109 protein-coding genes and 11 pseudogenes (2 of these 120 cut by a window edge) are annotated in these 115,343 nt (G+C 47.2%); 53 read left to right on the top strand and 67 right to left on the bottom strand.

Features of this window, described 5'->3' with window-relative positions; translation table 11 throughout:
- The 5 genes from ATN88_RS03715 to mglB form a co-directional block, all read right to left on the bottom strand.
- Window positions 1-456 carry the beginning of an ATP-binding protein gene (locus tag ATN88_RS03715; RefSeq protein WP_067411601.1) on the bottom strand. The gene continues 891 nt to the left of window position 1, outside the view, so 456 of the gene's 1,347 nt are visible here — the first part of the coding sequence; it begins with the start codon at window positions 454-456; its stop codon lies off the left edge, out of view.
- On the bottom strand, window positions 446-1,105 hold the full coding sequence (locus ATN88_RS03710) for a response regulator transcription factor (RefSeq protein WP_067411598.1): 660 nt from the start codon (window positions 1,103-1,105) through the stop codon (window positions 446-448). Before ATN88_RS03710 ends, ATN88_RS03715 begins: the two co-directional genes overlap by 11 nt.
- A gap of 258 nt (window positions 1,106-1,363) precedes the next feature.
- Complete coding sequence (mglC, locus tag ATN88_RS03705; RefSeq protein ID WP_067411596.1) at window positions 1,364-2,371, bottom strand: galactose/methyl galactoside ABC transporter permease MglC; 1,008 nt, start codon at window positions 2,369-2,371, stop codon at window positions 1,364-1,366.
- A gap of 9 nt (window positions 2,372-2,380) precedes the next feature.
- On the bottom strand, window positions 2,381-3,889 hold the full coding sequence (gene mglA, locus ATN88_RS03700; RefSeq protein ID WP_067411594.1) for a galactose/methyl galactoside ABC transporter ATP-binding protein MglA: 1,509 nt from the start codon (window positions 3,887-3,889) through the stop codon (window positions 2,381-2,383).
- Window positions 3,890-4,028: 139 nt separating this feature from the next.
- Window positions 4,029-5,012 (bottom strand): galactose/glucose ABC transporter substrate-binding protein MglB, encoded by a 984-nt coding sequence (gene mglB, locus ATN88_RS03695; RefSeq protein ID WP_067411591.1) that lies wholly within the window; start codon window positions 5,010-5,012, stop codon window positions 4,029-4,031.
- Window positions 5,013-5,491: 479 nt separating this feature from the next.
- Here mglB and ATN88_RS03690 point away from each other — a divergent pair, with 479 nt between their 5' ends.
- A complete protein-coding gene (locus ATN88_RS03690) occupies window positions 5,492-5,764 on the top strand; it encodes a hypothetical protein (protein WP_067411588.1) in 273 nt (90 codons plus the stop codon).
- Between the two features lie 77 nt (window positions 5,765-5,841).
- On the opposite strand, the gene ATN88_RS03685 is transcribed toward ATN88_RS03690, so the two are convergent.
- Complete coding sequence (locus tag ATN88_RS03685) at window positions 5,842-6,339, bottom strand: RICIN domain-containing protein (RefSeq protein WP_067411584.1); 498 nt, start codon at window positions 6,337-6,339, stop codon at window positions 5,842-5,844.
- A gap of 469 nt (window positions 6,340-6,808) precedes the next feature.
- Between ATN88_RS03685 and ATN88_RS03680 the strand changes: the two genes are divergently transcribed.
- Both ATN88_RS03680 and ATN88_RS03675 read left to right on the top strand, forming a co-directional pair.
- Window positions 6,809-8,386 (top strand): ABC-F family ATP-binding cassette domain-containing protein, encoded by a 1,578-nt coding sequence (locus ATN88_RS03680; RefSeq protein ID WP_067411581.1) that lies wholly within the window; start codon window positions 6,809-6,811, stop codon window positions 8,384-8,386.
- 77 nt (window positions 8,387-8,463) lie between these two features.
- Window positions 8,464-9,084, top strand: coding sequence for a 3'-5' exonuclease (locus tag ATN88_RS03675; RefSeq protein WP_067411578.1), 621 nt, complete (start codon window positions 8,464-8,466; stop codon window positions 9,082-9,084).
- Window positions 9,085-9,152: 68 nt separating this feature from the next.
- Here ATN88_RS03675 and ATN88_RS03670 read toward each other — a convergent pair whose 3' ends face one another.
- The 4 genes from ATN88_RS03670 to ATN88_RS03655 form a co-directional block, all read right to left on the bottom strand.
- Window positions 9,153-11,570 carry a family 20 glycosylhydrolase gene (locus ATN88_RS03670; protein ID WP_067411575.1) on the bottom strand — a complete coding sequence of 806 codons (2,418 nt, stop codon included), beginning with the start codon at window positions 11,568-11,570 and terminating at the stop codon, window positions 9,153-9,155.
- Between the two features lie 285 nt (window positions 11,571-11,855).
- Window positions 11,856-12,257, bottom strand: a complete 402-nt coding sequence (locus ATN88_RS03665) for a phosphate-starvation-inducible protein PsiE (protein ID WP_067411572.1) — start codon at window positions 12,255-12,257, stop codon at window positions 11,856-11,858.
- Window positions 12,258-12,399: 142 nt separating this feature from the next.
- Complete coding sequence (locus ATN88_RS03660; protein ID WP_067411569.1) at window positions 12,400-13,320, bottom strand: M14 family metallopeptidase; 921 nt, start codon at window positions 13,318-13,320, stop codon at window positions 12,400-12,402.
- A gap of 96 nt (window positions 13,321-13,416) precedes the next feature.
- Window positions 13,417-14,301, bottom strand: a complete 885-nt coding sequence (locus ATN88_RS03655) for a LysR family transcriptional regulator (RefSeq protein WP_067411566.1) — start codon at window positions 14,299-14,301, stop codon at window positions 13,417-13,419.
- A gap of 186 nt (window positions 14,302-14,487) precedes the next feature.
- Here ATN88_RS03655 and ATN88_RS03650 point away from each other — a divergent pair, with 186 nt between their 5' ends.
- Window positions 14,488-15,198, top strand: a complete 711-nt coding sequence (locus ATN88_RS03650) for a cation transporter (RefSeq protein ID WP_067411563.1) — start codon at window positions 14,488-14,490, stop codon at window positions 15,196-15,198.
- A gap of 208 nt (window positions 15,199-15,406) precedes the next feature.
- Window positions 15,407-16,035, top strand: a pseudogene (locus ATN88_RS03645) (flavin reductase family protein).
- Between the two features lie 45 nt (window positions 16,036-16,080).
- Here ATN88_RS03645 and ATN88_RS28105 read toward each other — a convergent pair.
- Entirely contained in the window at window positions 16,081-16,695 is a 615-nt protein-coding gene (locus ATN88_RS28105) for a patatin-like phospholipase family protein (protein ID WP_198158315.1), read from the bottom strand.
- Window positions 16,686-17,039, bottom strand: coding sequence for a patatin-like phospholipase family protein (locus ATN88_RS28100; protein ID WP_198158314.1), 354 nt, complete (start codon window positions 17,037-17,039; stop codon window positions 16,686-16,688). Before ATN88_RS28100 ends, ATN88_RS28105 begins: the two co-directional genes overlap by 10 nt.
- 224 nt (window positions 17,040-17,263) lie before the next feature.
- On the opposite strand from ATN88_RS28100, the gene ATN88_RS03635 reads away from it, so the two are divergent.
- From ATN88_RS03635 to ATN88_RS03625, 3 genes are all read left to right on the top strand, one after another.
- Window positions 17,264-18,163, top strand: a complete 900-nt coding sequence (locus ATN88_RS03635) for a pyridoxal-phosphate dependent enzyme (RefSeq protein ID WP_067411965.1) — start codon at window positions 17,264-17,266, stop codon at window positions 18,161-18,163.
- Window positions 18,164-18,288: 125 nt separating this feature from the next.
- A complete protein-coding gene (locus ATN88_RS03630; RefSeq protein WP_067411560.1) occupies window positions 18,289-18,687 on the top strand; it encodes a hypothetical protein in 399 nt (132 codons plus the stop codon).
- Between the two features lie 50 nt (window positions 18,688-18,737).
- Window positions 18,738-18,995: a hypothetical protein gene (locus tag ATN88_RS03625; RefSeq protein WP_198158313.1), complete on the top strand. Its 258-nt coding sequence runs from the start codon at window positions 18,738-18,740 to the stop codon at window positions 18,993-18,995.
- A gap of 5 nt (window positions 18,996-19,000) precedes the next feature.
- Here ATN88_RS03625 and ATN88_RS03620 read toward each other — a convergent pair whose 3' ends face one another.
- The 3 genes from ATN88_RS03620 to ATN88_RS26670 form a co-directional block, all read right to left on the bottom strand.
- Window positions 19,001-19,732: a sugar phosphate isomerase/epimerase family protein gene (locus ATN88_RS03620; protein ID WP_067411554.1), complete on the bottom strand. Its 732-nt coding sequence runs from the start codon at window positions 19,730-19,732 to the stop codon at window positions 19,001-19,003.
- 151 nt (window positions 19,733-19,883) lie between these two features.
- Window positions 19,884-20,126 carry a DUF4174 domain-containing protein gene (locus ATN88_RS26675; protein WP_232312774.1) on the bottom strand — a complete coding sequence of 81 codons (243 nt, stop codon included), beginning with the start codon at window positions 20,124-20,126 and terminating at the stop codon, window positions 19,884-19,886.
- A complete protein-coding gene (locus ATN88_RS26670) occupies window positions 20,120-20,326 on the bottom strand; it encodes a hypothetical protein (protein WP_232312721.1) in 207 nt (68 codons plus the stop codon). The genes ATN88_RS26675 and ATN88_RS26670 overlap by 7 nt, the downstream gene beginning before the upstream one ends.
- 305 nt (window positions 20,327-20,631) lie before the next feature.
- Here ATN88_RS26670 and urtA point away from each other — a divergent pair, with 305 nt between their 5' ends.
- The 13 genes and pseudogenes from urtA to ureG all read left to right on the top strand — a co-directional run bounded on the left by urtA (window position 20,632) and on the right by ureG (window position 32,085).
- Window positions 20,632-21,921 (top strand): urea ABC transporter substrate-binding protein, encoded by a 1,290-nt coding sequence (gene urtA / locus ATN88_RS03610; protein WP_067411551.1) that lies wholly within the window; start codon window positions 20,632-20,634, stop codon window positions 21,919-21,921.
- Window positions 21,922-22,092: 171 nt separating this feature from the next.
- Window positions 22,093-23,675: pseudogene (urtB, locus tag ATN88_RS03605) on the top strand (urea ABC transporter permease subunit UrtB).
- A gap of 3 nt (window positions 23,676-23,678) precedes the next feature.
- On the top strand, window positions 23,679-24,773 hold the full coding sequence (gene urtC / locus ATN88_RS03600; RefSeq protein WP_067411549.1) for an urea ABC transporter permease subunit UrtC: 1,095 nt from the start codon (window positions 23,679-23,681) through the stop codon (window positions 24,771-24,773).
- 26 nt (window positions 24,774-24,799) lie between these two features.
- Window positions 24,800-25,665 (top strand): annotated as a pseudogene (urtD, locus tag ATN88_RS03595) (urea ABC transporter ATP-binding protein UrtD).
- Window positions 25,666-25,690: 25 nt separating this feature from the next.
- Window positions 25,691-26,386 carry an urea ABC transporter ATP-binding subunit UrtE gene (gene urtE, locus ATN88_RS03590; protein ID WP_067411546.1) on the top strand — a complete coding sequence of 232 codons (696 nt, stop codon included), beginning with the start codon at window positions 25,691-25,693 and terminating at the stop codon, window positions 26,384-26,386.
- A 247-nt stretch (window positions 26,387-26,633) separates the two neighbouring features.
- Window positions 26,634-27,269, top strand: a complete 636-nt coding sequence (locus ATN88_RS03585) for an urease accessory protein UreD (protein ID WP_232312720.1) — start codon at window positions 26,634-26,636, stop codon at window positions 27,267-27,269.
- Window positions 27,270-27,293: 24 nt separating this feature from the next.
- Window positions 27,294-27,596: an urease subunit gamma gene (gene ureA, locus ATN88_RS03580; RefSeq protein WP_067411543.1), complete on the top strand. Its 303-nt coding sequence runs from the start codon at window positions 27,294-27,296 to the stop codon at window positions 27,594-27,596.
- A gap of 11 nt (window positions 27,597-27,607) precedes the next feature.
- Complete coding sequence (locus tag ATN88_RS03575) at window positions 27,608-27,979, top strand: urease subunit beta (protein ID WP_067411540.1); 372 nt, start codon at window positions 27,608-27,610, stop codon at window positions 27,977-27,979.
- A gap of 1 nt (window position 27,980) precedes the next feature.
- Window positions 27,981-29,683, top strand: a pseudogene (gene ureC / locus ATN88_RS03570) (urease subunit alpha).
- Window positions 29,684-29,691: 8 nt separating this feature from the next.
- A complete protein-coding gene (ureE, locus tag ATN88_RS03565; RefSeq protein ID WP_067411536.1) occupies window positions 29,692-30,147 on the top strand; it encodes an urease accessory protein UreE in 456 nt (151 codons plus the stop codon).
- Window positions 30,148-30,179: 32 nt separating this feature from the next.
- The gene (locus ATN88_RS03560; protein WP_067411533.1) at window positions 30,180-30,752 is read left to right on the top strand and encodes a hypothetical protein; all 573 of its coding nucleotides are present in this window, start codon (window positions 30,180-30,182) and stop codon (window positions 30,750-30,752) included.
- A 25-nt stretch (window positions 30,753-30,777) separates the two neighbouring features.
- Window positions 30,778-31,452: an urease accessory protein UreF gene (locus tag ATN88_RS03555; RefSeq protein WP_067411530.1), complete on the top strand. Its 675-nt coding sequence runs from the start codon at window positions 30,778-30,780 to the stop codon at window positions 31,450-31,452.
- Between the two features lie 12 nt (window positions 31,453-31,464).
- Entirely contained in the window at window positions 31,465-32,085 is a 621-nt protein-coding gene (gene ureG / locus ATN88_RS03550) for an urease accessory protein UreG (RefSeq protein ID WP_067411527.1), read from the top strand.
- A 70-nt stretch (window positions 32,086-32,155) separates the two neighbouring features.
- Here ureG and ATN88_RS03545 read toward each other — a convergent pair whose 3' ends face one another.
- The 4 genes from ATN88_RS03545 to ATN88_RS03535 all read right to left on the bottom strand — a co-directional run bounded on the left by ATN88_RS03545 (window position 32,156) and on the right by ATN88_RS03535 (window position 34,635).
- On the bottom strand, window positions 32,156-33,235 hold the full coding sequence (locus tag ATN88_RS03545; RefSeq protein WP_232312719.1) for an MATE family efflux transporter: 1,080 nt from the start codon (window positions 33,233-33,235) through the stop codon (window positions 32,156-32,158).
- 2 nt (window positions 33,236-33,237) lie between these two features.
- Window positions 33,238-33,597, bottom strand: a complete 360-nt coding sequence (locus tag ATN88_RS26665) for an MATE family efflux transporter (RefSeq protein ID WP_232312718.1) — start codon at window positions 33,595-33,597, stop codon at window positions 33,238-33,240.
- 81 nt (window positions 33,598-33,678) lie between these two features.
- Window positions 33,679-34,206 (bottom strand): NADPH-dependent FMN reductase, encoded by a 528-nt coding sequence (locus ATN88_RS03540; protein ID WP_067411524.1) that lies wholly within the window; start codon window positions 34,204-34,206, stop codon window positions 33,679-33,681.
- 21 nt (window positions 34,207-34,227) lie between these two features.
- Entirely contained in the window at window positions 34,228-34,635 is a 408-nt protein-coding gene (locus tag ATN88_RS03535) for a VOC family protein (RefSeq protein WP_067411521.1), read from the bottom strand.
- A 146-nt stretch (window positions 34,636-34,781) separates the two neighbouring features.
- Between ATN88_RS03535 and ATN88_RS03530 the strand changes: the two genes are divergently transcribed.
- Complete coding sequence (locus ATN88_RS03530) at window positions 34,782-35,681, top strand: LysR family transcriptional regulator (protein WP_067411962.1); 900 nt, start codon at window positions 34,782-34,784, stop codon at window positions 35,679-35,681.
- Between the two features lie 31 nt (window positions 35,682-35,712).
- Here ATN88_RS03530 and ATN88_RS03525 read toward each other — a convergent pair whose 3' ends face one another.
- From ATN88_RS03525 to ATN88_RS03515, 3 genes and pseudogenes are all read right to left on the bottom strand, one after another.
- A complete protein-coding gene (locus ATN88_RS03525; RefSeq protein ID WP_067411958.1) occupies window positions 35,713-36,663 on the bottom strand; it encodes a TDT family transporter in 951 nt (316 codons plus the stop codon).
- Window positions 36,664-37,275: 612 nt separating this feature from the next.
- Window positions 37,276-41,819 (bottom strand): annotated as a pseudogene (locus ATN88_RS03520) (SslE/AcfD family lipoprotein zinc metalloprotease).
- A gap of 299 nt (window positions 41,820-42,118) precedes the next feature.
- Window positions 42,119-42,757 (bottom strand): TetR/AcrR family transcriptional regulator, encoded by a 639-nt coding sequence (locus ATN88_RS03515; protein ID WP_067411518.1) that lies wholly within the window; start codon window positions 42,755-42,757, stop codon window positions 42,119-42,121.
- Between the two features lie 187 nt (window positions 42,758-42,944).
- On the opposite strand from ATN88_RS03515, the gene ATN88_RS03510 reads away from it, so the two are divergent.
- Window positions 42,945-43,973 (top strand): MBL fold metallo-hydrolase, encoded by a 1,029-nt coding sequence (locus ATN88_RS03510; protein ID WP_067411951.1) that lies wholly within the window; start codon window positions 42,945-42,947, stop codon window positions 43,971-43,973.
- A 117-nt stretch (window positions 43,974-44,090) separates the two neighbouring features.
- The gene (locus tag ATN88_RS26010; RefSeq protein ID WP_198158312.1) at window positions 44,091-44,264 is read left to right on the top strand and encodes a hypothetical protein; all 174 of its coding nucleotides are present in this window, start codon (window positions 44,091-44,093) and stop codon (window positions 44,262-44,264) included.
- A gap of 77 nt (window positions 44,265-44,341) precedes the next feature.
- Here ATN88_RS26010 and ATN88_RS03500 read toward each other — a convergent pair whose 3' ends face one another.
- The 4 genes from ATN88_RS03500 to ATN88_RS03485 form a co-directional block, all read right to left on the bottom strand.
- On the bottom strand, window positions 44,342-44,878 hold the full coding sequence (locus ATN88_RS03500; protein ID WP_067411512.1) for a GNAT family N-acetyltransferase: 537 nt from the start codon (window positions 44,876-44,878) through the stop codon (window positions 44,342-44,344).
- A gap of 149 nt (window positions 44,879-45,027) precedes the next feature.
- A complete protein-coding gene (locus ATN88_RS03495) occupies window positions 45,028-45,432 on the bottom strand; it encodes a GNAT family N-acetyltransferase (protein ID WP_067411509.1) in 405 nt (134 codons plus the stop codon).
- A gap of 124 nt (window positions 45,433-45,556) precedes the next feature.
- Entirely contained in the window at window positions 45,557-45,997 is a 441-nt protein-coding gene (locus ATN88_RS03490) for a GNAT family N-acetyltransferase (protein WP_067411506.1), read from the bottom strand.
- Window positions 45,998-46,555: 558 nt separating this feature from the next.
- Complete coding sequence (locus ATN88_RS03485; RefSeq protein WP_408607696.1) at window positions 46,556-47,881, bottom strand: multicopper oxidase family protein; 1,326 nt, start codon at window positions 47,879-47,881, stop codon at window positions 46,556-46,558.
- Between the two features lie 215 nt (window positions 47,882-48,096).
- On the opposite strand from ATN88_RS03485, the pseudogene ATN88_RS03480 reads away from it, so the two are divergent.
- Window positions 48,097-49,355, top strand: a pseudogene (locus ATN88_RS03480) (mechanosensitive ion channel family protein).
- Window positions 49,356-49,468: 113 nt separating this feature from the next.
- Here the strand turns inward: ATN88_RS03480 and ATN88_RS03475 are convergent.
- A complete protein-coding gene (locus ATN88_RS03475) occupies window positions 49,469-49,894 on the bottom strand; it encodes a GNAT family N-acetyltransferase (RefSeq protein WP_067411500.1) in 426 nt (141 codons plus the stop codon).
- A gap of 297 nt (window positions 49,895-50,191) precedes the next feature.
- Here ATN88_RS03475 and ATN88_RS03470 point away from each other — a divergent pair, with 297 nt between their 5' ends.
- The gene (locus ATN88_RS03470) at window positions 50,192-50,611 is read left to right on the top strand and encodes a GNAT family N-acetyltransferase (protein ID WP_198158325.1); all 420 of its coding nucleotides are present in this window, start codon (window positions 50,192-50,194) and stop codon (window positions 50,609-50,611) included.
- A 279-nt stretch (window positions 50,612-50,890) separates the two neighbouring features.
- Here the strand turns inward: ATN88_RS03470 and opgC are convergent, their stop codons facing one another.
- Complete coding sequence (gene opgC / locus ATN88_RS03465; RefSeq protein WP_157490646.1) at window positions 50,891-52,468, bottom strand: OpgC domain-containing protein; 1,578 nt, start codon at window positions 52,466-52,468, stop codon at window positions 50,891-50,893.
- Between the two features lie 211 nt (window positions 52,469-52,679).
- Between opgC and ATN88_RS03460 the strand changes: the two genes are divergently transcribed.
- Entirely contained in the window at window positions 52,680-53,063 is a 384-nt protein-coding gene (locus tag ATN88_RS03460) for a DUF4156 domain-containing protein (RefSeq protein ID WP_067411494.1), read from the top strand.
- Between the two features lie 83 nt (window positions 53,064-53,146).
- On the opposite strand, the gene ATN88_RS03455 is transcribed toward ATN88_RS03460, so the two are convergent.
- Window positions 53,147-54,328, bottom strand: a complete 1,182-nt coding sequence (locus ATN88_RS03455) for an aminotransferase-like domain-containing protein (protein ID WP_067411491.1) — start codon at window positions 54,326-54,328, stop codon at window positions 53,147-53,149.
- Window positions 54,329-54,436: 108 nt separating this feature from the next.
- On the opposite strand from ATN88_RS03455, the gene ATN88_RS03450 reads away from it, so the two are divergent.
- Window positions 54,437-55,306: an AraC family transcriptional regulator gene (locus ATN88_RS03450; RefSeq protein WP_067411488.1), complete on the top strand. Its 870-nt coding sequence runs from the start codon at window positions 54,437-54,439 to the stop codon at window positions 55,304-55,306.
- 67 nt (window positions 55,307-55,373) lie between these two features.
- Here the strand turns inward: ATN88_RS03450 and ATN88_RS03445 are convergent, their stop codons facing one another.
- Entirely contained in the window at window positions 55,374-57,116 is a 1,743-nt protein-coding gene (locus ATN88_RS03445) for a carbamoyltransferase family protein (protein WP_067411485.1), read from the bottom strand.
- Between the two features lie 262 nt (window positions 57,117-57,378).
- Window positions 57,379-57,804, bottom strand: a complete 426-nt coding sequence (locus tag ATN88_RS03435) for an RNA-binding S4 domain-containing protein (RefSeq protein ID WP_067411479.1) — start codon at window positions 57,802-57,804, stop codon at window positions 57,379-57,381.
- Window positions 57,805-58,638: 834 nt separating this feature from the next.
- On the opposite strand from ATN88_RS03435, the gene ATN88_RS03430 reads away from it, so the two are divergent.
- The 7 genes and pseudogenes from ATN88_RS03430 to ATN88_RS03400 all read left to right on the top strand — a co-directional run bounded on the left by ATN88_RS03430 (window position 58,639) and on the right by ATN88_RS03400 (window position 64,625).
- Window positions 58,639-58,938 carry a DUF6916 family protein gene (locus ATN88_RS03430; RefSeq protein WP_067411476.1) on the top strand — a complete coding sequence of 100 codons (300 nt, stop codon included), beginning with the start codon at window positions 58,639-58,641 and terminating at the stop codon, window positions 58,936-58,938.
- A 225-nt stretch (window positions 58,939-59,163) separates the two neighbouring features.
- Entirely contained in the window at window positions 59,164-59,946 is a 783-nt protein-coding gene (modA, locus tag ATN88_RS03425) for a molybdate ABC transporter substrate-binding protein (RefSeq protein WP_067411473.1), read from the top strand.
- Window positions 59,947-59,950: 4 nt separating this feature from the next.
- Entirely contained in the window at window positions 59,951-60,643 is a 693-nt protein-coding gene (modB, locus tag ATN88_RS03420; protein WP_067411469.1) for a molybdate ABC transporter permease subunit, read from the top strand.
- Window positions 60,640-61,736 (top strand): annotated as a pseudogene (gene modC / locus ATN88_RS03415) (molybdenum ABC transporter ATP-binding protein ModC). The gene modB and the pseudogene modC overlap by 4 nt, the downstream one beginning before the upstream one ends.
- A gap of 197 nt (window positions 61,737-61,933) precedes the next feature.
- Window positions 61,934-62,365, top strand: coding sequence for a hypothetical protein (locus tag ATN88_RS03410; protein WP_067411466.1), 432 nt, complete (start codon window positions 61,934-61,936; stop codon window positions 62,363-62,365).
- Window positions 62,366-62,476: 111 nt separating this feature from the next.
- Complete coding sequence (locus ATN88_RS03405; RefSeq protein ID WP_067411463.1) at window positions 62,477-62,929, top strand: GNAT family N-acetyltransferase; 453 nt, start codon at window positions 62,477-62,479, stop codon at window positions 62,927-62,929.
- Between the two features lie 152 nt (window positions 62,930-63,081).
- Window positions 63,082-64,625 (top strand): annotated as a pseudogene (locus ATN88_RS03400) (BCCT family transporter).
- A 36-nt stretch (window positions 64,626-64,661) separates the two neighbouring features.
- Here the strand turns inward: ATN88_RS03400 and ATN88_RS03395 are convergent.
- From ATN88_RS03395 to ATN88_RS03380, 5 genes are read right to left on the bottom strand one after another with little or no spacing between them, the layout of a single operon-like run.
- A complete protein-coding gene (locus ATN88_RS03395) occupies window positions 64,662-65,270 on the bottom strand; it encodes a nucleotidyltransferase family protein (RefSeq protein WP_067411460.1) in 609 nt (202 codons plus the stop codon).
- Window positions 65,267-66,286: an XdhC family protein gene (locus ATN88_RS03390; protein WP_067411457.1), complete on the bottom strand. Its 1,020-nt coding sequence runs from the start codon at window positions 66,284-66,286 to the stop codon at window positions 65,267-65,269. The genes ATN88_RS03395 and ATN88_RS03390 overlap by 4 nt, the downstream gene beginning before the upstream one ends.
- Before the next feature lie 14 nt (window positions 66,287-66,300).
- Complete coding sequence (locus tag ATN88_RS26660) at window positions 66,301-66,570, bottom strand: hypothetical protein (RefSeq protein ID WP_232312717.1); 270 nt, start codon at window positions 66,568-66,570, stop codon at window positions 66,301-66,303.
- The gene (locus ATN88_RS03385) at window positions 66,528-68,498 is read right to left on the bottom strand and encodes a xanthine dehydrogenase family protein molybdopterin-binding subunit (protein ID WP_232312716.1); all 1,971 of its coding nucleotides are present in this window, start codon (window positions 68,496-68,498) and stop codon (window positions 66,528-66,530) included. Before ATN88_RS03385 ends, ATN88_RS26660 begins: the two co-directional genes overlap by 43 nt.
- Window positions 68,491-68,967 (bottom strand): (2Fe-2S)-binding protein, encoded by a 477-nt coding sequence (locus ATN88_RS03380; protein WP_067411454.1) that lies wholly within the window; start codon window positions 68,965-68,967, stop codon window positions 68,491-68,493. The genes ATN88_RS03385 and ATN88_RS03380 overlap by 8 nt, the downstream gene beginning before the upstream one ends.
- Before the next feature lie 215 nt (window positions 68,968-69,182).
- Between ATN88_RS03380 and ATN88_RS03375 the strand changes: the two genes are divergently transcribed.
- On the top strand, window positions 69,183-70,070 hold the full coding sequence (locus ATN88_RS03375) for an AraC family transcriptional regulator (protein ID WP_067411451.1): 888 nt from the start codon (window positions 69,183-69,185) through the stop codon (window positions 70,068-70,070).
- A gap of 20 nt (window positions 70,071-70,090) precedes the next feature.
- On the opposite strand, the gene ATN88_RS03370 is transcribed toward ATN88_RS03375, so the two are convergent.
- Window positions 70,091-70,570 carry a hypothetical protein gene (locus ATN88_RS03370; protein ID WP_232312715.1) on the bottom strand — a complete coding sequence of 160 codons (480 nt, stop codon included), beginning with the start codon at window positions 70,568-70,570 and terminating at the stop codon, window positions 70,091-70,093.
- A 307-nt stretch (window positions 70,571-70,877) separates the two neighbouring features.
- On the opposite strand from ATN88_RS03370, the pseudogene ATN88_RS03365 reads away from it, so the two are divergent.
- The 3 genes and pseudogenes from ATN88_RS03365 to ATN88_RS03355 all read left to right on the top strand — a co-directional run bounded on the left by ATN88_RS03365 (window position 70,878) and on the right by ATN88_RS03355 (window position 75,427).
- Window positions 70,878-72,328, top strand: a pseudogene (locus tag ATN88_RS03365) (cobyric acid synthase).
- 172 nt (window positions 72,329-72,500) lie between these two features.
- Window positions 72,501-73,562, top strand: coding sequence for a 3-deoxy-7-phosphoheptulonate synthase AroG (aroG, locus tag ATN88_RS03360; RefSeq protein WP_067411445.1), 1,062 nt, complete (start codon window positions 72,501-72,503; stop codon window positions 73,560-73,562).
- 416 nt (window positions 73,563-73,978) lie between these two features.
- On the top strand, window positions 73,979-75,427 hold the full coding sequence (locus ATN88_RS03355; protein WP_067411442.1) for an MFS transporter: 1,449 nt from the start codon (window positions 73,979-73,981) through the stop codon (window positions 75,425-75,427).
- 60 nt (window positions 75,428-75,487) lie between these two features.
- Here the strand turns inward: ATN88_RS03355 and ATN88_RS26655 are convergent, their stop codons facing one another.
- The 6 genes from ATN88_RS26655 to folM form a co-directional block, all read right to left on the bottom strand.
- Window positions 75,488-76,213, bottom strand: a complete 726-nt coding sequence (locus tag ATN88_RS26655) for a M20/M25/M40 family metallo-hydrolase (RefSeq protein ID WP_232312714.1) — start codon at window positions 76,211-76,213, stop codon at window positions 75,488-75,490.
- Window positions 76,210-76,611 (bottom strand): M20/M25/M40 family metallo-hydrolase, encoded by a 402-nt coding sequence (locus ATN88_RS26650; RefSeq protein WP_232312713.1) that lies wholly within the window; start codon window positions 76,609-76,611, stop codon window positions 76,210-76,212. The genes ATN88_RS26655 and ATN88_RS26650 overlap by 4 nt, the downstream gene beginning before the upstream one ends.
- A gap of 197 nt (window positions 76,612-76,808) precedes the next feature.
- A complete protein-coding gene (locus ATN88_RS03345; RefSeq protein ID WP_067411439.1) occupies window positions 76,809-77,375 on the bottom strand; it encodes a YceI family protein in 567 nt (188 codons plus the stop codon).
- Window positions 77,372-77,911: a cytochrome b gene (locus ATN88_RS03340; protein ID WP_067411436.1), complete on the bottom strand. Its 540-nt coding sequence runs from the start codon at window positions 77,909-77,911 to the stop codon at window positions 77,372-77,374. The genes ATN88_RS03345 and ATN88_RS03340 overlap by 4 nt, the downstream gene beginning before the upstream one ends.
- 282 nt (window positions 77,912-78,193) lie before the next feature.
- Window positions 78,194-78,559, bottom strand: coding sequence for a dihydroneopterin triphosphate 2'-epimerase (gene folX / locus ATN88_RS03335; protein WP_198158323.1), 366 nt, complete (start codon window positions 78,557-78,559; stop codon window positions 78,194-78,196).
- A gap of 11 nt (window positions 78,560-78,570) precedes the next feature.
- The gene (gene folM, locus ATN88_RS03330) at window positions 78,571-79,284 is read right to left on the bottom strand and encodes a dihydromonapterin reductase (RefSeq protein ID WP_067411431.1); all 714 of its coding nucleotides are present in this window, start codon (window positions 79,282-79,284) and stop codon (window positions 78,571-78,573) included.
- A gap of 147 nt (window positions 79,285-79,431) precedes the next feature.
- Here folM and ATN88_RS03325 point away from each other — a divergent pair, with 147 nt between their 5' ends.
- On the top strand, window positions 79,432-80,160 hold the full coding sequence (locus ATN88_RS03325; RefSeq protein WP_067411948.1) for an SDR family NAD(P)-dependent oxidoreductase: 729 nt from the start codon (window positions 79,432-79,434) through the stop codon (window positions 80,158-80,160).
- A 47-nt stretch (window positions 80,161-80,207) separates the two neighbouring features.
- On the opposite strand, the gene ATN88_RS03320 is transcribed toward ATN88_RS03325, so the two are convergent.
- From ATN88_RS03320 to ATN88_RS03295, 6 genes are all read right to left on the bottom strand, one after another.
- Entirely contained in the window at window positions 80,208-81,782 is a 1,575-nt protein-coding gene (locus ATN88_RS03320; protein ID WP_067411428.1) for a GMC family oxidoreductase, read from the bottom strand.
- Window positions 81,783-81,787: 5 nt separating this feature from the next.
- Complete coding sequence (locus ATN88_RS03315; protein WP_067411425.1) at window positions 81,788-82,306, bottom strand: hypothetical protein; 519 nt, start codon at window positions 82,304-82,306, stop codon at window positions 81,788-81,790.
- A gap of 29 nt (window positions 82,307-82,335) precedes the next feature.
- Complete coding sequence (locus ATN88_RS03310; protein ID WP_067411423.1) at window positions 82,336-82,737, bottom strand: VOC family protein; 402 nt, start codon at window positions 82,735-82,737, stop codon at window positions 82,336-82,338.
- A gap of 83 nt (window positions 82,738-82,820) precedes the next feature.
- Window positions 82,821-83,135, bottom strand: a complete 315-nt coding sequence (locus ATN88_RS03305) for a ribbon-helix-helix domain-containing protein (protein WP_067411420.1) — start codon at window positions 83,133-83,135, stop codon at window positions 82,821-82,823.
- Between the two features lie 130 nt (window positions 83,136-83,265).
- Complete coding sequence (locus ATN88_RS03300; protein ID WP_067411418.1) at window positions 83,266-83,793, bottom strand: C40 family peptidase; 528 nt, start codon at window positions 83,791-83,793, stop codon at window positions 83,266-83,268.
- Between the two features lie 104 nt (window positions 83,794-83,897).
- Window positions 83,898-84,764 (bottom strand): LysR family transcriptional regulator, encoded by an 867-nt coding sequence (locus tag ATN88_RS03295; RefSeq protein ID WP_067411416.1) that lies wholly within the window; start codon window positions 84,762-84,764, stop codon window positions 83,898-83,900.
- Window positions 84,765-84,876: 112 nt separating this feature from the next.
- Here ATN88_RS03295 and ATN88_RS03290 point away from each other — a divergent pair, with 112 nt between their 5' ends.
- Window positions 84,877-85,122: a hypothetical protein gene (locus ATN88_RS03290; RefSeq protein ID WP_067411413.1), complete on the top strand. Its 246-nt coding sequence runs from the start codon at window positions 84,877-84,879 to the stop codon at window positions 85,120-85,122.
- 817 nt (window positions 85,123-85,939) lie between these two features.
- On the opposite strand, the gene ATN88_RS03285 is transcribed toward ATN88_RS03290, so the two are convergent.
- On the bottom strand, window positions 85,940-87,922 hold the full coding sequence (locus ATN88_RS03285; protein ID WP_067411411.1) for an exoribonuclease II: 1,983 nt from the start codon (window positions 87,920-87,922) through the stop codon (window positions 85,940-85,942).
- Between the two features lie 298 nt (window positions 87,923-88,220).
- Between ATN88_RS03285 and ATN88_RS03280 the strand changes: the two genes are divergently transcribed.
- The 5 genes and pseudogenes from ATN88_RS03280 (at window position 88,221) to ATN88_RS03260 (ending at window position 95,624) form a co-directional block, all read left to right on the top strand.
- On the top strand, window positions 88,221-89,885 hold the full coding sequence (locus ATN88_RS03280) for a GGDEF domain-containing protein (protein WP_067411408.1): 1,665 nt from the start codon (window positions 88,221-88,223) through the stop codon (window positions 89,883-89,885).
- A gap of 300 nt (window positions 89,886-90,185) precedes the next feature.
- Window positions 90,186-92,092: pseudogene (locus ATN88_RS03275) on the top strand (DEAD/DEAH box helicase).
- A gap of 142 nt (window positions 92,093-92,234) precedes the next feature.
- Entirely contained in the window at window positions 92,235-92,900 is a 666-nt protein-coding gene (locus ATN88_RS03270; protein WP_067411405.1) for a cupin domain-containing protein, read from the top strand.
- A gap of 241 nt (window positions 92,901-93,141) precedes the next feature.
- Window positions 93,142-94,761 (top strand): sensor domain-containing diguanylate cyclase, encoded by a 1,620-nt coding sequence (locus tag ATN88_RS03265; RefSeq protein ID WP_067411402.1) that lies wholly within the window; start codon window positions 93,142-93,144, stop codon window positions 94,759-94,761.
- A 194-nt stretch (window positions 94,762-94,955) separates the two neighbouring features.
- Window positions 94,956-95,624 (top strand): class I SAM-dependent methyltransferase, encoded by a 669-nt coding sequence (locus tag ATN88_RS03260; RefSeq protein ID WP_067411400.1) that lies wholly within the window; start codon window positions 94,956-94,958, stop codon window positions 95,622-95,624.
- A 29-nt stretch (window positions 95,625-95,653) separates the two neighbouring features.
- On the opposite strand, the gene ATN88_RS03255 is transcribed toward ATN88_RS03260, so the two are convergent.
- Window positions 95,654-95,860, bottom strand: coding sequence for a DUF3283 family protein (locus ATN88_RS03255; protein ID WP_067411396.1), 207 nt, complete (start codon window positions 95,858-95,860; stop codon window positions 95,654-95,656).
- A gap of 151 nt (window positions 95,861-96,011) precedes the next feature.
- Here ATN88_RS03255 and ATN88_RS03250 point away from each other — a divergent pair, with 151 nt between their 5' ends.
- Window positions 96,012-96,359, top strand: coding sequence for a transcription initiation factor IIB family protein (locus ATN88_RS03250; protein WP_067411393.1), 348 nt, complete (start codon window positions 96,012-96,014; stop codon window positions 96,357-96,359).
- A 62-nt stretch (window positions 96,360-96,421) separates the two neighbouring features.
- Here the strand turns inward: ATN88_RS03250 and ATN88_RS03245 are convergent.
- The 6 genes and pseudogenes from ATN88_RS03245 to ATN88_RS26635 form a co-directional block, all read right to left on the bottom strand.
- Window positions 96,422-97,089: pseudogene (locus tag ATN88_RS03245) on the bottom strand (glutathione S-transferase family protein).
- A gap of 14 nt (window positions 97,090-97,103) precedes the next feature.
- Entirely contained in the window at window positions 97,104-97,718 is a 615-nt protein-coding gene (locus ATN88_RS03240) for a glutathione S-transferase family protein (RefSeq protein ID WP_067411390.1), read from the bottom strand.
- A gap of 73 nt (window positions 97,719-97,791) precedes the next feature.
- On the bottom strand, window positions 97,792-99,978 hold the full coding sequence (gene pdsS, locus ATN88_RS03235) for a proteobacterial dedicated sortase system histidine kinase (RefSeq protein ID WP_067411386.1): 2,187 nt from the start codon (window positions 99,976-99,978) through the stop codon (window positions 97,792-97,794).
- Window positions 99,975-100,064 (bottom strand): hypothetical protein, encoded by a 90-nt coding sequence (locus ATN88_RS26645; RefSeq protein WP_232312772.1) that lies wholly within the window; start codon window positions 100,062-100,064, stop codon window positions 99,975-99,977. Before ATN88_RS26645 ends, pdsS begins: the two co-directional genes overlap by 4 nt.
- Window positions 100,040-100,246 carry a hypothetical protein gene (locus ATN88_RS26640; protein WP_232312781.1) on the bottom strand — a complete coding sequence of 69 codons (207 nt, stop codon included), beginning with the start codon at window positions 100,244-100,246 and terminating at the stop codon, window positions 100,040-100,042. Before ATN88_RS26640 ends, ATN88_RS26645 begins: the two co-directional genes overlap by 25 nt.
- Window positions 100,247-100,260: 14 nt before the next feature.
- Window positions 100,261-100,668: a response regulator gene (locus ATN88_RS26635; RefSeq protein ID WP_232312712.1), complete on the bottom strand. Its 408-nt coding sequence runs from the start codon at window positions 100,666-100,668 to the stop codon at window positions 100,261-100,263.
- Between the two features lie 222 nt (window positions 100,669-100,890).
- Here ATN88_RS26635 and pdsO point away from each other — a divergent pair, with 222 nt between their 5' ends.
- Window positions 100,891-101,616, top strand: coding sequence for a sortase-associated OmpA-like protein PdsO (pdsO, locus tag ATN88_RS03225; RefSeq protein ID WP_067411383.1), 726 nt, complete (start codon window positions 100,891-100,893; stop codon window positions 101,614-101,616).
- 13 nt (window positions 101,617-101,629) lie between these two features.
- Window positions 101,630-102,079: a GNAT family N-acetyltransferase gene (locus tag ATN88_RS03220; RefSeq protein WP_067411379.1), complete on the top strand. Its 450-nt coding sequence runs from the start codon at window positions 101,630-101,632 to the stop codon at window positions 102,077-102,079.
- 81 nt (window positions 102,080-102,160) lie between these two features.
- Here the strand turns inward: ATN88_RS03220 and ATN88_RS03215 are convergent, their stop codons facing one another.
- From ATN88_RS03215 to ATN88_RS03205, 3 genes are all read right to left on the bottom strand, one after another.
- Entirely contained in the window at window positions 102,161-102,643 is a 483-nt protein-coding gene (locus ATN88_RS03215) for a methylated-DNA--[protein]-cysteine S-methyltransferase (RefSeq protein ID WP_067411374.1), read from the bottom strand.
- A gap of 73 nt (window positions 102,644-102,716) precedes the next feature.
- Complete coding sequence (locus ATN88_RS03210; RefSeq protein ID WP_067411370.1) at window positions 102,717-103,139, bottom strand: DUF3010 family protein; 423 nt, start codon at window positions 103,137-103,139, stop codon at window positions 102,717-102,719.
- 135 nt (window positions 103,140-103,274) lie between these two features.
- Window positions 103,275-104,429, bottom strand: a complete 1,155-nt coding sequence (locus ATN88_RS03205; protein ID WP_067411367.1) for an HD-GYP domain-containing protein — start codon at window positions 104,427-104,429, stop codon at window positions 103,275-103,277.
- Window positions 104,430-104,885: 456 nt separating this feature from the next.
- Between ATN88_RS03205 and ATN88_RS03200 the strand changes: the two genes are divergently transcribed.
- Window positions 104,886-105,416 (top strand): NUDIX hydrolase, encoded by a 531-nt coding sequence (locus ATN88_RS03200; protein ID WP_067411364.1) that lies wholly within the window; start codon window positions 104,886-104,888, stop codon window positions 105,414-105,416.
- A 53-nt stretch (window positions 105,417-105,469) separates the two neighbouring features.
- On the opposite strand, the gene ATN88_RS03195 is transcribed toward ATN88_RS03200, so the two are convergent.
- The 5 genes from ATN88_RS03195 to ATN88_RS03175 all read right to left on the bottom strand — a co-directional run bounded on the left by ATN88_RS03195 (window position 105,470) and on the right by ATN88_RS03175 (window position 110,488).
- Window positions 105,470-106,153, bottom strand: a complete 684-nt coding sequence (locus ATN88_RS03195) for a hypothetical protein (RefSeq protein WP_067411361.1) — start codon at window positions 106,151-106,153, stop codon at window positions 105,470-105,472.
- Window positions 106,154-106,295: 142 nt separating this feature from the next.
- Complete coding sequence (locus tag ATN88_RS03190; RefSeq protein WP_067411356.1) at window positions 106,296-107,618, bottom strand: DUF1501 domain-containing protein; 1,323 nt, start codon at window positions 107,616-107,618, stop codon at window positions 106,296-106,298.
- Between the two features lie 2 nt (window positions 107,619-107,620).
- On the bottom strand, window positions 107,621-108,592 hold the full coding sequence (locus ATN88_RS28095; RefSeq protein ID WP_269748096.1) for a DUF1800 family protein: 972 nt from the start codon (window positions 108,590-108,592) through the stop codon (window positions 107,621-107,623).
- Window positions 108,593-108,597: 5 nt separating this feature from the next.
- A complete protein-coding gene (locus tag ATN88_RS28090) occupies window positions 108,598-109,374 on the bottom strand; it encodes a DUF1800 family protein (RefSeq protein WP_067411349.1) in 777 nt (258 codons plus the stop codon).
- Between the two features lie 214 nt (window positions 109,375-109,588).
- Complete coding sequence (locus ATN88_RS03175; RefSeq protein WP_067411346.1) at window positions 109,589-110,488, bottom strand: lipid A deacylase LpxR family protein; 900 nt, start codon at window positions 110,486-110,488, stop codon at window positions 109,589-109,591.
- A gap of 121 nt (window positions 110,489-110,609) precedes the next feature.
- Between ATN88_RS03175 and ATN88_RS03170 the strand changes: the two genes are divergently transcribed.
- The gene (locus ATN88_RS03170) at window positions 110,610-111,461 is read left to right on the top strand and encodes a sulfurtransferase (RefSeq protein ID WP_232312711.1); all 852 of its coding nucleotides are present in this window, start codon (window positions 110,610-110,612) and stop codon (window positions 111,459-111,461) included.
- Window positions 111,462-111,524: 63 nt separating this feature from the next.
- Here the strand turns inward: ATN88_RS03170 and ATN88_RS26625 are convergent, their stop codons facing one another.
- The gene (locus ATN88_RS26625) at window positions 111,525-111,725 is read right to left on the bottom strand and encodes a type 2 periplasmic-binding domain-containing protein (RefSeq protein WP_067411342.1); all 201 of its coding nucleotides are present in this window, start codon (window positions 111,723-111,725) and stop codon (window positions 111,525-111,527) included.
- Window positions 111,722-112,342: a substrate-binding domain-containing protein gene (locus ATN88_RS03160; protein ID WP_067411338.1), complete on the bottom strand. Its 621-nt coding sequence runs from the start codon at window positions 112,340-112,342 to the stop codon at window positions 111,722-111,724. Before ATN88_RS03160 ends, ATN88_RS26625 begins: the two co-directional genes overlap by 4 nt.
- Before the next feature lie 296 nt (window positions 112,343-112,638).
- On the opposite strand from ATN88_RS03160, the gene ATN88_RS03155 reads away from it, so the two are divergent.
- Together ATN88_RS03155 and viaA are read left to right on the top strand one after the other, a co-directional pair.
- On the top strand, window positions 112,639-114,273 hold the full coding sequence (locus ATN88_RS03155; protein WP_198158322.1) for an AAA family ATPase: 1,635 nt from the start codon (window positions 112,639-112,641) through the stop codon (window positions 114,271-114,273).
- Between the two features lie 9 nt (window positions 114,274-114,282).
- Window positions 114,283-115,343 carry the 5' portion of an ATPase RavA stimulator ViaA gene (gene viaA, locus ATN88_RS03150; protein ID WP_067411332.1) on the top strand. It continues 388 nt past the right edge of the window, so 1,061 of the gene's 1,449 nt are visible here — the first part of the coding sequence; it begins with the start codon at window positions 114,283-114,285; its stop codon lies off the right edge, out of view.

The raw sequence follows: 115,343 nt of genomic DNA, 5'->3' as shown, positions 1-115,343 counted from the left end.
AATACCAATCGTGATGGTCACCAACTTGTTTCCGCCTTCAGGCACAAAGGATTGCTCAATAGTGATAAGGGCTTCTTTGCGTGCGCCGTGTGTGTCTTTCAATGGCCCTTGTTCTTTGATGAAAAAGTCTTTGCCAGCCAAAGACAGGGAGCGAAGCAGTACCTTTCCGTCAGAAGACGCGCTCCAATAAAGGCCACTGAAAGGCTGGCCAAAACGCGGGTCAGAAAGTGGTTTAGAGAGTGTTAGTTCCCCTTCAGGGTTGGTGCGTAATTCCGTTGCCAATTCATTCATTGAAAGTTGCAGGCGTTCTTTAGTGTTATCGACCAAATAATCGTGCATCAAAAAAGGGATACCAATTCCTGCAATGGTCACCATGACGGTTAGCCACACCACGGTGGCTAACAGTAAACGGCTTTTTAGGCTGAGCTTGCCAATGTAACTGACTCTACTGCGCATTAAACTGATACCCCATCCCGCGAACGGTTTTGATGATGTCAGGGGAGAGCTTTTTACGAATACGACCAATGAAGACTTCGATGGTATTCGAGTCGCGCTCGAAATCTTGTTTGTAGATGTGTTCTGTCAGCTCCGTTTTTGAAATGATCTTGTCAGGATTATGCATGAAGTGGGCGATAACTTTGTATTCCAGTGCCGTAAAGCTCACGGGTTGACCATGCCACAAAACAGCTGATGAACGCGTATCTAAGCTCAAATTACCAAGCTGAAGAACTGGTGATGCCGTACCTGATGCGCGGCGAAGGTGCGCGCGCAAACGTGCAGTGAGTTCTAACATCTCAAACGGTTTGGTGAGGTAGTCGTCCGCGCCAGCATTCAAGCCCTCAACACGCTGGCTGAGCGTGTCTCGTGCACTCAAAATGATCACTGGCGTGTTGATGTTTTCATCCCTGATGCTTTTGAGCACGGTTAACCCGTCGATTTTTGGCAGGCCAAGATCGAGCACAATGGCATCCCATGGCTCTGATGTGGCGCGGTAAAGGGCATCAATGCCATCTTGAGATAGCTCAGCGATCCAATCATTTTTTTCTAGGGTCTCAACAATCTGTTCGCCCAAACGCGGCTCGTCTTCGACTACGAGTATTTTCATTCTTATCTCTCAGTGTGTTACCTGCGGGTCTGTGCCCTAATGACTTAGGTATATTGACCTATGAAAAGGGAAAAGTTCGTCCCAATGCTGAAAAGCACTTTCAATCGACATAGAACCTGGCAGCGATTTAGCAAAAGTATGGTAGAGAGAATGTGGAAAGAAGGTAGAAACGATGTGAAAACACGACAAAGGTGATGAAAGTGAACAAAAAAAGCCTCTCGTTTGAGAGGCTTTGACTTAGGTGTTTAGGTATGGAGTTTATTTCTTGTTGGCGTATTTCATAGAATCCAACGCCACCGCGAAGATGATGATGCTGCCTTTGATGATGTATTGCCAATACGGGCTAACACCGATGTAGGTCATCCCGTAGTTGATAACGGTAAAGATAAGCACGCCCGTTACAACGCCTGCGATACTGCCGACACCACCAGCAAATGATACGCCGCCGACCACACAGGCTGCGATAGCATCAAGTTCGTAGAGGAAGCCCAAGTTGTTGGTTGCACTACCGATACGGCCAGCTTCTAACATACCACCGAAGGCATAGAACACACCTGACAGGGCATACACTTTAAGCAGTGTCATCGGCACGTTAACGCCAGATACGCGGGCTGCTTCTGGGTTACCACCCACAGCAAAGATGTTCTTACCAAATACGGTTTTATTCCAAAGAATCCACATGAATACGATGGCAATAATGGCGTAGAAGGTAATGTAGGAGAATCGGAAGTCGCCCAAACGAATAAAACCTTGGGTGAATTCGGTAAAGCGAGGGTCAAAGCCTGCAATCGGAGAAGCACCGACGGCGTCGTAATACAGCGAGTTGATGCCATAAACGATGATCATGGTACCCAGCGTTGCGATAAACGGCGTTACTTTTAGATAAGCAACGATAAAACCGTTCACTAAACCGATAACTGCACCCACCAAACACACAGCGATGATCACACCAGCAATTGGGATTTCGCCCAAGCTTGGGAACACTTTGTTGATGTTATCTGCAGATTGAAGCAGGGTAGCGGACAGAACGGCAGCGAGACCTACCTGACGACCCGCTGAAAGGTCGGTACCTTGTGTAACAATAAGACCTGCAACACCCAGTGCGATAATGACGCGAACAGACGATTGCGTGAGGATGTTACTCAGGTTACGCAGACTCAGGAATGACGGCTCCTGAATAACGATAACCGCCAGCAGGATTAAAAGTACCGCGTAGATTGCACCTTCTTTTAGGTGCTTTAAGGCAAATGTTTTTACAGCATCCATAATTCAGTCCTACAGATAGCGAGAAGCCAGCTCTAATATTTCGTTTTGCGAGGTTTCTTTGGTGTTGACGATGCCTGCGGCGCGTCCGTTACTCATCACCAGAATTCGGTCCGTAATCCCCAACAACTCAGGCATTTCAGAAGAAATGATGATGATCCCTTTGTCCTTTTTGGCCAGCTCCAAGATCAGTTGGTAAATCTCGAACTTCGCGCCCACGTCGATACCGCGTGTCGGCTCATCCAGCATCAAAATTTCAGGTTGAGTCAGCAGCCAACGCCCGATAATGACTTTTTGTTGGTTACCGCCAGAAAGGGAACCGATCGGCGTTTGGTGAGACGGGGTTTTCACGCGCATGGAGTCGATCACCCACTGGGTATCGCTTTTCATTTTTGCGTTGCTAAGCAGTCCGTAAGGCGTTTTGTACTCGTTCACGTTGGCAACGAGTGAGTTGAATGTGATGTCGAGGTTAGAATAGATACCCGTTGAACGGCGCTCTTCCGTGACCAGTGCAAACCCGTTGTTGATGGCTTCATTGGCATCGCGGTTACGCATTTCTTTGCCATGAAGTAGGATTTGACCGTGGCTGCACTCACGAACGCCAAACAGCGTTTCTACAATGTCTGTGCGACGCGAGCCCACAAGACCGGCGACACCCAGAATTTCACCGGCTCTTAAATCAAAGGTGATGTCTTCAATCGAAGGCTGGTTGAGCGCAGTAAGGTTTTTGACCTCTAGAATCACTTCTTTCGGTGTGTTGGTCTTTTCTGGGAAGCGGTTAGTGAGTTCACGACCTACCATCATGGCGATGATTTGATCCATGGTTAGCCCTTCAAGTGGGCGAGTATCCACCCATTGGCCGTCTCGCAGGATGGTGATTTCATCACATATCGCGAAGATCTCTTCCATCTTGTGCGAGATATAAACCACGCCACAGCCTTTTTCCTTCAGCTTGTTGATGATGGTGAAAAGGTGAGTGACTTCCTTCTCGGTCAAAGAAGAGGTCGGTTCGTCCATGATGACGATCTTGGCATCGTAGGAGAAGGCTTTGGCGATTTCGACCATCTGCATTTGAGAGACAGAGAGCGTGGCAACTTTAACGCGAGGGTCGATGCGGATATCGAGTTCTTCAAAAATGGCTTTTGTGTCGCGATACATTTTATCGTGGTCGACAAAGAAACCTTTTTTGGGATAGCGGCCCAACCAAATATTGTCCATCACTGAACATTGTTTTACTTGGTTTAGCTCTTGATGAACCATTGAAACACCAGATTCCAGTGCTTCTTTTGATGACGAGAAATTAATGTGTTTACCAAGAAAAACGATATCACCTTCGTCTTTCTCATAAATACCAAACAGGCATTTTAATAACGTTGATTTGCCGGCACCGTTTTCACCCATTAATGCGTGAATAGAATGTGGACGAACTTTTAAATTAACGTTGTCTAATGCCTTAACTCCTGGAAATGACTTACTTACGCCTGTCATTTCTAACAGAAATTCGTGTGATGTTTCTTGCATGGCATCTCTTTATTATTCTGATGAACAATTACATTGCTGGAAATCGCGATCCATCAGGTGGCGAGTATCGTCGCTCAGTATTTGTTGAGGAAAAAATAAATAGAAAAGGGTAGGAGGGGATGTCCCTCCTACTGGGTTGTTACATGAACTTTTCGATGGAGTTGATATCAACGCCGACGTAAGGAACACGCACGACTTTATTCTCAACTTTCCACTGTGTGCCTTCTGCGGCTTCTTTACCCTCTGCAAGGTTGCGAGACAGTTCGAACGTCGCTTTTGCTTGGTTGTTTGCATCGTTCAGCACGGTACCTGCCATGTCGCCAGATTTAACCAGTGCCAGTGCTTCAGCCAGTGCATCTACACCATAAACTGGAAGTTTGGTGCCAGCACCGCGCAGTGCTTCGACAGCACCCATTGCCATGCCATCGTTGTTCGCGATAACGATTTCAATCTTGCTGCCGTTAGGGCCAGACAGCCAAGCATCCATCTTGTCTTTCGCCATGGCGGTATCCCACATACCAGTATCCATGTGGAGTTCTTCGGTAGTGATGCCCATGTTGTTCAGTGTTTTAACAGAGTAACTTGTACGTGCTTCCGCATCTGGGTGGCCTGGCTCGCCTTTCAGCATGACGTATTGAAGAACGCCGTCACCATTCTTATCCCACTCTGGGTTCGCTTTCCATTGGTTCGCAATCAGCTCACCTTGGATAATGCCTGATTCTTTGGAATCCGTACCCACGTAGTAAGCTTGGTCGTAGCTTGCCATGGCTGACTTAGACGGTTCTTTGTTGAAGAAGACGATTGGCACGTCATCCATTTTCGCTTTTTGAATGATGGTTGGTGCCGCAGCAGGGTCAACAAGGTTAATCGCCAATGCTTGAACGCCACGAGCCAGCATGACGTCCACTTGGTCATTTTGCATGGATTGGCTGTTTTGAGAGTCATTCATCAGAAGACGTGTGTCTTCATCGGCCTTCGCTTCTTTTTCGATTGCCTGACGCACTACGGACATAAAGTTGTCGTCGTATTTATAAATGGTAAAGCCCAAAGTCGTGTCAGCCAGAGCCGGTGCGCCGAATCCCAATCCAGCGGTGAGCATTGCTAGTACAGTCAGCTTTCTCATAGGGTAGGTCCTAAATGTTGTTATTTTATATAGGTTGTAGGGTGTAAGTTTTCTTCAAAACACCGTTGTGAAAACGTTTACCTTTTCGAGTATATTGAGTACGAAGATATTTAATGTGAACCAGATGGTGAAATAATCTACAAGGCTCAATTTATGGGGTTTTTGTGCGGGATATGTGATCGTTGGAATAATTCTTAATCGACAGTGTAAACGTAGATCAAAAATATGAAATGAAGCATGGTTTTAAAAACTGAAGTCAGATAAGTGTCGGCTTGAACAGTGTGGCTTGCTCAAAGTTTTAATTTCCCCATATACTCGCCTTATATTGAGTGCTTTGTTTTTTGAGTTTTTAATTTCGCAAAGCGATTTATATTCGAAAGCCGTATTTTTATTGACCTCCAGGCGAAGTGCGCATGTTGATGAAAAACGGTCACTGCTATTGCGACACAGTGATATGCTTATTCCTCGAAGGATTTTAAATGGAACCAAAGATGTCAGAGAAAAATGACTACCGTGCTTATTATAAAGATGAGCAAGGGAATGAAATTGAGATCTCAAGCAATGAAGTGTTCATTGAACTCGACAACGGCGAGATGCTGACGATTTCACTAAGGAAACACCCCAAAGGTATCGCGATACTGGATGAAGAGCAGGGAGAGCCACCTTATGACTCATTTGGCGTATTGAACATTACACCGGGGGCATGCAATGTGATGTACGTGAGTGCGGAAAGGCAAAAGAATCGCGAATGAGCACTGGCCATTAGCAATAAACAATGAGCGAAGGGCGACCTCTGCTCATTGAACTCTCTTGTAGGGGAATCAGTGGCCTAATTGCCACGTAACCAACTTGGGATCGGTCGTAGAACAAGGTTGTAAGCTCGCGATTCGCCACAAATGCTTGGGCCCGACGCCACTTTGCTCACATTACCCGCCGCAATACAAAGGTCAGAACCTTCCAATTGCACTTTCCCTGACTCCAACACACTAAAGTTTTGCGTCACGCCACCATTGCACTCCCTCACTAACAATGTACTGCCGGGCAGAGACGTATTACTCGAACCTGCAGCGGTTAGACAGCGGTCATACGCTGGCATTTTTAACGTGCTTTGTTCTAAAACGAACAATTGATCGTCAGACGCCTTTTTACAGGTGTGGGCTTGTAGTGGGTCATCAAGTTTCAAGCTGGTTTTGTGCCCGGTGATATCTAAACAGTAAAATTCTTCTTCATCGAGTGGATCCACCAACTTAATAACAAATGCTTCATCTGCAAACGTGGGTGCAGAAAACAACATGCCTAGCAACGCAACGTTGATAAATTTTTTCATTAAATCGTCCTTATCTAATTTTAAACAGGCAGGTCTTTCTGCCTGTGTGTTTGACGCATCAAAATGCTGAGAAGACACACTGAACGTATGTCGTCGCTGATTGTGCGCCGCTCACTAGTTTGCTTTTTCAGTAGGCACTCGTTTGATTCATCGTTGCGAAACGGTATGTCACTTCCTTAGCAGGGTTCGCTCACAAAAATTGTAGCTTTCCTGACTGAAGAGCAAAGTGGCGTTGCTTTTCCCGACACATTGAGAGTACATTGCAGCCATCACTTCTCTAGGAGTCTACGCCCCGATGAAAAACTAAGTCCTGTTATCCAATACCACATCTCAACTTTTTGGATCTGCAGGGTTAGTCGGCGTAGTCGTCTTTTCTTATTTTTGCTCTATACGTACGTTTTCTTTACGGTACTTATTCGTAATGTGAGCTAATGCTGCGCCAGCTCTTCCTGCCTACAGGAGGGCTTTTATGCCGTTACTTCAAGCTAGTCATCTTTCTCTTCGTTTTGCCAATGGCGAAACGCTTTTTCAACATTTGTCGTTCACCTTGACGGCCAAACGCACTGGTCTTGTAGGCCGCAATGGTGTCGGAAAATCTTGCTTAGTGTCATTGATAGTGGGCGAACTTCAGCCGACTGAAGGTTCAGTACATTGTTCATCACATATCGGCGTCTATCGACAAAGCGAGGCACTCTCAAATTTTGGTGAGATGAGCATTGCTTCGTTTTTAGGTGTGGCCAAGCGCATTGAAGCCATTGAACAGATAGAGGCGGGTAGCGTTGAGCAAAAGTGGTTCGACATCATTGGAGAGCAATGGAATCTTGTTACTGAGTTGAACGAGATGCTGGCAGAGATGAAACTGCCTCAGAACCCTCACTTCCCTGTTCGATCATTGAGTGGCGGACAGCTATCACGACTGAGGTTGTGGCAATTGTTTAGACAAGGTCATGACTTACTCATTTTGGATGAGCCTACGAACCACCTCGATGCAGAAGGGCAACGCTGGCTATTGGAGAAAATAGGTGAGTTCAACGGCAAGGTGTTGCTGATTAGTCATCATCGCCAATTGCTTCGAGAAATGGAGGCGATTTGGGAACTAACCTCAAAAGGGCTCTTCCAATATGGTGGCAATTATGATGCTTATGATAAGCAACGTTGTCTGGAGCAAGATGCGTTAGAAAGGAAAATTGCTTCGACCGAAAGACAAATTCGTCAGCTAGACATGCAAGCGCAGAAAAACAAAGAGAAGGCCGCCATACGAAGAGCGCAAGGCGAAAAGATAAGACAAAAGGGTGGTCAGCCGAAAATCCTGCTCAATGCGATGAGAAGCAGTGCGGGATCGTCGGTCTCCAAACGCCTTATCAATGAAAATGCACGCCGAGATACACTACAACGAAAAGCGGCTTCTTTGACGCAGAAGCGTGAACAGATTAAGACACAGAGCTTCTCTGTCGTGTCTGAACAGAGCAAAGGCGGCCGTTTATTTTCGGTGTTTGAAGGGCAATTGCCTTTCGGAAGTTGTCTGCCAATCAATTTTTCTATGAAACCGAATCAGCGAGTACATCTTCAAGGAGGAAATGGAAGCGGAAAGTCGACATTGCTGAAGGTGTTGAAAGGCGATGTGCCGCTTATATCTGGTGAGTTGTCCGTCAACACCCCTATGTTTTACCTCGACCAGCATGTCAGCTTGTTGGATGACGAGCAGTCAATGCTCGAGTGCCTTCGGGGGTTCTGCCCTCATATTTCAGAGATGGACGCGCGTACTCTATTAGCTGGCATTGGATTTCGACGCGATACCGTATTTCGTCAAATCGGTGCGTTGAGTGGTGGCGAGAAAATGAAACTGGCCATTTTGATCATAAGCCATCAAGAACAAATGCCGCTGTTGCTGCTGGATGAGCCTGACAACCATTTGGACATCTCATCCAAACTTGTTTTAGCGAGCACGTTGCGAGCGTTCAAAGGGGCAATGATATTGGTCAGTCACGACGAAAGCTTTGTCGACGATTGCGGGGAAATGGAGGTATTGAGGCTAGTAGAGCAGTAAAGGGTTTTTGTTTGGGCTTCGGTTATCTGTATACTCTCGGCTTTCATGATGTAGTTAGATTTAGACGGGTTTATTCAATGCCATTAACGCCTGCCAATACGGTTGTTGTCCTCGACTTCGAGACCACGGGTTTATCGCCGAACATGGGAGACCGCGCTATCGAAATTGGTGCGGTCAAGCTGGTGGACGGTGAGGTTGTGGAGACCTTTCAACAATTGATGAACCCAGGATTTCGCGTTAGCAGTTTTATCGAAGGCTACACGGGCATTACTAACAATATGCTTCGCACTGCGCCAAGCTGTGAAGAAGCAATGTCGGCGTTTGCAGCATTTATGGGTGACAGCCATTTGGTTGCTCACAATGCATCTTTCGATAAACGGTTTCTGGATGCGGAGCTTGAGCGATTGAATGTTCGTTACAAAGGGCAGTTTGCGTGTTCCATGCTGATTGCACGACGTTTGATTCAAGATGCACCAACGCACAAGCTGGGTGATTTGGTTCGCTACAAGCAAATTGATAATGACGGCATTTTTCACCGTGCATTAGCTGATGCCGAAATGACAGCGAGATTGTGGTTGTTGATGATTGATGAGTTGAAGGAGAAAAACATCACCGAACCAAACTTCGGTTTGATGCAAACCATCAGCAAAACCAGCAAATCAGCGATGACGCAATTGTTGAACAAAGCCAGAGCCTAAATGGGTAACGCTTTGCACTAAAAAAACAGCCACCTCGCGGTGGCTATTTTCGTATAGAAAGACGGAAACTACTTGAAGGAATTCAGCAGGATTTCTACCGGTCTTACCAAGGCCACAATGATTTCGTCTTTAGGTTGTGCTGCATCAGCAATTTGCTTCTGGTATTTGGCAATGTCTTTTGATGAGAGCGTGGTGTTCTCAAGCTTCATGTCGACTAATGCGTTACCCAGTTTCGCCATCTCGTAAGCGGCTTTTGCTGCAGCCACTGAGTCCGACATGGAATGGTTTCTCTTCATCATCGCAACCACCGCATCGTGGTTGCCGATCACTGTGCTGAAGTCACTTTGCAACGCTTTCAGGTTTTCAGCCGTTGGCGATGCAGCAAGCTTCTCCATGTCACGAACACGGTAGGACTCAACGACCAAGGTATCGACGTAACGGTTTAAACGCTCGAACTGATGGTAAACACCGTTGTTAAACTTGATCCAGTTTCTCGCGTAGTACTGCGCTGGCTCAATGTAGGTTGCTAACGTGTTAAGCGGCGACACATCCGTGGTGCCAGCCAGTCGCACACGCATGGTGTAAGGGCTGGTTTCATGCTCTAGTCCTACAGACACCGTTGCCCATGCAGACACGCTTTGCATACGTTCAAACATCGAGTCTTCGTCTGTCAGGTCTTTTGGTGACCAGAAACGCTCTGCGATCGCATAGGCACGAGGGTAGAGGCGCACGGCCAGCGTTTCGTCAGAGACATTTTCTGCCCAAAGCGTCATCTCGCCGCCTAGGATCTTACTTTCAAGCTCTTTAGGCAGTGCGGATGGGCGTGTGTGTTCTGGGATCGCCGAGTTTTTGATATCGCTGCCTGCCGTTTTTTCACCAGAGGTTGGCCAACGCACATTGCCGACGACTTGGTAAGACGTATCAGGTTGGATTTCGCCGTCTTCAATATCGAGTACAAAATTGGTGTAAGACATGAAGTTGTCAAAATGGCCCACAAAGCGTTTACCCGCTTCATACTCTGTCACAAAGACTTCAGCGCGCGGTTTGCCTGCGTAATCTGTAAATGCGCGGGCATCGCCATTCTTATCTGTGATGATCGTTAGCGTACCGGTGCGGTCTGAGCCTTTCCCGCGCGGTTTGCGCCAGGTGTAGGTTTCAAACGTTTCGCCAGCATGCAGCGAATCGTCCACCGTCAAACCCGTTGGGATTGGGTCATTGCGGTAGTGGTAATCGGTTGGTTGAGGCTGGTCGATGTAGTAACCCGTGGAAAGGATACCTTGATAGCCTTCGGCCGCTGCATTCTCCAGTGATTCGTGACCACGCCAAGATTGAATCGTGATGGTTTTTGGCAGATCTGGGTGAAGGATTTCATCCCAACCGCTCATGTCTTTGCCGTGTTTGGTCAGGATTTTCTGTACCTTGGCATTAAAGTGAGCCTGCAACCCGCGCTCGTCCTTAATGTCGTGCTCTTTCATGTATTTCTGAATACGAGTGTTGTTTTCCCACTCGCCATACAAAGGTTCGTCGCCGCCAATGTGAAGTGATTTGTCTGGGAAGATCTCGGCCATTTCACCGACGATGGCATCAACGAACTCGAACACTTCAGGGTTGGTTGGATCGAGCAGAGGTGGGAAAACACCCCATTCAATCGTTCCTTCATAAGTGGAAGGATCGCCAGACCCCAGATTAGGGTAAGCCTTCACGATTTGGCTGGCGTGAGACGGCAAGTTGATTTCAGGTACGACGCGGATACCACGGTCTCGCGCATAGCTAACCACGTCTTTCAGTTCTTCTTGTGTGTAGAACTGACCACCCAAGGATGTTTCTTGCAGCAATGGATAGGCTTTTGACTCGATACGCCAGCCTTGGTCATCCGTTAAGTGCCAGTGCAGCACGTTAAGTTTTGCGGATGCCATACCGTCGATTTGACGTTTGATGGTATCCAATTCAACGAAATGACGAGAAGAATCAATCAGTAGGCCACGATGTTTAAAGCGCGGTTCGTCGTCAATCTTTACATTAGGAACAAAGGTGGCGTTTTTATCGAAAGTGATGAGCTGCAAGAAGGTCTCTGCGCCATCAATGGCACCGTCAGGATAGTCGGCAGACAGGACAATTTGATTGTTCTTGCTGACGAGTTGGTAGGACTCATCAGTATTGATGTTTTGAACGTCAGACTTCGCAGCCTGCTTAACGTCTATCACTAGGGTTGCTTGGTCTTTATTTTTAGCGATAGGGTCTTTTAGCAGTAAACCGGTTTGGTTTTGAACACGCTCAATAATGCGTTGGGTCAGTTTGTCTAAACGTTCAGAAGAGTAGCCTGAAATATAGACAGAAAAGTCTTGGTTGATTTCTGTTTTACCGTCCAACAGGGTGACTTCTTTTGGGTAAGGCATCAGCTGTAGGTCGGTGTTTGGTGCATCAGCCAGTGCAGCAGGTGCCATTAATACGGTAGACACAAAGAGGCTGAGTACAGTCTTTTTCATAGGTATCCTTTTACTTCATAGGGTCATTGGATTTATTTCAACCTATAAATTAAAAAGAGCCCAAACAACCAAATTTGGGCTAAGACGTGACCTACGGTAACCTATTTAACATACGGCGACCTATAAGCTTGGTAGAGGTCACGATTTTACAATATTTGTCATTAAGACATAGGGTTAAGGTGATTTTCTGTAATTGATTTGTTTGTGTGATCTCGAGTCGAAAGCGTATTTATGATTCGGCATTAATTTATTTAGTGAAATAATTAATTTGGCGCGAGAAAAAAGTTAATCGTCACCATGAGAGCCGGATGGATACGGAAACTTCACATGACCAATTCTGATGATGAAGACACTGATTGCCATGATTAAACCGGCAATTGAGATAGTGATGATGCGCCAATCATCCATGTTCTTGAGGTCCAAGATTAGATAGCGGGCAAGAGCAACGATACCAATGTAAAGCGGCATACGAACGGGCACTTTGCCGGACTCGAAGAAGATAGACACCATGGCAAGCACTTCGAGGTAGATAAACATCAAAAGCAAGTCGCCGACGGTGACAGTGCGGTTGACGATAATGAGGTAAATCTCTTCACCAATCGCATACGTCGTAGCAAGGATGATAAGCGTGAGCACGAGGTGCTCTAATGCGTGGATGATCTTTATCGTGGCTTTAGCTCTTGGCATATACTTCATTCCTTATGTCTCTGAGCAGTGTAGAAAGCTTCAACGACAGGTCGCGCCTCATTGGTGAGAGCGAACTTGGTCTTAGCATTGAAACGAAAGAGCGACCCGAAGGTCGCTCTTAGTAGTTAGGTGACCGGCAGGATTACTGGTGGGCGATCAAATAGTTCAATGCACCGCGAATAGCCGCTACTTGCGCGTCATTACATTCTTCGTCGGTGACTTTCGGGCTATCTGGGTACACTTCAGTGGTTGTGCCGTATTGGCAGTTGGTAAAGCCACTGCATAGACCCAATGTCTTGGTTGGGTAGTTGATCACGCCTTCTTGTTCAATTGGCGCACCAATGATATTGCCGTTGTCGTCTGGCGGCGCAATATGAGTCACTTTGCGGACTTCATCGATGATCGCTGTTTGGAATTCAGTGTTTGGCATATCGCTGTCGCCAACCAGGTAAAAACCATCAGGGATCACATCTTCTTCGTATTCTTTGCCGTCGCGAGCTGCCAGAGCTGGGCGGAATTCAGATTCGTCAGTATCGGTTGTTTCATGAAGATCGATATGACAGAAGATGTCGATGCCAAGACCTTTAACAAATGCCATCACATTTGCAGATTCTTCTGCTGGGCTGTTTTCAACAAACGAACGGTTTGGATCTACAGCGCGTGGATTCCAACGGTTAATCGTCTCGTAACCCCATGGGCTAACGCATGGTGCGACAACAAAGTTGAAATGTTCAGTAAAGCCAAGTGCTTCGGTATCCAGAAACTTCAGCGCGCCGTGAACGCCGCTGGTTTCATAACCGTGAACACCACCCGTGATCAAAATGGTAGGTTTTGACGCATCAAAGTCACGGCTGCGAATACCAAACTGAGGGTAGCGTTCGCTGTCGAATGACAATGCGCCGTATTGGGTGACGTCGAATCGATCTTTAAGTGCATCGATCTTGGTGATCACATCGTCTTTGTAGCTACGCTTGATGCTGGTTGTCGCCAACCATTGCGCTTTTTCTTCGTCCCCCCAAGGCTGGCCAAATGTGCCAATTGGGAATGTGTTTGATGTGCTCATTCTCGTTTCCTTAATGATTTGGTACGCAAAGAGAGTACCACTGTGCAACATGACTGCAACGACAATTCATGGTGCGGGTGTTTGAGTGGTGAGATATTACTCTGCTTCCGCCACAAGGTAGTTCTCTAAACGGTCAGACAGCCATGCAGTCAGTGCACCACCACGTGCATCCATGGCGGTGATCTCTCCGTAAGGTTGCCATTGCATGGCGTTGGAGTGCCTAAGCACTTGCAGCGTGCCGCTTCGTAGGTATTTACGCAGTAACGCTGAAGGCACGTTTGCCCAGCCTGAACCGTCGAGTACTGCATCGCGAAGGTGTTCATAAAATGGCAGTGCGATGTAGTGAGGGGAGATTGGGTCCAAGGCTTTGAGGCCTTCGTCATCCACATAGGCGAGGGTGATTTCGGTATATCTTTCCAAGTCTGCACGCTGGATGCGTTTGACGGCGGCAAGCGGGTGGTCTTTGTGCACCACGGACATCATGCGTACTTGTCCGAGCTTCTTCTTGTTGATGCGGCCAAACGCGCGCGTTTCAGGTAACAAACCAAAAGCTACGTCGATCATGTTTTCATCCGCCATTTCATAGAGCTCTGGCGGCGGCGCAACATACAAAGACACACTGGATGAGGGAAAGAGGCGTTGAATTTCACGCATGGTCGTTCGCCAAAACGACTCAGGAAGTGCGTCATCCCGACCAATGCGGAGTGCTGATTCAACGCCACTTTCAAACTGTCGACATTTGGCTTGAATGTCGTAGGAGGCTTGCAGCAATCGTTCGCAATCGTCATGAACCATGCGGCCAACGTCGGTTAATGTGACGCTATTTCCTGAGCGTGCGAGAAGCTCTACACCCAAGCTGTCTTCCAATGCACTGATGGCGGCACTCACCGTTGTGCGACTCTTTTCCAAGTCTCTCGCTGCCCCGGCAATAGAGCCAGTTTCTACGGCAGTGAGGAACATCTCAATCTGACTGCTTCTCATGGATCGCCTGCTTATTCACCAATGGGTTAGTAAACCATTTTAACTCTAAATATGACAGTTAAAAACACGAGAGACGAAAAAGTTGTCGCTCAGCAACTCACGCATACGCTGCTGTGGCGTTATTGTGTGTTCAGGCGGCGATAACAATGATAATGCGCCAATATTTTTGTCACTTTGTGGGGATTTATGTCTTGTGAATATGCGAAAGAACGTAACTTACTGAAATTTTCTACCTTTGCTTGTTTTTGCTTCGCAGCACTAGGTATTGGATTAGGTATCTGGGCGGGATCAATGGTCATCGTGTTTGACGGTGCTTACTCATTGGTCGGATTAGCACTCTCTTTGATGGCACTGGCGGCGTCTGTTTATATCCGCAACCCATCAGCAAAGAATGGAAAAAAGGGTAAGTCAGTTTCTGCGCAAAAAGCAGCGGTTATTGAATCTCTGGTTGTTTTGGTAAAAGGCCTCACTGTTGCTGTTGTCTGTTTAATTTCTTTTGCCTCTGCACTCGACGCGATGTTTACCGGTGGACGTGAAGTAAACGCAGGTTTCGCACTGGTATTCGGTATTGTTAACGTCGCAGGCTGTTTGGCAACGTATGCGGTAGTCCGTAAACACTCTGGTAAGCGTCCATCCGATATTCTGAAAGCAGAATCAAGCCAATGGCTGATGGATACAGTGATCAGTGCCGCGGTACTGGTGGGCTTCTTGGCCGCGACAGTACTGATGATGACAGGCTACGGAGAGTACGCCGTTTACGCTGACCCAATGATGGTGATTCTGGCATCGGTTTACTTCGCGACAGTACCGGTAAAACTGATTGGTGAGTCATCGAAGAAATTGATGAGCTTGTACCAAGAGTCAAACAATAAAATTCGTCGCGGTGTTCCGGCTTGACTCACGAAAGATAAACAGTAATAAAACGGCAGCTTAGGCTGCCGTTTTTCGTTTTGATTTATGTTTGAATGGGAACAACGGAGAATGATCCTTAACAGGGTACAGTGAGTACTGTTATCCGACAGATTTATATACCCAAACGAACTGAAAACGCGCCTTTTCAGGTGACTTGGGTATAACGGATTAGCGGCACATAAGGAGTGTGTGGATGAAAGTTAGCAAGTCAGATTTGATGTCGATGGAAGACAGGTATCGAGCAAAGTTCATCAATAGCCTGTCAGGATTCAAAAGTGCCAACCTCATAGGCACAACTGACGGAAACGGAAACCATAATTTGGCGATTGTAAGTTCAGTGTTCCATCTCGCGCAAACCCGCCTTTGGTCGGGATGATAAGCCGTCCGCATTCCGTGACACGCGATACGTTAGAAAATATTCAAAGCACGGGAAGCTACACCATCAACCACGTATCGGCAGACCTATGGAAAGTGGCTCACCAGACGTCTGCGCGCTATGACGCTGAGATTTCAGAATTCGACGAAACTGGTTTAACGCCGGAATTTTTCGATGGTGTTGTCGCGCCTTTCGTGGCGGAAAGTCGACTGAAATACGCACTTGAACTGCGAGAAACGCAGACGTTAGAAGTAAACAACACCGTACTGATTATCGGTGAAATTGTTGACGTGATTGTCGAAGACAACGCGATATCAGAAGATGGATATGTCGATATTGAAGCGTTGGAGACGGTTGCTGTGTCTGGATTGGATAGCTACCACGTAACAAACCGTCTTGGGCGATTGAGCTACGCCAAACCGAATAAAAAGCCTGAAGAACTGTAGTGAAAAGTGAAAAGGGCGGTACGGCTGCCCTTTACCTTTGCCCTCTCAACTCAATAACAGCTTGATGGCATCGTCACCGTATTCTTCAAACCAAATATCACCCAGCTTCACTAATTTTCGAATGTTATCCGCATCAATGTCGTCCATGGCATCATCCGGTGCAGGGTCGATGACAGCCCGAGACAGTTCAGAGTTCACCCTCAGATAATTTGCTGGTGGTAGGATGGTGGCCGATTGGTGTTCGACAATCCTTTCATCGGACAACAAGTCGATGAGGCTACCTTGCAAAAACCACTGAACAGCCCCCCAATCACGAGATGCAGGGCCATTGATTTTCCTCGTTCTATATCCCGTACCAACAGAAAGCACTTTAACCTTGTCGATAGTGGTCTCCCAGGCACTTAGTGCTTCGCTGATGGCACACATGGTGGGATTGTTAGCGACAACACCGCCATCAACAAGCCAAGCATCTAGCCCGTCGAGTTTCATTTTCACCGTAGGAAAATAGGTGGGCGCAGCACTTGTAGCGTCTGCGATATCTGCAGATTTAAGGTTTTTATGTGATGGTTTGGTGGTTTTAAACACAACAGGTTTACGTCTGGCTATTTCATAGGCCACGACAAGGACATGTTTCCCTTGTGCAATTTCACCTAAACGCACTCGGCCAAAATATTTGTTGAAGGTTTTTGTTTTTCCTTCGCCTTCATATTTCGGCGCGTTGATACCATCAATTTCGAACAGCCTCTGTTACTTTTAAAAATATTCCTCGCGACTTTCACACTGTAGAGATCGCTGATTGTATCCATGGTGAGGTTAGTGTTTGCCAGTGCCAGAGCGATGATCGCGCCGGTACTGGTACCAGCATATAAATCAACAAGATCACGCAGCCGTTTTTTCTCTTTTTCAAACAATGCATCATCTAAACGTTTTAAGAATCGTGCTGCTGCGGCACCTCGAATTCCACCACCGTCGATGGATAACACTTTCTTCGTTTGATTTGTCATTAGCCAACCCTCTAATAATTGTTTTTTGAGTTGCGTGTTTTATGCACGCATTAATAAGGGTAAAACTCACTTGGTAAAGGATTGTCTCGTTTCTAATGAAAGAGGTAGGTTTCGTCATCACTGTTCAATGGGTGAAAAATGGGCATTCACAAAGAGAAAAGTGCATCGCCGTCGCAAGCGGAGAGGGTGTAGAATGGACGCATAATAATTTAAGCAAGACGTTCATGAAGCTTTCTCAAACCCCAATTACTACTCATTCATATAATGGCGTTTCCTTTCATCTAAAACGCGACGATTTGCTGCATCCACATTTTTCAGGGAATAAAGCACGAAAGCTCATGCGCCTTCTCGAACTTGAAGACGCGTCAATCACACACCTTATTGGTTATGGCTCTGCACAAGCCAATTCTTTGTTGTCGCTGGCAGCTCTGGCTGAGATGAAAGGCTGGCAATTAGAGTTCTATGTCGACCATATTCCTCATTGGTTAAAAGAGAACCCCATTGGGAATTACCGACAGGCTTTGGCACTTGGCGCAAAGGTGATTCCGGTTTCTGATGTGACGGATGAAGATCTTCACCCTGAGGCTTATATCAAGGCATATCGTTTGTCGGATAACTGCTTGTTTGTGCCAGAAGGCGGGCGTTCGACAATCGCAGAAGCTGGCATTGCGCTTCTTGCAAAAGAAGTGCTGGTGTGGAAAACGACGGAGCAAGTGAATAACTTGGTTGTCGCTCTGCCATCAGGCACTGGCACGACAGCTTTGTTCTTGCACAAGCACTTAAAACAGCATGGTATAGAGGTTGTGACGTGTGCGTGTGTTGGCGGAACCGAGTATCTGATTTCGCAGTTTGAAGAGCTGGGAGAGCAGTGTTTTCCAACCATCTTAGAAATGGATTACAAACATCACTTCGGAAAGCTATATCGCGCTGACTTTGAAGTATGGAATGCTCTCAAAGAGAGTACGGGCGTAGAGTTTGATTTACTCTACGATCCTTTGATGTGGCATTGCTTATCAAGATGGTTGCCAAAAAATGAGGATAAGAGCTTGCTCTATATTCACCAAGGTGGCTTGATTGGTAATGAAAGTATGTTGCCTCGTTATCAGCGTAAGTTTGGGGCATGAATAGCGTTAATGTTGGCAAACAGGATAATAACCTCTCATCTTATTGCCATGTCGACTGACTCTTCATTTTCTATCCGTATCATCGGTGTCTAACCGCCGAAAAAGACTTAAAAGGACGTAAATACGTGTTTGTTCAAACGCTTCAAGAAGCATCAAGACGAACCTGGCTAGCCAAGCTCGCCATTACTAAGGCAGTGGCGATTCCAGTCATATTATCGTGGATGTTGGAGCTTGCGGCATCGCAATCCGACAGCGGTGGGGTTGCATTAGCGAGCGGTATTGTTTCTGTTATTCTCGCGGTATTTGTGGCGATAAATGTTCACCGTATTTTGCTTCTGGGAGAAAGCTCGGTGCCTCAATGGGGAAGAATAGCGTTTGGCAAAATTGAGCGAGAGTTTTTGATTTATACCTTGGGATACTCTTTTGTTCTGATTGGCCTTGCGTTGGTGTTGACCGGTTTGACGACATTGGTTGAGCCTTTGGTGGCATTCTCGCATTTGTCTCGATGTTGGCGTTCGCGCTGATTGCGTGTCGTTTGTCGATCATTTTCCCGTCAATTGCAGTGGGAGAGACAGTGTCGATCCATTGGGCTTGGAAAAACACAGAAGGTAAAACGGGAGCGTTATTTCTTCTTTTGGGTGTTGTCCCTGTGGTTGTCGGTGCGCTGACGCACTTTATTTCTCTGCTCGGTCTGTTTTTTATCGATATGATCCTTGGGTATGTGGTAATGGTTTATTTCGTTGCCGTGTTATCCGTGGCGTATGAGTTGATTGCTGGGGAAAATAAACACGACGATTCTGAACCAAAAGACGACATGACAATCGAGTTGTAACTGCCCTATAAACAGCCGTGTTTTGCTAAATAGACGCGGCTGTTTTCAAACTTTTTCTCTATATATGGCACAGGGTCAAGTTCTATCACGACCCAATCAATCGCTGAATTTGTTTTGATTTCATCAACGATGCTCGTTAAATCTATTTGCCCGCCGCCTAATTCTGATGACACAGAGCCTTTGAAGTCTCTTAAGTGCACATATGAAATGCGATTTTTATGTGTAGACAAGAATGTTATTGGACATGTTCCGACTAAGTTTAACCAACCAGTATCTACACAAAGGTTGACCAAATTTGGGTCGAGTTCGCTAAGAAGAATGTCTATTGGTCTTTGGGCAAGACTACCTAGAGGTAGAAATTCGAAGTCATGGTTATGGTAGTGAACCTGAATGCCTTCCTTTAAGAACATTGCTGCTTTTTCATTGATTAGACTGGAGGTCGTCTGAAAGTTTTCCAACGTTCTGTCATGCCAGCCTATTGGGCCAGAAAGGCACAGGTGTCGACAGTCGCTAAGAAGCATGTGTTCTATGAGATTCTGGGGGTTAACGAGTAAATCTGGACCGACATGAAGGGCTGAATACTTTAAGCCAGACTGATTGAGTGCATCTTTGATATCCATCATGAAAGGCATTTCAATGCCTTGGTACTCCATTGCGGCAAATCTATCGAAAATAGCCTGTGATTCTTTTCGAATCACACTCTCACCTAATGCGTATATTTGAGCACCTAATTGCAATGGAGAAATCCTTGGTGAATATGAAGAGATCAGACACGCCAAATGCCAGTGCGTCTGACTGTAAACAGGTAGGGAGTATATAACTTTTTCTATTTGTTAGATTAATCGTTATCTCTGTTTGTATGAGTTAGCACCTTAACAACACTGCACGCTAAATACTGCACCTCATGCCTCTTTGAGCTATCTCTTGTTTTCGCATTGGCATTTCATCGATGACATCGACAAGTTCGTTGATGTTAACCTCTGTTTCCCAGCGAAATTTTTCCGTGCCGTCTTTCCCAATGAGGACGGCGATGTGCTCGTTACTTGGGATGCCGAATTTTTCCAGCAGTGTCGAGATTTCGTTAGAAGAAAAGAGCCCTCGCGAGTCGGTCATCGCGGTGGTATCTAACACAAGCAACGTAGGTCTCTTTCATCCATTTGGCAGCCATGAATAAGCATTTGTTGCTGGAATGCCGCTGACTCTTCACCTTCACTGGGAGTGAAGTACATAAGCGTGCGATGTGGCTGATAGAGCCCGTAGTGCGGGTACGCCAGAGATGTTGCAGGCAAACTAAGCAGGAGTAGCATGCCGAAGCGATTAAGCCACTGCATCTTTATCCCTCCGTATTTCAGTTAGACAATATTTGCCATTACGAAAGCCTAGCCGTTTCCGATCCGTTTTGCGTACTTATACCCTATGGTGCACTGTATATTCGAGGGGGCTAATATAGTGCGTTGGAATTTATGGCGTGCACCATTTTAGTTATGTACACATTTGAAAAGTCCGTCCTCCCTTAATCCACTTTTACATAAATCATTTCTATTTCATCCGATTACAAATTAATTGCGATGTATAACGCGAGTTTGGCAAGGCTTTTGCTCCGTCGTTCCGCAGGTACTCATAAGGAGCAGTTGCAATGAACGGAAAGAAGATTGCATTAAATTGGGTAAGTGCAATAACGCTTGCGGGCTTGTCTTATCAGGTAGTGGCGGATGAAGACACCATCAAGGTTGGGGTGCTTCATTCATTGTCAGGGACCATGGCAATCAGTGAAACTACGCTGAAAGACACCGTGTTGATGATGGTGGATGAGCAAAACAAGAAAGGCGGTTTGCTCGGTAAGAAACTAGAAGCCGTTGTTGTCGATCCTGCCTCTAACTGGCCACTATTTGCTGAAAAAGCGCGTGAGCTGATTGAGAAAGAAGATGTAGATGTGGTGTTTGGTTGTTGGACATCGGTATCACGCAAATCAGTTCTGCCCGTGTTCGAAGAGCTTAACAGCCTTCTTTTTTATCCTGTCCAGTACGAGGGTGAAGAGTCCTCCAAAAACGTGTTCTACACAGGTGCTGCACCAAATCAACAAGCCATTCCTGCCGTTGATTATTTGATGGATGAGCTTGATGTAGAACGCTGGGTGCTGGCGGGTACGGACTATGTCTATCCACGCACAACAAACAAGATCCTCGAAGCCTACCTAATTGATAGTGGTGTCGCGCCAGAAGACATCATGATCAACTACACGCCGTTTGGTCATTCAGATTGGCAGTCGATTGTTGCGGATATCAAAAAGTTTGGTGCTGAAGGCAAGAAAACCGCGGTGGTGTCGACCATCAATGGTGACGCAAATGTGCCTTTCTACAAAGAGCTGGCAGCGCAAGGTGTAGAAGCAGAGGACATTCCTGTCGTTGCTTTCTCCGTGGGTGAAGAAGAGCTGTCTGGTATGGATACGTCTAACTTGGTTGGACACCTTGCCGCATGGAACTACTTCATGAGCGTTGAAACGGATGAAAACGATGAGTTTGTCGAACAATGGCACGCTTACATCAAAGATGATGACCGCGTCACCAATGACCCAATGGAAGCGACTTACCTTGGCTTCAACATGTGGGCAAAGGCGGTAGAGAAAGCGGGCACAACGGATTCTGATGCTGTTCAAGACGCCATTATTGGCGTGACAGTGCCAAACCTCACAGGCGGCTACGCCACCATGATGCCAAACCACCATATCACCAAACCTGTGCTGATTGGCGAAATTCAGGATGATGGCCAGTTTGTCACGGTATGGGAAACCCCTGATGTGGTTGCCGGTGATGCTTGGTCGGACTTCCTGACAGGCTCAAAAGACTTGTTCGCGAGCTGGTTAAAACCTATGTCTTGCGGCAGTTTCAATGTGACCACCGGACAATGCTCTGGTGTGAGTGAATAAAGTCTCTCTTTTACCTTTTAACTCCTTGCCTGCCAAGCGGAGCCGTCTCCTACCATACGACCGACTTGGCGGGCTTTTTTCAAGGGATTGAATCATGCGAAGAAGCCAGTTCGACATGCAGCATTGAAGGAGAATATCTATCGGTTGATGATTTCACTTATCGTCACCCTGATGTTTGCCACCTCTTTTGACGTGTTTGGGGAAACCAAATCGTTTGACGACATCCAAACACTTCTCACCAGCAAATCATTCAATGACAAACAAAAAGCCGTCACGCTAATTGCGCAATCTGATGACAAAAACAAAGCGCAGCTGTTGAACAGCTTGCTAGAAAAGCGAGTGGTCTACGGAAAGAAAGACAAGGCGTTGTGGTTTGTTGTCAGTGACACCTTCAAAAAGGGCAGTGAAATTGAAAATGTCGTCACCGGAGAGAAAGTCACTGTCGCCAAGAAACGCAATTATCGCAGCGTCACCCTCAACAACAAAATGCGCTCCCAGATAAAAACGTTACTCGCGACGCTGGCATTAACAGGCAGTGATTTGGCGCAAAAACAAGCGGGCGCGCAACGACTGATCGGTGAAGTGGATGAGCCTTTGGCGATGGCACTGTCCGAATTAGTCGAAAAAGAAAGTGACGGCGTCACTAAATCGTATTTGAATGTGGCGTTAGCGGTTTACACGCTAACGGGACAGGGAACTGATGCGGAAAAAATTGAATCGATTGATGTTTTGGCATCGTCAGGATTACCTCAAGCCTTTGAAGCACTGCAAGTAGCCCGCGTAACCATTGATGATGACAATACGCCATTGGCACAAGCATTGAATGCCGCCATCGATGACTACAACCAAACCCAGAAAGTGGTAAACGCAGCCCAGACCTTGTATTTCGGCTTAAGTCTGGGTTCTGTGTTGGTGTTGGCAGGGATTGGTCTTGCTATCACATTTGGCGTGATGGGTGTCATTAACATGGCCCACGGTGAACTCATCATGTTGGGGGCGTACACCACGTACGTGATGCAGCAATTGCTTCCTGCTTACACTGGCATGGCACTGCTCCTCTCGATTCCTTGTGCATTCGTTGTATCGGGTCTGGTTGGTGTGTTGATTGAACGCAGTGTTATTCGCCATTTATACGGACGACCATTAGAAACCCTGCTTGCAACGTTTGGGATCAGCTTGATCTTGCAACAAGCGGTGCGATCTATCTTCTCTCCGTTGAACCGTTCCGTCAGTACGCCAGAGTTTATGAGCGGCATGATAGATGTGTCGCCAATGCTGCAGCTTACTGCAAGCCGCATGTACATCATTGTTTTCTGCCTCCTCGTTTTCTTTGCGCTGCTCTTTGTGCTGAAACGCACTTCCTTGGGGCTTCAAGTTCGTGCAGTGTCCCAAAACCGCTCAATGGCGCGCGCAATGGGGGTGCGTTCTGAATGGGTAGACATGGCAACTTTTGGTCTGGGGTCTGGCATCGCAGGTGTGGCGGGCGTTGCACTGTCTCAGCTCACCAATGTCGGACCCAATATGGGGCAAGCTTACATCATCGACTCCTTCATGGTGGTGGTGTTTGGTGGTGTCGGGAATCTCTGGGGGACGTTGGCTGCAGGCTTGAGCTTGGGCGTATTCAATAAGATTTTGGAGCTTGGGCAGGGGCGGTGTTAGCGAAGATCCTCGTGTTGGTATTCATCATTCTTTTTATCCAAAAAAGACCAAAAGGACTCTTTCCTCAGCGTGGTCGTATGGCGGAGGATTCATAAGTCATGGACAGACATCCGTTACATAAACCGTTGTTTGATAGCGCGACGACACTACTTATTCTCGTGCTCGGCATTTCGGCGGTAATGGTGCCGGTACTCAATCTTTGGGTGCCCGCGACCAGTGTGTTCCATCTCGAAACCTACACGGTCTCTCTTTTAGGTAAGTACTTGAGTTACGCCATCCTCGCGCTCTCCGTCGATTTAGTGTGGGGGTATCTCGGCATTCTTAGTTTGGGGCACGGTGCTTTCTTTGCCCTCGGTGGGTACGCCATGGGCATGTATCTGATGCGCCAAATTGGTGATCGCAGTGTGTATGGCAACCCTGAGTTGCCAGATTTTATGGTGTTTCTGAATTGGTCCGAGCTGCCTTGGTTTTGGTATGGCTTTGACATGTTCTGGTTTGCTTGCCTGATGGCCATTGCCGTACCGGGTCTTCTTGCATTTGTGTTCGGTTGGCTGGCCTTCCGCTCTCGTGTTTCTGGCGTTTATCTCTCCATCATGACGCAGGCAATGACATTCGCTTTGATGTTGGCATTTTTCCGAAATGAAATGGGGTTTGGCGGCAACAATGGCCTGACAGATTTTAAAGATCTGTTGGGGTTCAGCCTTCAAAGTGATGCCACCCGTGTTGGGTTATTCGTCGCGACCGTAATAGCCCTTGGTATTTGTTATCTGATCTGCCGAGCCATTGTCACCAGCCGTCTTGGCGCATTGACCATCGCTATTCGAGATGCGGAGTCGCGTGCCCGTTTTGTCGGCTATGCAGTCGAGAAAAGTAAGCTTTGGCTATTTGTGCTTTCTGCGGCCATCGCAGGCATAGCTGGCGCGTTGTATGTACCTCAAGTGGGGATTATCAACCCAGGGGAGTTTGCGCCGCTCAACTCCATCGAGATTGTTGTCTGGGTTGCGCTGGGCGGCCGCGCCACGCTTTATGGTGCTATCGTCGGCGCGCTTCTTGTTAACTATGCCAAAAGCTGGTTTACCGTCGAGTTCCCTGAAGTCTGGTTGTTTGCTTTGGGGGCTCTGTTTGTGCTTGCAACGCTTTACCTGCCAAAAGGCGTGAGTGGCCTTCTGAACAAAAAGGAGGCCAACGCATGATGTCGAAAACGCTTTGGATGGAGAGCATGAAGTACCAAAAGACGCATCTCCCTGAATCAAGCGGCGCGGCCGGAGAGTTTTTGCATGAGCTGACTCGACGTGATCAGGTCTTCAGCTTTCTCAAGCCACCTTATAACCCCAAAGTTGATGTCAAAAACGGCATGCTGTTGTATGTCGAAGGCGTGTCGGTTTCCTTCGATGGGTTTAAAGCGATTAACGATTTAAACCTCTACATCAAAGAAGGGGAGTTACGCTGCATCATCGGCCCGAATGGTGCCGGTAAGACCACCATGATGGACATCATCACTGGGAAAGCGCGTCCTGATGCAGGTGATGTCTGGCTGGGACAACAACTCAATCTTTTGAAAATGGATGAAGCACAAATTGCCAATGCAGGGATTGGCAGGAAGTTTCAAAAGCCGACCGTTTTTGAAGCTCTGTCCGTTTGGGAAAACCTTGAGCTTGCAATGGCGGGCAATAAATCCACGTTGCATTTGTTTAAGGCAAGGCTGACGGGAGAGCAAAAATGCGACATTGAGAAAGTGTTAGAGCTAATAGGCTTAGAAGCGCAATACCGGATGTTGGCGGGAAAATTGTCTCACGGACAAAAGCAATGGTTAGAAATCGGCATGTTGTTGATGCAAAAACCAAGATTGTTGCTGGTGGATGAACCGTAGCGGGGATGACACATCAAGAGATGGATAGGACCGCCGAATTGCTCCTCTCGTTAGCAGGTAGCCACTCGATCATGGTGGTTGAGCATGACATGGAGTTTGTACGAAGCATTGCGTCGACTGTCACCGTTCTTCATCAAGGCCATGTGCTCGCGGAAGGCAATATGAAAGATGTTCAGGACAACCCGAAAGTCAGAGAAGTCTATTTGGGTCAGTAGCAAGCCAGACAAGGAGAGTTGAGTTTTGCTAAGTGTGAAAGGACTGAATCAGCGGTACGGAGAGAGTCAGACGCTTTGGGATTTATCAATAGATGCACCCAAAGGGCAATGCACTGTGGTAATGGGACGCAACGGTGTTGGGAAAACCACCTTGTTGCAAAGCATCATGGGGCTGTTGGCTATCGACAGTGGAGAAATCTCGGTGGCGGGTAAAGACCTTGCTGCTTTGCGCGCTGAAATGCGCCCGAGGCATGGTGTTGGTTACGTCCCTCAAGGCAGGCAGATATTTCCGCGTCTGACGGTTGAGGAAAATCTTCAAATCGGTCTGCCGATTCGTCCGAAAGGAGACAGGAAGATCCCGCCGTTTATCTATGAGCTCTTCCCCGTCCTCGCAGAAATGAAGAACCGATTTGGCGGCGACCTGTCAGGTGGTCAGCAACAACAACTAGCCATTGGACGCGCGCTAGTGATTGACCCAAAGCTTCTGCTTCTTGACGAGCCGACAGAAGGGATTCAACCCAATATCGTTCAAGAGATAGGCGATATTATCCGACGCCTTAATGACGAGCTAGGCTTAACGGTGGTGCTGGTGGAACAGAAACTGCCTTTTGCACGAAAAGTCGGTGATCGGTTTTGTTTGCTTGATAGAGGCCGGAACGTTGCCTCAGGAAACATGGCAGAACTGAATGACGAACTCATCAGACAATATCTGACGGTTTAACGGGAGAGCGTGTGGCGCAAACGCTGATAGCACTTGATGATAGTCCCTTATCTAATGAGCCCAGCCATGGTAGTTGGGAAGCTGAATTGCACTTGGGGTTCGTCAAGCGCAGCGACCGAACAGTACTTAAACATCGCACTCATAGAGGCCCGCTTGCGGTTCAACGTTCTCTTTATCCCGAAGGGGCGTATGTCATAGCCACATTCTCCATCCCCCTGGGGGCATTGTTGGTGGTGATGCGTTAAGTGTGAGTATTTCGCTGGAAGAAGGCGCGCAAGCACTAGTGACAACACCCGGTGCAACCCGCTTTTATCGTTCAGATGGCCGCATAGCACACGTCGATCAGATATTTCACGTTGCGCCTGATGCACGGCTGGAATTCGTGCCTTTGGAGAACATCGCATTTCCCAATGCCAACCTTCGCACACGCAATGACATCCACCTTTCTAAAAGTGCCAAGTTTGTTGGTTTCGACATTTGGACGCTCGGTCAACCCGCGTCTAATGCCCATTTTGAACAAGGGCAAATCGACGGTCTGACAAAGGTGTTTGTCGAGGAGCGATTACTGCTTTGTGAACGCCTCAGAGTAAGTGCTGAAACGTGGACAAAAGATGCAGCATCGCTTCGAGGTAAGCCCGTTGCGGGAACTCTCATCGCTTACGGCAGCCCAGATGATTTTCACGCTGTCTGTGAATGGTGGCGAAACCAAACACACCCCGCTGACATCTTGGTCGGCCTGACTGTCATGGATGGGCTGTTGGTTCTTAGAGGGCTGGCAGATAACACAGAACAGCTTTTTATGTTGATGGCGACATGCTGGCAACAAATCAGATTGCATTGGACGGGCGAGTTGCCCGATTTACCGCGAATTTGGCGAACATAACGACATTCGTAAGGAGTAAGCACCATGGAGCTAACCCCTAGAGAGAAAGACAAACTGCTGATATTTACTGCGGCGCTGCTGGCGGAAAGGCGTAAAGAACGTGGGCTGAAATTGAACTACCCCGAAGCCGTTGCGCTTATCAGTGCTGCCATTATGGAAGGTGCTAGAGATGGGAAATCTGTGGCGGAGTTGATGGATTATGGTCGCACGATTCTCTCTGTCGAAGATGTTATGGACGGTGTTCCGGCCATGATTCATGACGTGCAAGTGGAAGTCACGTTTCCAGACGGTACCAAGCTGGTCACCGTTCATGACCCTATTGTTTGAGGAGGCGGCTCATGTCTCAATCATCAAGCCATTCAGGCTTCGTGCCCGGAGAATTGCGAGCACAAGCCGGTGACATTGAATTAAATGCAGGCCGCCAAACGGTAGCACTCGATGTTGCCAATACGGGCGACAGGCCGGTTCAAGTCGGTTCTCACTATCACTTTTACGAAGTTAACGATGCTCTGGCGTTTGATCGCGAGGCGGCAAAAGGATTCAGACTCAATATCCCTTCTGGCACTGCTGTTCGTTTCGAACCAGGGCAAAGCCGAACGGTAGAGCTGGTGGCTTATGCTGGCACGCGCACTGTCTATGGTTTTCAAGGCCGAGTGATGGGCGATCTATCCGGTAGTAGTAAGATAGATTCGGCAGATAAGGACGACTGACATGGCAAAGATATCACGCAATGCCTATGCAGAAATGTTTGGTCCCACAACAGGTGACAGCCTGCGTTTGGCAGACACTGAACTGTGGCTGCAAGTAGAAAAAGACTTCACCATTTACGGCGATGAAGTGAAATTTGGCGGTGGTAAAACCATTCGTGATGGTATGGGGCAGAGCCAAAGACCGAGCTATGAAACACCAGATATGGTGATCACGAATGTGGTGGTGTTGGATTGGTGGGGCATCGTTAAGGCCGATGTGGCCGTCAAAGGCGGGCGCATCAGTGGCATTGGTAAAGCCGGTAATCCTGATATTCAAGATGGTGTCGATATCATCATCGGCCCCGGCACAGAAGTGGTTGCGGGTGAAGGGCAAATACTGACTGCTGGTGGCATTGATTCGCACATCCACTTTATCTGTCCTCAACAAATTGAAGAGGCACTGACGTCGGGTGTGACAACCTTTGTGGGCGGCGGTACTGGCCCTGCAACGGGAACCAATGCCACGACCTGTACGCCTGGCCCTTGGAATATTCACCGCATGCTTGAGTCCTTGGACGCCTTCCCGATGAACTTTGGCTTACTAGGAAAGGGCAATGCAAGCTTACCGGATGCGTTGGAGGAACAGGTTGCTGCAGGTGCGTGCGGGTTAAAGCTTCACGAAGATTGGGCTCAACGCCTGCTGCCATTGATTGTTGTTTATCGGTGGCAGACGCATTGGATGTTCAAGTGGCGATCCATACCGATACCTTGAACGAATGTGGTTTCGTCGAAGCGACGCTGAATGCCATCGGCGATCGCGTTATCCATACATACCACACGGAAGGTGCGGGCGGTGGGCATGCGCCCGACATCATTAAGGCGGCAGGGCTACCAAATGTTCTGCCATCCTCCACAAATCCAACTCGGCCTTACACCATCAATACTGTAGATGAACACTTAGATATGTTGATGGTATGCCACCATTTGTCGCCGTCGATTGCGGAAGACATTGCCTTTGCGGAATCTCGTATTCGACGAGAGACAATTGCTGCAGAAGATATGCTTCATGACATGGGCGCGTTTTCAATGATCTCTTCAGACTCACAGGCCATGGGTCGTGTAGGGGAGGTTGTGATTCGCACTTGGCAAACAGCACACAAAATGAAAGTACAGTTTGGCGCAATGGAAGGAGACTCTGCGTATAACGATAACAACCGCATTAAGCGATACGTTGCGAAATACACTATCAATCCGGCTATCGCGCACGGTATGTCGCATGAAGTAGGTTCTGTTGAGGTGGGTAAGCTTGCTGACCTCATCCTTTGGAAGCCCGCTTTCTTCGGGGTTAAGCCTTCTTTGGTTATCAAAGGTGGTCTGATTGTGACGGCACCGATGGGCGATCCTAACGGTTCCATTCCAACACCACAACCTGTGCACTATCGTCCAATGTTTGGGGCATTTGGCGGCGGCCCTGCCCAAAGTTCACTACTCTTTATGTCACAGATAGCGATTGACCGCGGCGTGCCAGACATGCTCGAACTCAAGAGTGGTGTCAGCGCGGTGAGAGGCTGTCGAAGCATTCGCAAGAAAGACATGAAGCTTAATGATTGGCAACCCAATATAGAGGTCGATCCACAGACGTATGAAGTACGCGCTGACGGGCAGCTATTGGTTTGTCAGCCAGCGGATGTGTTGCCAATGGCGCAACGTTACTTTCTGTTTTGAGGGACAAAATGCTCGAATTTACACGGATTGAAACTGGCGTTGATGAGAAAGAAGCGTTACCAACGATTCACCTCGGAATTGATGCGCGCATTAAAAGCCGACTCAAGGTGACGTTAGATGATGGGAGAGAAGCTGGGCTATTTCTGCCTCGCGGTCATACCGTAAGGGGTGGTGACCTCCTTGTGTCGGAATCTGGTGAACGGGTACGTGTTATCGCTGCAGATGAAAAAGTGTCTACCGTTCACGCCAGCAACGCCCGCTTACTGGCCAGATTGAGTTACCACCTAGGCAATCGTCATGTCCCCCTCCAAATGGGAGATGGCTGGGTACGCTATCAACATGATCATGTTTTAGATGACATGGTGGGATTATTGGGCGGTGAAGTCGTCGTCGAATTCGCACCTTTCGAGCCTGAAAGCGGCGCGTATGGCGGACACTCGTCAGGTCACCATCATCACCATTAGATTTCTATTTTCGCGTTTAGGGAGATACAAAAATGAAATTAGGACGTTATCTCGCAGGGGTATTGGTCGCGTTTTCAGGCTCGGTCGCTGCACATACGCTTGAGCCGTCAGCGCACAGCCTAAGTGAACACCATTTTATCGATGGCTTCCTTCATCCTTTCACCAGCGTTCTGCACATCGTGACGTGGCTTGCTATGGGCGTGTTGATTTCTCAGTTTTCCAGTGTGAAGGCAAAGCTGTTAGTCACCTTTAGCTTGTTGGGCTTTGTGTTCTTCGCGATTCAAAGTGCGTTTGTCTCAACTGAAACCTCCCCGATGTTTCCGCTTCTGGTGGGTGCGCTGTTTTTAGCGGCGATGTCTGCGGGCATGAAAAGTACGGGCTTCAGTACCATTGCACAGCTCTCAGCCGTTCTCGCGTTTGTTGTTATTGGTATCTCAAGCTTTATGCATGGCGCGCATGTTACTTCCAATGCCTTTGCGGCAGGTTTTATCGTTGCTGCAACCGTCTTGTTAGTCGGTGGAGAGCGAGCAGGCTCATTGATTAGCCTTGAAAAGCTTTCGATTGCGATGGGACTTAGCGGCGTATTTTTCGTCCTTATCGCGTAGAGCAAAGTAACGGGATCTGGCTGGGATGAATAAGCACGCCGATTATCGATTGTTCCAACTGATTAGCCCGTCGCTGCCGGTAGGCGCGTTTAGCTATTCACAAGGCCTTGAATGGGCGATTGAGGAGGGTTGGGTTGATGATGAATCTAGCTTTAAAAACTGGCTAGAAAGCATTGCGTTGGACAGTTTGGCGAATTTGGAGTTACCCATTCTTCGGCGTTTGTATGATGGCTTTGATAGTGACGACACGCCTGCCATCCAACGCTGGAGCGAATGGCTATATGCCAGCCGAGAAACAATGGAATTGCGCCAAGAAGAACAGCAGCGCGGCAAGACGATGGCAAAGCTTCTGTGTCAACTAGAGATGCTTGATGAGAAAGCTGCGGCGCATCCTATGGTGGCTCATAACCCGCTTTCTGGATTTGCTTATGCCGGGGTTCAATGGGGCATTTCCATTGATGATCTATGCAGTGGCTACGCGTGGAGTTGGCTAGAAAACACGGTTATGGCTGGAGTGAAGCTGATCCCCCTTGGTCAAACATCGGGTCAGCGAATGTTGATTAGCTTATCCGAAACCTTAGATGAAGCCGTCGAACAGTCGAGATGTATCCAAGAAGACGACATCGGGAACTTTGCCCCTGCACAGGCGATTGCGTCGAGTTGTCATGAAAACCAGTATTCACGTTTATTCCGGTCATAAGGAGAGTTGCGGATGAGCTATAAACAGCCACTACGGGTCGGTGTCGGTGGACCTGTTGGCTCAGGGAAAACGGCATTGTTGGAAGTGCTTTGTAAAGCGATGCGCGACGACTATTCGGTAGCCGTGGTGACCAATGATATCTATACCCGAGAAGATCAGCGTATTCTGAACGAAGCCGGAGCCTTGAGTGCTGATCGTATAGTTGGTGTGGAAACCGGCGGCTGCCCACATACAGCAATTCGTGAAGATGCGTCGATGAACCTCGAAGCGGTTGAAGGGTTGGCAAAGCTGCATCAGGACTTGGATTTGGTATTCATCGAAAGTGGTGGTGACAATTTGAGTGCAACCTTTAGCCCCGAGCTGGCCGATTTAACTATTTACGTTATCGATGTCGCTGAAGGGGAGAAAATTCCTCGTAAAGGTGGCCCAGGCATTACGCGATCAGACCTGCTGGTAATCAACAAAATCGACTTAGCACCTTATGTGGGAGCCGATCTTGATGTGATGGACTCGGACACGGCGAGAATGAGACCGACGAAGCCCTATGTGTTTACCAATCTTAAAGAGCAAAAAGGATTAAGCGAGATAATCCACTTCTTGGAATCTGAGGGCATGCTGAAAAAAGCGGGATAAACACTGACAGTCTGGGTCTGGGTCTGGGTCTGGGTTGGACTCAGGCTGCCTCTTTCTTTCAAATCGCAGTTCACACTGATTTCTGCCGACTAAGTTTTCTTCCTAAGAGTTTCAAATCTGAGAGGTAATCACCCATTATCGAAGCGTTTGCTTCGGTTAGCGATGTCTCTTGTTCTGCCAGCCACCGATACAATAATTTCCCTGCATAAACTGCACCCAGAACATTAGCCACCGCTAGGCTTGCCCAAATCCATGATGCAGAGAAGTAGGCACCGACGGCAGCCAAAGGTAGCGTGAGAAGCAGTGATTTCACCAATGTCAGTTTTAATGACAAGGAAGGCAGTTGTACGCCGTTAAAAAACGAAGCGGTAATCAATACCAACCCGAACGCGGGAAAAGATAGGCCGACAATCAGCAAATACTGGTAGCCGATTCGGATAATGTCTGTGTTGCTTGTGAATAGTGCGATGAAGTGCTCTCCCACCAGTGCCAACACAAGATAACAGATTACTCCCCAATAGACTGTCATGCGACCGGATAGCGCGATGACGTTATCAAGGCGAAGGAAGCTTAAATTGCCTTGGCGATATGCTCCGTAGTTTTGTGCGACAAGCGGTGTCACGATGACGCTAAGCGCGAGTATGCCAGTCAGTGCTAATGATTCAATGCGAGTAACAATCCCATATGCGGCCACAGCTTGCTCTCCGTGGTCTGACACCAATCGGGTTATCACAGCGACGCTGATGGGCGTCAGCACTTGCGCAGCAATGGCTGGTGTGGAGAGGGTGAATACACTGAGAAGATCTTCCTTGAGCGCGGTTTTCGACGGCACGGGTATTTGCTTGGACGGAAGCAAATTTTCTTTGCTCAAGAGAACTAGCATCATAAACAACATGACAGCCCAAGATAATACCGTCGCTAATGCTGCACCGAATAACCCCATTGCTGGAATTGAACCCATACCAAATATGAGTAGGTAGTCAAAGATTAGATTCGTTAGCCCGCCAATAGCCATGACGATCATCGGCTTAACCATCACACCCTTGGCCATCAGAGAGGCGTTTGCGATAAGCACAAAGCTTAGCAAGGGCATGCCGAAAAACAGAGGGTTAATGTATTCACTCACAAGTGAATAAAGATGCGGAGTCATGCCTAGCACTTCAAACAGTGTTGAGCCATGAGGTAGCCAGATACACCGACTCCCCCTGAGATAACCGCAAATAAGCACAGCGACAGGACAATCAAATATGCGGCACGTGATGTTTCCTTTTCACCGAGCAACTTGCCTACCACCGCAGAGACCCCAGCGGCGATGCCCATAAAGAAGCCAACAATAAGGATATAGACAGGGTAGGTAAAACTGATTGCGGTGAGACTTTTAACACCCAATTGACCGATAAAATAGGTATCAACCAATTGGAACAAAAAAGTAAGAAGCATTCCGATGGCAGTAGGCGCGGCCATAAAGACCAGCGCGCTACCAATAGGTTTTTCTAGCAATGCGTTATTCATTTTCGTATTGCCTCAACCTTAAATGCCAAGTGCTAAAGATCAAGCTCTAGGGGCGAGTCCGAAGCCCTTGGTGTAGAAGCCTTAGTTAGCCAATGCACTTACTGCAGATTTCAGCGCATCAACAAGCTCTGGGTTGTTCAACTGCTGCGTTTCCATATCGAAGTTGTCGTAGAAACTTGGAATCGACAGCGAGCCTTTCAAGTCAACACCAAAGTAAGGTGCGCTGGTTGACGCAGAACCTAAAACAGTTTGCGCACCGCCAGGACCAGGAGAGGTTGCCAAGTAAACCACAGGCTTACCTTGGTACACTTTCTGGTTGATGCGTGACGTCCAGTCAAACAAGTTTTTATACGCCGCCGTGTAAGAACCATTGTGTTCTGCGAATGACACAATAATTGCGTCCGCTTCTCCAATCTTTTGGAAGAATGCTTTAGCTTGCTCTGGTTGACCCAATTCTGCTTCGCGGTCAGAGCTGAACAGCGGCATTTCGTAGTCGTTGATATCCAGAACTTCTACTTCGGCACCTTCTACAAGACTTGCTGCGTAAGTGACCAGTGCTTTGTTGATAGATTGGGAGCTGCTTGATGCTGCGAACGCTAATAGTTTCATATGTCTTTCCTCAAATTCGGTTTAAAGTTGGCTAGTGCCTTTGTACTCAATAAATTCAATCACGTTTCTGTCTGGGTCCCGGATGAAGATCGAGGTTCCTGTTGGGTGGAACATAGGTCCACCAGACAGCGGAATGTTCAGGTTTTCTAGATTCTCTATGACGGAATCAATGCTCGAGACTTCAAGTGCAACATGAGTGTACCCCGTCAATTTCTCGCTACTGTCCATCAGCACATTTATGCCGTCGTTATTCGACGCATTTAAAATAAAGTTGATGTTGATGCCGCAAGGATGCTCAACAATTGCGACGGGCTCTGGGCCGCTTGGTCCGGCAACATACTCAAAGCCCAGCTTTCCATAAAACGCCGTTGCTGCTTCGAAGCTGCTGACTCGCAATCCAATGTGATTCACTCGTGTTAGCTCTTTCATGAGTCTGCCTGCTTTATTCCCTTAACTTGCTATCTACTTTAATTGCTTCTCTTACAAAGATTAATAGGGTTAATGTGGAAGGATTGTTTCCATATGACGCCTAATCTCGTTATGCTTGATGAAAAGGAAAGCGATTGGAACAAATGATGAATACACAGCTTTTTGATGGCATGGTGATTTTTACTGAAGTCATAAAGTATGGAAGCTTTACAAAGGCGGCAGAGAAAACGGGACACTCAACGTCTTACATCAGTAAAGAAATTAACAAGTTAGAAGAAAGGTTAGGGGTTAGGCTACTTCATCGCACAACGCGAACCTTGAACCTGACACCGGAAGGCGAACTCTACTTCGAACAGTGTCGTCAGATCGTGCAAGACGCGGCGCAGTTGGAAAGTGCAATGCTGGGGCATCAAAGCACGCCGAAAGGCCATCTTAAGATTAGCTGTCCAACCAGTTTTGGCTTGATCACGTTAGCACCGCTCATTCGCAAATTCACCGACACCTATCCAGACATTACCTTTGATGTTGAACTCAATGACCGCAAGATTGATTTGGTCGCAGAAGGCATTGATATCGCTATTCGAGCGACCCAATACCTCGAAGATTCCAGTTTGATTAGTCGGAAGTTTATGACGTCAGAAGGAGTGACGGTGGCATCGCCAGACTATTTAAAAGCAAACGGTACACCAACGCATCCAAGTGAATTGAAAGATCATCGCGTGATCAGTTATACCAACTTGCCGAACTACAATACGTGGCGATATTCAGAAAAGAACGGTGACCTTATTGAGGTCAATGTAGACAGCTTTATGACTTCAAACAGCTCTCAATTGATCCTTTCAATGTGCTTGGAGGGAAGGGGAATTATTCGAACGCCGCGTTTTAATATGAGGGATGAATTGCGCACTGGCGAGCTGGTGGAACTGTTTGCGGAGTATCCCCGCACTCAAATTGAAATCTACCTTGTCTACCCGAGCAGAAAGCACATGTCGTCGAAAGTTCGAAGCTTTATCGATTTTGTGATTGACGAACTAGGCGAAAAATAAAAAGCCCCAACAGGGGCTTTTTAGTCTCATTTTAGCGTCCAAACCCGTAGTGGCGGATATATCCAACGCTCACCCAAGTTACCAGCAGGGTTGCGACGACAAGCTCAAACAACCCCAACCTTTCAAGCCATGACCAATGCGGGAAATCGGTGCCCAGCCAGAGCGTTAAGCGTTCCATCGCAACGGCACTTATCACTGATGGAAAGGTTAATGCCGCAATGGTTGGCTGAAATGGCTCTTTGAGTAAGTCGAAGTAACAGAGGTAGACGAACAGCGTCATCATGATACCGACGCCAGCCAGCGCACCGGCAAGAACAGGATCCGGCGACGGGAGATTCACTAAATAAGCGGTGAGAGCCAAATTAACTGGCGCAGCCATAATGGCTAAAACGGGGCGTGAATTTCTCGGTAAGCTTTCCAAAAAGCACAGGCGATAAAGCACAAAAGGCAACATACAAAAGTAAGCCCCAATGCAAACATGGGCGAGCATGGCCGATTCATGATCAAAGCCGAGCTTTGGCCCCGCGAGCGTGCTGCTTATCAACCCGACAGGATAAAGGAACCAGCTCGGGTAGATGTTGCATTTCTCAAACGTCTTCGCTTGATGGAAGAAGAAGTAAGCGGCCATAAAAATATGCATGGTCATGGCTGGATACCAGACAATGGCAGCGGCTTCGACGTGAATTTCTGCAAGAAAGTCAGCCATCAGAAGCAGTGACATGGTCATGGGTGCCATCAAGCTGCCGTATAGCGGGTCACGCAGGTCTTGGCAAAAGCGTTTAGGCTCGAACAGGTATTTCAACCATACGGGCGCAATCAGAAGAATGCCGATTGTCGATAAAAGTGGACGCGAGTATGTCCCCGTAATGGGATGGTATAACGCCCATGCCGTACCCAAGCCAAAGAAGGCCATTGCCAAAGACGCTTGTGCAGTGGGAATAAAACGAAACGGCGAGTGGAAAACAGTCAAACTAACATCCATGAACAAAAGAAGTGCTTTAAATCCGGCTGTCATTATACGCATAAAGAGTGGCGTTTTGTGCAGCAAGTCTTATTTTCTTTTTGCTTTGAATGACCTGCGTCAAGGTTCGTCCTTGCATGAAAATTGCAGTTAAATTTAAAGCATAAATCTTGCCTGAAACGCACGAATTTAGGAGCCAAAATCAATATTCGGAAAGCCCGTCACAATCGTAAAAATGAGACGTAGCGGCGCGAATTGGTTGCCCTATAATCAAATTGCACTCAGGCAATTTAGACGAATCTAGGACGGGCATTCTGCTCGACTCCGCCAGAAAGTGAGACTGGCAGTTTGGGTGTCATAACAATTTGGAATGTTACATCAGCGTAGGAATACGCCACTTTAAGTGAAAGGCTTCGCATCCAAAGAGCCCATGTGTACATATCACGCGGCTAGGACGCTCGACATAACGAGCAAGCGAGCAAAACGCAAGTTACGGCAACACCACAGTATTCGATTTTCAACTTAAAGAGATGAATCAAAAAGCCACCGAAACGGTGGCTTTTTTTCGTCTGTACCTTTCGAATTTAGCTATAAAAAAGCCCCTACGAGAGGGGCTTAGGAAAAATCACGCGATTAGAGACTTGATACAGCCGGCGTCGAAATCGTCACTGACTTGATGTCGAGCGGATTACGCTGCGGTTTCGGTAAGTTAAGTGCTTTCACCGCTGCACGTCCTTGGTTCGAAATGCCCCCCACATATTGCGGAGTAGAAACGCCTGGCAGAATGGTTGCCACAGTGCCTGGGTTCCAAGCTTCAAAGAACTCAGTCAGATCTGTTTGCGCCGCATATGAGGCACAAAGCATCAGCGCGTCACTTGCATTCAGGCCAGTGTTGTAACACTTGTTGTCACCGTTATGAGTGATAGCAGCGTCATTCGCATTTCGGGTCAAACGGTGCATTAACTTGAACAAGTTGAAGCCTTTTAAGCCCAAGTTATCGCTGTAGTAGCTTGGTTGTGCGTCTTGGTACCAGTTCGAAATGTCGAACTCGGTTTCTGCCCACTCTTTCATTTGTGCAAACATCAGAAGACGTTCACCTGGGCCGCCAGCACCCCATGCGTGTCCATGCTCTGCCTTGATATATTCAGGTGCGATACGAATGTCACTGCCAACGCGATGCATTGCACCAAAGTATTTCTGCTGCATGTACAAAGCCAGTACGTTGTTGGCAACTTCTGTCGCGCCTTCAACGGTTAGCGGAGCTTGTGCAGCATTGTGACCGACTTCGTGCCATAGCAACCAACTATTGAGAGGATCGGTGTTGATGTTGTTGCTTTGGGTATTGAAGCTGCTGTTCATCACAGGATAGCCTGAGTGAGCTGCACCGATACTGATGGCAACATCATTCACGAACGCATGACGGTTGTTCGGAATGCTTGGATGGGTCGCTGCACGGTTCGTCGAACCGTCGATGCCTTCATCCTTCGCATAGAAGTCATTCAAATCATTCGCAAACATATCCAGCTCGTCGGCGAATTGCGTTACGCCCCCCGTGAAGTTTGCTGCCTGCAGGTTTGCTTTCGGTGCCGTAAAGATGAAGCTGTCAGACACCACGTCGCCAATTGGTGCCGCAGAGCTAAGATCGTTCACCCAACCGTTTTGCGCCGAGTCATAAAGTGGTGCGTCAACAGTACCATCAATGGTGATATTGACGTTGTCGCTGTTGCCTCCTTGAACGTAAATCAAACCGCCATATGGCACGGTGAAGGTTTCAGAGCTTGCAACAGTGAAGGTCATCTGCATGCGAGGTGGTCGCTTCAGAGCCAGTTCGTGCTTCTCACGGCCTGTTAGGTCATCATGAAGGCCGACAGTGACCTTAACGGGTGCAGTGTTGCCTGAGACGGAAACAGTAAACGGCTGATGTGCGATAGCCCATTGACCCGTTGCTTGACGGTTGCCCGCATAATACGCCGCTGTATTGTTGCTCATATCCAGCGTTAATGATGCGCCGCCTATTAGATTACCGTTTGGCTCACCTGGGAACGGGCGAATGTCCACAACAACATCGTAATCCCAGAATGAACGACCCAACATCAAGCGGGTCAGTGGCTTCTCCATGTAGTTCAACGGGTAGCTTGGGTTCATTTGGCCTGCGTATTCGCCCGCATCTGCGCCATAAACCATGTTCATTTGAATGAGTTTATCGCCAAGATCGACCGGACAAGTGGTGTTGCCGCCTGCTAGATCTGCGGTATAACAGTTCAGGAACTGAGTGAATCGCTGGAAGCCAAGTTCATCAGTCAGTGATGCCTCGTAGCGATAATCAAGATCGTTCCATAGCCAGACGGTCATGTTGTTATAGATACGATTCAGATCCGTGCTGCTGAGGCGTTCACCTTCTTCACCTTTGGTACGGAAGTACATTTCATGCTGGTAAAGTCGCTCAATATTGGTGCCGAGATCGGCAGCCTTGATCATTGCGCGCGCTTGCTCAGAGCCTAAATCCAGCTTGGTATAAATAGGGCGTGCCATCCCGCCAGACAGCGGAATGTCATTGCCCGGACGACGCTCAAGACAGTTGATTTCATAGTGATAGTCAGAATGCGTACATTCTTGATAGGTGCGCTGACCGTCTACCAAGAAGCGATCGAGTAGCGCATTTTTAGCTGCGGTTAAAGACGCTTCATTAACAACAGGTTTGCCGTTCGCACCAATGATCCACTTGCTGTTTTCATCTTTGGCAAAATGGTCTTCCTCACGAATGAAGCTTTATGCGTTTCCAGCTTGCCTTCTTCGTTTTCAACCTGGTAGAAAGCCGTTTCGAGTTCCACCTTTTCGCCGACTTTGATGTCCCAGATCACCTCACCCGTGTCGGCATCAATTGAATATGGCAGTTTCGGTGCTTCACCCTCGCCACCTTCTTTCGCAGGGTAGCGTTCGATGATCCACAAACCATGTTCACGGTTAGCACGCGGTCGGTCGGCATAGCCGTCGTTTGGGCCATTACCGTTTCGAACAACCGAATTCCCCATGCCGAAAGCAATGCCGGCAGAATCCAGAAGACGCGCTGTTGCTCCAATGTCGTTTTCACCAATGATGGTCTCCATCATCAGCACGTTACCGCCTTTGCTGACGTACTCAATAAGAGCTGTGATGTCATCTTGAGTCAGCTTGGGTTTGCTCACATCGGCTGAATGCGGAGGAGTGTAAGGACTGCCGTTCGGATTCTTGTATTCGAAGCCATTCAAGATAAGAAGAGGTATCTCGGCAGGATTGATGCCGGCAAAGCTGCTCAGTTGAACGGTATCAACGTTAAATGCGTCAGAGATAACATAGTCAGCTTTGGCACCCAGCACTTGTCCGCCACGCATAAAGTAAACGTGAGGAATATTCACACCCACTTGGATACGGTCGCCGTCGGCGCGATTGGTGAGATAGCGAATGACGTTGTTGAAGAAGTTCTTCATGTCGTCGCTGTCTTTTCCAACTTGGTCAGCACTGCATTGTCCGTTGCTGCCCCATGAGTAATCGTTCGGGCACACCAAAATAGAGTTATAGCGGCCGTTACCCATGACCATAACCTTACCTTGACCTAGTTCACCTATGGTCACGAAAGGCAAGTTGAAGGTCGCCGTGTTTTTGCCAACAACATCGATCACTTGTTTAGAGGGATGCTCAGTGATGTAAGCTAGGTTTCTTTCATCGAATGCTTTCTTGTCACCAAATGAAATCCAATAGTTATTATCGTTTCGCGCCATCATGACAGGGAAGGCTTGGTTAGAGATGTTGACCGCTGCTTGTCCGCGCGCCAAACCCGTGCTGCCATAGAAGTTGGTTGCATCGGTAAAGACATGGAACTTGCGAACCGGTTTCCAACCTTTATTTTCTGCGTCGTTGATGCCCCAAAGTTTATTGATGTCTGCCTGGATATTGGAAAAGTCATCGCTCGCGGTATGCAAATCTGCATTTCTGAACAAAGAATATGCAGAAACTCCGCATTCAGTCTGACACAGAGCTTCATCGATCAACGCTGCGATGCCGTTGTCGAATTGGTTTTCAAATTCGGCACGAACGACTTGGGTTAGTCCGCCACCAATTTCGAGTACGGTATCTTTGTCATTCAGTGATAACGAAATCGCTTCGTTAATTACGTTAGGGTATTGAGCAAATACCTCGGTCACGTTATCTGAGATAACCCATTTGTTTGACTGATTGCTTGCATAGCGCTTAACCAGAGCCTCTGCATTGCGACCACGCTGCTCTGCACCTAGATCGCTCAGAGCAAATTGTGCTTTGTTACCGCGAATGCTGCCCATTTCGAAAGTATCGATACCAAAAGAAATAGACTCGCCCCAGACAAACTCAAATTCACCCGTTTCGCTGGTTTTACCGCGAGAAGATTTGCTGAAGTAAGACAGCCCTTCAACTGGCAGACCGTTGCTGTCAGTGATGATTGCTTTACTTAAAATGGTTTCAGTGGGTTTGTATTGATATGCCTCTTCAGCGTTTGCTGAAACGAAGGAAGCATTGAGGTCGGTTGACGTGCCCGGAGTGACTTCAGGCTCTACCTCTGGAACGTGAGCACTTGGTTGCTTGTCTGCTAAGTTTTCTTCAGCAGGCTTCTCTTCAAGTAACTTATCGAACTCATCAGAAGCGAGCTCCAAGTCGTTGTTGTAGATCTCGGCAAACGCGAGTTTGTCATGGGTATCTGACAGGCTGATATCAACCTGATTGCCATATGCTGGGGAAACGGTATTTAGCAAAGCTTGAGCATTGTGGGCTTTTTCAGATGAATGAGTAAACTCGTCTGCATCTTCCAGGTTCAAACGATGGCGTGTGATCGCTTGGTTTGCTCTCACATATTGGGTGGTAGAAATATTGCTGAAGGTTGCTAGTACGGTGCCTTCATAGCGACACGTTACCGTTTCATTCTCTTCAAATTCGAATGCATTTGCAGGCTCACCGTTACAGTCTACAGATGAACCATAGACCTTTGTGCCATCCAATGAGAACTCACCGGCGAGAACGGTTGGCTGCGGGTTACCCGTATCGGGAATAGACGGAACACCACCCGTATCTGGAGTAGAAGGAGCACCATCCGTCGTCGGGTTCTGGTCATCATTACATCCCACAAGCGCGGTTATGATGAGTAAGGGCAGAATCTTTTTTCTAGACATATTTATTGTTACTCGAAAAAGGCCATAACAGGAGCTAGGATTGTGAAAAATTGCTTAATATATATGCGACAAAAAATGAGAATAAATTAAGCTGCCAGCTCGTCGCTAAATTGAAAGGACATCTTGGTGTTAGATAGAAGGTGCGGCAAAGTTTACAGTAAGAGCTTTCTTTTGTTTTGCCAGTGGGCGCAAAAAACCTTGCAGATTGTGCACTCGCGAGCAAGGCCGATGTTATTAATACTTACGTCAATGATTAAAAAGTTTTTTGTTGAAATAGATACGTAAATCTAATTTGTGGACTAAAACTGCTCTGATTTGAGGTAATAGCCAAGGAATAAATTTGCGGTGTTTTCGGCAAGAGCTAAACCTTCTTCTTCAGTTAACGGAGGGCAAGCTCCCATAACTTGTGGCCAAAAAGCAGACCCTTTAATGAGGTTATGAAGTTGGTTTCGCGCGAGTTCGACGTTGGTAACTTTCAATGCGCCAGATTCAGATTGCTGCTCAAGCCATACATGCAAAGCGGTATCTTCCTTGGACATGGTTTTCAGTTGCTCCTGCAACTCGTCTGGCTTGAACATAAAGTGTCCCATAGCCACTTTTGCCATTTCAAGATAGCCGGGTTGGGCGATAACGCAGATCTCTTGATGAAGCAGGGTGATCAATTGCTGTTTAACCGAGCACGTTGAGATCTGGGCGAGGGTGTCTGCAGAGATTGAGCTTTTCCACAATACAGATAACAACTCCATCACCAAGGCTTCTTTAGAAGAGAAGTGATTGTATACCGTGCGCTTTGACACGCCGGCCAATGCGGCGAGTTTATCCATGCTGGTATTGTGAACACCAAAGGTCTGAAAAGCGTCACTGGCAGCATTTAAGATAGCTTCGCGCTTGAGCTCACTGCGCGATTTTTCCTGAGGCATTTTGGCCTTTACAGTCATTGACTTAACTACCGTCTGAATTTCCTAATTGGCTCATTTTACACTAAGCGGTTTACTTTTCACTAAAAAAAGTACACTGCACGGTGTAGTTTACAAGATGAATGCAACCTTGAACAGACAGGAAGGAATGATGCAAGGCAAAGCAATCGTTAGAAACACAGTTTTGGCAACCCTGGGGGTGATAGCAATGGCAACGTCTCTTCTTTCTTGTTCTGAGTCGGATTCAAACACAATGCAATATCCAAAAAAGTTCACCAATAGCGACCCCGAGTTTCAACAACAGGGTAATTTGTTTGAAATCATCAAGGCGTACTTCCGCACGGAACGTCAGGCTCCTAAACCAACGTCGGCAATTCCGTTGGAAATGATTTCTGTTGAAAGTCTCGCATCAGAACAGTCAGATGTGGTTTATCGTCTTGGGCATTCAAGCATTGCCATGAAAGTAGATGGACAGCTTATTCTTGCTGACCCTGTATTCAGCGACCGTGCTTCGCCTGTTCAGTTCTTCGGTCCAAAGCGTTTCCATGAGCCACCAATCAAGCTGGCAGAAATGCCAAACATTGATGTTGTTATCATCAGTCATGATCACTATGACCACTTGGACAAAGCCACAGTCAAAGAGCTTGCTGACAAGGTTGGGACATTTTTGGTACCGCTGCGCGTTGGCCAGCGAATGGTTGACTGGGGCATACCGCAGTCAAAAGTGGTTGAGCTGAATTGGTGGGATGCTAAAACCGTTAACGGTATTGAATTTGTATTTACACCAACACAGCACTTTTCCGGCCGTGGTGTTATGGATGGAAACACAACCCTGTGGGGAAGCTGGGTGATCAACTCCGCGAACAAACGCATCTTCTTCAGCGGAGACTCAGGTTATTTTTCTGGCTTTAAAGAGATTGGTGACAAATACGGCCCGTTCGACCTTACGATGATTGAAACAGGCGCTTACAACGCGCTCTGGTCAAACATCCACATGTTTCCTGAACAAAGTGTGCAGGCGCATATTGACCTCAGAGGTAAAGTGATGATGCCAATCCACAACAGTACGTTCGATTTGGCCTTACACGACTGGTATGAACCATTGGAGCAAGCACTTGAAATCAGCGCAGCAAAAGGCGTTGCCATGGTAAGCCCCGTAATTGGGCAAAAACTGGCGATTGGTGAAGCTCTGCCTATCACTAAATGGTGGCGTGAAGAGGACAAAGCGCAACAGTAAGATTGTGTATTCAAGATGAGAAAACGGTGTTTTTTATTCTTACAGTGCTGGAGAAAAGGTAAGGCTAGCCGTTAAGCTGGTTATGCATAAAAGTGCACTTAGCACTGTAGGAGCATCATGAAGCCGTCAAAATACACTCAGGTTGTTGAAACAAAACTCGTGAATGGCGTTTACGTCATTGAGCGTCGAGATCTTTGTGAGAGAAGGGCGGGTAAAGCGGTTTATCGAGGGTATGATCGCCGCGCCCGCGCTGATCGAAGAGAAGCTAGAAAGATCGACGCATATGTTTAGTCTGTTCTCTCAAGAAGAACGGACTAAACAAATCCTCGAAGGCAGTATTGATTAGCCAATGGTGTAATAGTTGTTTGTTATTCGCCTCGCCATTCCGTAGATAGTACTGACATTAAGACTTTATCAACGAACTCACCATTTCGAAAGCCAGATTGTCGCATTACACCCTCGTGTTGGTAACCCGCGTTTTCATAAGCCTTCACTGCGCCGTAGTTGAGGGCACGTGCTGTAAGCTGAACTCTATGTAGGCCAAGCGTTCGTATCGCGTAATCAGTGACAATTTTGGTTACTGATGTGCCAACCCCTTTACCCCAAAAACGTTTCTCTCCGATAAGAATGAAATACTCACCGCTTCGATTAAGTGTGCTGATCCCTGATATACCTGCATATCCGATTAGCTGATCATTCTCTTTGCTACATATTCCAAACGAAACATTTTTGGCACTTGAGTTTATTGCTAGAAGCCATTTTTCGATATCTGATCTGGATTGAGGATATGCGTAAGAAGAAAGGCTATACAGAGTCACTTCTCGGTCACGAGACCATAGATAAAATGCTTCCGTATCTTCTACATCCAGCGAACGCAGGTAGTAATCATCTAATTCTAATTGCATGGATATTCTCAATAAACTTCGATTGGCATATAGCGTTGTGACGATAAGTGATAATACGCTGTCACCTTAATTAGATATTGTGCCTTAAACACGGAGTTCAAGTTGTGACAGAGTTCGCCAAGGGCTGCGAGTCGCCACTGAGCGACTCGTTATACTTTGGTGCTCATTAGCTTACTACTGCCTGAAAACCCATATTTTTCATAAAGGCCATGAGCGTCATCTGTTACTAAAAACTTGAACTTAGCTTCCCAACGAGGATCACTCACTATTGTTTCTATGAGCCACTTACCAAGCCCTTGAGAGCGATAGTCTTCTTGAATGATGAGGTCGGCGATATATGCCACGGAAGCAAAATCTGTAACAACGCGTGCAAAGCCTATCTGAGTTTTATCTGCAAATAATGAAAAGCAAACGCTATTCGAAATTGAAACCTTGATGGTTTCGACACTTCTTTCGCTAGCCCAGTAAGAAGAGCGCAGTAGAGATTCAACTTTATCAAATTGAACGTCTTCGCGGTCATCACTGATTCTGTAATTGTCTTTAACGTAAATCATGTCTTCCTTGAACCATTTTTATGTGACGTTCATTCAGCAAGTTCATTGATGAAGCGTAATATGACGTTTGAATCATCGACATTTGCACGTCTAGTTTCCATATGACTCAAAGCTACTCCTTTAGCTAAATAGTTAGGTACAACTCAATTTCACGGTCTTCAACCGAGTGGCCTGTTGGCACAAAACCGCAGTTTATATAGAAATCTTTTGGACTGTCTAACCCGGAAACAACACTTGTATAAAGAGCTGATATTTTGTACTCAGCAACCAATGCTAATTTCAACAAGCCAATAGCTTTACGACCATAGCCCTTAGACTGTTGGGACTTGTCTAGCATAAAACGCCAAAGCTCAAATTTACCCGACACTGTATTCGCGTTTACCAATATAAAACCAACGGGTTTATTGTCGTAGTAAATGCCCTTATACCATGGGAATTTCATAAAGTTTGCTTCAGCCAAAGAAATGGCATTGCTATCAACATGATGTTGCTGGCTTTGGGTTACCTCTAGCTGACAAATCTCGTAGAAATTCTGATGATTTATACTTCTAAGCTCGAGGCTCATACTTCCAATTCCCTTCGAAAATATACCCTTGTTTTTAGCCTAGAAAAGGATGGTCAATTCAATGCTGCCACCTTGAAAACTTGCCCATGTAATCAGAATTGGTACGTCAGACTACTCCATACTCATCTGTGACAAATTACCATATAAATTTTCCAAATCAGTTAACCAACGTTCTTACGTGCGATCTGGGAGGGAGAAATAGGATGACTTCCGAAAAGCGTTGTACATTTACCTATCGTTTAATCAAAAACTCACAGTCATCGGCTATTGAGACAACGCGATTGCAACAAAAAACATGATGACAACCAGTACACAGCCAAAGAGCATGAGAAAAGAATCGCTTTCGGTTGTATTCCACTTTCACGATATTGAACTTTGAGAGAACAACACGCACAGCGAGGATAAGAATACCTACAGGGAAACCAAATATGCAGATAAAGAAAAGGATATCTGCATATGATACGGAGAGACTAAACAATATGTATCCTCCAACTCTGTATTCGAGCCGTCTTATCGACCCCTGTTTAAGCGAGATAAGACGACGAATAGCTACGACTGTCAGTAAACCTCAATGTAGCCCATAAGCCCTGTTTTCATGTGCTCAATAACATGACAGTGATACATCCACTTTCCCGGATTATCGGCGACAAATGCGGCGATTGCTGACCCGTTTTTGCCTAACAACACTGTGTCGGTATCGAACGGTTCTTCTAGCTTTTTCCCATCCATCTCTAACACAGTGAAAGTGTGTCCATGTAGATGGATAGGGTGGTGATACTGAGTCACGTTTTTCAATTTGAAAATATAGGTTTTACCCAGTTTTAGTCTTGCCAATGGTGCAGGAATATCTGTTGCCGTCATGCCTTCCCACGCTCTTTTATTTATTAGCCAGAAGGTATGGTCGGTCTTTCCGTCTTTCTTGGTTGGCGAAATCGCACCTTCCCATTCGAAAACGAAGTTAATTTCCTCCGCATTCTCTAAATCAAGGTTTGGGATAGGGTTTAACGGCAAAGCAGGAATCGATGAATTGGCAGGTAAATCAGACTCCACTGTATCGAAGGTACAAAGTGGGAAAGGGAATTTACCTTTCATGTACTGCACATGGATTTTCTGGCCTTTTGGGGGTGCGACAAACGCAAGATCTACACGCATTCCGGGGCTGATCTTGTGTGTGGTTAGTATGTAAGGCGTTTTAATTGGGTTGCCATCTATCGCAACCACCCAGGCCTCTGCACCAGAAACCGCAATGGGATAGGTGAGTGTGTTGTCGACATTGGCTACGCGAAGTCTAGTCGTTGCGTTTTCCTTTAGCTTATAGGTTGGCTCGTTTACGCCATTTACTGTTCCCCACTCACCGGGTGTGCCCATACGCGCGGCATAGCGAGGAATAGAAAGCGGCTTCCATTCTCCTTTGGCGTTGATGTTGTAATTCTTGACCAATAACACGTGCTCTTCGTCAAATACAACGGGCGTGCTCTCTTCAATGACAATGGCTCCAACTAAGCCTTTACCCAGCTGGACAACGCTGTTTACGTGAGGATGATACCAGAAGGTACCAGCATCTGGCGGTGTGAATTGATATACAAACGTTTCGCCTGGCATGATCGGCGGTTGACTGAGAAACGGAACACCGTCCATTTCTATGGGTATTCTCAGCCCATGCCAATGGATTGTGGTTGGTTCTTTGAGTTTGTTCGTGAAGTTTATGGTGACTTGCTCTCCCTGCCTGCATCGAATTGTTGGTGCGGGAATTTGTCCATCAAACCCCATACATTGGGTTTGGAACCCCGGAATAAACTCGGCCGTGGTTTCTTCGGCTGTTAGGTCATAAACCCAGCCGTCTTCTTTTGAATATCGAGAGGAGGCAATCGCAATGTTGGGCATCGCAATCAGCGATGTCATCGCCAGACCAGCTTTTAGTGCTTTTCTGCGGGAGGCGTTCATTCCACTTCCTTGTAGTGAGAATCATTTACATTAATTCCGCCCATAGTCTGACATCGAGATAAGGAAATCAACGGCAATTCTGTATCAAAACTTCCGCAACCATAATTGAAAAGTGCTGCTAGGCTCATAACACCGTTTCAAGGAGGGCTCGGGTAATGGATCACGGTGTACGGAAGTATGTGACTGACAAACTGGCAACCATGGGCTTTGACAGCGATCCCTATGGGGCTGAACCCACAATCATTTTCTTGCTTGCTGCGATAGGTATTGCTGTCATCTGCTATTTGCTCGTCCACCGAGTTATCGTCCGGTCCGTCAACATCATCATTAACAAGAAGGAAGAATCTTGGGGTAAAAGCCTCGCCAATCATGAAGTGTTAGAAAAAATGGCGGCGACCGTACCATGATGATTTTGGATGTGCTGGTACCGCCGATCCTCACGCATCATCCTTTGATTTCTACCACCGCTGACAGACTTTTGGGTATTGGCGTGCTCGTGATGTTTGTCTGGGTGCTCTTTGCATTGCTCGACGCATTAAGTGAAATTGCTCACCGAAGAGGTGTCACAAAGCGACTCCCCATTAAAAGCTTTGTTCAACTGATCAAGCTGTTCACCTTTATCGTCGCGATAGTGCTTTCAATATCCATCCTTGCGAACGAGTCTCCAGTTATCTTTTTGAGTGGCCTAGGTGTGGCAACGGGCTTGGTTATGCTGGTGTTCCGCGACACCATTCTGGGTTTTGTTGCAGGCATTCAGCTGTCCGCTAACCGCATGGTTAACCTCAATGACTGGATTGAGATGGAAAGCTACGGGGCGAATGGGTCGGTAGAAGAAATCTCACTGACCACAGTGAAAGTGCGTAACTTTGACAATACCGTCACCATGTTGCCCGCTTATGCGCTGGTGCAGGGCGCATTTATTAACTGGCGATGTATGTCTGAATCGGGTGGTCGTCGCATCATACGGTCAGTGTATATCGACGTAACCTCTATCCGTTTTATGACAGAAGAAGAGATTGAAGAGTTAAAGAAAGTGCGGATCCTACGTGAGTTCTTATTTGAGCGAGACAGAGAGATCAAAGACTTTAACGAGTCTTTCGATGATGTTCCTCACGCTGCGAATCTTCGCCACATGACCAACATCGGCATTTTCCGTGCGTATTTGTCGACATACCTTCGCTCTCACAAAGACATTCACAGTTATATGCTTTCTATGGTTCGACAATTACAGCCAACACCAGAAGGTTTGCCGCTTCAAATCTATGCGTTCACCAATGACACCGACTGGGTATTTTATGAAGGTGTTCAGGCCGACATCTTCGACCATGTGTATGCCATCATGCCGTATTTTGGCTTAAGGCCTTTCCAAGCCTTCGGTGGGAATGACGCGAAGAATATTGGGATAACGAAATAGGGTGCTGCTGAGTTGGGAGTTAGCGACTTTCTCAATGCGAGGTGAACCCCCTCAGCAGCATGGTGATGACAAAAAGGACGAGAAACTAAACGTTCACGCGCCTTTAACGTCACCTATTTAAAAGACTTTGTCACGAAGTGGTGACTGGAGATGCGGAACTTCTCGCGTTGGTAAAAACGGTGAGCTTTGTAGCGTTGCACGCCTGAATCTAAATGCAGCTGATTAAAACCTTCTTTCTTACAGCGCTTTTTAAACCAGTTGATCAGTAACGTGCCAACTCCTTGGCTTCGTGATGACTCGTCCACAACGAGATCATCAACATAAATGTATTTTCCCCAAGACAGCTTTTCGCCTTCAACAAAGCCCGCAACCCCAAGGATGTTTCCTTCAGATTCGACATAGACGAGTTGATAACCAGATTCTCTTTGTTTTTTAATTTGATGTAACAGTGTCTCTGGCGTGAATTGTGGGCGCAATTGGATGAGCAAATCCAGTACCTTTGGAAGGTCTGAATCTTGGTCGAGAAACGTAACGTTCACGGTTTCCTCAATATAAGGTGGTATGTTGGAGAGCGAGCGAGGGCTGCCGGGTATAGGTGTAAAATTCACCTTCGTAGGGTACACCCGACAGCGTGTTCGATGGCGGTAAGACTAGCACCTAACTTTTTGAAAAACAGCGACTAATTACACGTATTTCTGTAGAAAAGTGAAGATTATGCGTGAGCTAACTGTTTAGAAATCTAGATATTGACTCAATAATCAATATGGTGTTGTTTACGCAGGGTGTTTTCGTGATTTAGCGCAATATTTTCAGAGGGTTAAGTATTCATGAGCGAAATCGAAATCGACATTAAGGAAATCTTTTGGCAGGAAACGATTGATATTCGCCATCAAGTACTTTGGCCTGCTGAACCACCTGAATTTTCCAGTGTCGAGGGCGATGAGGACGCTACCCACTATGGCGCATTTGTCGGCGAAAAATTGGTATGCGTGGCGTCGGTCTTTACTGACGGCAAACAATCGAGATTAAGAAAATTTGCAACGTTACCGGATTACCAAAATCGCGGAATTGGTAAGGCAATGCTGAACGTTATCATTGAGTCTCTGAATGCGAGTGATGTTGTCGTGTTTTGGTGTGATGCAAGAGAGTCAGCAATGGGTATTTACGAAGGTTTTGGTATGAAACCGGAAGGGGAACGGTTTTATAAAGCGGATATCCCTTATTTCAAAATGGTTTTACCGCTGAATGAGAGATGATTAGAACCGAATGCCGTCGCCCACTGATGTGCATCGAATGCACTCTCTTCGAGCATTCAATCATTCTCCAAAATAGCCGTTTCCAGCAAAAATCAGCGTAATCATTATCTTATCGAGTTGGCATAGCACTTGCTCCTATGGGAGTGATGTCGCTGGTCAGTAAATCGGATACGGACAACATCGGCATTGAGACATAAATTACTCCTTGCTGTCGTTGTTTGTTTCTCCGACACCCGTCGGAGAAACAAATTTTTTTGCCTTTATCCTACTAAAGCCCACTTATCGGAAGTAATTAAATACGATTTTTTGGCTCTGAGTCTCAACGTGTTCGAAAGCAACCTCTTCAATGGAAGGCATTCCCCTAATCACAGGCAGTTTCGAGTATCCGAACCCTTCTATCGGCATATTGTTTTCTGACGTAAGGAACTGGTTTCCATCAAGATCTTGGTACGCAAATATCACGTAGCTTCCCTCTGCGATACCTTCGAACGCGATGCCTCTCTCTGCTTCTTCTCTAGAAGCGCGTAAAAAGCCTGCGCTAGGTGCTCCCATTAAGTCGTCAGTATCTTTGAATAGCATGACGTAAATCGGTGCATTGTCGTCACGCACGTTTGATATCTGAACCTGAATGGAGTTAGGTGCAAGTGCATCAAGTGCTGTTGATGCCGTGGCATCGTTGTCAGCTTGCTGGTTTGTCATGTTGAACGTCAGAATCGCGACTGCGAGGGTAGGTAACACGGTAACTGAACTCCATTTCGTGACTGTTGAAACAGAGGTCTGGCTTTCTCTCACCCATGCAGGGATCCAAAGGGTGGCCATGGACGCGAACACAGCGATGAGGTAATAACTTTCGAAGCGAATCGCGAACAAGGCAAGTCCCACAAAGTAGCAAAGCACGACATGCCAGCTAAACACATGAAGCGAATGACGGCCAATGTAGCTAAGCGGTCGGAACGCCAATAACGTGGGCTTGTAATGGATGATTGCCGCAATCAGATAAACCCAAACCGCAATGTTGAGTAGCCTCAGCCAGCCCATTTCTGGTTTGTCTGCCATGAGGTAAAGCTCGTCAGGTGTAAAGCCTATGCCCATAAACGAGCCGCGGTGCAAAACAAAGAGAGTCGTGGCGATGCAAACCGCAATGATAGTGCGAAGCGGTGTTACCCAGACAATCGTTCGGTTTTGCGCGAGGTACCCGAGTGCCGCTCCACTGACAAAAAGAATTTGCCACGCAAACGGGTCAAAGTAGCCAGCTTGCACTTTAGCGTCTGGGAAGACAAAAGAGACAAGCGACACCAATTGAGCGGTTTCGGCATAGCCGCTACACAGCCAAACGCCGACGCTCAGTGCCATTACCCATAATAAAAGCCCCTGACGAAACGCCGCGATAAGAAAAGGTAAGCCAATCATAAAGAAGATATAAAGTGGCAAAATGTCGAGGTAGTTTGGCTTAGACAATAAGGCGGCAGACAAAACAAGCGCGCCTAAAGGGTCTGAAATGATCCCAGGAAAGCTAAAGTCATATAAAGGTATGCCAGAAGGGACATATAACTTAACAAAGACATACCAGCCTGAAATCGCAAGCACGGCAATGATGTGGTAACGATAAATGGTAAAAGCACGTTTGAACGCTTTGCTTCTTACCTCGCTGTTTGAAAGTGCATCTCGGCTGTAGATTGCGCCTGCAAGCAGTGCCGATAAAAACACAAAGGCTTCTGCTGCACCAAACTGCCCCAATGGTTGAAGCGTAAACATTTGCAAGCTGGTATTGCCAGCACTTACCCAAATTAGATGGTTGAACGTCATTATAACGAGCAACAGCCCACGTAGGCTGTCCAAGGCCGGTATCCTTTTCACATTAATCTCCTATCATTGCGCTTTTTTCAAATGCCATACTAGGATTAGGTGAAACAGGTGACGTGTCTGAAATTGCTGTTTTTTAAGCAGTAAAATGGTTTTTTGAGTTAACTCGATTATTTGTTTGAGTGCATAAGATTGTTTCACTTGCTTTTGCGAGACTTCATTATAAAATTCGCGCCGTTTCTACTTATGTCGAGATGCATAGTTAATGAAAAAAGCGTTATTTAGCGTTGTAGCACCAGTTTTGTTGCTGTCAGGTTGTGTGACTTTCCCAACACCAGAATCTAATCAAGTGGATGTTGTTTGGGATGACATTAATGCAATCCAAGGCTGCGAACTGAAAGGCACAGTGATTGGCTCTGAAGGCCATTTTTACGATTACTGGCTGCACGCAGACAAAGATATGGTTTGGGGCACACTTAACCAGATGCGCCAAAAAGCATTTGATTTAGATGCTAACGTTTTATACCTGTACCAACCTCTTGGCTTCTCTACGTCGGTAACGATGTTCGGTAATGCCTACGCTTGTGACAGTTTTACAGGTAACGTTGAGCAAACCGTTGAAGTTGAAGTGACCGAAACGTCGCTTTAATCAACAACCGAAAATATAAAAAGGCCTGACAGTCATGTCAGGCCTTTTCTTTTGGCGCACTAATCCGAGATAACGTTTTACGATTAGGCTTCAACCAAGGTTTGATTCGACGCATTCAACTGCACTTGAAGACCTGCCGCAAGGCGGGCAACGGCGTTTATGAGTTCTTCTGGTGTGGCATTGGTGAAGTTGAGTCTTAGCGCAGATGCCGCTTTACTGTGGTCGGCGTAAAACACGGGACTTGGGACAACCGCCACACCGTTTGAAAGCAGAGATTTCGCCAGCGCGAAGGTGTCGCATTCTGGCAACGTCACCCAAATGAACATTCCGCCATCCACATTCTTCACTTCACAGCCATCAGGCAACATTTCTTTCAACGAGGCGAATAGCACGTCGTAGCGTGTTTTGTATAGCGTTCTGATTGCATCGATATGTTGGTCAAAATCTGGGTGTTGCAACAGTCCTAATAGAAGTGCCTGCATTGGCACGCTCGAATGCAGATCTGCGCCTTGTTTGATTTTTACCAACGGCTCTAAGTACTGGCGTTTACCCGTGACAATACCAATTCGAAGACCCGGTGATGCAATTTTAGAGAAAGAGCGAAGCACAATGGCGTGTTGCGGGCAAAAATCTGAGACCAAAGGCAGAGCTTCATCAGAAAAGCGCAGTTCGCGATAAGGCGCATCTTCAATAAGCGCAACATTGTATTTAGTACAAAGCTCTGCAACCTTTTGGCGCGTTTCCAACGACCAGCAAATGCCCGTAGGGTTATGGAAATCCGGTACGGCATAAAACATCTTTGGCGACTCTTGCTCGAAACAGGTTTCCAGCGCATTCAGGTCAGGGCCTGTTGGCGTTTGCGGAATCGACAGAATGTTCGCTTGAACCAGACCAAAAACTTGCATGGCACCCAGATAGCTAGGGGCTTCCATTACCACTTTGTCGCCAGGGTTTACGTAGGCGCGCGCAATCAAATCGAGCCCTTGCTGTGAACCCGTACAAGCCATTGCCATGTGAGTTTCTGGCAATTGAAAATAGTCTCTAAGGAATGAGAGTAGCGGCGCGTAGCCAGCGGTCTCGCCATATTGGAAAACTTCAGGCATCTCTGAAAGCTTTTCTAACATTGGCTTCATCAGGTCGATAGGAAATGTTTTTTCATCAGGCAATCCACCTGCTAATGAGATGACGTTTTTATCTGATGCTGCCGCAAGAATTTCGCGGATATAGGAAGAAGGGGTTTGTTGCAGAGAATGCGCGATTTCCATAATGAGTCCTGAATACACCTTACTGTGTTTCTGAAGATACTACTCCTTGTTGTTAATAATGAGATGTCCATTTATGCTATTGGATATGTCCATTTATGCTATTTTCACATGACAGCCCAGCATTTATCGCGTATCAACGATGTTCTATACCACATCCACAGAGACATAAGCAGAGAATTACCTGTCAGGGAATTGGCTGATGTGGCAGCGTATTCAGAACATCATTTTCACCGTGTGTTCAAAGAGGTAGTTGGTGAGTCTATTCATCAGTACATCCGACGCACACGCATGGAGTATGCTGCGAACCAACTGATGTTTGACCCTGTTTCTTCGGTTCTCGATATCGCAAACAAGTGCGGGTTTAACTCTGTTTCTTCATTTAGCCGCGCGTTTAAAGCAACGTTTCGTGTCTCTCCCGGCGAGTGGCGAAAACACGACCTGCAAACAGCGGAAAAACCCTACCTGACCGATCCTGAAGTCGCGGCGGGTTATCACCGTGTCGCGAAGCGAAGCCTGCCAGTGCCAAAAATCGTCGATGCCCCAGAGCGGTTTGTCGCCTACATTCGGCATACGGGTTATAACCGCACCATAAAAAATGCATGGCGAGTATTGTCTGCGTGGGCAAAGAGCGAAGGTCGAGATGGACAAGCGCAATTTGGTTTACACCACTCAAACCCGGCTTGGGTTGCGTTGGAGAACTGTCGTTATGTGGCGTGCATTGAAATCGACAAACCGATAAAGGTGCGCGGCGTGGTGAATCAGCTCGTGATTCCCGGAGGTTTACATGCTGTATTTCACCTTACCGGCGTTTATGGCGAACTGCTCCCTCAAATCAGTAAAATATTGGAGCAATGGTTACCTGAGTCCGGTTTTAAACTAGGGTCGACGCCAGCCTATGTGCAATATCAAAACAACCACTTTTTGAACGACAACGAACGCTTTGAGTTGGATTTCTATTTACCGATCGGCTTCTACTGACGGGTGCTAGAAAAAATGTCCGCCTCTAAAGGGGCGATGAGGCGGACCAATTGCTAGTCATTGCAAGTTATTTGGTGGGTTTGGTGAAAACGTATTGACCGATAACCAACACTTCAATATCCGTGGTAAAGAAAGTCATGACGGCATCGTTCAAGCTCGACACAATCGGTTTCCCCATGACATTGAGACTGGTGTTGATGATCACAGGTACGCCTGTGATCTTTTCAAACTCTTCAATCAACCGGTAAACGTGGATATTTCTCTCTTTGGTCACCGACTGCAAGCGACCCGTATTGTCAGCATGGCAAACGGCGGCAACAGCCTCACGCACCAGCGGTTTAAACGTCGCGACTTTTTCCATGTAGGGCGTGTCGTGATAGTTCTCGAAATACTCGTCGCCACGATCAGCCAAAATCATTGGTGCAAACGGACGGAAAGGTTCGCGGAATTTCACCGCAGCATTAATCTTGGTTTTCATCTCGGCAGTGCGAGAATCGGCAAGGATAGAGCGATGACCCAACGCGCGAGGGCCAAATTCTGCTCGGCCTTGCACCCATGCAACCACGGCACCGTTTGCCATCTTCTCTGCAACGAGCGGGTACAGATCTTCCCAGTCATATTTCTGAACTGAGGAAATGCCGCTTTTCTCAATGAAGCTTTCGACTTCTTGTTCGCTGATTGCATCGCCGAGGTAGGGCGATTGTTTGATGTTCTTAATCTGTTTCTCTGGGAAGTCTTGCTTCACGCCAAGCAATGCTGCACCCACGGCATTGCCGTCATCACCTGGGGCACAGGGGACAAAAATGTCTTTGAACGGCGTTTTCTCGATAACTCGGCCATTGAACGAAGAATTGAGACCACAGCCACCGGTTATCACTATGTTGTCCATACCAGTGACATCATGGACATGTGTCAGTACTTCAGACATCAGTTCACTAAAGTGGTATTGGGCCGTAAACGCGATGTCTGCAGAGGCTTCTGGGAACTGCGCATAGGGGCGCGCATGTTGACGCAGAGCTTTCAGTGCTTCGGAAGAACCTTCTGGGAGAACGACGTAGCCATCTTTCACCGCAATGTGTTTGCGGAATAGGGCGAGCACCTCTTCATTGAGTTTGCCGTAAGGAGCAAGCCCCATGACTTTCCATTCTTCACCTGCGTCCATGGCAAAGCCACACAAGCGACAAACGGTCACGCCATAGAAGACGCCAAGGCTCGCTGCTATTTGGTTCAACTCACCTGAAAACTCAGGCTTAGGCAGTTTTTCTAAGCGGTTATCTTTGTAGATGAAAATAGACTGCGCCGAGTCCTCCGCATAGCCATCCATGACCAAGCAAGCGGCTTCATCAAAAGGACTTGAGTAACACGCAAAGGCGGCATGTGTGGAGTGGTGGTCAAATTGTTGCGTCGTCGTTTGCAGATTCAACGCAATTGAGGCGCGCTTTGTGCCACCGCCCGCCATTTGGATATTCGGTAAGAAAACATCATTCATGTTCGACATTTGAACGCCGAGGAAGATAGCAGCAACGTCTCGATAAGCTTCGTCATAGTCTGCCAGCGAGATACGCTGGATCTCTTGAGCCATCTTTTGTTGTGTATCTTCAGGCCAAGATTTACAGATTGTAAGGTGCGTCGCCTCGGGCGCATATTGCTTGATAAGACGCATGATCTTATGTGGTTGGTCAGGTGCAAGGCTAAAGCCTTGTTTGGTTTGCGTGTCCCGTTCTACCGCCTGTGCGTAAAGCACTTGACCATCATTGTTAACGAGAGCCAACGCATTGTCGTGTCCGGTGCAAGATATCCCTAAGTACATGTTTCCCTCTTCTTTTGCTTTTATTGTCTTGAATTCTGGATGCTAACGTCCGAAAGCGTCTGCGTCCAAACTTCAAGGGATAGGCACATCGCAAAATTTTCGAGAGGGTTAATGCGTTGAGTGTGAATGTTGAAAATATTGGACACATCACCCAGGTGCGATGCAAAAAGCGCGATGTATGCAAACTGAACAGTGCGGGAAACGATTGGAAATGGTGAAGGGTAGAGGGCAACAAAAAACCACCCGAAGGTGGCTCTAAGCATTAGAAGGAAATGGCGCGTCGACCGGATTCACTTCTTGGCGAATCTTGAATGTCTTTCTTAACGACCTTATTCGGCGCGTTTGATGGTTTCGCCTTTTTCTTTTCTTTGATTGGTTTTGGCTTTTGTTCTTTTTGTTTGGATTGCTCAGGTGCTTTCGCTGGGCGAGGTTCAACCTCTACCGGTGGTGTATCACACAAAACCACATAAAACTCTTCGTTGAATGCAATGACATCGCCGTCGTAGATTTTGCAACGCTTACGGGTTTCAACTTCACCATTTACGATCACATAGCCTTCGCTGATCGCTGCTTTTGCTTCACCACCGCCACTGACTGCGTTAGCGATTTTAAGCACTTTGTAAAGCTCGATAGGCTGGTTTGATACCTCAATACCGAGGGCTTCTACTTCAAATTCTTCGTGGGACATGTTTATTGCCAATGTTCACTGTTTCATTACCTGCGAGTTTATACGTAAACACGTGCCAGAGGTAGCGATATTGAGTATTGCGTTGATGAAACAGAAACGCGTCATTTTGACACTTTAAATCTCTCGCAATGCCGCAACATCAAAGGGATGCAGCCATTATGTAACATTTTTATATGCATTGAGTTGAAATGTGATCTCTCGAACATAAGTGAGGCGAGAATCGCTTGAAACTTGAAATTCAATGTAATAAAACTAGATTCAACGTGATGACGAACGGAACTTGTTTCTATATCGAATGTCATATGTTTAGCTAGTTTCATACGCAAACGAGCCTTGTGCTCAACAAGAAATGCTCCTCAGGCAGATTTAGAGGAAACCCTGCCATCCAGTATGGCTGCGTAAGAACTAGCGGTTTTTAATCAATCAGGAATGTTAAGCGTAACGAGCAGATACCTGTCAGTTATTGCTATTAACCTGAATAAAAAAAGAGGTGTTATATGAATAACAAAACAAGACGCCAGTGGTTCTATCATCAGAACAAATCGCAAAAAACGCGTCCACTCAAACTGCGTTAATCGCAAAAATCCAGAAACGCCAAACGGCGTTTCTGGTAAATATCCCCTCCCAAATTCTCCCATTCTGCGTAAAAACCCAAAAATATTGAGGCAACTGTCAGAATTTTCTGCATAAATTCAGTTTGATAGTGCACTTTTTGGCTAAACTCTAATCAATTGCTGCTCGTAGGCTGGCATTTAGTTGTAGTTGGTCTCTTGCTTTGTGAATAGGGAAGTCGCGCAAGCGTCTAAAACCCAAAACGCTTGTCGGGAGAAAAACATGAATGTTTTGTCTTGGGAGAATATCTCCAAGCTTGCTGGACAAACGGTTCAGCTGATTGATGGTGCTGAAAACGAATACGACATTCTTTGCGAAGACGTCAAAGAGCGTGAAGGCAATGGCGAAACGAAAGATGGTCGTTTGGTTGAGCACTACAGCATTGTGCTTGCCGCACCTGAAGGTGTTGAATTTCCACAAGGCAATTATCTCATCTCCCATCATTCAATGGGACAACAAATCCTATACATGCACCCAGCAGCCGACAACCGCTATACCATCACGATCAACACAGAGGCGTAACGTCTGTTCGCTGGGCGTTACCCTGCGTCTGTGCGCTTTGGGTTATTGTGTTCAGTCGCACTTCACACTTGTGTTGCTTCCTATCGTGAAATTCCTCGTTCGTTGCTACCGTTAAAGTTGGTTGCAAAGCCACCATCCAAGCGCATAAAGGCGTGAATAAATAACTGTCTACGCCATTTCATTGGTATGATACGGATTCAATGTCGCGTGCAAGTTAGGGAGCGTATGCAACGCATTTTTCGTCACATTTCGAGTGCTTTTGTTGTCTTCGGCTTACTTTGCTCAAGCCCCGCTGTTGCCAATGACAAGGTGTTGGTGTTTGCAGCCTCATCTATGACGACAGCACTTAACGAAATCGTGCATCAATACGAACAAAAGACAGGTGGCAAAGTCATTGTCTCTTACGGTTCTTCTTCTGCTCTGGCACGCCAACTTGCCTACGGTGCACCTGCCGACATCTACATCTCTGCTAATGAAAAGTGGATGGACTATGCCATAGAGCAAGGCGTGGTTGATGGCTCAACGCGCGCGGATTGGGCGAGAAATAAGCTAGTTTTGGTCGCCGACACGCTTGGTGACAAATCGATTGAGCTAACGCCTGATTCCCTCTTGCAAGCAATCGGAAGCAGCCGTCTTGCGATTTCAGATCCAAACCATGTTCCCGCGGGCATTTACGGTAAAGAGTCGCTGCAAAGCTTGAATTTATGGTCGAATGTTGAAGACAAACTTGCCCTGTCAAACAGCGTGAGAGCAACGTTGGCGTTGGTGGAAAGAGGAGAGGCACCTCTGGGGATTGTTTACTTCTCAGATGCTGTGGCGTCTTCCAAGGTTAAATTAGCGGCCACGTTCCCAGAAAGCTCACATGCCCCCATCATTTTTCCGAAAGCACTAACGGTGCAGGCAAAAGACGCGGCGAAGGCATTTGACCAATTCCTTGATAGCGAAACGTCCCGCCAAATTCTAAAGGAAAACGGCTTCAACGTGACTGCGGGCAAAGGGGAGTCATAATCACATGGTGTTGACTCCGCTGGAATGGCAAGCACTGATCCTCAGCTTAAAAATATCGTCTGTCGCCGTTGCGGTGAGTTTGCCTTTTGGTATTGCGCTAGCTTGGTTGTTGGCGCGCCGTAACTTTGCAGGTAAAGCACTGCTAGATGGGATTATCCATCTTCCTTTAGTGCTTCCGCCAGTTGTTATTGGCTATTTGCTCTTGGTCGTTATGGGGCGTCGTGGTGCTGTTGGCAGTTGGTTATTTGATACATTTGGTATTTCGTTTTCATTCAATTGGAAAGGGGCGGCATTAGCATCAGCCGTCGTGGCATTTCCCTTGCTGGTGCGCGCGATTCGGCTTTCTATCGAGCTGGTGGATAAGCGCTTGGAAGCGGCGGCGAGAACACTTGGTGCTTCACCCATTCGGGTCTTCTTTACCATCACATTGCCATTGATTGCACCGGGTATTGTGTCAGGACTCGTGTTAGCGTTTGCCCGTAGTTTGGGGGAGTTTGGTGCAACCATCACGTTTGTTTCCAATATTCCTGGCGAAACGCAGACCATACCGCTTGCCATGTTTGCATTCATTGAAACACCGGGGGCGGAACAAAGTGTCGCGAGGCTTTGCATCATCGCCATCGTCATTTCTCTGCTGTCATTGTTTGGGTCTGAATGGTTGAGCCGCAGAATGAAAAGAAGGATGGGAGTGAAATGATCACACTGAACTTCCAACTGGCGCGCGAAACCTTCTTCCTTGAGCTGGATGTCACGATTCCCTCTTCCGGGATAACGGCTGTTTTTGGCCGTTCTGGTGCAGGGAAAACATCGGTTATCAATGCGGTCGCGGGTTTAGACACACCGCATTGTGGACTCATCCGTGTCGGAGACAAGACGCTTTTTAACAGCAATGAAAAGATAAACCTTCCTCCTGAGAAGCGCCGCATTGGCTATGTGTTTCAAGATGCGAGGCTGTTTCCTCACATGTCCGTCGAGAAAAATCTCAAATACGGACAACAGAAGAAAGACGTTGCTGCTGTCTCTGAAATCACTGAACTGCTCGATATAACGCACCTTTTAAGCCGTTATCCTTCCGATCTTTCGGGTGGCGAAAAGCAGCGTGTTGCCATTGGACGTGCTCTCTTAGCGGAACCTGAATTGCTGATCATGGATGAGCCAACGGCGTCGTTAGATGGTCCGCGCCGTCAGGAGTTGATCTCTTATCTTCTGAAGCTGACACATTCGCTCAATATTCCCGTGATATACGTGAGTCACAGCTTGGATGAGATCTTGCAGCTCGCCGATCACATGCTGTTGCTCGCAGAAGGAAAGGTAATCGCCAATGGCCCATTGCACGATGTGTGGGGTTCATCCATATGCGACCTTGGCTCAATGTGAAAGAGCAAAGTGCGCTTGTTACGGCGAGTGTGGTTGGCGATCACCCTCAATACGCCATGTCTCAATTGAATTTGGAAGGCGAGCAGCTTTGGGTACCAAAGGTTGATGAAGTGGCGGGAACAAGCCTGAGACTTCGAGTGTTCGCCAACGATATTTCTATTGTTCGAACCAGGCCGAGTGATAGCAGTATTCGAAATGTGATCCCTTGTGAAGTGAGAGACATTTCGACGCTGAATGAGCAGGCGGGTTACCGTCAGGTTGCCTTATCGGTAGGGAAAGAAACCTTGTTTGCGAATGTCACAGAGTGGGCAATTGATGACCTAAGTCTTGTTGAGGGTGATAAGGTATTCGCACAGTTGAAAGGCGTAAGTGTCGCGAAAAGTGATTTTGCACAGAGCCATAGAAATTTCTGACAATTTACCTGCGCAACGACTATAAAATTTCAGTAGAATCTGCCGATAGCGTAGATTACACGCGAGTTGCTTGGTTTTCAGTCCATTCTGCAGCTCGGGCATGAATCAATGCCATACAAAAGCAATAAACATTTCTTTGGGTGAGTTGGAAGCTCGCATTGAGTGAAAAACCCAAGGAGAAAATGTAGGAGGAATGAATGTTTGCTTGGCTAACCGGCTTGTTTAAGAAAGAGTCGCTCAAGTCTACAGACTGGGTGAAAAAGCTTATGCTAGCCAACAAAACGGGTAGTTACGGCAAATACAGAGAGTATTACGATAAACACGTTACTCGAATTCACAAGTCTTATCATAAGGACTTTAACCGATTTGAGCGTTTTGCTGTTCAGAACTACAAGAAGAACGACCAACGTGCATTTATGGCGATTAAAACCGCAATGTACGCACACAAAACAGGACAAATTAAAGTAGCGGCGTGTTTAACGGCCTCTGTCGTGAATTACAACAAGGTGTTGGTAGAAAACCGAGAAATTCAGCTTCATCCTCGCCTGTTACGAGCTGCGATGTCACTCCACAAACAAATAGTGGAAAGTCACGCAAAATCTCGAAAAAGAAAACTTGAAAAAGCCTGATTATTCAGGCTTTTTTTATACCTGTCAGATAGATAATTCAGTCATCACTACATTCTTACGTTTCGCGTTTTCTTTGTCGCTGCACTGCCAAATCTAGGGAGCTAAAACCATATGGATTACCTCGTTAAGCTTTACGAAAATGCATTTCTTGAAATCCCATCTGAGAAAAATTCGTTTATTGTTCGAAAACCAATTGGTCCGGAAAAAGGCGCGGTGATTCGTTGGATATTGCAAAACTTCAATGAGCATTGGGCAAGTGAAGCGGAAGTAGCGTTCTTGAAATGCAACAGCCTGTTTATCGCGGTGGAAGGGAAAAAGATTCTGGGATTTGCGTGTTATGACGGTACCGCAAAAGGGTATTTTGGTCCTTTAGGTGTTGGTGACGATGCGCGAGGGAAGGGCGTAGGGGAAGCGTTGGTTAAAGCGGCACTCATATCAATGAGTCGCGTAGGCTATGCCTATGCAATCATTCCAACGGGTAAAGAAAGCTACTACAGAAGATTTTTAGAACTCATAGAAATACTGGGGTCTGAGCCAGGTATCTACCGTGACATGTTGGATTGAATTCATTTATATAACATAAAGATATCGGTCTGATTGGTCGTGTTGCGATTGTGCTCTTGCAATAAAATGATTAGGGCTCAAATGAAAAAGTGATGGAGTTCACACCAAGGAGCTGTTAAGGTGCCGCCCCTCACGTACTTTGTGAGAGCACAATGACTTTTAAACAACTCCTTAGTGAACGAAAGCTGACATCGACGTTGACGATTGGCTTTTTTGTTTTGTTCCTACTCGCTGCTTTGATCGATCTCTCTGCCTTTTCAGAGGTGATCACAAAACTGTCTTCTCAAGCATCGGCAATGTTCGGCCAATTCTGGCAATGGCTGATGCTCGGCAATCTTCTTCTTGCGTTGGCAATCGCGTTTTCTAAAGCTGGCGCACTCAAACTGGGCTCTAAGCCTCAAGCACGATGAGCCGCTTCCGTTGGCTTTCCATGATCATGTGTACTTTGCTCGCTGGGGGCGGGGTTTTCTGGTCTGCCGCGGAACCCGTTTTCCATTACATTTCCCGCCCGCCAGCATTTGCTGGAACGCCACAAAATGAGAATGCCATTGTGCAACAAGCACTCGAGCAGAGTTTTTTGCATTGGGGTTTTCTGGCATGGGCTGTACTTGGCACATTGGCAACCATCGTTTTGATGCATGCACACCATGTAAAAGGATTAAAGCTTCGCCCGCGTGCTTTGCTGGCACCTATCTTTGGTGACCGCCTTGAAAACCATTGGTTTGGTGCGGTGGTAGACGCGTGTTCCATCATTGGGGTTGCGGCCGGTACGATTGGCCCGATTGGTTTTCTGGCGAGCCAGCTTGGCTACAGCATTGAGTCTTTGACGGGCTTAGATAACTCTCTATCGCTCCAAGTTCTCTTGTTGCTTGCCATCGTCTTCGTGTACTCGATGTCAGCATTTTCTGGCATGGACAAAGGGTTGCAGTGGCTATCTAAAGTGAATGTACTCGGGGCGATGGCCTTGCTACTTTGTGTTTTGGTGCTGGGACCAACACAATTCATTTTTGGTGCGTTTACTCATGCGTTTGGTGATTACCTTACTAATTTTGGCACCTTGAGCGTGGGTGATTTCAACGACGGTTGGATGCAGGGTTGGACATGGTTTTTCTGGGGCTGGTTTATTGGTTTTGCACCCATGATGGCGATTTTCATTGCGAAGATTTCCGAAGGTCGCTCCATTCGTGAGCTGATTCTGGCGATCAGTATTTGTGCGCCTATTGCGACCAACTTTTGGTTCACTGCACTGGGTGGTACCGGGATCTTCTTCGAAGTGACTCAACCTGGTTCTATTTCAGGTCCGCTGTCTGATGCTGGTTTGCCAGCCGTACTCATTGCCATGCTGCAGCAATTGCCGCTTCAAGCAATTCTGGTACCGGCATTCTTGCTGTTGACGACTACATTCGTTGCAACAACGGGGGATTCAATGGCGTTCTCCATTGCAGTAGTGACGTCTCAACAGTCGACGCCTTCAAAATGGCACCGTTTGTTCTGGGCAATCATGCTGGGTGTAGTGGCGGCTATCTTGTTGCTTGCTGGAGAGGGGAGCTTAAACGCACTCCAATCATTTATTGTGATTACAGCGGTGCCGGTCTCTTTGCTTATTGCAACAACCCTGTATTGTGCGCCCGTCACCATCCGCAAGATGATGCAAGAGCGCAAAGGGTGTGAGAACTTGGTGCCTGTACAAGGTTAAGTTGTGAAAGCATCATCGACGAATCGTGATGATGCGTTACCAATATGACGACATGTTGTTGAGGTAGTGGGTGTAATCGTCCAAATCCTTTTGCGTGTCGATATCGATAAAGCACTGGTTCACGTCAACAATGTGGACCACGTGCTTTCCGTCATTCAAAAGGTGCTTGGCACCATTGTCTCCATTCAGTGTTTTCAGCTCCGCAAACATACTCCTCGCCGCAATGGCAGGCACACCTACCGTGTCTCTATATTGGCAACAAACGGCATCACAGGGATGCTCGTCGAACACCTTCAGTAACAACTCGATGTTGTTGCCTGTCACGGCTGGTTGGTCTGCCAGCATAAAGAGAATCGCGTCGTAATCACGTTCAAGCTCGGAAGTCGCGAAAGCAATCACATCACCAATACCGTTTTCCCACATGGGTGCCAAAACGATGTTTGCCTTCCAGTGATGTTGAATCGCACGGTTTTGTATTTCTTCGTGCCAGCGCCCTGTAAAGACGTAGGTATCCATAGCAACTTCGTTTGCTGCTTTTAACGGAAAGGCGATCAATGGTTGATCGTTGATTAAGGCGAGTGATTTACAACTACCAAAACGGCTCGCCGCACCGGCGGCTAAAATTACTGCAGCAAGTTTTGTCATTCAGTTTCTATTCCACTCAAAGAATTAGCGTCAGCTCCGTTGAGCACCGCTACACACTCTGAAAGGATAGAAATAGCAATTCCTTCTGGCAATGCTGCACCGAGATTTAAACCAGCAGGACCGTAAACTTTGCAGGGCAGATCTGTATTGTTGAGACAGGATTGACGGAAAACGTCCTCTTTTCGGTGCAATGGTCCCAACAGTGCAATGTATTTCAATGAGGTGGATACCGCACTTTCCAATACAGCCGCATCGAGTGACACGCTATGAGACATAACGACCAGCGCATCAACATGCTGCTCATTGCAATATTTACTCAGGGTCGAAGCATCGGTTCTCACGACAGTTTGTACGTCAGGGAAGTGCTCTTTTCGGGCGTTTGCTGGCCGCGGATCCCACAGCGTCACTTGCCAGCCTAAACTTTTTGCGATGGTAGTGATTGGGCGTGCGTCAAGGCCCCCGCCCGCAATGAGCAAGTGTGTGGGTGGTTGAATAAAGGTACGCAACCAAGATGTGCCTCCCTCTTTGATTTTCTCTCCAATTTTTTCTCTGTCGCCGAGGAGCTGATGAGCATCGGATGAGGAGATAAACTTGGCAGAGGACTGTGATGTAATTTGCTGGTAATAGTGCCCCGATTTGCGTTGTTTTAAATGGTTGTACACGTCTTCCAGCGCAAGATATTGGTTCGCCTTAGACACAGGATGAAGGCAAATGTCGACGCTTCCGCCACAGCCAATACCTAGCTGAAATGACAAATCGTCTTCGTCTTGGCTGTCATAGGTGAGCGTCATTGGCTTGTCCATCGCCATGACTTTTTTAGCTTGAAGCTGAATATCCGACTCCAAGCAGCCACCACTTAACATGCCGAGCTGCTGACCATCTCCCGAAAAAAGCATCATAGCCCCGGCTTTTCGATAGCAAGGGCCTTCGGTTGCAAAGACAGTACCGAGCACCCACTCGGTACTGTCTTTTTGAGGATGCCATTTTGAGAGTAGATGATAGATGTGCTGGGACATCATTCTCCCTCTGTTTAGGTAAGTGACAGTGGCATGTCGTAAATACGTTTACCCGTGGCTGCAAACACCGCATTGGCAACGGCCGCCGCAATGGGTGGAACTCCCGGTTCTCCAACGCCAGTCGGGGCTTCTGCTGATGGTACAATGTGCACTTCTATTTCGGGCATCTGTTGTTCGCGAAGTACCAAGTAGTCATGGAAGTTGGATTGCACGGTACCACCGTCAGCGAGCGTGATCTGACTTAACAGAGCGGGTGACAAACCGAAGCCAATGCCACCTTGCATTTGGGCTTTGATAATGTCGGGTTGATAGCCAATCCACAATCAACGGCACACACCACTTTCTCTACGATAATTTGCCCATTCTTGACTGACACCTCGGCCACTTCCGCGACATAACTTCTGAACGATTCATGAACCGCGATGCCACGACCTTTCCCTTCCGGTAAAGGTGAACCCCAGTTCGCTTTTTCAGCAGCGAGTTTTAGCACTTCACGATGACGCGGTTGTTTTTCCAGCATAGCCATTCTGAAAGCTACGGGGTCTTTTCCTGCTTTTGTGGCTAGCTCATCAATGAATGTCTCGGTTGAAAACGCGTTGTGAGTATGTCCAACTGAGCGCCACCAAAGCACGGGAACAGGAAGCGTTGTGGTGTGCAGTTCGACAGAAAAGTTTGGAATGCTATACGGAAGGGTAGAAGCACCTTCCACTGAACTGGCATCGACACCTTCTTTCACCATAAAGGCTTCGAAGGGTGTGCCTGACGCTATCGACTGACCCACGATACGCTGTTGCCAAGCTTCGATGTTTCCCTCGTCATCGAGAGAAGCTCGGATTTTCTGTACATACATGGGGCGGTAATAACCCGCACGCATATCATCTTCCCGCGTCCACACAAGCTTAATAGGGACATCTCGAAGCTGTTTCGCAATAGTTGCTGCTTCAACAACATAATCAGAATGTGGATTCGCGCGGCGTCCGAAACTACCGCCAGCAAACAGCGTATTGATGGTCACATTATCTGGCGGAACATCCAGCACACTGGCAACGGAGAACTGATCGACGGTTTGCAGTTGGGCACCATACCAAAGCTCGGCTTTCTCTTTACCGGCCAGAATGACGCAGTTCATTGGTTCCATCGGGGCATGGGCGAGATACGGGAAGTAATATGAGGCTTCTACGACATTCGCCGCGTTTGAGAGTACCTCGTCGGCGTCACCATCGTTTCTTGCCGATGCTCCTGGCTTGTCGAGCAGCTCTGCATACTCTTTCTTCAATTCTGCGGTGCTCTTGCTAAAGCCAGAACGATCCCAGTCAATGACCAGTTTATCTCTGGCAACTTTGGCACTCCAAAAGTCTTTCGCCACGACGGCAATCCCTGAAGGAATTTGAATGACATCCAAAACACCGGGTGACTTCTTGGCCTCGGTCGCGTCAAAAGATTTTACCGTTGCGCCGAAGGCGGGGGGATGTGCAACGAGTGCTGTCTGTAACCCTTCTAATTGAACATCAATAGTAAAAGTGGCGGTTCCGTTGCTTTTACCGAGGTCTTTGCGTGTGGTACCGGATTTTCCGATAAGCGCGAATTGGCTTGGATCCTTCAGCGTTACTTGTTCATCGGTTGGCACCGCTTGTAAGGCTGCCAGCTCGGCCATTTGTCCATACGTTGCTGAGTTATTAGATTTCGCATGAGAAATGAAATTATTTTTTGTCGAGACTTCGTCGACCGGCACTTGCCAGACTTTCGCTGCTGCATTGACCAACATGGCTCTCGCTTTTGCACCTGCGTATCTAAGCTGCATGAAGGAGTTGGCTATCGCCGTACTACCACCGGTTCCTTGAACGGTACCGAAAAGGAGGTTGTTGTACTCCGATGCCTTTGCGGGCGCGAATTCCGTCACGACGTTTGACCAATCCGCATCAAGTTCTTCAGCAGCGATGGTCGCCAGTCCCGTAGAGACACCTTGGCCCATATCGAGGTGTTTAATGATGATGGTGACACTGTCGTCATTACCGATACGAATAAACGCATTCGGCTCAAACGGCGAACCAGCCGTTTCAGCGTCGGCCGCTATTGCTGTAGGCAGTTGAATGCCGAGGGTTAATCCTGCGCCAGTGGTAGAGAGCAACTTGATGAAACCGCGGCGAGTGGTATCCGTCAGGAGGTTTTTCGCGACAGAGGGGTTCGTGTAATGTTGGAGAAAATCACGCATTGCTGCCTCCATCTTGTAGCTGTTTTGCCGCATCCTTAATGGCTGATTTGATACGTACATACGTTGCACAACGGCAGATATTTCCGTTCATTGCGGCATCAATATCAGCATCCGAAGGTGATGCGTTAGATGCGAGAAGCGCGGTTGCTGCCATGATTTGACCCGATTGACAGTAGCCGCATTGAGGCACTTCCAGCTTTTCCCACGCCGATTGAATGGCGGTGGCAGCTTTCGATTCTATCCCTTCTATTGTCTGTATTTGTTGACCCGCTACAGCCGAGATAGGTGTGACACACGAACGAATAGGTTGACCGGCCATGTGCACAGTACAAGCACCACATTGTGCTAACCCACAGCCAAATTTCGTGCCTGTTAACTTTAGATTGTCTCGAATGACCCATAGAAGTGGTGTGTCGGTGGGAACGTCTAGATCGTAGTTTTGACCGTTAATGGTCACAGATATGCCCATTTCAAACTCCTTTTTCTTTCTCTATGGCTAGAAATGGAAACGACATGCTCCTGAGAAGGCTCGCTTCACAGTCTTTCAACTATGGCTGTAGATTTGACGATATGTCATAAAGATGTTCCTGAGTTCTTGCCTAAAACTCCGAACATTATGGTTTCTGTCATTCATATCCCATTTGTGGTGCCATAATTCTACGAACAGGGGAGCGGAGGATAGGCATGTCGTTTGATGTAAAGCTGATCAACAAGGTACAGGGTTTTGTGCAAGAAGAAGGGATGAACGAAACCACGCTACCCGCTTTAAAACTCTATGTCTCGTCTGTTGAAATTCCCTTGATGCCCATCGTGCTGCAGCCAGCGATATGCTTTGTCCTTCAAGGAAGAAAGAAAGTCAAAGCGGGCAGATTGGCTTACGAGTACAGCCCAAATACATATCTAATTAACTCTGTTATTCGCCCTGTAGAAGCGAGCGTCTTTGATATTGCGTCAAACAAGCCTTACGTCGGTTTAAGCTTGGGTATCGACCAACATGTGGTTGGTCAATTGATGATGGAGATGAACAACTGGGATCATGAAACCAGCTATGCAGAACAAGCGACATTGACCCAATCGACGCCTTTGACATCCCCCATAGAGAATGCACTTGAACGTTTAGTCGATACGCTCGCAGACCCGATGGATCGAGGGATTTTGTCGAGTGCTATTTGTCGCGACTTGTACTATCAGGTTTTGAAAGGCCCTTGTGGTGGACTATTGCGAAACAGCGTCAGTCATCATGCTGGTGCTAACCGAATTGCGCCTGTGGTTCACTACATCGAACAGAACTTTGAACGCAATTTGGACATTGAGGAAATCGCTAATGTGGCGGGAATGAGCGGATCATCATTGCATGAACATTTTAAGCAAGTGACCTCAGTGTCGCCGATGCAGTACGTCAAGTCGCTTCGCTTGCACAAAGCGCGGTCAATGCTGTCTCTTGGTTATCAAGTCTCTGAGGTTTGCTTTGGCGTCGGCTACAGTAGCCCTTCGCAGTTTAGTCGGGAATTTAAACGTTACTTTGGATTCACCCCGAGCGAGGCGAAATCCAGCGTAACAGCAATTGGTTAAAGTTTGATAGAGGTAGGGAGTTAGAATTCAAAACGCACGTTGGAATAAAACTGTTCTTTATAAAGGCCGTTCGCGCGATACAGAATTCCAATTGAGAGCGCATCTGTCGAATGGAAACGTCCGCCGAGTTCCACAACGCTGCGAGTATCATCAGAATCAAAGGCGACCTGTCCTACGATGGCCGTTGCTTCGATTTGCGGCATAACCCACGCACGAACACCAACATTCACGCCATAGGCCAATTCGCCAAAATCGTGTTTATCGTCTTCAGGGAATTTCACCGAATAGATACGTGCATCGCCGTGTATGTCGACAAAACCGTTGATAGGGGCCTGAAAGCCAGCGCCGCCAGAGACAATCCAATCACCTTCAAATTGGCTGCTGGCATTTACGATAAAGTGCGCGCCATCCATAAACGCAAATCGTCCAGTACCCGCAAGACCAGAAGGATTATTGGTAAAACCCACTTCAAGGTTTGAGTAATTGAAGTTGGTCGCCATCACATGAGTACTGCCTAATCCAATGACTATCGCTAATGTCTTTATTATTAAGGTTATTGATCTCACGGAGCTTATGCCTTGTTTACAATCAGTTACATTGCAACGAGTTTAAGATCTGGTTCAGAAAAAATTTAGTGAAGATTCGAATAACTTTGATGGCTGTGACAAAGTTCTTGGAAGAAAACTGACGGCTTATCAATTTTTTGCAAATCAATGTGATATCGTTGCATAAAATTATATTCCAGGTTCAGGTTTCAAACGTGTACCGTTTTCCGAAAATACCTGAATTCACGCTCTAGGCTTCTCTATGCTTTCAACTCATAAAGCCCTGATGATTCAGGGAACCACCTCTGATGCAGGCAAAAGTGTTCTTGTCGCTGGTCTTGGACGCGTGTTGGCGCGTAAAGGCATCAAGGTGGCACCGTTCAAATCTCAAAATATGGCACTTAATAGTGCGGTGACCGCGGACGGTGGAGAAATTGGTCGGGCGCAGGCATTTCAAGCCTTTGCGTGTGGCGTTGAGCCAAGCGTTCACATGAATCCCATTCTGTTAAAGCCCGATTCTGACTGCTCGGCCCAAGTGATTATTCAAGGGAAAGCAGCCGCTTCCATGCAAGCGATTGGCTTTAAATCTTACAAAGAGATGGCGATAGGGCCGATTCTTGAATCATTCAGTATTCTTCAAGACAGATTTGATTGTGTGCTGATAGAAGGTGCAGGAAGCCCTGCAGAAGTGAATCTCAGAGAGCACGACATTGCTAATATGGGGTTTGCGGAAGCCGCAGACGTACCTGTAATCATTGTGGCGGATATCGATCGCGGAGGCGTGCTTGCACATCTTCTTGGTACGCTTGAATGTCTTTCTCAATCCGAACGCGATCGCGTGATTGGATTTGTCATCAACCGCTTTCGGGGTGATGTTGAACTGCTAAAACCAGGGTTAACGTGGTTAGAAGAAAAAACTGGCAAGCCTGTGCTAGGTGTCGTTCCATACCTTCAAGGGTTAAATCTAGACGCAGAAGATGCCATCGACGTTAGCCAAAATCTCGATGATTCAAAACCAGTATTAAACGTTGTCGTGCCTGTATTCCCGCGTATCAGTAACCATACCGATTTTGATGCGCTGAGGCTTCACCCCAATGTGAACTTGAAGTTTGTCGGCCCCGGTGAGCCCATACCGGGTTGTGATTGATCATATTGCCGGGAAGTAAAAACGTTATCTCCGATCTGACATCCTTAAAAACATATGGTTGGGATAAGCAGATAGCGAAACACCTACGCTACGGCGGTAAAGTGATTGGCATTTGTGGTGGCTACCAAATGCTTGGTCGTCGCATTGAAGATCCTGACCAGCTGGAAGGTGACGTGCAGTGCGCGGAAGGACTGGGCTTCCTTGACGCTTCATCGGTGATCGAAAAAGAAAAAATCCTCACTGAAAAGGAAGGGGAGATTTCGTTGGATGGTACCTCAGTAAAAGTGCGTGGTTATGAAATCCATATGGGGCAGACCCAAACAAATGGAACATCGGTTATCCGTGCGCATGATGAATCAGACGGCTTGGTTAACGACGACAACAATGTTTTTGGTACTTACTGGCACGGTTTGTTTGACTGCCCGGAAGCAAGCAAGTTGATATTGCGTTGGGCAGGACTTCATAGTGATCAATGCGTTGATGTGCAGGCGGAAAGAGAGCGCAGCATTAATGCGTTGGCTGATGCGCTTGAAAGTTCTATCAATTTAAAACTGATATGGAAGTGACATAGTTCGTTATATATATATTGTCAATGTTTATGTGAGATATAAAAGTTGATAAAGATGTAAAAATACGTTTGCACTCTATCCTGTTTGACGATAAGTTAAAGATGAATGTAGGGATTACACGTTGTTTTGCCGAAGGCGAGGTAACGGGAAGTATAAGCAAGGTGAAATAATGAGCTTCTATCAAACAGACGATGTACGCATTAGCAATATTAAAGAACTTCTTCCGCCAGTAGCGGTTCTAGAAAAATTTCCAGCAACAGAAAAAGCGTCTGAGACTGTTTTTAACGCTCGTCAGGCTATTCACAATATTCTGAATGACAAGGACGATCGCCTGCTTGTCATTATCGGCCCATGTTCAATTCACGATCCTGTTGCAGCGGTTGAATATGGCGAAAAACTGAAAGCTCTGCGTGACAAACATGCTGACAAGCTTGAAGTTGTTATGCGCGTTTACTTTGAGAAACCACGTACTACGGTTGGCTGGAAAGGCCTGATTAATGACCCGTACTTGGACAATAGCTTCAAACTCAATGATGGCCTGCGTATTGGTCGCAAACTGCTGCTAGATATCACCAACATGGGTTTGCCGACTGCCGGTGAGTTCTTGGATATGATCACACCGCAGTACATGGGTGATTTGATTAGCTGGGGTGCAATCGGTGCGCGTACTACTGAATCGCAAGTACACCGTGAATTAGCGTCAGGTCTTTCATGCCCGGTAGGCTTCAAAAACGGCACTGACGGTAACATCAAGATTGCAACGGATGCTATTCGTTCAGCAGAATCTCCGCACCATTTCTTGTCGGTGACCAAATACGGACACTCTGCAATTGTAGAAACCGCTGGTAACGAAGACTGTCATATCATTTTGCGTGGTGGTAAAGAGCCAAACTACTCGTCAGAGCATGTTTCTGCGATTACATCAGAACTGGAAGCTGCGAAACTTCGCACCAAGCTGATGATTGATTTCAGCCATGCTAACAGCAGCAAAGAATACAAGCGCCAAAACGTGGTTTGTGAAGATGTTGCAAACCAAATCGCAGGTGGTAACGATGCTATCTTCGGTGTAATGATTGAAAGTCACATTGTTGAAGGTCGCCAAGACTTGGTAGATGGTGTGGCGGCGTGTTACGGCCAGAGCATTACCGATGCGTGTATCGGTATGGAAGACACAGAGAAAGTGCTTCAGCAACTTGCCGATGCGGTTCAAGAGCGACGCAACAGCAAGTAATCACTGCTTAACTGTTACAAAAGCCGTCCATTAGGGCGGCTTTTTTGTGCTTGTAGAATGCATATCTAGAAAGCGCTTTCAAAGCGTTTTTATCACCTTATCCAACGTGTTACAAAGCCTACATACGGACTCTTTGATTCATTTGTGAGAATGTTTTCATGGACGTACATATTACTAATAGACTTGTCACTTAAACGGAAAATAGTAATGTGAGGAGTAATTTCAGAAGATAATAGTGCGCCACAGTGGTAAGTGACGAAGAGACAGTATGTATTTTGCGATTTTAAAACATAAAGCCAAAGAAAGGGCTTTCAAAATTAAAATGTAGAGATAAATCTCGCGATATCTCTATTTGTAGAGCATCACGTTAACTGGCTACTATCACGATACGTATTTACAAAGTGTTAACAAAGGCCATGTCACAGATAGATGTAACGTCAAACCAAGTCACTGACACCCGCGCTCAGGTGCCAGTGCTACAAAAGGGAGCATACGGTGCAGGGACGCTGACGCTGAATCTGCTGCCAGGTGCACTCGGTGTTTTTTCTTTCTTCCTAATCACTGCGTTCGGGATGGATCCATTCCTGGCGGGCTTGTTAGGCGGCTTGCCGAGATTGTTCGATGCAATCACAGACCCGATCATGGGATTTATCACGGATAACACGAAATCTCGTTGGGGTAGACGACGCCCTTATATCGTCGTTGGTGCCATTTTGAGTGGCGTTTTCTTTGCCCTCCTTTGGCAATTAGATCCTGAAGCATCACAAGAGTACAACTTCTGGTATTTCCTCATTTTCTCTTTGATCTTCACGATTGGTAACACCATGTTTGCGACGCCGTTTGTCGGTCTGGGGTATGAAATGACTTCTGATTACAACGAACGTACACGCTTGATGGCATTTGCTAACACCCTGGGTCAAGTGGCTTGGATGATCGTACCTTGGTTCTGGGTATTGATTGCAGACCCTGACTTGTTTAGCAGCCAAGCAGAAGGGGTTCAGCAATTGTCTCTGTTTGTTGCTGGTGCGTGTATCACGTTGGGCATTCTCCCTGGGTTGTTCTGTAAAGGCATTGATGCGTCGGATATGGGGAATCGCGCAGAGATTTCGTTCTCGACGATTTTCTCTAACCTCAAAGAGGTCTTCAAAGGCATCCGCCAAGTGTTTAAGAACAAGCCATTTGTCCGTCTATGCGGCGCAACCTTCTTGGTGTTTAATGGCTTCCAACTGGTGTCTTCATTTGCATTCTTCATCATTGTTTTTCATATGTTTGATGGCAACTACGGTGCGACGGGTACATGGCCAGCATGGTTTGCGACGGTCAGTGCGATTGTGACGGCATTCGTTGTAATTCCTGTTATCACTGTAATGGCAAACAAATGGGGTAAACGTAATGCGTTTATTATCTCCACTGCCATTTCAATTGTTGGTTATGCGCTGAAGTGGTGGGGCTTTGACCCGAGCAACCCATGGATGATCTTCATGCCTATTCCTCTGATGTCCTTTGGTATCGGTGGCCTGTTCACGCTGATGATGAGCATGACGGCAGATGTGTGTGACATGGATGAGCTAGATAACGGTATGCCGCGTAAAGAAGGTACCTTTGGTGCGATCTACTGGCTGATGGTGAAAATTGGTCAAGCGTTGGCTCTTATCTTAGGTGGCTTGGTGCTTAAGTTGATTGGCTTTGACCCAGGTTTGAGCGCACAGTCGGCAGAGACAATTACCAGTCTACGTCTAGCAGACATTATCATCCCTGCTTCGACCGCTTTCCTCGCTATTCTGGTGATGTGGAACTATGACCTGACCGAAGAGAAAGCACGCAAAATTAAAGATAAGCTGGTGGAACTTCGCGGCGAGCTTTAACGTAAGCTTCAGTGTGACAAAAGGCGGGCAACCAGTTCGCCTTTTTCTATTTTAAAGGGTTTATTTGAGTCCGTTCATATCCCGGATGATTTGTTCGAAGATCTTGCTCGAGACATCAATCAAAGCATCAGGGAAGTCATAATGAGGGTCATGAAGCGGTGGGTGCTCAGAACCACTACCTAAGCCGAAGAAAGCCGAGGGCCATACTTTGGAATATTCGGAAAAATCTTCTGACCAACGGATCGGATCAGGCAGATCGATGAAATCAAATCCCAAATCTTTGCAAGCTTGGCGTAACAACATATTGGCTTCGCTGTGATTGATCGTGGCGTTGAATCGGTCAATCCATTCCAAGTCGAGGGTCAATCCATCACGCTCGGCATAAAATGCGGCAAGCTGTTTCACTTGTTCACAAAGGGCGGAGAAGCATTTGTTGCTGTCACTGCGAAGCGTGACGAGAAGCTCTCCAGTTTCAGGTGTGGTTCCAAATGCGGGTTTTCCTAAATTGACGTGAACAATGGTCGCGAGCGTAAATCCCTGTGTGATGGCTTGTGGTAACGCTTCGATGTCATGCATCAACTCACGAATCGCCGCAGTAGGGTTAATCGCGGTTTCGGGGTAGGCGGCGTGGGCAGTTTTACCCGTAAACCGAATAGCAACACCTGTTGAGGCACAAGCAAACGTATTGTTTCGGCAAAGGATCTGGCCGAGTGGATAGCCAGGCACGTTGTGGTAACCAAAGGCGTAATCAAACGGGGTTTTGCGCCATGATTCATCTTTCATCATGCTAGCGCACCTTGTCCATTTTCTTCGGACGGTTGAAAAATCAGTGTGACTGAACCACGTTGTAGTTTGGTTTGAGAGAGTTTGTACGCCAACGCCATCAAACTTGCCGCATGGCCATCATGCCCGCATGCATGCATGACTCCATGGATTTCAGAACCATGTTCGTGGCAAGGAACTTCATGGATAGGCAACGCGTCAGTGTCTGCGCGAAATAGAAGATTAGGACCATCTTCAGTGCTTTTTATGACAACCACCACTCCATAGCCGCCCACACCAGAGATCGGTTTCAGTCCAAAAGACGTTAAGGTTTGGACGATGACATCACTGGTGTTTTTTTCATATCCTGAAAGCTCAGGTTGTTTGTGAAGACGGTGACGAAAAAGGATGGGGTTGAACATGGCTCCACCAAGCAGTGAAAAATAAACGTCATACTCTACGCGGACGAAAGGCTAAATTTTGTGACGAAGATCTAATCTGTCTCGCTTTGAGATCAGAGTTGTCTTTCGATGATTTTATGCATGGGCCAAAGAGGATTGATTTGGAAAGGGTTTCTGTATTGGCGAGTAAATATCTCGCCAATACAGTAGGTTACGTTTTACTTCTTGATGCCTTCAACGTGTAGCTCAAGGTCTACATAGCTTGAAGGGCCGACAACATTAATGTCGTAATCAGCCAGTTCGATGCGGGTTGTACCATCGAAGCCCGCACGGTAGCCACCCCAAGGGTCATTGCCTGCGCCAATGAAGTTTGCCGCGATAGAAATTGGGTTCGTTTTACCATGCAATGTCAGGTCGCCATCGATGGTCAACGTGCCGTCCGCATTTTGTTTTACAGACGTGCTTTTGAACGTTGCAGAAGAGAATTTCGACGCATCAATAAAGTCACCGCTGCGCAAATGCTTATCGCGCTCAGCGTGGTTTGAATCCAAGCTGGTGGTATCAATCGTTACAACCACGGTTGAGTCTTCAACGTTTTCTGGGTCGTAAGAAAATTCACCGCTGAAGTCGTTAAAACGACCTTTAATAAAGCTGTAGCCAAGGTGCGGCACTTTGAAGTTGATAGATGCGTGTGCGCCGTCGGTGTCAATAACATAATCTTCAGCCATTGCCGTTGTCGCGAGTGCAGCAGCACCAAAGCCCATAGCCAGAATTAACTTCTTCATAGTGTTTTTTCTCCAATCATTTTCCGTAATGTATTGTCTTTATCAATGAAGTGATGCTTGAGCGCAGCAAGCGCATGCAATGACGCAAGCACGATCAAAGCATAGGCTGCATAGTAATGAACCAGTCCGGCAATATCGGATTGATCTGGGAACAGTTCACCCAATGCAGGGACAGAAAACCAATCAAAAACTTCGATGGGTCTACCATCAGACGTTGAAATGAGGTATCCGGATGCAAAAATCACAAACAGCAGAAGATAGATGGTGTGATGCGCAGCATGGGCGGCTTTCTTCTCAAACGTCGAGCCAGTGATTTCAGGTGACCCTTTTACGATCTTCCAAACAAGACGAAATATTGTGAGAGCGGCAATAAGAATGCCGACAGATTTGTGCCAGTGAGGGGCGGTCTTGTACCAAGAGCTGTAATAAGTGAGGTCAACCATCCACAAGCCAACCGCGAACATGCCAATAACAGTAAACGCCGTCAGCCAGTGTATGACTCTGAGAGTGAGATTGTATTGCGCCGGTCTTTCCATGTTACGAAACGTATCCTAATCATTCATTGATAATGAGAAGTATATGTATCTACGCGCACTTTATAACCGGTGCAGCTAGAACGACTTGTTCGAAAAAATAGAATGAACTTTAGGGGCTGTAGAACTTTGTCCGTTGTTTGTCCCAGAATTAAACCTTTTGGGCAGTGTTCATGCTGGCTTTCCACTGCGTTATCGGCTGCCCCTGTTGACAAGTTACCTATCGACGCCTTTGCCCACAGAAAAACGGTACCCTGAGAGGTACCGCATTTGATTCACTTTCTCTTAATCCTCTTTCTGCCAGCTCAGGCTTAAAGATACTGAGTCGGCAAAACGAAGTGCATGTGGCTTGTCAATTGTCACGCGAGAGTAAGTGACCCAAGGGTGTTCAATGGTTATCTCTAACACGCTAGAAACCAGCTTTTCAAGCAGCAGGAAGCGGCCGTTTTCGACGTGGTCAATGATCGCCTTGGTGATGGTTTTGTAGTTTAAAGCATCTTCTACATTGTCATTGCTGCATGCCTTGTCACCAGGATAGTGGATTTCGAGGTTGAGGATAACGTCCTGCTTCTTTTCCTGCTCTTCAGGGTTAAAGCCAATGTATGTGCGAAGACGAAGGTTTGTAATTGTAATAATGGCATTCTGCATAATGGTCTTCCCTGTTATTTCAGTGCTCGGCCACCGTCAAGATTGACGCTCTGGCCTGTCATGTAGTTGCTGTTCATTACGAATTCAACAGCGTTGATAATTTCCTGCTCTCCCGGCGCGAGTCCCATCAGAGATTTCGAGAGTGCTTTTTGTTTGTATGCGTCGTCATCATCTTCATTGAACATGATAAGGGCGGGCGCAATGCTGTTAACTTTGACACTCGGTGCCAGTTTTTGTGCAAACGAGAGAGTAAGGTTTTCTAATGCCGCTTTGCTGGCGGCATAAGCGATGTGCTTTGCGCTGCCTTTTCTCACAACATAATCAGTGAAGTGAATGATGTCGGAAGCCGCGGCATTGTTTGAGTCCAGAAAGGGCGTTAGCGCGAGATTAATAAGGTAGGGAGCTTTTACGTGCACCTGCATCATTTGCTCGAGCAATGCGGCGTAATCGTCCGTGTCTTTCTCGCAGTTCCAATCGGAGGCGTTGTGAAAGATGGCGCGAATCGTTGTGTGCTTTTCTGCAACCGCGCGAGAGAACTGATGAATGCCCGCATCAGTAGAAAAGTCTGCGTGAATACACTCGACGCCAAGCGATTTAAGCTCTTTTACACCTGGGCGCTCTGTTCGATAGGAAGCCACAACGGAGAAGCCTTGCTGATGAAAGTGTTTGGCAAGCGCAAATCCAATTCGCTGTCCCGCACCTGTGATCACTATTGTTCCTTGCTTCATATATTCCTATTCCAGAAGGGTTTGGCCGTTTTTATCTAAAGACATTAAATTCAGTTAAAGATATACGACGCGAAGCTAAATCAGATCATCGCAACGATGATTAAAATCAGTGGCTTAGAAAATAGTAGCAGAAGAGGCATTGCGCACATGAAGGAGAGGTCGGTATTGGTGGTTGGCTCACACGGAACGATCGGTCAGGCTATTGTTTTACGGTTAAGGGAGCTTGATTATCACGTTCTGACGATAAGCCGGCGGAAATACACTGAAAATCCAGAAGATCATTTACAAATAGATTGCAGCAATGCTGATTGCGTTGGCGATATTCAGGCATGGTTGCGAAGCAAAGAGCATCCTGTTGATGGGGTTATCCATTGTGCGGGCATGTTGCATGGATTTGGTAACGACAAGGCGGGAAGTCTGCCGGAAAAGAAACTGGGCGACCTCAATACATCGAATTTGCTAGAAGCAATGAAAACCAATGTGATGTCGCATGTCCATGCGGCGCAAGCTGTGTCGATATTGTTGAAACGATCCCAGCCTTTTAAATGGATATCACTGAGTGCCAAGGTTGGCAGCATTGAGGATAACGCATTAGGCGGTTGGTATAGCTATCGGATGTCGAAAGCCGCACTCAACATGATGATTAAAAACCTCTCGATTGAATGGAAAAGACGCGCACCACACAGCACAGTCGTTGCCGTTCACCCCGGCACGACACCGAGTGAGCTATCAGAGCCTTTCTTGGAAAATCATCCACCTGATCTGTTGTACAGCCCAGCGCTTACAGCGCAGCGAATGGTAGAAATCTACGAAGCGTTAACGCCGGAGACGTCTGGGAGGTTGCTCCATCACGATGGTTCGGCTATTCCTTGGTGATCGAGGAGAAACAGCAATCAAGCGAAATGCTTGATTGCTGTGGACAATTAGAGCTGTCTTTTACTCATGGAGTCAGCGATGTAGTCAGCTTGCCTGATAGCCAGTGCGACAATCGTAAGCGTGGGATTTTCTGCGGCTCCTGTGGTGAATTGACTGCCGTCTGAGATAAACAAGTTAGGAATGTCATGACTCTGTCCCCACTTGTTAACGACGCCATCTTCTGGCTTCGCACTCATACGGTTAGTGCCCAAATTGTGCGTTGAAGGATAAGGTACCACTTTGTGTGTTTTAACGGCTCCAACCGCGTTATACACATCACTGCCACGTTCGTAGGCGTAATTGCGCATAGCGACATCGTTGGGGTGATCGTCAAAATGAACATTGGGAACAGGCAGTCCGTATTGGTCTTTCACCTCGTCATTGAGTGTGATGCGGTTACTGGCTTGCGGCATGTCCTCACCAACAATCCACATGCCCGCCATATTTTCATATCCTTCCATAGATTTAGCGAAATCTTCCCCCCATGCACCAGGTTTGAGGAATGCCGCCATGAAAGGAAGACCGAGGGATAAGGTTTCCATTTCAAAGCCACCTACGAAGCCTCGGGATGGGTCATGAACGGATTCGTCAGTAATGATGCCAGCCATGGTGGTACCGCGGTACATATGAACGGGTTTCTCAAACTCCGCATAAACGGAACCCGTAACGTGGCGCATGTAGTTTCGACCCACTTGATCAGAAGAATTAGCCAAACCGTTGGGGTATTTTCCGCTGGCGGAATTGAGCAGTATGCGTGGGCTCTCAATAGAGTTGCCAGCGACACAAACGATGCGTGCTTTTTGCAATTGCTGATTCCCGTCACCATCAACATACAAAACGCCGGTGACTTTGCCGTTGTCATCATGCGCAATGGTTTGGACATGGGATAAAGGCCTTAATTCGAAATGGCCTGTCTTTTCCGCTTTGGGGATTTCGGTATAGAGCGTTGACCATTTGGCAGCAACACGACAACCTTGGAAACAAAACCCGATCTGCTGACAAGCAGGGCGGCCATCTCTAGGTTGAGAGTTTATGGCCATGCGGCCAGTGTGAACGTTTTTGTAACCGACTTTCTGAGCACCAGCTTGAAGCACTTTATAGTTGTTATTACCGGGAAGGCCGGGAATGTCGTGCGTTCGCGTTACGCCCATCTTGTCTTCTGCTTTGTCGTAATATGGCGCGAGTTCTTCCAGCGTGATTGGCCAATCAAGCAGTGTGGCTCCTTCAACCGCACCATACGTGCTTAGTGCTTTGAACTCATGCGGTTGAAAGCGCAGGCTAGCTCCCGCCCAGTGAAGTGTCGAGCCGCCGACCGTTTTACAAATCCACGCAGGCAGGCCGGGGAAATCTCTTGCCACTTCCCATGTGCCAGAGGTGGTTCTTGGTTCTAGCCATGCCTCTTTGCTGAACATGCCCCATTCGTTGTTTTCAAAGTCAGTTTTGTAATCCAACCGAGAGCCCGCTTCGAGGCAAACAACGTTAATGCCTTTTTGTGCCAGTTCGTTTGCAAGCGTGCCGCCGCCTGCACCGGAGCCGATCACCACCACAACGCTATCATCATTCAAATTAAATTTGGCAGACATAATCGCTACTCCTTCGCCGTTGTTGGTAACCAGTCGATGTCGTCAAACCCTCTGAAAAGGTATCCGCCCTTGGCATAAGACGGACCTTGATACCCAAACTTCGGCCAGACTTTTGGATTGTCATAAAAAGAAACGACCATGTTTCCACGTACCGTCTGGAAGAAGGGGGAACTGGCAATCTTTTCGAGCACGGCGAGTTGTTGTTTCGGTGAGAGTGTTTCCCAATCGTTTAGTGATTCCAAACCTTCAACGATCAGCGCGCGTGTTTGTGGATTTCCGCTTGCTGCGCCGTCAAGACTTTCAACAGAAGCAGCGTAAAAGGTATCAGCTAAATTGGGATGCGGGTAAATCAATCGGCAAACGGAGAGCAGTTTTTCTCCTTGTGTGGGTGAAAGTGTGTTGACGGTTAAAGCCCAACTTTTGTCTGGGACGACGATTCCCAAAGAAGAGTAGGCCAGTGCGGTTGTTGCACTGAGAAGACCGAGTTTTATTATTTGTCTTCTGGACATTGCTTGTTGCTTCATCGTGAATCCTCCTTGCTGTCTGTCGGTATTCACACGGACGCAAAGCGTCCGGAGCGTTCGATGAATTCAATTTTGTATCCGTCTGGATCAGTGAGAAAAAAGAACGTGGCCATGGGCTTGTTCTGGTAACTCATGGATTTGATAAGTGTGGGAGACAAACCTTTCTCGACGAGGGCAGCGTGGGATGATTCGATGTCGCTGACTGAAACGGCAAGGTGACCGTAACCAGAGCCGTGAGTGTAAGGTTCGGTGTTGCTGTGATTGTGCGTAAGTTCAAGCTCAAACGTTGTTTCTGGATTTCGAAGGTAGATCAGAGAAAAGCCATCAAAATCAAAGCGCGCGTCAACATCGAGATTGAGGGCGGCTTTATAGAAATGGATAGATATCTCGGGATCCAGCACACGGATCATTGAGTGGATTGCTTTAGCCATGATGATAATCTCCACAAGGTGTGAGATGTACCATACGCCTGAGATGCGGTAGACAGGTGGTATTATGCTACCGCATGTTAAATTTATGTTTCTTTTTGCGCGAAAGCGAGTTGCTGGTTGGCGATGCTCATGGTTTTTTCTGTGTCGCTGAGATACAAGATGCAGCTGCAACGGAGCAAGGAGGCAAAGTTAGACACATCCCCGTTGATATCCAAAGCTTCATCGTAAATGGTGGTGAGAAATCTGCTGGTATTCATGTCTTGAGAGGCGGCTATGTGATCAAGGATTTCCCAAAACTTTTTCTCGAGGCGCACGCTGGTGCAGTGTCCACCAAGCCTGACTGAACGGGTGTGAAATTCGTAGTTGGTCGTATCTTGCCCCGCGAAAATGGTACACATAGTATCAATCTCCTACTGCTGGATTGCGAACGCATCATTTCCCACAGAAACTTTGGGTATATAACTAAAGTTAAGAAGACCTTAGACAGACTGCCGTCTTATCCGTAATACCCTTGGTATAAAAGCAAGTTTACGGTGATGTCACGTAGCTTCTAATCTGCCAAAACCGTGTAGACCAGTAGGGATTGTCGAGTGTAGAGATGATGACGCCTTTTGAGGTAGATGCGTGCATAAACTCGCGCTCCCCAATGTAGATACCAACATGATAGCGGCGCGAACCCGTTTTAAAGAATACCAAGTCACCGTAGCTTGCGTTGGACAAGGTCACTTTTGTGCCGTTTTTCACCTGCTGGATAGTGGTTCTGGGAAGCGGATGTTCGAAAATTGTATGGTAAGCGTGTTGTGTAAATGCGGAACAATCAATGCCTTTCTTACTGCTTCCTCCCCAGCGATAAGGCGTGCCTTTCCATTCATCAAAATATTGATTTAAAGCGTAATTCACATTCTTTATCGTGACGCTTTCTTCTTGGCTATGGTACGGATTTATCGTCAAAGGCGGGGTGACGAGAGTGACATCAGGTGTCACTGATGCCGTTTCACAGCCTGTTAAAAACAGACTGCCGAAACATAAACATGTCGCTGAGTAGAAAAGACGCATAAATCAGACAAATACACTAAGAATTCACTGAAAACTAGTGTAGGGGAGGTATGGAGCCTGTGCAATCCGCTAACTACCTGAATTCTCTAAATCGAGAAGCTCTATTATGCCGCTGACTGATTACGTCGGATATACCAATCTGATATGTAGTTGGCGAGTGCAAGTACAGCAGGCTCGCTGGCGCCGGGTTTTACCGTCAGGCCACTTACAATCGAGGTTTCATGCGAGTGTTGGTCGAGCCAATCCAACGTATCCATTTTGTCAGTAATGGAACAGGCCGCGATGAGGGAAGCGGCCATGCCGGACTCAATGGCGGCATTTAACCCGTGGAAGTCTGCTGCTGACAACACAACATGGTAAGGCACTCCTTGGCGATCGAGCAGCTCCATAGCGAGCTTGCCCCAACGACAATCACTTTCGATGGCAATGGGTAGGGGCCTTTCTTTGCAGTAACTGACATGTTTGGCTTTTGCCCATACCAGCTTCTCGGTGAAGAGCTCTTGTGCGGGGTAACTGTGATCGTGAATGTTGATCAACGCGAGATCCAAACGACCCGCCAAGACTTGCTTGAGTAGACGTTGACTGCTGTTACTCTGGACAGAGAGTTGCAGGTTCGGATAACGCTCCGTAAATCCGGTGAGGATTCTCCTGAAGACCAAGTTAACGTAGTCATCACACACGCCAAAGCGAACCAAGCCATTCATATCGGGATTGTGAAAATGTGCAACCGCCTCGTCGTTGAGGCTTAGCATTTGGCGGGCGTAACTGACGAGTGTCATGCCGTGAGACGTGAGAATATGCCTGCGTCCTTTCTTTTGAAATAGCTTCACGCCTGTGATTTCTTCAAGTTTTTTCATCTGCATACTCACCGCAGACTGGGTGCGGTGAACACTGTCTGCTGCCGAGGCAAAGTTACCGCAATCGACAATCGCAACCAGCGTTCGGAGTTGGTCAACGTCTAGGTTTTTCATACATCAACTCCTTTGATGTTTTGGGTAAATAATATTGGCTTTTCTGAATTATTAAATTGTTTAATTATTGACCTGTCAAGACAAGCAACAGCGTTAGCGGCAGGGGGCAGCCATGGGAGAGAACATAAAAGAAATCGTCAGAACCCGTTCAGAGACACTGTTATCCAAGTTTTTCTCGGTTCAGATTGAGCTGGTATCAAATACGACACATAGACTTTGGTCGGCTTGGCGACGTCATCAATTAATGAAAGAGTTAGAGTATCGAATGGATGATGACGCGTTTTTACGAGATGTGGGCGTAACACGAGAGCAAGTGAAGTCAGAATTACGTGCACTTAAGCGTGGAACCGCGAAATAGTATTGTGAAATGTGAAAACTAAGATTACCTATCGAGTCCTTGAGCAGGCAATTCTGCTATGAGTCCCGGCCATGAGAGTGGTGCGGGATTTTTTCTTTTTAGATCTCCGTTGCAAAAATAATCGTCTAATTAATCACCACTGAACCAATTTAATCTGCTTTTGTCTTAAATAACAGAACAAGGTAAATGCTTTGAGTTGTTAATATGCCTGCAATGAATGTCTAGTCTAATGCTCGCAACTTGCATGTAACGTATTTTAGTCATGGCATGTACAAAATATTTTTAAAAATTTGGCAAGACTAAAAAACACTGACTACACTTTTTGTAAGTCAATGACATTCAAAGCGAAATCTTGGTTAATTTGGACTTTTAGAACGACATCACTTCGAAAGACCTTAATGACGTGATGGTTGTCACTTAAAGAAATTAACGATATCATTTTTAAGCTTTAGAAATGCGACGTACCTCTTGATAATTTTGTGTTGACCTCAAAATAGTTCCCCCTATTGTCAGCACACATCAAGGTTAAAATGAGATAATTTCTCACATAACAATAAGGTCCTTAGAGACCGCCTGGACATTAAACAGTTGTAAGGAATTGGTTTGGCCGCCGACAACCTTATAATTGGTCCAACATTTGGCGTTACTGCATAGCTGGACTTTACACCGCTTAGCGATGAAAAGTTAAAAGTAACCTAACCCGGCTCATGGACCGGGTTTTTTATTGCTCCTAAAACGCATTGTTAAAATTATCAGCAATAAAAAAAGCCAGACATATGTCTGGCTTTTTTGCGTTCAAAAAACGGGATTATTCGCTTTATTCTGTTTCTTGCTTTTCAGCAATCACTGCGAATTCGCGTGTAGGCTTACCAACGATAGAGCGAGTAGGCTCTTTAATGTCAGTAAGAACAACGTCGATTTGGTCACCCAGTTTGAATTCTAGATTGCCATCAACGTTGATGGTGCCGGTGTCACCGTTACATTCAATTCGCTTCTTGTTATCGACAATCAGTGGGGCAGGAATGAATGCCATCGCACCATTTTCAAGCAGGCGAGTACGCATACCCGCGCGGTTGATGTCGAAGATCTCGGCACTGAATACGGTCTTCTTCTCGACTGCATCTTTCAGCAAACGTACGTACAACCAGTCCGCGACGTCGCGCTCCGCCATACGGTGGTGTTTACGGTGCAAAGCCAACTCGTCACCGACTTGCTCGTCAGGTGTTTGCGCTGACGTTTCACCGCGGATGATAGCTTTCAGCAAGCGGTGGTTAACCATGTCGCCGTATTTACGGATTGGAGAGGTCCACGTTGCGTATACATCCAGACCCATCGCGAAATGAGGTGCTGGTGCATTGTTGATCTCACTGTAACCTTGGTATTTGCGAATGCGGTTATCAAGATAAGTGGTTTCTTGCGTGTTCAGCCAACGGCGCAGTGCAGAGAAGCCTTCGATGGTTTGAAGTTCTTCTAACGTCGTTTCCGCACCGTGTTCGTTAACTAGCGCGAGAGCGTCAGCAATTTTCTCTGGTGCAAAACCTGCGTGTGTGTTGAACACACCAAAACCGAACGCATTACGCAGTGCACGGCCTGCACAGATGTTGGCGGTGATCATCGCTTCCTCTACCATGCGGTTTGCAATGCGGCGAGGGTCAACGTGGATTGCTACAACGTCATTGTCAGCACTCAGTTCAAAACGATAGTCTGGACGGTCTGGGAATGTAACGGCATTGGTTTCACGCCATTGCATACGTGCTTTTGCCAAACCATGAAGTGCTTTAACTTGCTCTTCGATGACTTCAGATGGTTGCCAGTTTTCGCAGCTTCCGTTTTCAAAGAAATCAGAAACGTTGTCATAAGACAGGCGGCCTTGAGACTTAATGGTTGCAGCAAAGAAGCTCGCATTGTCTTCAATCGTACCGTCAGCCAGAACCGTCACGCGACAGCATAGTGCTGGGCGAACTTCTTCCTCGCGTAGTGAGCACAGATCATCACTCAGTTCACGTGGCAGCATTGGGATATTGCGGCCAGGCAGGTAGATAGTAAAACCACGCTCGCGCGCTTCTTTATCTAGGTCTGTCTCTTGTGCAACGTAAGCAGTTGGATCGGCAATGGCGATAGTCAGAGTGAAGGTGCCATCTTCATTTGCGATCGTATGCAGTGCATCATCCATGTCTTTGGTTGATTCACTGTCGATAGTAATAAATGGTACGTCAGTCAGGTCTTCGCGAACCAAACCTTCATCCAGCATTTCCCAGCTAGATTGTGGTGCAGGCTCAACGTTCGGCAGGTTGTGCTTAGCCAGCGTTACCCACCAAGGCGCAATCTTGTCGTTTGACTCAGTAATTTTCTCACTGATTTCACAGAAGAAACCGTTTTCACCTTTCAATGGGTGACGAACAAGGTGAGCAACCACCCAGTCACCTTCTGCAAGTGCATTTTGGCTTAGGCCTTTGCGTGTCTTTGCGCGAATTGCATCTTTTAGCTGAGGGCTATCTGGTACCACGTTCAGCTTGTCGCGAATCATCTTCACACGACCAATAAAGCGATCAACAGACTGCTCGATCAGCTCGTCTGGTTCCGCGACTTCTTTTTCTTTTTCGGTGCGGATCAGAGCAACCACCTTGTCGCCGTGCATGACTTTTTTCATGTACGCTGGTGGGATGAAAAAGCTGGTTTTGCTGTCTACTTCCAGAAAGCCAAAGCCCTTTTCAGTTGCTTTGATGGTGCCTTCTTTTTTAGGAATGCTTTCTTTAATTTGCTGTTTTAGCTGTGCAAGTAATGGATTGTCTTGAAACATTAGCCTGGTCTCAGATTGTGAACCGCCACACTATACGGATTCAAGATGTCAAAACCAAGGCATTCAGGCTCAGAAATTACCAGATATACAATATGTGTATCCATTGGTGCACTTTTATAGTGCGAAAAGCATGGTTTGAAGGCGAAGATATTGAGAAGACCTGCACCGGCCTCAAAAAGTGATGTATGGGATTCGTTAATTTTATGTATGGCTTCTCAAACTTGTACGCTACTGAATGCCAAATTAATTGTTGATGACAGAATAGTCAGACAAAACTTACAAAATGACGGTCTGTTTGATGGGAAATACTGAAACGCTTGCTTTGCCGGAAGAAACTGAAATCGAAGAATCGTTGGAACAGTGGTGTAAAACCATTTTTAACCGACTAGAAACGGAAACTGGTGCAATCAATCTCGCTCTTTTTGTCATCCCAGAAGATAAACCGTTACTCTGTGCCAGCCTCACAACGCAAGTGTTTCACTTTTATCCTGACTTCAGACCAGAAGAGGAATACGGTGGCTATTCCATCAATTGGGAAGAAGAAGCGCGTCGTTGCGAACGTGAATTTTCCTTAATTGGTGAAGTGCCAGTCAATGGTGTGTGGCGAAAAGAAAATGCGCTTTGGGAACACACGGTTCTACGATTAAAGAAAGGCAAGAAAACCCTTGCTTATCTCTTTATAGAAGCAGAATGCACATCTGGGGCACGGTCGTTTACACCACATCTCTTTGATTGGGTGTTCGAAGAAGCATACGAAAATCTAAACTGTTTGATCCTGCAGCAACAGCTCAAGCAAGTGAAGTTCGACAAGCACCAGAATGAACTCAATCTTGCGTTAAACAACCACCAACTAACCTCTCAGCTCTCCTATATAAAAAGCTTACACGAAATCTCTCTGCGTTTTACCAAAGCGACGACCATTCATGCGTTGTGCCGTATTGCGGTTGAACTTGGACGAAGCAAACTGCAGATAGACCGCATGGGGATTTTCCTTTGTGATGTCGACAAAGCGGAAATGTGGGGTACGTGGGGGACAGACATTGACGGCAATGTCGTAGACCGTTCAGATTTTCGCACGGAAATGCCTAACAACCTTTTTATGGAAGAGGCCTTTTCCAAACAGAATCAACTTATCGTTAAAGAAAACGTCCCGCTATATTTCGGTACCGAGCAGGTTGGGGTGGGCTGGAACATCATGATGGTGATGTGGGATGGTGATGATTGCATTGGTTGGTTAGCTGCAGACAACCTGCTGACGCAGTCTCCGCTAGACGCTCCCAAGAAAGAAGCGTTCAAGCTTCTCGCGGCCTCTGTATGTCAGAAAATCATCAAGCTCCGTGAGACGGAAGCGGCTGATGAAAGGTTTTATGCACTTCAAGAGCAAATCCGAGTGCAAGCTGAGCGTGATAGTGAAATTGAAAACCAACTCATCATGGCTCGTCAGCAGATGCGCTGGCTGAACATTCAAGACCCAAACAACGGCCTGCTAAATGCGAGCTATTTAACCATGGCAGCACCGACTTTTATTAAGTCAGCAAAGAAAAACAAAATGCCAGTGACAGTAGGCGTCATCTCGGTGGACTTCTATCAAGGGTATAAAAAGCGTTATGGGGTCGCATTGGCACGTCGTTTAATGCTTTCTATTGCCGACGACTTGAGGGGACACCTGAAAGATTTTGACGAGTATTTGTTGTGCGTAATAAAAGAGGGACAATTTGCCGTTCTAGTACAAACCCATGATGAGGTTTTGCTCAAAGACATCGCCACCAAAATAGTCGATGAAACGTACCATCGGAACATCGAGAATCTGGTTTCTCAGTATTATCAAAGGATCACATTGAGTGTGGGCGTGGCCTTTGATTGTGTTGGGATGCTTACCAAATCTAGCAACGTGTTAAAAAAAGCAGAAAAAGCCTGTTTGATTGCTGAGAAATTAGGGCGAAACCGCTTTTGCTTCGACTAATGAATTGGACGTAAGTGAGAACTTGGTGTCTGAAATAGCAGCGAAACGTTGCGTTATTAATCGTTTGCAGTCAAAAAGACAGCAGTCGTAGAAAGAATTGTGAAGTTGTTCAATTTTTTCTGGCTTTTTTTAGTTTACTGGCGCAGAATGCTGACCCTTATTGCCGAGGCCCATAGCGTTAGTTGCTGTTGCAGAGAGTAGGACGTCATTGTTTTTATTACATTGACCCTGCATCAGTAAGAAATAACAGTGCGAAACCGCTAGAAGGGCCCGTTACTTTTGTCTATATATTGGATCCCAATGCAAGATACTGTTACTGAATTTCGCCAGCTAGATCTGGCTGAAACCATCCTTTCCGCTCTTGACGAGATTGGCTTTGTTGCGCCAACTCCTATTCAGGCGGCTTCTATTCCTCTTCTTCTGACCGGTGTTGATGCACTGGGTAAAGCACAGACTGGTACCGGTAAAACCGCTGCATTCTCTTTGCCTCTGCTGAACAAACTGGACCTAGACCAGCGTAAACCACAAGCCATCGTAATGGCGCCTACTCGTGAGCTGGCTATCCAAGTTGCTGCAGAAGTTAAACTGCTTGGTAAGAAAATTGAAGGCCTGAAGGTTCTGGAAATTTATGGTGGTGCGTCGATCGTAGATCAAATGCGCGCACTGCGTAATGGTGCTCACATTGTTGTGGGTACTCCAGGTCGTGTTAAAGACCTGATCAACCGTGAACGTCTACAACTAGACGAAGTACACACATTCGTTCTGGATGAAGCAGACGAAATGTTGAAGATGGGCTTCGTTGACGACGTTACTTGGATCATGGAACAAGCTCCAGAAACAGCACAACGCGTTCTGTTCTCTGCAACTATGCCTCCAATGGTTAAAGAAATCGTTGATCGCTTCCTGCGTGACCCAGCTCGTATCGACGTAGCGGGTAGCAACCGTACTGTTGAGAAAGTTGAGCAACAATTCTGGGTTGTTAAAGGCGTAGAGAAAGACGAAGCAATGGCTCGTCTTCTGGAAACTGAAGAAACTGACGCATCAATCGTATTCGTACGTACCGTCAGGACACCGAGCGTCTGGCTGACTGGTTGTCAGCGCGTGGCTTCAAAGCTGCTGCTCTGCACGGTGATATTCCTCAGTCTCTGCGTGAGCGTACTGTTGATCATATCAAACGCGGCGTAATCGACATTCTGGTTGCGACTGACGTTGTTGCTCGTGGTCTTGATGTGCCACGTATTACACACGTATTTAACTACGACATCCCATTCGATGTTGAGTCGTACATCCACCGTATCGGTCGTACTGGCCGTGCAGGTCGTGCGGGTAAAGCGATCCTTCTGGTTCGTACTAACCAAATCCGTATGCTGCGTACTATCGAGCGTGTTACTTCAACGCGCATGGAAGAAATCCAACTTCCAATGCGTGACAAAGTAGCAGAAGCGCGTCTGACCAAACTGGCTGCTGAACTGCAAGAGCAGAAAGAAGGCGAGAGCCTGGAAGCATTCGTTGGTCTGATCGAGAAACTGCAAGAGCAGATCGAAGTTGACACTGCGACTCTGGCGGCAATGCTGCTTCAGCGTCAGCAAGGTAAGCGTCCTCTGTTCTACCACGGTCCAGACCCAATGGTAGCAGCGCTTGAGCGTGAAAGCCGTCGTCGTAGCGAACGTGGTGAGCGCGGTGAGCGTGGCCCACGTGACGGTAACCGTGAGCGCGGTGAGCGTCGTAGCTACAATGCTGCTGATTGGGACACGTACCAACTGCAAGTTGGCCGTGACCAAGGCGTACAAGTTAAAGACATCGTTGGCGCAATCGCAAACGAACTGGGCTTGGAGAAGCAATTCATTGGTTCTATCAAGCTGGCTACTGGCCACACTTACGTTCAACTGCCTAAGAAGATGCCAAAAGAAATTCTGGGTCAACTGAAGCAACTGCGTATTCGCCAGAAAGCAACTGATGCACAGCTGGTTGAAGGTCATGTAGACATGTCTCCACCACGCCGTCGTAGCGGTGGCGATCGCAACGGTGGTGACCGTGGCAACCGTCGTTTTGACGACCGTGGCCCACGTGGTCCTCGCGGCGACCGTGATGGCAACCGTGGCCCTCGTGGTGACCGTAACGGTGAGCGCGGCGAGCGTCGCTTCAACCGTGACCGTGGTGGTGAGCAGCGCTCATTCCGTGGTGAACGTCGTCACAGCGAAGCTTAATCATCGAAAAGCCGGCGAAAGCCGGCTTTTTTCTTTTCTGTCCTACAAAATTGATACCCCAACGTTCTAACGTTTGGGACGAATCACTCTTACAGTCATTGCTATATTTTTGATTCAGCGTTCCTTTTTGAGGACTGCTTTTATGCTGAATATGCAATTCGACCAACGCATCATCATCGATACTCTCAATAGCGACTGGCAGTCATCGCCTAGTTCAGGTGTGACACGAATTCCTCTTTCTCGTGAACATGAGGAACGAGGGCATGCGACCAGCATCGTTAAGTATGACGCTAACAGCCATTTCCCTGAGCACGACCATCCGCTTGGTGAAGAGATTCTGGTGCTGAGTGGTACCTTGTCTGATGAACACGGCGACTATCCCGCTGGAACCTATTTAAGAAATCCTCCCGGATCTTCTCATTCACCCTATAGCAGAGAGGGCTGTACGCTCTTCGTAAAGCTTCACCAGTTTTCCGCCAACGACCATCATTCCGTGCGAATTGACACGAAATCTGATGAAGGTTGGATAGATGCTCAAGGACACCTAAAGATGTTACCGCTCCATGAGTTTAATGGAGAACAAGTCGCGATGATTCGATGGCCAGCGGGTCAACACTTTTTCTCCATTTCACATTTTTGTGGCGAAGAAGTCTTGGTGCTGGAAGGAGAGTACCGAGATGAGTTTGGTCGCTATCCCGCGGGCACCTGGATTCGCAATCCGCACATGTTTGAATACAACCCTTTCGCCGAAGAAGACACCTTGCTTTGGGTGAAAGTCGGTCACCTTCCTTACCCGCATTCATTATAACTAATGGGAAATAGTGACGCTGTCACATTTGAATTTATGTGTGATAGCATCAGTGAGACCTCGTGTTAATCTCGCGTCTTTTTTGAAAACAGTCACTTTTCTAAGAACTATTCGCAAGACGTAAAATTGAGACAAATGTCTGTCTCGCATGCCGCTAGTATATTGCTTGAGTGCAAAGCCCTTGGAAGAGCATGCACCTAGTTTTGCATTTTCTGTTAGGACATGGACACGGCTATTCAGAATGTTTAAAAGTCAAAGCCCGAGTCAGTTGCCTTATTTCGATTTGGCTCCTGTACCAATGCTGCTCATTAATGAACAAGGGGAAATTGTTCATATAAATGGAGAAGGCTTCAAACTTCTGCGCTCTGTAGTGAGTGAGGACATCGCTACGTTTGACGGTTGTGTTTCTCGTCGACAATGGGCTGAAGTGAAGTGCTTCTTTGACGTGTCTTCAACTAATCAACATGAATCCATCTATCGCAATGTCGTCGTCCTAAACGGGCAGACAGGTATTCACCTTTTGAGTGTCACGCTGGCCTCAACGCATCCCAATAAACTTTTTATCGCGTCCTTCTCGCCGTACACCGAACAAAATGATCAGGAAATATGTATAGATCAAATGCCTATGAGCATGGCGATCGTCAATGAAGAAGGGCGTTTTGAGCAAGTTAATTCGGCGTTCTGTCATCTCGTTGGTTATCAGGAAGAGGCTCTGAGAAATGTGAAAGAGGACGAGCTCTCCTTCAACTCGGACGCTAATTCGGAAAGGCCGCTAAGGCAATGCCTCGCCCAAAACAACCGTTCTCAGTACAGCGTTGAAAAACGCTACATTCACAAAAACGGTCATCACATTTGGGTGAGAACGTACGTTACTCGCCTGGCACCACCCGGAAAGCCGCAGCGTTACATTGTGGCCGTTGTGAACATTCACGAAGAAAAGCAACTGCAAGAAGTCATTTCGACCTCGGAGAGGCGATTCCGTGCCATTGCTGAAAATGTCAGCTCCGTCGTTTGGATCTCTGCGCCCGATCCAATGCGTCTGCTCTACGTCAACAAATGCTATGACACAGTATGGGAAGAACCTGTCGAAAAACTTTACAGTGATCCTCGGGCTTTCTTAAACCGGATCCACCCTAATGACAGGGATCTTGCTGCTGAAATGCGTTTTTCTCCGCAAACGGACTCTTGGAGTATCAATTATCGCCTCGTGTTTCCAGACCATAGAGTTAAACACGTGAGGGATAGCGGGCATTGCGTTTATGACGGGAACGGAGACCTCATTTATCGGGTCGGTACGCTAACAGATATCACTTACGAAATAGACCAACGTGACAATATGATGGTGATGGCGAAGAAACTGCGAGACCTCGTAGACTTCGATACGTTGACAGGCATTAAGTCTCGACACGCCATCATGACGGATGTTGAGGACGCATACCATCAGTATGGTCAAACCGGCGATCCATCCGTTTTAGTCTATTTTGACGCGAACGGATTCAAAGCGATAAACGACACATACGGGCATGAAGTAGGCGATAGGGTATTGATTTCAATCGCTGATCATCTCTCTAGCAATATTCGAGATACAGACGTTGCCGGTCGGATTGGTGGTGATGAATTTGTCGTCTTACTTCGCCATGCGGCGGAGAAAGAGGTGCCGCAAATTCTAGAGCGACTGAGTGGTGAGATCACGTCTCCGGGTCTTCCTGAGGACGTGAAAATTTCGTTGAGTCTCGGTGCGGTTGAGTTGACGTCTGAAATTGATTCCGCGGAGCAATGGCTTAGCAATGCAGATGGGTCAATGTATGAAAACAAGCGTAAATTCAAACGCGCAAGCCACCCCTTGATGCGATCAGTCTGATCCTTCCTATATTCGTATGGTTTACTAACATATTGACGAACTTCGCACTTATTTCGATGTGCACAAATCAGCAAAGTAAGAGTGTAAACAAGTATTAGAACTTTATGCTGATATGCTTCGGTTGTTTTTAAAATGAGACACATCTCTGTATTGCATCGGCGTATTCTCTTAGTTGAATAACAGGGGGATTAGCCATGCAGAGCGTAGTAGAAGTATTCGGAACCGCACTTGCCAGCTATTATAATGGCAACAAGTCAGGGAAGCTCATTGTTAGGGAAAACAATGGTACGTCAGTCATCCCAACGTCAGATTTCTTTCGCCGACCGGAAGATGTGGCGACGGATCGAATCGCCCTGTCTTACTGTCGCAGAAGCGTTTTAAACATCGGTGCGAGCAGCGGTGAACATTCACTGTTTCTTGTCGCAAAAGGCATCAAGGTTATCTCAATAGATAACTCACCCATCGCCTGTGCAATCATGCATCAACGTGGTGTTCCTTCTGTTATCTGTGGTCATTTGTTCGACCAACACCCCATGTTTGACCGCACTTTCACTTGGCTTGCTCTGCGTGGCGTGGTTGGGCAACTTGGGCACATTCGTAACTTTTTCCATTTCCTCGACCTAGCACATCGTAATCTGTATCCCGGCGGGCGACTCATTTTGAGTTCCGAAAACTTGCGCTATGAAGGCTATCGAACTCGTCACCTAACGTTTGAATTCGACGGAAGAGTCAGTGAAGAGGTGCCGTGGTTTGATATCGGTATGTCGACGCTTCGCCAGATTGCAGACAGCAAGAATTTTAACTGCCGTATTGTTTACTGCGATGACAGTAACAAATACGTGGCGTTGCTAACTAAACGATAAGTGGTAAGTGACAGACAAGAAAATGGGGCTTAGAGCCCCATTTTTTTTGAATACTTTTCAACGCAATCTATGAAGTGTGCACGTTCATCTTCATTCGCAATGGCCTTTGCCTGCTCTGCGAGAATGCCTCTTTCTGCCAGTGAGTTTTTTACCTGCCAAACCGCATAAGATGCTTGTTTGTCGAGTTCGATTTTTTGTTTTTCATCAGGTGGCAGCAGGGCAAGGTTGTAGCTCATGGTAACTCTCTTTTGTGTTTGACCGCGATACGATAGCGAAGAGTAAGCGAAACGACAAGAGCTTACCGTCAGCTTACCTCTCACTGACATAGTTTATCGTTTGCTAACGTAACATCCATGTATCCAATAGATAGGTTCTAAGCGAGGAAACATGGAATTTACCTATCACGACCGTCAGACAATTTACGATGCGTGGATGTCTTACAAAGCGAAATTGCGAATCACACAAATCGAAATGGCAAAACGTCTGGGCATTAGCCAACTCGACTTCTCAAAAACACTGAGGGGTGATGTGCCAATGGAGCGCGGGTTCGTTTATCGCTTCTGTAACGAAATTGGTCTGGATCCTGAGCTGTCGCTACCCAGTCTAAAAAACAACAAACCTTTGCAGCAGGGTGGTCCAATTGTCATTAAGACCTCTTTCGTCGTCGACGGCACGGTATCGAAAGTTGAATACTCAGATAACCAAGTCTTTATAGAGTTCGTTAAGCAAGCTTAAAAAAAGCCATCTCAGGATGGCTTTTTGGTGTTTAAGTTAAAGTGACTGCAACTAAAGTGCCGTTACTTGGTCACCATTTTCGAAATCTGCTTGGCGCGTTCTTCATCTGACAACTCAGACGGCGGTGGCACCAAAATGCCTTTCTGACAGGCTGGACGCTCAGCCAGTTCGTCTACCCAGCGTTGAAGATGTGGCAACCCTGAAATATCAATGCCGCTCCATTCGTGAATTCTTACCCAAGGCCAGGTGGCGATATCCGCGATCGTGTATTCGTCGCCAGCAAGATACGCATTGTTTTCCAATTGACCGTTCATGACTTCAAACAGTCGTCGTCCTTCATTTTGGTATCTTTCAATGGCCGCAGGGATTTTTTCTGGGAAGTAGCGATAGAACACATTGGCTTGACCCATCATCGGTCCCACACCACCCATTTGGAACATCAGCCATTGGATGACTTGGCTGCGTTTTTTAGGATCTAGCGGCAAGAACTTACCCGTTTTTTCAGCGAGATATAACAAGATTGCGCCAGATTCAAACACGGCGAAATTGTCGTTTTCCCTGTCTACGATGGCGGGGATCCGCCCGTTGGGATTGATGGCAAGAAGTCAGGTTTTTTCTGATCTTTTGCCATCAAGTCGAGTGCATGAAGTTCATACGGCAACCCCATTTCTTCAAGTGCGATAGAGATCTTGTGTCCGTTTGGTGTGCCTGCAGTGTAGAGCTCAATCATGATAACACTCCTTTTTACGAATCTTTGAATGCGTCACGTTGACCGATTTTTTCCATCCACGCTTTGATGGCTGGATAGGAATCATCAATGTGGATATCCATGTTCTTGATAAACTGGCACATGATGAAAGCAGATATATCAGCCACAGAGAAATGCTCACCCGCCAAATAGGGCGACGCTGACAGTCTGTTTTCTAGTACCGGCAAAAACTCGATGACACGTAGCTTTGACTCTTCGCCCCAAGCTTCAACACAACGCTCGCGGTCGCTATAGATACCAGTGAGGTTTCGTAACGCTTGAAAGGCGGTGAAGAGGCCCTGTAACTCGACGATGCGGTTCCACATTTCTACTTTGCCGATTTCTTCAGGCGTAGAACCGAATAGGTTATGGTCGGTGGGGAAGGCCGCATCTAGGTATCTGCAAATGGCAATGGATTCAGAAATGGTTGTGCCATCATCAAGCTCAAGCATAGGAATGCGTCCATTCACGCTCTTGGCTTTGTACTCGTCTGTAATGTTTTCACCACCTCGAATATCAACGTCTACACGTGGTATCTCAATGCCTTTTTCAGCGAGAAATAGGCTGACGCGTCTTGCGCTGGGTGCCGGTGCTTTTTCGTAGAGTTTCATTAACCACTCCCTGTTTTTGACGACAAAACCAAGCACGCCAGTGATGCAGACTTTGCGTGCTTGGCTATTAAGTTTACGCCAGAGGAAGAAGGACGGTGACGACAACACCTTCTTTATTAGATCGATTAGAAATAGTCAGGTCACCACCGTGGAATTCCGCGACCAATCGCGCGATGTACAACCCTAATCCCAAATGCGGTTTATCTGACTTCTGGCGTTCATTACGTACTGAGACCATAGAGTTGAGTAATTGATTTCCCATATTTTCTGGCAATAAGGGACCAGTGTTCGAAACCGTGATGCATGCCATGTCTTTTCGTTGTGTGAGATAGACATCGATTTGCGTATCGGGCGTTCGAAACTCGACGGCGTTGGCCACCAACTTATCAAGCAGTTGAGCGACATATTCAGGCACGCCGTTTGACCCATAGTTGCCTTCGGTCACTTTTAGTGAGAATGCTTGTTCGGGATAGGCATACTCATAGCCTTGTACGCAGCCTTCAATTACCTTGTCGAGCGGATAGGCCACTTTTTCGGCATGTTCAAAGCTTTGCTCTAAGCGCGTGGCTTCTGTCATGCTCGAAAGGATGGTAGCAAGTCGGCTCACGCCTTCCTGCGCACGGTCGATGTAACGCTGTTGATCGTCATCTTGGGTAACGAAAGACAAGTTTTCGAGAGACGAACGAACAACGGCAACAGGCGTGCGCAGCTCATGTGACAAGCTCGAAGACATCTTTTCCAAGTAACTGTTGTAGTCAGAGAGCCGTGTCACCATGGTCGACAAGGTACGCGAAAGGTCGCCAATCTCATCGGCACTGGCAATCGGCTCTAACTGATGCTTCACACGCCCTTGTGGGTCGATGGCACTCTCTGCATCATCGCGCAGTTTTCTAACGCGACGGGAAATGTGAGAGCCAAACAGAAGCAGAACGATGACACCAGTACATATCACCGCAAGTAGAACGTTGAACAATTGTTCCAGTGCCTTGTTGCGCAGTGTTTTAATGCCTTTGGTGGTTTCTTCAACCACGACTGCGCCAATGACATCACCATGAACCTTAATAGGATATGCAGCCGAGAGAATCATCTCACCTTGTTCTGGTGTAACACGCCAATTGGCATAAGGCCGGCCTAGCAGGGCCTGTTGAACATCAACGCCACGCACAATAGCCGCACTTTGCATGGCATCGACAATCTCCTCTGGTGGCCTTTCGAGCAATTGATAGTAAAGCGGATTGAGTAAATGCGTTTGCAACCAACCCATCACGCCTTCAGGTGCATCTTGGTACTTAATCGTGGTTTCCCATACGCCATTGGCCGATTGCAGGTCTCCGGCCTTGGCGAGTACGCGCCCGTGCTTATCGACCACCCAAACAACGGAAGATCCATCTTCCATATCAGACAGCACTTTTTCGATTTTGGGTGATGGCACCAAGAAGGTGCCGAGCGTTTCGGCACTTCGCGGATTTGATGTCGCGATAATGGTTTCAACATCACGATTAAATCTGTCGTTTACGTTGTAGTAGGCGAGGCTAAGCTTTTCACCAATCAACCAACCCGGTAATGCCAGTTCAATGGTGTAACCTGTCGCGGTTTCTTGCCACCATGCTTTAATCGCATCAGAAGGGAAATTGTGCTCGTAATCCGCAATGTCTGTGTCTATCAGCGTGACATCCGCTTTGCCGCTACGGCTTGCAGTGACGGCGTAACGTTTTAGTTCGCCTTCAGGTGTGGTTAGCGTGATGACAAGGTGATCATTTCTGTCGATGCGAAGTGAATCTTCACGATGAAGTACGGGATTTTTATCCGTCACTTCCACCAAGGCGTAAACGTCATGTCCATCGCTACCCAGAGAGAGGTCAAAGTTCACCTCATCGTGGTTATACGGTGTGCGACTAAACAGCACATACGGATCGCGGTACTGGGTAGTATGCGCGCGATATCGCTGCCAATCCAATGCAGACCCATCAAGGTCAATCGGCGTTTGAAGTGCCAGCGCATAAAGGTCTTTGCCTTCCTCGAGTCTTGGCTTGGTGTTGAGTTGTCGTTCAAACAATTCTGGCTGTTGATTCAGAGCCATAGAAAAAGCGCGAGCCGAGCCCATTAGGGTTTGCTCTTGCCCCTGACGCAACACGTTTTCTAGTTCCCAGACATAGTTGTAGCCAATCAGCGGGAGTAACAGCAGTAAACCCGACAACAGCACCACTTTGGTTCTGATGCCGGAAAGCACATGCCAGACACGAGAGAGCAGGGTTCTCATTTATTGCTGTCCCAGCGATAACCCATGCCGTAAACCGTATCGATATGATCAAAGCTGTCATCTAGCGCGATGAATTTCTTGCGAATACGCTTAACGTGAGAAGTGATGGTGCTGTCATCAACACCACATGTGCTTCTTGCATCAAGTCTTGGCGGCTTCTTACATGGCCTGGACGTTTTGCCAGCGCATGAACCAGCCAAAACTCAGTAACGGTGAGGTCGACAGTGTTTTCATCCCACTTCACTTGCATGCGATTCAAATCAAGCAATAGCTTTCCACGTTCTAGGATGGATTCGGTTTCTGCCGAGCTTGGTTCAAGAGATCACTGCGCCTAAAGAGAGCAGCAATACGCGCCATCAAATGGGGCAGAGACACATCTTTGGTGAGATAATCATCAGCACCCATGCGAAGGCCAACCACGGTGTCGATGTCGCTGTCTCTGGCGGTCAAGAAGATGATGGGCAAAGTTGCAGACATTGCCCGCAGGGATTGGCAGAGATGAAAGCCGCCGTCGATTTCGTCAGCCAACCCGATATCAATAATGGCGAGATCAGGCAGACGCTGTTTGAATCCGTCTTCTGCATCTGGTCGATTGGCATATGTTGATACGGCATAACCTTGCTTTCTAAGCACGTCGGCGTAGTTTTCGCGAATGGCGGGTTCATCTTCAACAATGGCGATACGTTTCATTTTTACTCAATTAATCAAACAGTAGATAGAACGACTATACCGCAAAAAACGGGCGGAAAAAGGGGTTCGCGGCGAATAAGGCAAAAGCCATTTTTTTGCCACAATTGCCCCGCACATTGCCTTTTTTGCTCCCACAGCATGCCATTTTGGCTTGGTTTAATGACCTCATCGAAACAAGACACGGGTAATACACCCACCCCTTATCAGGATGAGGAAATCAAAATGAAAAAACTGAATAAAACGCTAGCTGCTATCTCCCTCGTTATCCCAATGGCTTTTTCAACGGCGTATGCGAGTGAACAGAGCTACCAAACAGAGAGTGATTCAACGGTTGGGCTTATCGGTTTTGGTGGTGGTGCAGCTTTAGGTGCAGTGATCGGTGGCCCAGTGGGGGCAGTTGCTGGTGCGGTTGTTGGTGGTTTGATTGGACAGGTCGCCACCTTTGAAGAAGAAAACAAAACCCAGGCTGAGTTGATCACGCAAATGCAGGATGAAAACCAGCGCCTGAATTCATTTAAAGAGCTTTACGCAGAAAATGAGATTGAAATCGCTACGCTGAAAGCTGCGATGCAAGAGCGAAACGTCGAGCTAGATTTGGCGATGGATATTCAGTTCCGCACCAACTCGTCTGAGATTGAACCGCATTTCCAAAAGCAGTTAGACGAAGTTGCTTACTTCATGCAACAACAACCTGATGTTCAATGGGACTTAGAAGGACACGCAGATGTGCGTGGTAATGAAGACTACAACCTGACGTTGTCACAAAAGCGTGTTCAAGCGGTGTTCGATTACTTAGTCGAGCAGGGCGTTGACCCAGCACAGTTAAGCGCAACCGCATATGGCGACCAACTGGCCATTGAAACCGATGGCGACCGTGAAGGCTACTTCTTTGACCGCCGTGTAAGCCTGCGCTCCGTGACTGGCGCGACTGAAACCGCGAGCTACTGATATGGAGCAGTCCATGGATATTCGACCAGCAACGGTGGAGGATGCAGAGCGCATTAATGCGCTCTGCGAAACCCTCGGCTATCCCGCAACACTCGAAGAAACGGAAGCGCGCATTGAGCGTGTTATGAAACGGGAAAGCGACGGTATTTTGGTGGCAGAGCTTTGCAACATGGTCGTGGGCTTTGTGACCTATCATGTTGTTGATGTCGTGCATGATGGCACGCCTTGGGGACGCATTTCTGCCATAGCAGTAGATGAGAACTTCAGGGATATGAGTATAGGAAAACAGCTTTTAGAAAACGCAGAAGCGCAGTTAAAACGAAACCATTGTCTGCGCATTGAAGTAACGAGCCACATTAGCCGTGAAGAGGCGCACGGGTTTTATCTTCACCTTGGTTATCGGATTACGCCTCTTCGATTTATCAAGCTGCTGGCACAACGTATGTTGGTGGCTGCGAGCTGAGAGCTAAGTGTTGAAAGCAAAGTGCTGAAAGCCAAGCACAGTTGCTGCTCGAATCTTTTTCTCTCGAATCCCTTTAGGTTGTTAGCGCGCCATTTTCTCTTCATGCGCTAACAGCCATTCTTTGGCTGAAAGGCCACCCGCATATCCGGTCAGCTTGCCATTTTTACCAATCACACGGTGGCACGGAACAATAATCGCAATAGGGTTTTGCCCATTGGCTGCGCCAACGGCGCGTGACGCAGTGGGCTTGCCAAGCAAGTGTGCCAAATCACCATAACAACGTGTTTCACCAGCGGGGATAGCTTGCAGGAGTGTCCAAACGGATTGCTGAAATGCGGTCCCTTGAAGGTCTAACGCGACATTGAATTCGACGTTTTCACCGGCAAAGTAACGATCTAGCTGTTCGACGGCATCGATAAACTTGGAGGCGTCTTCTATGTGTTCATCAGACACAGGGACGTCGTATTTGAATTCCGGTAAGGAAAGAGACGTAAGCCCTTTGTCAGTGGCGGTGAGCGTAATGGTGCCAAGCGGGGAAGAATAGCGGTGCTGGTATTTCGCCATGAGAACATCCTTATTTTCTGGCGTGTAGAGCGGAGAGAAAACAGGCCGCAAGTAGCGGCCTGTTTTGGAAAGATTACTTATTCAAGTATGCGCAAGCAACTTGGAAAGCAGGCTCTTGGAATTGCTTCAGACCTACTTCTTTCATTGAAACCATTACAGGGTTGCGCTTCAGTGACTCTTTCATTGCTGCAGCAGTGAACACTTCACACTCTAGGGATTCAATCAGTTGCAGTGCTGCTTCCATTTTGAAGCCGACTGCGCTGCCTGCGAATTTACCCTTCATTGGACGCTCGCGGATAACAATTTTGTCCACTTTGTAGTCGTCCATCAGTTTTACAAACTGACGTTGGAACTGACGGATTTGCTCAGTGCTTGCGCCATCAGTGATGGTGAACTTGCGTGCACGGCAATCTGGCACATCAAACAGGCCTTGGCTTAGATCTACTAGACAGATGTTCGCTTCATTGCTTTTAAAGTCGACGCCACAAACTCGCATTTTTCTTATTCCACATGTAAATGAGCGAAACATTATAAGCAAACCAAGACGGTTGGTCATGCAATAACATGAGAATAACGTGCGACTGGCGGATTTTAGTGCAGTTAAGGGGAGTGATAGAGCGGATACAGCGACTTAGCGGAAGTCGCTGAAGGATTTCTTGAGTTTTGCTTCGGTGATACCGCGGATGATTTTCAAATCAGGACGCTTTCGTAAATCTACGTATTCCACTTCACGGAAAGCTTCTGTTCTTGCGGAGTAAAACAGCTTCACGGTTGGCGTCATCAGATCGTCTGGGTTTTCTTTGCATACCAATCCAACGCGTCCGTTACTCAGTTCAACCACAGAACCGATCGGATAGAACCCAATGCAGCGGATAAATTTCTTCAGCAGGTCAGGGTCAAGGTGGAAAGGGGTCAACCCGATCATGATCTTGAATGCTTCAGAAGGAGAAAGTGCAGGCTTGTAACAACGTTCAGCAGTTAATGCATCATAGATGTCAACGATACACGCCATGCGCCCGATTTGCGTCAGTTCATCACCTTTCAACCCATTTGGATAGCCGTTACCGTCAATTTTTTCGTGGTGCATTAAACTCACGTCTTTGCTGGTCTGGGGCAAATCGAGCATGCTGTCGAGCACAGGTTGAGAAAGGGTTTGGTGCTCCTTCATGTGAAGGAATTCTTCGTCGGTTAGCTTGCCAGGTTTGTTCAGCACTTCATCACGCACCAGAATTTTTCCGATGTCATGAACCAGACCGCCGATGGCAAGTTCTTCCAGTGTGGTTCTGTCTAATTCGAGAAAGCGCCCAAAGTTTACGAGGTGAAAGGCGACATTCATCGAGTGTTCAAGCAGGTAAGCACTCTTCTCGCGAATACCGCTTATCCAAAGCACGGCATCACGACGCTCGAAGATGTTATCTACGATGTCGGAGCTCACTTCTTTAACCGGCTCAATATCAACAGGCTTGTTTTCATAAATATCGGTGAGCAACTTACTAAGCTGCTTCTTTGACGTATCAACAAGCTCCTTGGCAGAGCCGAACTCATCGTTACCGTTAATCGAGGAGTGTTTACCGACTTTGGTAGCGTGATAACGAATGTCTTCGTCTGAGGTGATTTGGTCGGCATCGACGTACACGAACAGCACGCCTTTATTGCGCAGGTTGTCTATGGTTTCTTGGCGTCGGATGAAGCCGGGTTTCTTCATTTTTGTACGGGCATGCTGAGATTCGATCTGCTCGACGTACATACCTATCTCAACGTTATCAATGGCGACTTTCTGCAGCATTGATGAGGGCTCCGTATACAGAAATGTGTTGCTGTTCTTAGTGAGTGAACGTGTGATCTGCCAATCGCAAAATGAGAGCGAAAATGCACCTAGTCATGAATATAACTATATACAAAATACGAAAAAATGGTTCATTTTAAAGACAAAGTAATCATTTTGTTACAGTTATACCGTATGTATCACCATAAGTGATGATTTCTTCAGCAAAACCATATGCATCTACTTTCTTGAAAAACCACCAAATAATTGTGCTTTTTGGCTATTTTGACCCTAACTTGCATATGTGAACGAGAACGCCGCGAAAATTAAGGTGTGGTGTATTTTAATTTGGTGTTACGAAAACGCAAGGCCCGGACTCTGAATTGGTCGTTACAGCGAATACCTATTGCTGTCTGCCGCTAGCTTATATAGAGTGCGCGTTGATTTTTCACAGCGTAAGCGTAACAGGTCAGTTCCATGCAAGTTCTCAAAACCGCCATGCATTCCGATGTTTTGCCATTAGAAGGTAAAACCATGTTCCACCGACGTGCAGCACGCGCCATTGTGCTCCGTGGTGAGGATATTCTGCTGTTGTTCACCGAGCGTTATTACGACTACTCGTTGCCGGGTGGTGGCGTTGATGAAGGCGAAAGTGAATTAGAAGGCATGATCCGTGAACTTCAGGAAGAAACCGGCGCGAAGAACGTGCGAAACATTGTTCCTTTCGGGGCTTACGAAGAATATCGCGTTTGGTATAAACCTGAGTTTGACGTGATGCACATGATCTCACATTGCTTCTATTGTGATATTGACGAAGAGCTCGGTGAAGTAGCGTTTGAAGAGTACGAAGTGAAAAACGGTATGCGCCCAGTCTGGATCAACATTCATGAGGCTATCGCGCACAACAAGCACACGTTGGAAAATAGCGAGAAAAAAGGTCAATCGTTAGAACGCGAGATTTTCTTGCTAGAAAAGATTGCAGAGAACATCACCAAGCTTGCGTCGTAATCGATGAAGTTTGAAAAAGGCGGCACTAACGGCCGCCTTTGTTATATCTGGCACTACCACTTGTCATCGTCAACACTTCCAAAATCATCATCAGTCAGTGAAATGTCGTCATCATCTGATGACCAAAAACGCTCTTCTATTCCGCTTTCCTGCAGTTCTTCTGCGAGGGAAGACATCTGCTGTTCAAGGTCATCTGTCATTGAGCCGATGTCATTATCGCTAAGGTCAATCCCATAAGGGTTGCCCCCAACATCAACGCTGCCAATACCGCTTACTATCGGCAAGCCAGTCGCTGGGTTAATGTCTAAATCCGTATCCTTGAGTTCATCGAGGAGATCGTTGTCGTCGCTCAAAAGAGTGTCACCAAATACATCGTCATCATCAAAGGCAAAACGCAGGTTTGGTTCTAACACCTTATCGGTATCGGAAGTCGTTTCTCCCAACATTGTATCCGCAGTGGCAATGCCAGCGGTTGTGCCTACGATTAAGCCGATATCAAGATCCTCAAGATCTGAGTCACGCCTTTCTTTGCGACGTTTTCTAAGATGATGTCGCATACAGCCACGTTCTGACGAACGACTAAACTGCACATCTCCAACAAGATCTTCTGTTTCCCGCTTGGCTCCGGCACTTAAGGTACTAAACAGGATGCCGCCAATGATACCGCCGGTAAACATCCAGACAGGTCCAGCGATCGCGCCAAGCGCGCCACCAATAAAAAATCCCAAAAAGCCCATTCAAATCATTCCTTTTCTGTGGCACTTAATGACTCAAGTATTGACGATTTGAGAATTCGTGAGGTGGTTGAAAATTGGAAACGCGAAAGAAAAAAGCCATTTACCCCCTTCAGCAAATGGCTTTTCGTCTGTTAGCTTGGTTTCACCACAGAGAGTGGTTCAAACAGCGCGTGGTTAGGGAAGGCGAGGCTGATGGTGCTATCCGATGCGCCCAACCATCTTGCCAAACTGATATGAACCTGATCAGCCGCAACTCGCGGAAGTAAGCGACCGCGTTCAACCGTATCAGGCCATCGACCGTGTAGTCAGGCCATGTGCCAATGAAGTTTGAACCATCAATTGGACCGCCCATAATGAGCTGGTGGCCGCCCCAACCATGGTCTGTACCTGTGCCGTTTGCAGGAATACGACGACCAAAATCAGACAGGGTGATTGTGATGACGTTGTCGTGAAGGCCCAGTTCTTTGAGGTGGCTGTTAAATGCCGCCATGGCGTCACTGAGTTCGGTGTACTTGTCATCAAGCGTTCGGTTCTGATCAGCATGCGTATCGAAGCCAGCGAGTCTCAAGAAGAAAATCTGAGTACCTTGATTCAACTCGCCACTTTTTCGAATTAAACGCGAAGTGATGCGAAATTGTGTACCCAAGTTCGTATCGGGATAAAGCGGAGTATCTTCTTCATCGGGGATACTTTTGATCACATTGATCAAAGTATTCGCCACATGCATGGAGTCTTTACCCACCGAGGTTAAGGTTTGATCGAATGCATCACCAGAAAGCGAGTGGAAGTAGTTATCTAGCGCATCCAAGGTATTCGCATTCGCGTTAAGTTTGGCGATATTCTCTCCACGAATGATGTTTTGATTCAACGTCTGAGCGCGCAGCAACTGGGCATCTCCCGCGTGGCTGTATAGTGGAGCCAAATTTTCGCCAGTTTGTTCATGATGCAAAACGTCCATTAATCTGCCAGCCCAACCCGTTGTGAGGTTGTGGCCAACAGCTCCTTTTGCCCATTCGTTCTTCTGCGAGTTATGCGAGAACAAGAAAGGCGGTAGTCGGTGACCTTGCGTTTCTGCTTCTTCCTTGGTTAGTGGCTCACGCAAAATACCGCTGTTGACGATAACGGTGCCTTCGCCGTTACCAAATACCTCGGCCAGTTTGGTCATTTTTGGATGGAGCCCCAAGGAGACGGGCTGGTTGTCTCTGCATACGCCAGACGCAGGAATTGGCAACAACGCGTCATGCGCAAGGGCGATGTCTGGGCGCAGGTCATGGTAGGTTTGATAGTGCGAAACGCTGGTTGGTACCACCATGTTTGCAGAGTCGTTACCGCCATCAAGCATCACACAGACCAGTGCTTTATTTGCACCACCAGCTGATGCAAAACTCAACGGTGAAGACAAAACACTAGGTGCTGCAACGGAAAGCACGGTTAGGTTTTTTAGAAAATCACGACGAGTAACCATGCTTACCTCTGGATAAGAAATTCTGGGCTAGTAACAACAAGGGTGAGTGCAATCGCCACCTTGTTTTGGAAAATCCGCTCTGAAGCAATGCCGTTTTCTATAGCAGTTCTGAGTTCATGGCTCATGTTGCCGCCTAAGAATCGCTGATTAATCAGATCAGGTAGCACGTCAGGATCGTCTGATTTCGCCGCATCAAAGTAAGGATCTAAATCGAGGTAAACGCCGTTATCACAACGGACGGATTCGCCCTCTGGCTTGTAAACACGTGAGAAACGTGGACGAAGAGCGTTCTGATACGCGATAAAACCCGCCCAAGGTAAGATTTCAAATTCTGGGGCCAGTAAGTTAGCGTCGGAAAGTGACCCGCTCGGGCTGAAGTCCGGTGAATAGAAATTAAATACCGAGGTCGCAGCCAGTGGGCCTTGTGCGATATGGTGGAATATCTCATTGGTATCGAGAGGCAAAGCATCTTTCCCTCCATACGTTTTCGCATCGAGAATACGGAAGACTTCTGCAATCGCAAGAATGGGTTCTTTTAACTTGGCGACAGGATAACGGTTTGGATCGCTGGAACCATTCAGTGCTTCTTCATCCAGCCAAATGGCTGCGAACACACTTTCCATATCTCCGCGAACGCCCTGACCATTATTGTTAAACACGTCGGCAACACGTGCGATGTACGCAGGCGAAGGATTAGACGTTACGAGACGTTGAATTAGGTGTCGCGCGACGAAAGGGCCAGTATTTGGATGCTCAAAGAGAATATCGAGGACATCTTGCACATCTTTGAGAGGTGTCTGTCCGGCAGGCAATGTGTGTCCCAACACGGTTTTCTCACCGTCATCGTGCCAGCTTCCCCATTTGTCTGAGCCGGGTGTCATGGGCTGAATCAACCCTTTGCCATCGATAGGGCGGTTAGTGTCTGGGTCAATGACGCGATCTGAATATGTCCAGCCACTGAATGCGCGTGCAATTTCTTCTACGTCGGTTTGGCTGTAGGTATAGATTGGGTTGCCATGCTATCTAACTTAGCTGAGCCATCTTGCTCTAGCTGATATAGGCCGATAGTAAACAACTGCATGACTTCACGGGCGTAGTTCTCATCTGGATACGTACCGCGCTTCGGGTTGTGCTTTTTGCTGTTGACCATGCTCAAGTAGCTGCCCATTGCAGGGCTTAAGGTGACGGCTTCTAAAAGGTCACGATAGTTACCAAAAGCATGTTGTTGCAGAATGTCGTAATAGGCCGCCAGACTTTGAGGGTGTCGGCCGATATAGCTAAAGCGTCGGCTAACAACGAGGATTTGGCTCAACGCAAAGGTGGCGCGCTGACGAAGTTGATCGTCGCCATACAGCATTTGATCCCACCAAATACCATCACGGGCTGCACTCATACTTGGTTTAATAAACCCACAATTCGAGGGTGGCACAGTCGCATCAACGGATGGCATTGCCGCTTCTAACGTTTGGCGATGAGAAATGGTAGGAAGGTTAAACTGCTGCTCCATCCAATTGATATAACCCAAACGCTCAATCTCAGCGATTTGATGAGCTGATGCTCCTGCTGTCGCACGCTGAATAAAACTGCGTTGCTGTTCGTTGGTCAACGAAGAGGGCGCGTTATCCGGTAGCCATGAAGGAGGTGTTGACGGCGTTGTTGTTCCAACGTTTCCGTCATTATTTTCGCTGCTACCTTCACCGCCACAACCCAAAAGAATTGTCGACAAAATAGCCGCCAAAATGCGTTTTCTTTGCATGCTTTTTCTCGATGCATTTTTAAGGACGGCGAAATCTAGGGAGACTGAAGAACCACGTCAATAGCGTTGTTCAATATTGTGAATGGATATCAAAATCCAGCACAAAGTTGTGGTTTTTTTGCGGATTATTAAGGGTGAATACTTAAGTAAAGCTTGTTGGGAAAAGATAAGGGAAAAGTATGCCGGACAGGGCATCCGGCATGAGAGACTCAAATCAGTAACGGTAGAATACGGTCACGTTACCAAAGCTGTGATGGTCGCGTTTTGATTGCTCAAATTGCTTTGACTCCATCGTCACAGACAAGGTGGCACCCCAGTTTTGGTTGTACCATGCCAAGCCTGTTGAAATTGCGCCTTGCGTATTCTCTACTGTCGTCGTTGCGTTCGCCGCTGGTTTGTCACCTTCGATGGTGATGTCATCAAAACGGTATCTTGCTTCTAGCGTGGTGTAGAAGAACATGCCTTGCGTGCTGTGGCTTAGCATACTGACGTCAACGTTATTGCCTGGAATAACGGTGGTTGAGCCTAGTGTGCTGCCAAGATCCAAACCATAACGGTACGTCATGCCTGCAGCTGCTTCACTTTGGAAGTTACCTGCCTGACCACGACCATAAACACTGAATTCACCCAAAGAAGAGCGAGAAACCAGTTGGTGCGCTTCAAGGCTCAGTTGGTACACGAACTCATCATAAATCTGATAGTCCCAACCTTGAGGATCCGGTGAGCCTACGATTGTGTGTACGATATCCTGAGCTTCTTCAGAATTTGAGCTTGGACCAACAGTACCGAGCATCAAACCCGCTTTGTAAGCATTGGTGTCGTTTTGGTGATACGTGCGGCCTTGGAGGTAAAGCAAACCAGCATACGCGCGCTCATTTGTCTGTGGGGTAGCAACTTCAATATCAGACGGTGTCCACATCTGATTGCCAATTTCTACACTGTATCCAATTGTGCTTGGGTCTGAAGACCAGCGCAGGAATAAACCACTGGTATATTCACGGTCTGTACCCAATATCCCATCATTGTCTACTGACAAGGAAACCGTTGCCGCTTGAAGAGGAAGGCTGACCAGAGACGCAAGAATGGCGGCTCCGAGAAAACTGCGAGTAAACATAAGATCCTTAGGAGAAAAAACAGGCTGTTTTTATTGCTAAATGGGTGATTTTCATCGTTAATGGAGCACATGCTAAACCATTCGGTGTGGTGTGGCGATAGTCGTTGTTAAGGAGAGTGACTTGAAACTAATAAATAAGCCGCTGGTATCGGTTGATTGGCTGAAAAGCAATCTGAATGCGCCTTCTTTGAAGCTGGTGGACGCCAGTTGGTTTATGCCGGGTACCCCACGAGATGGATTTGAAGAGTGGAAACAAAAACGTATTCCGAGCTCAGTCTATTTCGATTACGACAAGCGCATCTGTGATCATTCCTCATCTCTGCCACACATGCTGCCAACTGCAGCTTTCTTCGCTGAAGAAGTCAGCCTTCTGGGTATCAATAACGACGACGATATTGTTGTCTATGACAGTGCGGGCATTTTCTCTGCGCCACGCGTTTGGTGGATGTTTAAAGTGATGGGACATGAAAATGTTGCTGTACTCGATGGTGGATTACCTGCTTGGGAAAACGCAGGCGGTGCGATCGACACCTCTGCCCCTTCGGCTATTGCACCATCAACGTATGTGGCGACGTTTGATGCATCACGTGTTATCGACAAGCATGCTTTGCTCGATGGCTTGACCAATGGCTCTGTTAACGCGATTGATGTGCGTCCGCACGAACGTTTTTTAGGGTCGGTGCCAGAACCTCGCCCGGGTGTAAGAAGTGGGCATATGCCAAATGCGGTTAACTTACCGTTTGCGAGTTTGTTGGAAGAGGGCAAGTTCAAAGCAGAAGGCGTGTTGGCAGAATTGATTGAGGATGCAATTGATGATGACAAACGCAATGTTGCTTCATGCGGTTCTGGTGTGACGGCATGCATTATCGCGCTGGCAAGTGAGCAAGCTTTGAATAAGCCTGTAACGGTTTATGATGGTTCATGGACAGAATGGGGCGGCGACCACGATCTGCCCATTGTCCAAGGTGAGTAACTCGCGTTAGCGCGACAGCACTAAATAGAAAAAGCCTTCTCGAAAGAAGGCTTTTTTTGTGGCTTATTGAATCGCAGGGATGAATCCCATTTTGCCCGTTAGCTTTTGCGATTTCGGGCTAAGCACATAATCCAAAAACTCTTGGCTTGTTTCAGACAGTTCGCCTTTCTTGTGCAAAAGCAGGAATGGGCGAGACAGCTTGTAGGTGCCATCTTCCATGTTTGCCAAGCTATAAGAAACGCCGTCTACCGCGACTGATTTCACTGTCGGTTCAATCGAACCGGCTGAAATATACCTACGGCATGAATGTTGTTGGAAACCAACGTTTTCACCATGCTGTTTGCGTTAACGACAAGCAGTGAAGGGCTGACGTCAGACACTTGTTCGCCTTTGTAAACGCGGGTTAAACCCATGAAAGTTTCAAAAGAATAACGTGAACCAGACGCCAGTTCGCGTGACACCACCGCGATTTCTCTGTCATCACCACCCACTTGATTCCAGTTAGTGATGTTACCGCGGTAGATCTTGGCGATTTGCTCAGATGTTAGGGATTTCACTGGGTTTTCTGGGTGAACAACCAGAGTCAGGCCATCGTAAGCGATAACGTGGGTTTCAAGGTCAGGCATGATTTCGGTGCTCTTCAGGTAGCGAGAACTCATCCCCAACTCAGAAATACCTTTGGTTACAGCAAGAATACCCGCTGACGATCCCGTCCCCTGAACTTCAACAATATCGCCGGTTTCTTTTTCATAATGCTCAGACAGAACATCGATTAAATAAGTGACTGATGTAGAGCCAGAAAGCGTCAATCTTTCTTCAGAAGCAGCGTTGGCGAAAGGAACAGCAAAACTGAGTGCCAGCGCAATTAAGCGAAACAACATATTTTCTCCATACTTATTATGAGGTGCCAAAAAGCTGGGAAATTTTATGACTGTAATATGACACTAATGTGATAGTGATTTTAATGACTTAGCGGAAAATCTTGAGAGGGGAATAGGGTATCGAAATCACTCTACATTTTTGAAAACTAAGGTTGAATGGTGGAGTCGGTCAAACTTGGGATGTTATACAGTATGTAAGAAGATATTAATGGTTACAATTTATTAACAATGTGATATGACATTAAATCATGTTGTTGATAAAGCAAATGGAGCGCAGCGTGACAAATAAAATTGCTATGTCGACGAACAACGTATTACTTCCCGAACGCATTCAGAAACTTGTTCACGCATTATCAAACGGTGTCTATGAACGGGAAAATACCATTCGTCTTTGCTTGCTGGCTGCGTTGAGTGGTGAGAGTGTTTTCCTGCTGGGGCCACCTGGCATTGCGAAAAGCTATATCGCGAAACGTTTAATCAAAGCATTTGATGACAGCCACTTCTTTGAATATTTAATGACCCGCTTCTCCACGCCTGAAGAAGTATTTGGACCGTTATCGATTCAAGAATTAAAAGACAACGGTAAATATGTTCGACTGACTGACGGTTACCTCCCTACCGCAGACGTCGTTTTCCTCGATGAAATCTGGAAAGCGGGTCCTGCAATTCTCAACACCCTTTTGACCGTCGTAAATGAGCGTGTATTCCGCAATGGCAGTGAAGTGTTGCCTGTTCCTATGCGATTGTTGGTCACGGCGTCCAACGAATTGCCCGAGCCAGACAGTGGCTTGGATGCGCTATATGATCGCATGCTGGTGCGCATTTTCGTTAACCGCATTCAAGAGAAGACCAACTTCAAGCGTTTGTTGGTTGGCGATGCTGTGGAACCTGAATTTGAAATGGACGCTTCCATCACAATCAAATCGGCAGAATATGAACGTTGGCAGCATCAAATTGATCAGGTTGCTCTGACAGATTCCGTCTTCGAGAAAATCTACGCGCTGAAAATGTTGCTCGAAGCAGAAGCCGAAAACGGTGGTCATTCGTTCCCGTCAGAAGAATTGTATGTCTCCGACCGTCGTTGGAAAAAAGCCGTTCGTTTGCTGAAAGCGAGTGCTTTCTTTAATGGCCGCAATGAAGTCAACCCTGTTGATTTGCTGCTCCTTCAAGAGTGTCTGTGGCATAGCCCTGAATCGCGTGAAGTGGTTAACGCTATTATGCGTCGCTTTGCCCAAGAGATTTGTTTTAACCAACAAGAAGCGTTGGCGGTTGCTGCTGAAGGCGGCGAAGACATTAAAGATCTAGCTGAAGAAATCAATGGTTCTCTTGGCCGCACCATGGACACCGAAGTGTCGATGCGCAAAGAGAAATACTTCGTGGATTTAAGCAACGCGCGTCGCTACAGCGTGAACATGTCGAAGAACCTCATCAAACTGGTCATGCTCGAAGCAAATCCCTCTGTTTCCGAGAAAGAAAAAGGTGATAGTCGCTGGGTTTACGTGGATGCCGCGGAGTTTGAAAAGAAAATCAAAACAGCCCCTTGCGATGTTTATGGCTACGTAAACAAGAACGAAAATCTCTGTGTACTAAAATTTGATGTAGACAGTGACAGACGTTTGCTGATCAAAGACATTGCCAACCGTCCTGTTCCTGTTGCGATAGCGGGTGTTGATGACAATGACGCCGAGGCGTTTACCCAATGGCAGGAGCGCAACGAAGCGGCGATCAAAAAGATCGACGAATCAAAGCATCTGATCCGATTGGCACGCACGCAGCTAAATGCAGCATTGCCACATCACTTTGCCAATTCAGAGTTGCTTGAACTCTTAGCGACCAGCATTACGGATGCTGAAGAAACACTTCAGCGCCAAACAACCAAGTTTGAGAAGAACGCTTTCCGTGTCCGCATGCTGCCAGAATACTTTCAATAAGGAGATGTTATGGTGAGTCCAGAATCCCTACATCTCGGAATGATGTTAGCTGAGACCGGCATGCTGGAGCATGCCGTGACAGAAGTAATGGCAAAACCACAACTGCTGGTTCTCACAGAGTCCAGCCCGAGTGCGCAAACGGCGGTTAGACGCCATATCAGAAAGTGGCGTCATTCGGTCAAGCGTCGTTTAAGCAATGACTGTATCACTGACGATTTGAAGCAAGAACTCAAGCTGTACCAAGAAGCGGTGCAAATGTCCCAAGAGACGTTTCTGGATAGCGCAAAAGGGATGATCAAACAGCTTGAAGGGAAGTCAGTATTCTATTTAGAAGCGCGCCGTTTGCTAGAGAAAAACATCGCGCAAGAAACACCGATGTTCCAAGCCTATTTCTGCAATAAATGGTATGAACACCTCGCCAGCTCTATCAAAGACGCTCAAAAGAAAGAGTTGGAAGCGCACAAAGACAAGCTTCTGAAAGAGCTCTATCAGCGCATTGAAACCTACAAAACGCTGGAAGATGTGCAAGAAGAAGGGAAGGTCGAAAAAGTCGGTAGGTTGTGGGATTTGGCCGCAGCCAAAGTAACACAAACAGACGTGGACCTTCTCAAGCAGTTCGTTGCTTTTCTAAAAGACAATCAAGACCTCCAAGACATTGCGCAAAAGCTCGGACGAATGGCGAATGATGTGGATGATCCGTCGCTGCAACGCTCGCCATCAGAAGAGTTGAAGCTGGTGGAAGAGCCTGCGGACAACGTCGCGGACGATATTGTCGGAATCCATCAAAGTGACCATTTGGAAAAGCTTGTTCCAAATGAAACGATCTACCTTGCTGAGCCTTCGCTGGAAATTTTGTTCTACAAGCATTTCGCCGATAAACGCTTGCTGACGTATCGCATGCAAGGCATGCAACGTACTTTACGTAAGGTGAAATCCTTCAAGCCGGAGAGCAAGAAAGTAGAAGTGGAGAAAGGACCATTTCTGATTTGTGTCGATGCGTCTGGTTCCATGAGTGGCTACCCAGAACAGTGCGCCAAAGCCATGGCTTACGCGCTCATGCAAATTGCGGT

This window comes from Enterovibrio coralii (assembly GCF_001559595.1).
Classification (GTDB): Bacteria; Pseudomonadota; Gammaproteobacteria; order Enterobacterales; family Vibrionaceae; genus Enterovibrio; species Enterovibrio coralii.
This window is presented reverse-complemented; position numbering and strand designations above follow the sequence as displayed.

Excerpts from the sequence above, each read along its gene's own strand:
- ATN88_RS03710 (WP_067411598.1), bottom strand. The coding sequence starts at position 1,105 with ATGAAAATACTCGTAGTCGAAGACGAGCCGCGTTTGGGCGAACAGATT.
- mglC (WP_067411596.1), bottom strand. The coding sequence starts at position 2,371 with ATGGATGCTGTAAAAACATTTGCCTTAAAGCACCTAAAAGAAGGTGCA.
- mglA (WP_067411594.1), bottom strand. The coding sequence starts at position 3,889 with ATGCAAGAAACATCACACGAATTTCTGTTAGAAATGACAGGCGTAAGT.
- mglB (WP_067411591.1), bottom strand. The coding sequence starts at position 5,012 with ATGAGAAAGCTGACTGTACTAGCAATGCTCACCGCTGGATTGGGATTC.
- ATN88_RS03690 (WP_067411588.1), top strand. The coding sequence starts at position 5,492 with ATGGAACCAAAGATGTCAGAGAAAAATGACTACCGTGCTTATTATAAA.
- ATN88_RS03685 (WP_067411584.1), bottom strand. The coding sequence starts at position 6,339 with ATGAAAAAATTTATCAACGTTGCGTTGCTAGGCATGTTGTTTTCTGCA.
- ATN88_RS03680 (WP_067411581.1), top strand. The coding sequence starts at position 6,809 with ATGCCGTTACTTCAAGCTAGTCATCTTTCTCTTCGTTTTGCCAATGGC.
- ATN88_RS03675 (WP_067411578.1), top strand. The coding sequence starts at position 8,464 with ATGCCATTAACGCCTGCCAATACGGTTGTTGTCCTCGACTTCGAGACC.
- ATN88_RS03670 (WP_067411575.1), bottom strand. The coding sequence starts at position 11,570 with ATGAAAAAGACTGTACTCAGCCTCTTTGTGTCTACCGTATTAATGGCA.
- ATN88_RS03665 (WP_067411572.1), bottom strand. The coding sequence starts at position 12,257 with ATGCCAAGAGCTAAAGCCACGATAAAGATCATCCACGCATTAGAGCAC.
- ATN88_RS03660 (WP_067411569.1), bottom strand. The coding sequence starts at position 13,320 with ATGAGCACATCAAACACATTCCCAATTGGCACATTTGGCCAGCCTTGG.
- ATN88_RS03655 (WP_067411566.1), bottom strand. The coding sequence starts at position 14,301 with ATGAGAAGCAGTCAGATTGAGATGTTCCTCACTGCCGTAGAAACTGGC.
- ATN88_RS03650 (WP_067411563.1), top strand. The coding sequence starts at position 14,488 with ATGTCTTGTGAATATGCGAAAGAACGTAACTTACTGAAATTTTCTACC.
- ATN88_RS28100 (WP_198158314.1), bottom strand. The coding sequence starts at position 17,039 with ATGACAAATCAAACGAAGAAAGTGTTATCCATCGACGGTGGTGGAATT.
- ATN88_RS03635 (WP_067411965.1), top strand. The coding sequence starts at position 17,264 with ATGAAGCTTTCTCAAACCCCAATTACTACTCATTCATATAATGGCGTT.
- ATN88_RS26670 (WP_232312721.1), bottom strand. The coding sequence starts at position 20,326 with ATGCAGTGGCTTAATCGCTTCGGCATGCTACTCCTGCTTAGTTTGCCT.
- urtA (WP_067411551.1), top strand. The coding sequence starts at position 20,632 with ATGAACGGAAAGAAGATTGCATTAAATTGGGTAAGTGCAATAACGCTT.
- urtC (WP_067411549.1), top strand. The coding sequence starts at position 23,679 with ATGGACAGACATCCGTTACATAAACCGTTGTTTGATAGCGCGACGACA.
- ureA (WP_067411543.1), top strand. The coding sequence starts at position 27,294 with ATGGAGCTAACCCCTAGAGAGAAAGACAAACTGCTGATATTTACTGCG.
- ATN88_RS03575 (WP_067411540.1), top strand. The coding sequence starts at position 27,608 with ATGTCTCAATCATCAAGCCATTCAGGCTTCGTGCCCGGAGAATTGCGA.
- ureE (WP_067411536.1), top strand. The coding sequence starts at position 29,692 with ATGCTCGAATTTACACGGATTGAAACTGGCGTTGATGAGAAAGAAGCG.
- ATN88_RS03560 (WP_067411533.1), top strand. The coding sequence starts at position 30,180 with ATGAAATTAGGACGTTATCTCGCAGGGGTATTGGTCGCGTTTTCAGGC.
- ATN88_RS03555 (WP_067411530.1), top strand. The coding sequence starts at position 30,778 with ATGAATAAGCACGCCGATTATCGATTGTTCCAACTGATTAGCCCGTCG.
- ureG (WP_067411527.1), top strand. The coding sequence starts at position 31,465 with ATGAGCTATAAACAGCCACTACGGGTCGGTGTCGGTGGACCTGTTGGC.
- ATN88_RS03545 (WP_232312719.1), bottom strand. The coding sequence starts at position 33,235 with ATGACTCCGCATCTTTATTCACTTGTGAGTGAATACATTAACCCTCTG.
- ATN88_RS26665 (WP_232312718.1), bottom strand. The coding sequence starts at position 33,597 with ATGAATAACGCATTGCTAGAAAAACCTATTGGTAGCGCGCTGGTCTTT.
- ATN88_RS03540 (WP_067411524.1), bottom strand. The coding sequence starts at position 34,206 with ATGAAACTATTAGCGTTCGCAGCATCAAGCAGCTCCCAATCTATCAAC.
- ATN88_RS03535 (WP_067411521.1), bottom strand. The coding sequence starts at position 34,635 with ATGAAAGAGCTAACACGAGTGAATCACATTGGATTGCGAGTCAGCAGC.
- ATN88_RS03530 (WP_067411962.1), top strand. The coding sequence starts at position 34,782 with ATGAATACACAGCTTTTTGATGGCATGGTGATTTTTACTGAAGTCATA.
- ATN88_RS03525 (WP_067411958.1), bottom strand. The coding sequence starts at position 36,663 with ATGGATGTTAGTTTGACTGTTTTCCACTCGCCGTTTCGTTTTATTCCC.
- ATN88_RS03515 (WP_067411518.1), bottom strand. The coding sequence starts at position 42,757 with ATGACTGTAAAGGCCAAAATGCCTCAGGAAAAATCGCGCAGTGAGCTC.
- ATN88_RS03510 (WP_067411951.1), top strand. The coding sequence starts at position 42,945 with ATGGCAACGTCTCTTCTTTCTTGTTCTGAGTCGGATTCAAACACAATG.
- ATN88_RS26010 (WP_198158312.1), top strand. The coding sequence starts at position 44,091 with ATGAAGCCGTCAAAATACACTCAGGTTGTTGAAACAAAACTCGTGAAT.
- ATN88_RS03500 (WP_067411512.1), bottom strand. The coding sequence starts at position 44,878 with ATGCAATTAGAATTAGATGATTACTACCTGCGTTCGCTGGATGTAGAA.
- ATN88_RS03495 (WP_067411509.1), bottom strand. The coding sequence starts at position 45,432 with ATGATTTACGTTAAAGACAATTACAGAATCAGTGATGACCGCGAAGAC.
- ATN88_RS03490 (WP_067411506.1), bottom strand. The coding sequence starts at position 45,997 with ATGAGCCTCGAGCTTAGAAGTATAAATCATCAGAATTTCTACGAGATT.
- ATN88_RS03485 (WP_408607696.1), bottom strand. The coding sequence starts at position 47,881 with ATGCCCAACATTGCGATTGCCTCCTCTCGATATTCAAAAGAAGACGGC.
- ATN88_RS03460 (WP_067411494.1), top strand. The coding sequence starts at position 52,680 with ATGAAAAAAGCGTTATTTAGCGTTGTAGCACCAGTTTTGTTGCTGTCA.
- ATN88_RS03455 (WP_067411491.1), bottom strand. The coding sequence starts at position 54,328 with ATGGAAATCGCGCATTCTCTGCAACAAACCCCTTCTTCCTATATCCGC.
- ATN88_RS03450 (WP_067411488.1), top strand. The coding sequence starts at position 54,437 with ATGACAGCCCAGCATTTATCGCGTATCAACGATGTTCTATACCACATC.
- ATN88_RS03445 (WP_067411485.1), bottom strand. The coding sequence starts at position 57,116 with ATGTACTTAGGGATATCTTGCACCGGACACGACAATGCGTTGGCTCTC.
- ATN88_RS03435 (WP_067411479.1), bottom strand. The coding sequence starts at position 57,804 with ATGTCCCACGAAGAATTTGAAGTAGAAGCCCTCGGTATTGAGGTATCA.
- ATN88_RS03430 (WP_067411476.1), top strand. The coding sequence starts at position 58,639 with ATGAATGTTTTGTCTTGGGAGAATATCTCCAAGCTTGCTGGACAAACG.
- modA (WP_067411473.1), top strand. The coding sequence starts at position 59,164 with ATGCAACGCATTTTTCGTCACATTTCGAGTGCTTTTGTTGTCTTCGGC.
- modB (WP_067411469.1), top strand. The coding sequence starts at position 59,951 with ATGGTGTTGACTCCGCTGGAATGGCAAGCACTGATCCTCAGCTTAAAA.
- ATN88_RS03410 (WP_067411466.1), top strand. The coding sequence starts at position 61,934 with ATGTTTGCTTGGCTAACCGGCTTGTTTAAGAAAGAGTCGCTCAAGTCT.
- ATN88_RS03405 (WP_067411463.1), top strand. The coding sequence starts at position 62,477 with ATGGATTACCTCGTTAAGCTTTACGAAAATGCATTTCTTGAAATCCCA.
- ATN88_RS03395 (WP_067411460.1), bottom strand. The coding sequence starts at position 65,270 with ATGACAAAACTTGCTGCAGTAATTTTAGCCGCCGGTGCGGCGAGCCGT.
- ATN88_RS03390 (WP_067411457.1), bottom strand. The coding sequence starts at position 66,286 with ATGTCCCAGCACATCTATCATCTACTCTCAAAATGGCATCCTCAAAAA.
- ATN88_RS26660 (WP_232312717.1), bottom strand. The coding sequence starts at position 66,570 with ATGCAAGGTGGCATTGGCTTCGGTTTGTCACCCGCTCTGTTAAGTCAG.
- ATN88_RS03385 (WP_232312716.1), bottom strand. The coding sequence starts at position 68,498 with ATGCGTGATTTTCTCCAACATTACACGAACCCCTCTGTCGCGAAAAAC.
- ATN88_RS03380 (WP_067411454.1), bottom strand. The coding sequence starts at position 68,967 with ATGGGCATATCTGTGACCATTAACGGTCAAAACTACGATCTAGACGTT.
- ATN88_RS03375 (WP_067411451.1), top strand. The coding sequence starts at position 69,183 with ATGTCGTTTGATGTAAAGCTGATCAACAAGGTACAGGGTTTTGTGCAA.
- ATN88_RS03370 (WP_232312715.1), bottom strand. The coding sequence starts at position 70,570 with ATGGCGACCAACTTCAATTACTCAAACCTTGAAGTGGGTTTTACCAAT.
- aroG (WP_067411445.1), top strand. The coding sequence starts at position 72,501 with ATGAGCTTCTATCAAACAGACGATGTACGCATTAGCAATATTAAAGAA.
- ATN88_RS03355 (WP_067411442.1), top strand. The coding sequence starts at position 73,979 with ATGTCACAGATAGATGTAACGTCAAACCAAGTCACTGACACCCGCGCT.
- ATN88_RS26655 (WP_232312714.1), bottom strand. The coding sequence starts at position 76,213 with ATGATGAAAGATGAATCATGGCGCAAAACCCCGTTTGATTACGCCTTT.
- ATN88_RS26650 (WP_232312713.1), bottom strand. The coding sequence starts at position 76,611 with ATGTTCAACCCCATCCTTTTTCGTCACCGTCTTCACAAACAACCTGAG.
- ATN88_RS03345 (WP_067411439.1), bottom strand. The coding sequence starts at position 77,375 with ATGAAGAAGTTAATTCTGGCTATGGGCTTTGGTGCTGCTGCACTCGCG.
- ATN88_RS03340 (WP_067411436.1), bottom strand. The coding sequence starts at position 77,911 with ATGGAAAGACCGGCGCAATACAATCTCACTCTCAGAGTCATACACTGG.
- folM (WP_067411431.1), bottom strand. The coding sequence starts at position 79,284 with ATGAAGCAAGGAACAATAGTGATCACAGGTGCGGGACAGCGAATTGGA.
- ATN88_RS03325 (WP_067411948.1), top strand. The coding sequence starts at position 79,432 with ATGAAGGAGAGGTCGGTATTGGTGGTTGGCTCACACGGAACGATCGGT.
- ATN88_RS03320 (WP_067411428.1), bottom strand. The coding sequence starts at position 81,782 with ATGTCTGCCAAATTTAATTTGAATGATGATAGCGTTGTGGTGGTGATC.
- ATN88_RS03315 (WP_067411425.1), bottom strand. The coding sequence starts at position 82,306 with ATGAAGCAACAAGCAATGTCCAGAAGACAAATAATAAAACTCGGTCTT.
- ATN88_RS03310 (WP_067411423.1), bottom strand. The coding sequence starts at position 82,737 with ATGGCTAAAGCAATCCACTCAATGATCCGTGTGCTGGATCCCGAGATA.
- ATN88_RS03305 (WP_067411420.1), bottom strand. The coding sequence starts at position 83,135 with ATGTGTACCATTTTCGCGGGGCAAGATACGACCAACTACGAATTTCAC.
- ATN88_RS03300 (WP_067411418.1), bottom strand. The coding sequence starts at position 83,793 with ATGCGTCTTTTCTACTCAGCGACATGTTTATGTTTCGGCAGTCTGTTT.
- ATN88_RS03295 (WP_067411416.1), bottom strand. The coding sequence starts at position 84,764 with ATGAAAAACCTAGACGTTGACCAACTCCGAACGCTGGTTGCGATTGTC.
- ATN88_RS03290 (WP_067411413.1), top strand. The coding sequence starts at position 84,877 with ATGGGAGAGAACATAAAAGAAATCGTCAGAACCCGTTCAGAGACACTG.
- ATN88_RS03285 (WP_067411411.1), bottom strand. The coding sequence starts at position 87,922 with ATGTTTCAAGACAATCCATTACTTGCACAGCTAAAACAGCAAATTAAA.
- ATN88_RS03280 (WP_067411408.1), top strand. The coding sequence starts at position 88,221 with ATGGGAAATACTGAAACGCTTGCTTTGCCGGAAGAAACTGAAATCGAA.
- ATN88_RS03270 (WP_067411405.1), top strand. The coding sequence starts at position 92,235 with ATGCTGAATATGCAATTCGACCAACGCATCATCATCGATACTCTCAAT.
- ATN88_RS03265 (WP_067411402.1), top strand. The coding sequence starts at position 93,142 with ATGTTTAAAAGTCAAAGCCCGAGTCAGTTGCCTTATTTCGATTTGGCT.
- ATN88_RS03260 (WP_067411400.1), top strand. The coding sequence starts at position 94,956 with ATGCAGAGCGTAGTAGAAGTATTCGGAACCGCACTTGCCAGCTATTAT.
- ATN88_RS03255 (WP_067411396.1), bottom strand. The coding sequence starts at position 95,860 with ATGAGCTACAACCTTGCCCTGCTGCCACCTGATGAAAAACAAAAAATC.
- ATN88_RS03250 (WP_067411393.1), top strand. The coding sequence starts at position 96,012 with ATGGAATTTACCTATCACGACCGTCAGACAATTTACGATGCGTGGATG.
- ATN88_RS03240 (WP_067411390.1), bottom strand. The coding sequence starts at position 97,718 with ATGAAACTCTACGAAAAAGCACCGGCACCCAGCGCAAGACGCGTCAGC.
- pdsS (WP_067411386.1), bottom strand. The coding sequence starts at position 99,978 with ATGAGAACCCTGCTCTCTCGTGTCTGGCATGTGCTTTCCGGCATCAGA.
- ATN88_RS26635 (WP_232312712.1), bottom strand. The coding sequence starts at position 100,668 with ATGAAACGTATCGCCATTGTTGAAGATGAACCCGCCATTCGCGAAAAC.
- pdsO (WP_067411383.1), top strand. The coding sequence starts at position 100,891 with ATGAAAAAACTGAATAAAACGCTAGCTGCTATCTCCCTCGTTATCCCA.
- ATN88_RS03220 (WP_067411379.1), top strand. The coding sequence starts at position 101,630 with ATGGATATTCGACCAGCAACGGTGGAGGATGCAGAGCGCATTAATGCG.
- ATN88_RS03215 (WP_067411374.1), bottom strand. The coding sequence starts at position 102,643 with ATGGCGAAATACCAGCACCGCTATTCTTCCCCGCTTGGCACCATTACG.
- ATN88_RS03210 (WP_067411370.1), bottom strand. The coding sequence starts at position 103,139 with ATGCGAGTTTGTGGCGTCGACTTTAAAAGCAATGAAGCGAACATCTGT.
- ATN88_RS03205 (WP_067411367.1), bottom strand. The coding sequence starts at position 104,429 with ATGCTGCAGAAAGTCGCCATTGATAACGTTGAGATAGGTATGTACGTC.
- ATN88_RS03200 (WP_067411364.1), top strand. The coding sequence starts at position 104,886 with ATGCAAGTTCTCAAAACCGCCATGCATTCCGATGTTTTGCCATTAGAA.
- ATN88_RS03195 (WP_067411361.1), bottom strand. The coding sequence starts at position 106,153 with ATGGGCTTTTTGGGATTTTTTATTGGTGGCGCGCTTGGCGCGATCGCT.
- ATN88_RS03190 (WP_067411356.1), bottom strand. The coding sequence starts at position 107,618 with ATGGTTACTCGTCGTGATTTTCTAAAAAACCTAACCGTGCTTTCCGTT.
- ATN88_RS28090 (WP_067411349.1), bottom strand. The coding sequence starts at position 109,374 with ATGCAAAGAAAACGCATTTTGGCGGCTATTTTGTCGACAATTCTTTTG.
- ATN88_RS03175 (WP_067411346.1), bottom strand. The coding sequence starts at position 110,488 with ATGTTTACTCGCAGTTTTCTCGGAGCCGCCATTCTTGCGTCTCTGGTC.
- ATN88_RS03160 (WP_067411338.1), bottom strand. The coding sequence starts at position 112,342 with ATGTTGTTTCGCTTAATTGCGCTGGCACTCAGTTTTGCTGTTCCTTTC.
- ATN88_RS03155 (WP_198158322.1), top strand. The coding sequence starts at position 112,639 with ATGTCGACGAACAACGTATTACTTCCCGAACGCATTCAGAAACTTGTT.